Source organism: Variovorax sp. V213 (assembly GCF_041154455.1).
Lineage (GTDB): Bacteria > Pseudomonadota > Gammaproteobacteria > Burkholderiales > Burkholderiaceae_C > Variovorax.
Map to the genome: position 1 here is coordinate 900,412 of NZ_AP028665.1, position 109,928 is coordinate 1,010,339.

At 65.1% G+C, this 109,928-nt stretch carries 112 protein-coding genes, 1 tRNA gene and 9 pseudogenes (2 of these 122 only partly in view); 61 read left to right on the forward strand and 61 right to left on the reverse strand.

Annotated features, from left to right (window positions below; all coding sequences use genetic code 11):
• Both ACAM55_RS29405 and ACAM55_RS29410 read right to left on the reverse strand, forming a co-directional pair.
• Positions 1-239, reverse strand: partial view of a formate dehydrogenase beta subunit gene (locus ACAM55_RS29405; protein ID WP_369656785.1) — the beginning only. The gene continues 1,318 nt to the left of window position 1, outside the view; only the first 239 of its 1,557 coding nucleotides appear in the window; the start codon lies at positions 237-239; its stop codon lies beyond the left edge, outside the window.
• Complete coding sequence (locus ACAM55_RS29410) at positions 236-700, reverse strand: formate dehydrogenase subunit gamma (protein WP_369656786.1); 465 nt, start codon at positions 698-700, stop codon at positions 236-238. Before ACAM55_RS29410 ends, ACAM55_RS29405 begins: the two co-directional genes overlap by 4 nt.
• 121 nt (positions 701-821) lie before the next feature.
• Here ACAM55_RS29410 and ACAM55_RS29415 point away from each other — a divergent pair, with 121 nt between their 5' ends.
• Positions 822-1,934 (forward strand): substrate-binding domain-containing protein, encoded by a 1,113-nt coding sequence (locus tag ACAM55_RS29415; RefSeq protein ID WP_369656787.1) that lies wholly within the window; start codon positions 822-824, stop codon positions 1,932-1,934.
• On the opposite strand, the gene norR is transcribed toward ACAM55_RS29415, so the two are convergent.
• Positions 1,923-3,530, reverse strand: a complete 1,608-nt coding sequence (gene norR, locus ACAM55_RS29420; protein ID WP_369656788.1) for a nitric oxide reductase transcriptional regulator NorR — start codon at positions 3,528-3,530, stop codon at positions 1,923-1,925. The genes ACAM55_RS29415 and norR overlap by 12 nt on opposite strands.
• 138 nt (positions 3,531-3,668) lie before the next feature.
• Here norR and hmpA point away from each other — a divergent pair, with 138 nt between their 5' ends.
• Positions 3,669-4,853: an NO-inducible flavohemoprotein gene (gene hmpA / locus ACAM55_RS29425; protein WP_369656789.1), complete on the forward strand. Its 1,185-nt coding sequence runs from the start codon at positions 3,669-3,671 to the stop codon at positions 4,851-4,853.
• A 69-nt stretch (positions 4,854-4,922) separates the two neighbouring features.
• Entirely contained in the window at positions 4,923-5,210 is a 288-nt protein-coding gene (locus ACAM55_RS29430) for a DUF1330 domain-containing protein (protein ID WP_369656790.1), read from the forward strand.
• Here ACAM55_RS29430 and ACAM55_RS29435 read toward each other — a convergent pair.
• On the reverse strand, positions 5,183-6,088 hold the full coding sequence (locus ACAM55_RS29435) for a class I SAM-dependent methyltransferase (RefSeq protein ID WP_369656791.1): 906 nt from the start codon (positions 6,086-6,088) through the stop codon (positions 5,183-5,185). The genes ACAM55_RS29430 and ACAM55_RS29435 overlap by 28 nt on opposite strands.
• Before the next feature lie 133 nt (positions 6,089-6,221).
• Here ACAM55_RS29435 and ACAM55_RS29440 point away from each other — a divergent pair, with 133 nt between their 5' ends.
• Both ACAM55_RS29440 and ACAM55_RS29445 read left to right on the forward strand, forming a co-directional pair.
• Positions 6,222-7,115 carry a LysR family transcriptional regulator gene (locus tag ACAM55_RS29440; RefSeq protein WP_369656792.1) on the forward strand — a complete coding sequence of 298 codons (894 nt, stop codon included), beginning with the start codon at positions 6,222-6,224 and terminating at the stop codon, positions 7,113-7,115.
• Between the two features lie 414 nt (positions 7,116-7,529).
• Entirely contained in the window at positions 7,530-7,976 is a 447-nt protein-coding gene (locus ACAM55_RS29445) for a hypothetical protein (protein WP_369656793.1), read from the forward strand.
• Positions 7,977-8,334: 358 nt separating this feature from the next.
• On the opposite strand, the pseudogene ACAM55_RS29450 reads toward ACAM55_RS29445, so the two are convergent.
• The 6 genes and pseudogenes from ACAM55_RS29450 to ACAM55_RS29475 form a co-directional block, all read right to left on the reverse strand.
• A pseudogene (locus ACAM55_RS29450) lies at positions 8,335-8,667 on the reverse strand (ABC transporter substrate-binding protein); the annotation flags it as partial.
• A 133-nt stretch (positions 8,668-8,800) separates the two neighbouring features.
• Entirely contained in the window at positions 8,801-9,505 is a 705-nt protein-coding gene (locus tag ACAM55_RS29455) for a fumarylacetoacetate hydrolase family protein (protein WP_369656794.1), read from the reverse strand.
• A gap of 50 nt (positions 9,506-9,555) precedes the next feature.
• The gene (locus ACAM55_RS29460) at positions 9,556-10,773 is read right to left on the reverse strand and encodes an NAD(P)/FAD-dependent oxidoreductase (RefSeq protein WP_369656795.1); all 1,218 of its coding nucleotides are present in this window, start codon (positions 10,771-10,773) and stop codon (positions 9,556-9,558) included.
• A 31-nt stretch (positions 10,774-10,804) separates the two neighbouring features.
• Entirely contained in the window at positions 10,805-11,122 is a 318-nt protein-coding gene (locus ACAM55_RS29465) for a non-heme iron oxygenase ferredoxin subunit (protein WP_369656796.1), read from the reverse strand.
• An 8-nt stretch (positions 11,123-11,130) separates the two neighbouring features.
• On the reverse strand, positions 11,131-11,601 hold the full coding sequence (locus ACAM55_RS29470) for a nuclear transport factor 2 family protein (RefSeq protein WP_369656797.1): 471 nt from the start codon (positions 11,599-11,601) through the stop codon (positions 11,131-11,133).
• 1 nt (position 11,602) lies between these two features.
• Positions 11,603-12,868, reverse strand: a complete 1,266-nt coding sequence (locus ACAM55_RS29475) for an aromatic ring-hydroxylating dioxygenase subunit alpha (RefSeq protein ID WP_369656798.1) — start codon at positions 12,866-12,868, stop codon at positions 11,603-11,605.
• A 129-nt stretch (positions 12,869-12,997) separates the two neighbouring features.
• On the opposite strand from ACAM55_RS29475, the gene ACAM55_RS29480 reads away from it, so the two are divergent.
• The 3 genes from ACAM55_RS29480 (at position 12,998) to ACAM55_RS29490 (ending at position 14,776) form a co-directional block, all read left to right on the forward strand.
• Complete coding sequence (locus ACAM55_RS29480; RefSeq protein ID WP_369656799.1) at positions 12,998-13,912, forward strand: LysR family transcriptional regulator; 915 nt, start codon at positions 12,998-13,000, stop codon at positions 13,910-13,912.
• Between the two features lie 271 nt (positions 13,913-14,183).
• Positions 14,184-14,435: a type II toxin-antitoxin system ParD family antitoxin gene (locus tag ACAM55_RS29485; protein ID WP_369656800.1), complete on the forward strand. Its 252-nt coding sequence runs from the start codon at positions 14,184-14,186 to the stop codon at positions 14,433-14,435.
• A complete protein-coding gene (locus tag ACAM55_RS29490; RefSeq protein WP_369656801.1) occupies positions 14,432-14,776 on the forward strand; it encodes a type II toxin-antitoxin system RelE/ParE family toxin in 345 nt (114 codons plus the stop codon). Before ACAM55_RS29485 ends, ACAM55_RS29490 begins: the two co-directional genes overlap by 4 nt.
• Positions 14,777-14,834: 58 nt before the next feature.
• Here ACAM55_RS29490 and ACAM55_RS29495 read toward each other — a convergent pair.
• The 3 genes and pseudogenes from ACAM55_RS29495 to ACAM55_RS29505 form a co-directional block, all read right to left on the reverse strand.
• A pseudogene (locus ACAM55_RS29495) lies at positions 14,835-15,090 on the reverse strand (helix-turn-helix domain-containing protein); the annotation flags it as partial.
• 98 nt (positions 15,091-15,188) lie between these two features.
• Positions 15,189-15,485, reverse strand: coding sequence for a hypothetical protein (locus ACAM55_RS29500; RefSeq protein WP_369656802.1), 297 nt, complete (start codon positions 15,483-15,485; stop codon positions 15,189-15,191).
• A gap of 240 nt (positions 15,486-15,725) precedes the next feature.
• Positions 15,726-16,694 carry a LysR family transcriptional regulator gene (locus ACAM55_RS29505; RefSeq protein ID WP_369656803.1) on the reverse strand — a complete coding sequence of 323 codons (969 nt, stop codon included), beginning with the start codon at positions 16,692-16,694 and terminating at the stop codon, positions 15,726-15,728.
• A gap of 81 nt (positions 16,695-16,775) precedes the next feature.
• Here ACAM55_RS29505 and ACAM55_RS29510 point away from each other — a divergent pair, with 81 nt between their 5' ends.
• The 9 genes from ACAM55_RS29510 (at position 16,776) to ACAM55_RS29550 (ending at position 24,743) form a co-directional block, all read left to right on the forward strand.
• Complete coding sequence (locus ACAM55_RS29510; protein ID WP_369656804.1) at positions 16,776-17,645, forward strand: VOC family protein; 870 nt, start codon at positions 16,776-16,778, stop codon at positions 17,643-17,645.
• Positions 17,646-17,650: 5 nt separating this feature from the next.
• Entirely contained in the window at positions 17,651-18,355 is a 705-nt protein-coding gene (locus tag ACAM55_RS29515) for a class II aldolase/adducin family protein (protein ID WP_369657499.1), read from the forward strand.
• Positions 18,352-19,821, forward strand: a complete 1,470-nt coding sequence (locus ACAM55_RS29520) for a 2-hydroxymuconic semialdehyde dehydrogenase (RefSeq protein ID WP_369656805.1) — start codon at positions 18,352-18,354, stop codon at positions 19,819-19,821. The genes ACAM55_RS29515 and ACAM55_RS29520 overlap by 4 nt, the downstream gene beginning before the upstream one ends.
• A 90-nt stretch (positions 19,822-19,911) precedes the next feature.
• On the forward strand, positions 19,912-20,706 hold the full coding sequence (locus ACAM55_RS29525; protein WP_369656806.1) for a 2-keto-4-pentenoate hydratase: 795 nt from the start codon (positions 19,912-19,914) through the stop codon (positions 20,704-20,706).
• The gene (locus ACAM55_RS29530) at positions 20,703-21,476 is read left to right on the forward strand and encodes a 2-keto-4-pentenoate hydratase (RefSeq protein ID WP_369656807.1); all 774 of its coding nucleotides are present in this window, start codon (positions 20,703-20,705) and stop codon (positions 21,474-21,476) included. Before ACAM55_RS29525 ends, ACAM55_RS29530 begins: the two co-directional genes overlap by 4 nt.
• A 7-nt stretch (positions 21,477-21,483) precedes the next feature.
• Positions 21,484-21,690: a 2-hydroxymuconate tautomerase gene (locus ACAM55_RS29535; protein ID WP_369656808.1), complete on the forward strand. Its 207-nt coding sequence runs from the start codon at positions 21,484-21,486 to the stop codon at positions 21,688-21,690.
• Between the two features lie 52 nt (positions 21,691-21,742).
• Positions 21,743-22,636, forward strand: a complete 894-nt coding sequence (locus ACAM55_RS29540; RefSeq protein WP_369657500.1) for an acetaldehyde dehydrogenase (acetylating) — start codon at positions 21,743-21,745, stop codon at positions 22,634-22,636.
• Positions 22,637-22,647: 11 nt separating this feature from the next.
• A complete protein-coding gene (dmpG, locus tag ACAM55_RS29545) occupies positions 22,648-23,715 on the forward strand; it encodes a 4-hydroxy-2-oxovalerate aldolase (RefSeq protein ID WP_369656809.1) in 1,068 nt (355 codons plus the stop codon).
• Positions 23,716-23,753: 38 nt separating this feature from the next.
• Positions 23,754-24,743, forward strand: a complete 990-nt coding sequence (locus tag ACAM55_RS29550; RefSeq protein ID WP_369656810.1) for a Bug family tripartite tricarboxylate transporter substrate binding protein — start codon at positions 23,754-23,756, stop codon at positions 24,741-24,743.
• A 594-nt stretch (positions 24,744-25,337) separates the two neighbouring features.
• Here ACAM55_RS29550 and ACAM55_RS29555 read toward each other — a convergent pair.
• A complete protein-coding gene (locus tag ACAM55_RS29555) occupies positions 25,338-25,616 on the reverse strand; it encodes a hypothetical protein (RefSeq protein ID WP_369656811.1) in 279 nt (92 codons plus the stop codon).
• A gap of 779 nt (positions 25,617-26,395) precedes the next feature.
• On the opposite strand from ACAM55_RS29555, the gene ACAM55_RS29560 reads away from it, so the two are divergent.
• The 3 genes and pseudogenes from ACAM55_RS29560 to ACAM55_RS29570 all read left to right on the forward strand — a co-directional run.
• Complete coding sequence (locus ACAM55_RS29560; RefSeq protein ID WP_369656812.1) at positions 26,396-26,737, forward strand: hypothetical protein; 342 nt, start codon at positions 26,396-26,398, stop codon at positions 26,735-26,737.
• A 241-nt stretch (positions 26,738-26,978) separates the two neighbouring features.
• Positions 26,979-27,170, forward strand: coding sequence for a hypothetical protein (locus tag ACAM55_RS29565; RefSeq protein WP_369656813.1), 192 nt, complete (start codon positions 26,979-26,981; stop codon positions 27,168-27,170).
• Between the two features lie 419 nt (positions 27,171-27,589).
• Positions 27,590-27,847: pseudogene (locus tag ACAM55_RS29570) on the forward strand (helix-turn-helix domain-containing protein); the annotation flags it as partial.
• A 322-nt stretch (positions 27,848-28,169) separates the two neighbouring features.
• On the opposite strand, the gene ACAM55_RS29575 reads toward ACAM55_RS29570, so the two are convergent.
• From ACAM55_RS29575 to ACAM55_RS29585, 3 genes are all read right to left on the reverse strand, one after another.
• Positions 28,170-28,245, reverse strand: a tRNA-Lys gene (locus ACAM55_RS29575).
• 11 nt (positions 28,246-28,256) lie between these two features.
• Positions 28,257-29,963, reverse strand: a complete 1,707-nt coding sequence (locus tag ACAM55_RS29580; protein ID WP_369656814.1) for a phage integrase family protein — start codon at positions 29,961-29,963, stop codon at positions 28,257-28,259.
• 166 nt (positions 29,964-30,129) lie between these two features.
• Positions 30,130-30,411 carry a response regulator transcription factor gene (locus ACAM55_RS29585; protein WP_369656815.1) on the reverse strand — a complete coding sequence of 94 codons (282 nt, stop codon included), beginning with the start codon at positions 30,409-30,411 and terminating at the stop codon, positions 30,130-30,132.
• A gap of 168 nt (positions 30,412-30,579) precedes the next feature.
• Here ACAM55_RS29585 and ACAM55_RS29590 point away from each other — a divergent pair, with 168 nt between their 5' ends.
• The 3 genes from ACAM55_RS29590 (at position 30,580) to ACAM55_RS29600 (ending at position 32,108) form a co-directional block, all read left to right on the forward strand.
• A complete protein-coding gene (locus tag ACAM55_RS29590) occupies positions 30,580-30,822 on the forward strand; it encodes a DUF2933 domain-containing protein (RefSeq protein ID WP_369656816.1) in 243 nt (80 codons plus the stop codon).
• Positions 30,803-31,084, forward strand: coding sequence for a hypothetical protein (locus ACAM55_RS29595; RefSeq protein ID WP_369656817.1), 282 nt, complete (start codon positions 30,803-30,805; stop codon positions 31,082-31,084). The genes ACAM55_RS29590 and ACAM55_RS29595 overlap by 20 nt, the downstream gene beginning before the upstream one ends.
• A 469-nt stretch (positions 31,085-31,553) precedes the next feature.
• Positions 31,554-32,108: a poly-gamma-glutamate hydrolase family protein gene (locus ACAM55_RS29600; protein WP_369656818.1), complete on the forward strand. Its 555-nt coding sequence runs from the start codon at positions 31,554-31,556 to the stop codon at positions 32,106-32,108.
• Positions 32,109-32,181: 73 nt separating this feature from the next.
• On the opposite strand, the gene ACAM55_RS29605 is transcribed toward ACAM55_RS29600, so the two are convergent.
• Both ACAM55_RS29605 and argH read right to left on the reverse strand, forming a co-directional pair.
• Positions 32,182-33,162, reverse strand: a complete 981-nt coding sequence (locus ACAM55_RS29605) for a Bug family tripartite tricarboxylate transporter substrate binding protein (RefSeq protein WP_369656819.1) — start codon at positions 33,160-33,162, stop codon at positions 32,182-32,184.
• Positions 33,163-33,173: 11 nt separating this feature from the next.
• On the reverse strand, positions 33,174-34,730 hold the full coding sequence (gene argH / locus ACAM55_RS29610) for an argininosuccinate lyase (protein WP_369656820.1): 1,557 nt from the start codon (positions 34,728-34,730) through the stop codon (positions 33,174-33,176).
• 193 nt (positions 34,731-34,923) lie between these two features.
• Between argH and ACAM55_RS29615 the strand changes: the two genes are divergently transcribed.
• The 5 genes and pseudogenes from ACAM55_RS29615 (at position 34,924) to ACAM55_RS29635 (ending at position 39,393) form a co-directional block, all read left to right on the forward strand.
• Positions 34,924-35,859, forward strand: coding sequence for a LysR substrate-binding domain-containing protein (locus tag ACAM55_RS29615; protein WP_369656821.1), 936 nt, complete (start codon positions 34,924-34,926; stop codon positions 35,857-35,859).
• Between the two features lie 369 nt (positions 35,860-36,228).
• A complete protein-coding gene (locus ACAM55_RS29620; RefSeq protein WP_369656822.1) occupies positions 36,229-36,675 on the forward strand; it encodes a hypothetical protein in 447 nt (148 codons plus the stop codon).
• Positions 36,676-36,752: 77 nt separating this feature from the next.
• Positions 36,753-37,793 (forward strand): L,D-transpeptidase family protein, encoded by a 1,041-nt coding sequence (locus ACAM55_RS29625; RefSeq protein ID WP_369656823.1) that lies wholly within the window; start codon positions 36,753-36,755, stop codon positions 37,791-37,793.
• 164 nt (positions 37,794-37,957) lie between these two features.
• A pseudogene (locus ACAM55_RS29630) lies at positions 37,958-38,344 on the forward strand (M23 family metallopeptidase); the annotation flags it as partial.
• A gap of 286 nt (positions 38,345-38,630) precedes the next feature.
• A pseudogene (locus tag ACAM55_RS29635) lies at positions 38,631-39,393 on the forward strand (IS5 family transposase).
• A 28-nt stretch (positions 39,394-39,421) separates the two neighbouring features.
• Here ACAM55_RS29635 and ACAM55_RS29640 read toward each other — a convergent pair.
• Complete coding sequence (locus ACAM55_RS29640) at positions 39,422-40,315, reverse strand: LysR family transcriptional regulator (RefSeq protein ID WP_369656824.1); 894 nt, start codon at positions 40,313-40,315, stop codon at positions 39,422-39,424.
• 102 nt (positions 40,316-40,417) lie between these two features.
• Here ACAM55_RS29640 and ACAM55_RS29645 point away from each other — a divergent pair, with 102 nt between their 5' ends.
• On the forward strand, positions 40,418-40,744 hold the full coding sequence (locus ACAM55_RS29645) for a nuclear transport factor 2 family protein (RefSeq protein ID WP_369656825.1): 327 nt from the start codon (positions 40,418-40,420) through the stop codon (positions 40,742-40,744).
• Entirely contained in the window at positions 40,741-41,520 is a 780-nt protein-coding gene (locus ACAM55_RS29650) for an SDR family oxidoreductase (protein ID WP_369656826.1), read from the forward strand. The genes ACAM55_RS29645 and ACAM55_RS29650 overlap by 4 nt, the downstream gene beginning before the upstream one ends.
• A 47-nt stretch (positions 41,521-41,567) precedes the next feature.
• On the opposite strand, the pseudogene fusA reads toward ACAM55_RS29650, so the two are convergent.
• Positions 41,568-41,893, reverse strand: a pseudogene (fusA, locus tag ACAM55_RS29655) (elongation factor G); the annotation flags it as partial.
• Positions 41,894-42,307: 414 nt separating this feature from the next.
• On the opposite strand from fusA, the pseudogene ACAM55_RS29660 reads away from it, so the two are divergent.
• Together ACAM55_RS29660 and ACAM55_RS29665 are read left to right on the forward strand one after the other, a co-directional pair.
• A pseudogene (locus ACAM55_RS29660) lies at positions 42,308-42,421 on the forward strand (IS481 family transposase); the annotation flags it as partial.
• Positions 42,387-42,602 carry a hypothetical protein gene (locus tag ACAM55_RS29665; protein ID WP_369657505.1) on the forward strand — a complete coding sequence of 72 codons (216 nt, stop codon included), beginning with the start codon at positions 42,387-42,389 and terminating at the stop codon, positions 42,600-42,602. The pseudogene ACAM55_RS29660 and the gene ACAM55_RS29665, both read left to right, overlap by 35 nt.
• Before the next feature lie 664 nt (positions 42,603-43,266).
• Here ACAM55_RS29665 and ACAM55_RS29670 read toward each other — a convergent pair.
• A complete protein-coding gene (locus tag ACAM55_RS29670) occupies positions 43,267-46,869 on the reverse strand; it encodes an indolepyruvate ferredoxin oxidoreductase family protein (protein ID WP_369656827.1) in 3,603 nt (1,200 codons plus the stop codon).
• A gap of 92 nt (positions 46,870-46,961) precedes the next feature.
• On the opposite strand from ACAM55_RS29670, the gene ACAM55_RS29675 reads away from it, so the two are divergent.
• The 4 genes from ACAM55_RS29675 (at position 46,962) to ACAM55_RS29690 (ending at position 51,891) form a co-directional block, all read left to right on the forward strand.
• Complete coding sequence (locus ACAM55_RS29675; RefSeq protein ID WP_307572530.1) at positions 46,962-47,480, forward strand: Lrp/AsnC family transcriptional regulator; 519 nt, start codon at positions 46,962-46,964, stop codon at positions 47,478-47,480.
• Positions 47,481-47,986: 506 nt separating this feature from the next.
• The gene (gene pabB, locus ACAM55_RS29680; protein ID WP_369656828.1) at positions 47,987-50,185 is read left to right on the forward strand and encodes an aminodeoxychorismate synthase component I; all 2,199 of its coding nucleotides are present in this window, start codon (positions 47,987-47,989) and stop codon (positions 50,183-50,185) included.
• Positions 50,178-51,041 carry a DMT family transporter gene (locus tag ACAM55_RS29685; RefSeq protein WP_369656829.1) on the forward strand — a complete coding sequence of 288 codons (864 nt, stop codon included), beginning with the start codon at positions 50,178-50,180 and terminating at the stop codon, positions 51,039-51,041. The genes pabB and ACAM55_RS29685 overlap by 8 nt, the downstream gene beginning before the upstream one ends.
• A 187-nt stretch (positions 51,042-51,228) precedes the next feature.
• On the forward strand, positions 51,229-51,891 hold the full coding sequence (locus ACAM55_RS29690; RefSeq protein ID WP_369656830.1) for an acyl-homoserine-lactone synthase: 663 nt from the start codon (positions 51,229-51,231) through the stop codon (positions 51,889-51,891).
• Here the strand turns inward: ACAM55_RS29690 and ACAM55_RS29695 are convergent.
• Complete coding sequence (locus tag ACAM55_RS29695; RefSeq protein WP_369656831.1) at positions 51,868-52,575, reverse strand: autoinducer binding domain-containing protein; 708 nt, start codon at positions 52,573-52,575, stop codon at positions 51,868-51,870. The genes ACAM55_RS29690 and ACAM55_RS29695 overlap by 24 nt on opposite strands.
• Before the next feature lie 316 nt (positions 52,576-52,891).
• On the opposite strand from ACAM55_RS29695, the gene ACAM55_RS29700 reads away from it, so the two are divergent.
• Entirely contained in the window at positions 52,892-53,872 is a 981-nt protein-coding gene (locus ACAM55_RS29700) for a GlxA family transcriptional regulator (protein WP_369656832.1), read from the forward strand.
• A gap of 115 nt (positions 53,873-53,987) precedes the next feature.
• On the opposite strand, the gene ACAM55_RS29705 is transcribed toward ACAM55_RS29700, so the two are convergent.
• A complete protein-coding gene (locus ACAM55_RS29705; RefSeq protein WP_369656833.1) occupies positions 53,988-54,887 on the reverse strand; it encodes a ParB/RepB/Spo0J family partition protein in 900 nt (299 codons plus the stop codon).
• On the reverse strand, positions 54,884-55,672 hold the full coding sequence (locus ACAM55_RS29710; protein WP_369656834.1) for a ParA family protein: 789 nt from the start codon (positions 55,670-55,672) through the stop codon (positions 54,884-54,886). The genes ACAM55_RS29705 and ACAM55_RS29710 overlap by 4 nt, the downstream gene beginning before the upstream one ends.
• A 243-nt stretch (positions 55,673-55,915) precedes the next feature.
• Here ACAM55_RS29710 and ACAM55_RS29715 point away from each other — a divergent pair, with 243 nt between their 5' ends.
• The 13 genes from ACAM55_RS29715 to ACAM55_RS29775 all read left to right on the forward strand — a co-directional run bounded on the left by ACAM55_RS29715 (position 55,916) and on the right by ACAM55_RS29775 (position 70,275).
• Entirely contained in the window at positions 55,916-56,464 is a 549-nt protein-coding gene (locus ACAM55_RS29715; RefSeq protein ID WP_369656835.1) for a hypothetical protein, read from the forward strand.
• Positions 56,461-56,793: a TrbC/VirB2 family protein gene (locus ACAM55_RS29720; RefSeq protein WP_369656836.1), complete on the forward strand. Its 333-nt coding sequence runs from the start codon at positions 56,461-56,463 to the stop codon at positions 56,791-56,793. The genes ACAM55_RS29715 and ACAM55_RS29720 overlap by 4 nt, the downstream gene beginning before the upstream one ends.
• 12 nt (positions 56,794-56,805) lie before the next feature.
• Positions 56,806-57,174: a type IV secretion system protein VirB3 gene (locus ACAM55_RS29725; RefSeq protein WP_369656837.1), complete on the forward strand. Its 369-nt coding sequence runs from the start codon at positions 56,806-56,808 to the stop codon at positions 57,172-57,174.
• A 14-nt stretch (positions 57,175-57,188) separates the two neighbouring features.
• Complete coding sequence (locus ACAM55_RS29730) at positions 57,189-59,696, forward strand: VirB4 family type IV secretion/conjugal transfer ATPase (RefSeq protein WP_369656838.1); 2,508 nt, start codon at positions 57,189-57,191, stop codon at positions 59,694-59,696.
• The gene (locus ACAM55_RS29735; protein WP_369656839.1) at positions 59,689-60,423 is read left to right on the forward strand and encodes a type IV secretion system protein; all 735 of its coding nucleotides are present in this window, start codon (positions 59,689-59,691) and stop codon (positions 60,421-60,423) included. Before ACAM55_RS29730 ends, ACAM55_RS29735 begins: the two co-directional genes overlap by 8 nt.
• Positions 60,424-60,691: 268 nt before the next feature.
• On the forward strand, positions 60,692-61,744 hold the full coding sequence (locus ACAM55_RS29740) for a type IV secretion system protein (RefSeq protein WP_369656840.1): 1,053 nt from the start codon (positions 60,692-60,694) through the stop codon (positions 61,742-61,744).
• 154 nt (positions 61,745-61,898) lie between these two features.
• Complete coding sequence (locus tag ACAM55_RS29745; protein WP_369656841.1) at positions 61,899-62,621, forward strand: virB8 family protein; 723 nt, start codon at positions 61,899-61,901, stop codon at positions 62,619-62,621.
• 47 nt (positions 62,622-62,668) lie between these two features.
• Entirely contained in the window at positions 62,669-63,460 is a 792-nt protein-coding gene (locus ACAM55_RS29750; protein ID WP_369656842.1) for a TrbG/VirB9 family P-type conjugative transfer protein, read from the forward strand.
• Positions 63,457-64,788, forward strand: a complete 1,332-nt coding sequence (virB10, locus tag ACAM55_RS29755) for a type IV secretion system protein VirB10 (protein WP_369656843.1) — start codon at positions 63,457-63,459, stop codon at positions 64,786-64,788. Before ACAM55_RS29750 ends, virB10 begins: the two co-directional genes overlap by 4 nt.
• Positions 64,757-65,905 carry a P-type DNA transfer ATPase VirB11 gene (virB11, locus tag ACAM55_RS29760; RefSeq protein WP_369656844.1) on the forward strand — a complete coding sequence of 383 codons (1,149 nt, stop codon included), beginning with the start codon at positions 64,757-64,759 and terminating at the stop codon, positions 65,903-65,905. The genes virB10 and virB11 overlap by 32 nt, the downstream gene beginning before the upstream one ends.
• Positions 65,898-67,826: a type IV secretory system conjugative DNA transfer family protein gene (locus ACAM55_RS29765; RefSeq protein WP_369656845.1), complete on the forward strand. Its 1,929-nt coding sequence runs from the start codon at positions 65,898-65,900 to the stop codon at positions 67,824-67,826. The genes virB11 and ACAM55_RS29765 overlap by 8 nt, the downstream gene beginning before the upstream one ends.
• A 60-nt stretch (positions 67,827-67,886) precedes the next feature.
• Positions 67,887-69,092, forward strand: coding sequence for an LPD7 domain-containing protein (locus ACAM55_RS29770; protein WP_369656846.1), 1,206 nt, complete (start codon positions 67,887-67,889; stop codon positions 69,090-69,092).
• Between the two features lie 466 nt (positions 69,093-69,558).
• Entirely contained in the window at positions 69,559-70,275 is a 717-nt protein-coding gene (locus tag ACAM55_RS29775) for a TraX family protein (RefSeq protein ID WP_369656847.1), read from the forward strand.
• A gap of 271 nt (positions 70,276-70,546) precedes the next feature.
• Here ACAM55_RS29775 and ACAM55_RS29780 read toward each other — a convergent pair whose 3' ends face one another.
• The gene (locus ACAM55_RS29780) at positions 70,547-71,638 is read right to left on the reverse strand and encodes a relaxase/mobilization nuclease domain-containing protein (protein ID WP_369657501.1); all 1,092 of its coding nucleotides are present in this window, start codon (positions 71,636-71,638) and stop codon (positions 70,547-70,549) included.
• A gap of 7 nt (positions 71,639-71,645) precedes the next feature.
• The gene (locus tag ACAM55_RS29785; RefSeq protein ID WP_369656848.1) at positions 71,646-72,212 is read right to left on the reverse strand and encodes a hypothetical protein; all 567 of its coding nucleotides are present in this window, start codon (positions 72,210-72,212) and stop codon (positions 71,646-71,648) included.
• 589 nt (positions 72,213-72,801) lie between these two features.
• On the opposite strand from ACAM55_RS29785, the pseudogene ACAM55_RS29790 reads away from it, so the two are divergent.
• A pseudogene (locus tag ACAM55_RS29790) lies at positions 72,802-72,992 on the forward strand (hypothetical protein); the annotation flags it as partial.
• A 38-nt stretch (positions 72,993-73,030) separates the two neighbouring features.
• On the opposite strand, the gene ACAM55_RS29795 reads toward ACAM55_RS29790, so the two are convergent.
• Positions 73,031-73,357, reverse strand: coding sequence for an NIPSNAP family protein (locus tag ACAM55_RS29795; RefSeq protein WP_369657502.1), 327 nt, complete (start codon positions 73,355-73,357; stop codon positions 73,031-73,033).
• A gap of 217 nt (positions 73,358-73,574) precedes the next feature.
• Here ACAM55_RS29795 and ACAM55_RS29800 point away from each other — a divergent pair, with 217 nt between their 5' ends.
• Positions 73,575-73,700, forward strand: a complete 126-nt coding sequence (locus tag ACAM55_RS29800; RefSeq protein ID WP_369656849.1) for a YHYH domain-containing protein — start codon at positions 73,575-73,577, stop codon at positions 73,698-73,700.
• 15 nt (positions 73,701-73,715) lie between these two features.
• Complete coding sequence (locus ACAM55_RS29805; protein WP_369656850.1) at positions 73,716-73,991, forward strand: hypothetical protein; 276 nt, start codon at positions 73,716-73,718, stop codon at positions 73,989-73,991.
• A 471-nt stretch (positions 73,992-74,462) separates the two neighbouring features.
• On the opposite strand, the gene ACAM55_RS29810 is transcribed toward ACAM55_RS29805, so the two are convergent.
• Positions 74,463-74,984, reverse strand: a complete 522-nt coding sequence (locus tag ACAM55_RS29810) for a helix-turn-helix domain-containing protein (RefSeq protein ID WP_369657503.1) — start codon at positions 74,982-74,984, stop codon at positions 74,463-74,465.
• A 307-nt stretch (positions 74,985-75,291) separates the two neighbouring features.
• Here ACAM55_RS29810 and ACAM55_RS29815 point away from each other — a divergent pair, with 307 nt between their 5' ends.
• A complete protein-coding gene (locus tag ACAM55_RS29815) occupies positions 75,292-75,564 on the forward strand; it encodes a helix-turn-helix domain-containing protein (protein WP_369656851.1) in 273 nt (90 codons plus the stop codon).
• Between the two features lie 189 nt (positions 75,565-75,753).
• On the opposite strand, the gene ACAM55_RS29820 is transcribed toward ACAM55_RS29815, so the two are convergent.
• Entirely contained in the window at positions 75,754-75,900 is a 147-nt protein-coding gene (locus tag ACAM55_RS29820) for a hypothetical protein (RefSeq protein WP_369656852.1), read from the reverse strand.
• Between the two features lie 124 nt (positions 75,901-76,024).
• Here ACAM55_RS29820 and ACAM55_RS29825 point away from each other — a divergent pair, with 124 nt between their 5' ends.
• Together ACAM55_RS29825 and ACAM55_RS29830 are read left to right on the forward strand one after the other, a co-directional pair.
• Positions 76,025-76,294, forward strand: a complete 270-nt coding sequence (locus ACAM55_RS29825) for a type II toxin-antitoxin system RelE/ParE family toxin (protein ID WP_369656853.1) — start codon at positions 76,025-76,027, stop codon at positions 76,292-76,294.
• A gap of 42 nt (positions 76,295-76,336) precedes the next feature.
• A complete protein-coding gene (locus tag ACAM55_RS29830; RefSeq protein WP_369656854.1) occupies positions 76,337-76,690 on the forward strand; it encodes a HigA family addiction module antitoxin in 354 nt (117 codons plus the stop codon).
• A gap of 160 nt (positions 76,691-76,850) precedes the next feature.
• On the opposite strand, the gene ACAM55_RS29835 is transcribed toward ACAM55_RS29830, so the two are convergent.
• Genes ACAM55_RS29835 through ACAM55_RS29880 form a run of 10 tightly spaced genes read right to left on the reverse strand, consistent with a single transcriptional unit; the run spans position 76,851 to position 87,083 of the window.
• Complete coding sequence (locus tag ACAM55_RS29835; RefSeq protein ID WP_369656855.1) at positions 76,851-78,149, reverse strand: SDR family NAD(P)-dependent oxidoreductase; 1,299 nt, start codon at positions 78,147-78,149, stop codon at positions 76,851-76,853.
• The gene (locus ACAM55_RS29840) at positions 78,146-78,709 is read right to left on the reverse strand and encodes a nuclear transport factor 2 family protein (RefSeq protein WP_369656856.1); all 564 of its coding nucleotides are present in this window, start codon (positions 78,707-78,709) and stop codon (positions 78,146-78,148) included. Before ACAM55_RS29840 ends, ACAM55_RS29835 begins: the two co-directional genes overlap by 4 nt.
• Positions 78,706-79,086 carry a VOC family protein gene (locus ACAM55_RS29845; RefSeq protein WP_307572535.1) on the reverse strand — a complete coding sequence of 127 codons (381 nt, stop codon included), beginning with the start codon at positions 79,084-79,086 and terminating at the stop codon, positions 78,706-78,708. The genes ACAM55_RS29840 and ACAM55_RS29845 overlap by 4 nt, the downstream gene beginning before the upstream one ends.
• Entirely contained in the window at positions 79,083-79,841 is a 759-nt protein-coding gene (locus ACAM55_RS29850) for an SDR family NAD(P)-dependent oxidoreductase (RefSeq protein WP_369656857.1), read from the reverse strand. Before ACAM55_RS29850 ends, ACAM55_RS29845 begins: the two co-directional genes overlap by 4 nt.
• Positions 79,838-81,970, reverse strand: a complete 2,133-nt coding sequence (locus ACAM55_RS29855) for an acetate--CoA ligase family protein (RefSeq protein WP_369656858.1) — start codon at positions 81,968-81,970, stop codon at positions 79,838-79,840. Before ACAM55_RS29855 ends, ACAM55_RS29850 begins: the two co-directional genes overlap by 4 nt.
• Position 81,971: 1 nt before the next feature.
• Positions 81,972-82,733, reverse strand: a complete 762-nt coding sequence (locus tag ACAM55_RS29860) for an enoyl-CoA hydratase/isomerase family protein (protein WP_369656859.1) — start codon at positions 82,731-82,733, stop codon at positions 81,972-81,974.
• A complete protein-coding gene (locus ACAM55_RS29865; protein ID WP_369656860.1) occupies positions 82,730-83,839 on the reverse strand; it encodes an acyl-CoA dehydrogenase family protein in 1,110 nt (369 codons plus the stop codon). The genes ACAM55_RS29860 and ACAM55_RS29865 overlap by 4 nt, the downstream gene beginning before the upstream one ends.
• Positions 83,840-83,842: 3 nt before the next feature.
• The gene (locus tag ACAM55_RS29870) at positions 83,843-85,003 is read right to left on the reverse strand and encodes an acyl-CoA dehydrogenase family protein (RefSeq protein WP_369656861.1); all 1,161 of its coding nucleotides are present in this window, start codon (positions 85,001-85,003) and stop codon (positions 83,843-83,845) included.
• 28 nt (positions 85,004-85,031) lie between these two features.
• Positions 85,032-85,970: a flavin reductase gene (locus ACAM55_RS29875; protein WP_369656862.1), complete on the reverse strand. Its 939-nt coding sequence runs from the start codon at positions 85,968-85,970 to the stop codon at positions 85,032-85,034.
• A 21-nt stretch (positions 85,971-85,991) separates the two neighbouring features.
• Positions 85,992-87,083, reverse strand: a complete 1,092-nt coding sequence (locus ACAM55_RS29880; RefSeq protein WP_369656863.1) for an LLM class flavin-dependent oxidoreductase — start codon at positions 87,081-87,083, stop codon at positions 85,992-85,994.
• A gap of 102 nt (positions 87,084-87,185) precedes the next feature.
• On the opposite strand from ACAM55_RS29880, the gene ACAM55_RS29885 reads away from it, so the two are divergent.
• Entirely contained in the window at positions 87,186-88,109 is a 924-nt protein-coding gene (locus ACAM55_RS29885) for a LysR family transcriptional regulator (protein ID WP_369656864.1), read from the forward strand.
• On the opposite strand, the gene ACAM55_RS29890 is transcribed toward ACAM55_RS29885, so the two are convergent.
• A complete protein-coding gene (locus tag ACAM55_RS29890) occupies positions 88,091-88,972 on the reverse strand; it encodes an SMP-30/gluconolactonase/LRE family protein (RefSeq protein ID WP_369656865.1) in 882 nt (293 codons plus the stop codon). The two genes, ACAM55_RS29885 and ACAM55_RS29890, sit on opposite strands and share 19 nt — an antisense overlap.
• 137 nt (positions 88,973-89,109) lie before the next feature.
• On the opposite strand from ACAM55_RS29890, the gene ACAM55_RS29895 reads away from it, so the two are divergent.
• Entirely contained in the window at positions 89,110-90,066 is a 957-nt protein-coding gene (locus ACAM55_RS29895; RefSeq protein WP_369656866.1) for a Bug family tripartite tricarboxylate transporter substrate binding protein, read from the forward strand.
• A 139-nt stretch (positions 90,067-90,205) separates the two neighbouring features.
• Here ACAM55_RS29895 and ACAM55_RS29900 read toward each other — a convergent pair whose 3' ends face one another.
• From ACAM55_RS29900 to ACAM55_RS29935, 8 genes are all read right to left on the reverse strand, one after another.
• Positions 90,206-91,414: a CaiB/BaiF CoA transferase family protein gene (locus ACAM55_RS29900; RefSeq protein WP_369656867.1), complete on the reverse strand. Its 1,209-nt coding sequence runs from the start codon at positions 91,412-91,414 to the stop codon at positions 90,206-90,208.
• A gap of 35 nt (positions 91,415-91,449) precedes the next feature.
• Entirely contained in the window at positions 91,450-92,616 is a 1,167-nt protein-coding gene (locus ACAM55_RS29905) for an acyl-CoA dehydrogenase family protein (protein WP_369656868.1), read from the reverse strand.
• Positions 92,617-92,698: 82 nt separating this feature from the next.
• On the reverse strand, positions 92,699-93,457 hold the full coding sequence (locus tag ACAM55_RS29910) for an SDR family NAD(P)-dependent oxidoreductase (protein WP_369656869.1): 759 nt from the start codon (positions 93,455-93,457) through the stop codon (positions 92,699-92,701).
• Positions 93,458-94,417: a Bug family tripartite tricarboxylate transporter substrate binding protein gene (locus tag ACAM55_RS29915; RefSeq protein ID WP_369656870.1), complete on the reverse strand. Its 960-nt coding sequence runs from the start codon at positions 94,415-94,417 to the stop codon at positions 93,458-93,460.
• A 355-nt stretch (positions 94,418-94,772) separates the two neighbouring features.
• Positions 94,773-95,132, reverse strand: a complete 360-nt coding sequence (locus tag ACAM55_RS29920) for a hypothetical protein (protein WP_369656871.1) — start codon at positions 95,130-95,132, stop codon at positions 94,773-94,775.
• A complete protein-coding gene (locus ACAM55_RS29925; RefSeq protein ID WP_369656872.1) occupies positions 95,133-96,449 on the reverse strand; it encodes an MFS transporter in 1,317 nt (438 codons plus the stop codon).
• Positions 96,450-96,658: 209 nt separating this feature from the next.
• Positions 96,659-97,393 (reverse strand): enoyl-CoA hydratase/isomerase family protein, encoded by a 735-nt coding sequence (locus ACAM55_RS29930; RefSeq protein WP_369656873.1) that lies wholly within the window; start codon positions 97,391-97,393, stop codon positions 96,659-96,661.
• Positions 97,390-98,595 carry a CaiB/BaiF CoA transferase family protein gene (locus ACAM55_RS29935; RefSeq protein ID WP_369656874.1) on the reverse strand — a complete coding sequence of 402 codons (1,206 nt, stop codon included), beginning with the start codon at positions 98,593-98,595 and terminating at the stop codon, positions 97,390-97,392. Before ACAM55_RS29935 ends, ACAM55_RS29930 begins: the two co-directional genes overlap by 4 nt.
• Positions 98,596-98,796: 201 nt before the next feature.
• Here ACAM55_RS29935 and ACAM55_RS29940 point away from each other — a divergent pair, with 201 nt between their 5' ends.
• Positions 98,797-99,978, forward strand: a complete 1,182-nt coding sequence (locus tag ACAM55_RS29940) for a serine hydrolase domain-containing protein (protein ID WP_369656875.1) — start codon at positions 98,797-98,799, stop codon at positions 99,976-99,978.
• Between the two features lie 37 nt (positions 99,979-100,015).
• On the opposite strand, the gene ACAM55_RS29945 is transcribed toward ACAM55_RS29940, so the two are convergent.
• The 5 genes from ACAM55_RS29945 to ACAM55_RS29965 form a co-directional block, all read right to left on the reverse strand.
• Complete coding sequence (locus tag ACAM55_RS29945; protein WP_369656876.1) at positions 100,016-101,632, reverse strand: IS66 family transposase; 1,617 nt, start codon at positions 101,630-101,632, stop codon at positions 100,016-100,018.
• A 78-nt stretch (positions 101,633-101,710) separates the two neighbouring features.
• Entirely contained in the window at positions 101,711-102,049 is a 339-nt protein-coding gene (gene tnpB, locus ACAM55_RS29950; RefSeq protein WP_369656877.1) for an IS66 family insertion sequence element accessory protein TnpB, read from the reverse strand.
• Positions 102,046-102,426, reverse strand: a complete 381-nt coding sequence (locus ACAM55_RS29955; protein ID WP_369656878.1) for a transposase — start codon at positions 102,424-102,426, stop codon at positions 102,046-102,048. The genes tnpB and ACAM55_RS29955 overlap by 4 nt, the downstream gene beginning before the upstream one ends.
• A gap of 135 nt (positions 102,427-102,561) precedes the next feature.
• Positions 102,562-102,702: a hypothetical protein gene (locus ACAM55_RS29960; protein ID WP_369656879.1), complete on the reverse strand. Its 141-nt coding sequence runs from the start codon at positions 102,700-102,702 to the stop codon at positions 102,562-102,564.
• Positions 102,703-102,901: 199 nt separating this feature from the next.
• Entirely contained in the window at positions 102,902-103,312 is a 411-nt protein-coding gene (locus ACAM55_RS29965) for a nuclear transport factor 2 family protein (RefSeq protein ID WP_307572564.1), read from the reverse strand.
• Positions 103,313-103,585: 273 nt separating this feature from the next.
• On the opposite strand from ACAM55_RS29965, the gene ACAM55_RS29970 reads away from it, so the two are divergent.
• Positions 103,586-103,810, forward strand: a complete 225-nt coding sequence (locus tag ACAM55_RS29970) for a hypothetical protein (protein WP_369656880.1) — start codon at positions 103,586-103,588, stop codon at positions 103,808-103,810.
• A gap of 73 nt (positions 103,811-103,883) precedes the next feature.
• Here the strand turns inward: ACAM55_RS29970 and proC are convergent, their stop codons facing one another.
• Positions 103,884-104,699 (reverse strand): pyrroline-5-carboxylate reductase, encoded by an 816-nt coding sequence (gene proC / locus ACAM55_RS29975; RefSeq protein ID WP_369656881.1) that lies wholly within the window; start codon positions 104,697-104,699, stop codon positions 103,884-103,886.
• A gap of 2 nt (positions 104,700-104,701) precedes the next feature.
• Entirely contained in the window at positions 104,702-105,076 is a 375-nt protein-coding gene (locus tag ACAM55_RS29980) for a hypothetical protein (protein WP_369656882.1), read from the reverse strand.
• 24 nt (positions 105,077-105,100) lie between these two features.
• On the opposite strand from ACAM55_RS29980, the pseudogene ACAM55_RS29985 reads away from it, so the two are divergent.
• Positions 105,101-105,559: pseudogene (locus tag ACAM55_RS29985) on the forward strand (Lrp/AsnC ligand binding domain-containing protein).
• A gap of 21 nt (positions 105,560-105,580) precedes the next feature.
• Here ACAM55_RS29985 and ACAM55_RS29990 read toward each other — a convergent pair.
• The 5 genes from ACAM55_RS29990 to ACAM55_RS30010 all read right to left on the reverse strand — a co-directional run.
• On the reverse strand, positions 105,581-106,435 hold the full coding sequence (locus ACAM55_RS29990) for an alpha/beta hydrolase (RefSeq protein ID WP_369656883.1): 855 nt from the start codon (positions 106,433-106,435) through the stop codon (positions 105,581-105,583).
• Positions 106,436-106,580: 145 nt separating this feature from the next.
• Positions 106,581-107,249, reverse strand: coding sequence for a pyridoxamine 5'-phosphate oxidase family protein (locus tag ACAM55_RS29995; protein WP_369656884.1), 669 nt, complete (start codon positions 107,247-107,249; stop codon positions 106,581-106,583).
• A gap of 2 nt (positions 107,250-107,251) precedes the next feature.
• Entirely contained in the window at positions 107,252-108,346 is a 1,095-nt protein-coding gene (locus ACAM55_RS30000; protein ID WP_369656885.1) for an Ldh family oxidoreductase, read from the reverse strand.
• Between the two features lie 31 nt (positions 108,347-108,377).
• Positions 108,378-109,604 carry an ABC transporter substrate-binding protein gene (locus ACAM55_RS30005; protein WP_369656886.1) on the reverse strand — a complete coding sequence of 409 codons (1,227 nt, stop codon included), beginning with the start codon at positions 109,602-109,604 and terminating at the stop codon, positions 108,378-108,380.
• A 114-nt stretch (positions 109,605-109,718) separates the two neighbouring features.
• Positions 109,719-109,928, reverse strand: partial view of a branched-chain amino acid ABC transporter permease gene (locus tag ACAM55_RS30010; RefSeq protein ID WP_369656887.1) — the 3' end only. Its footprint extends 807 nt past the window's final position; the window shows 210 of its 1,017 coding nt (coding positions 808-1,017); its start codon lies off the right edge, out of view; it ends in the stop codon at positions 109,719-109,721.

Genomic DNA, 109,928 nt, shown 5'->3' on the forward strand with positions numbered 1-109,928 from the left:
AAGCCGGCGTCGAACAGGCCGGCGACATCGGCGTGCGTGACCGGGCCGTAGGCCACGCGGCCCGCCGGCGTGGCCACTTCGACCAGCGTCTCGAGCCAGAACAGGCCGCGCGAGCCGTTGCGCACGATGCGCACATCCGCGTTGCGCGCACAGGCTTCCGCCGCGATCCGTTGAGCGACCCGCTCGGCGCCGACGGCCAGCGCCGCGCAGTCGCGTGGAACATAGAGGGTGACGGTCATGAGGCGCTCCGTGCTTCTTCGACGATGGCGTCGAACAGCGCCGGCGTGATGCGCGCATGCACCTCGTCGTTCACCGCGATGGCGGGCGACGAGGCGCACAGGCCGAGGCAGAACACCGGTTCCAGCGAACACTGGCCGTCCGCCGAAGTGCCGTGCACGTCGCAGCCCAGCCGATCCGCCGCATGTGCCAGCAGCGCATCCGCCCCCATGGACTTGCAGGCCTCGGCCCGGCAGACCTGCACCAGCACGCGGCCGGCCGGCGCGGAACGGAAGTGGTGGTAGTAGCTGACCACGCCATGCACCTCGGCGCGCGACAGGTTGAACTGCTCGGCGATGAGGGGCACGGCCTCGGGCGGGATGTGCCCCAGCGCGTCCTGGATGCCGTGCAGCGCGGGCAGCAGCCCGCTGGGAACATCCTTGTGCGCGGCGGCGATGGCGGTCGCGATGCCCAGGTCATGCATATGCTTTCAATCTCCTAATTGGAGTTGCGATATTCGTGGTGGAGCGAGTGTATGGAGCGACGCAAGACGCCACAATATGAGGCGTTCAGCCCAATAAATATGCTTTAGAAAGCCGAAACTCATGCATGAAGTGCACATCAAGCCGCAATGGACCATTCGCCAGCCCGACGGTGCGGCGCTGGCGCCGCGGGTGATCGAACTGCTGGTGAAGGTGCTGGAGCACGGCAGCCTGTCGAGCGCCTGCACCGCGAGCGGCGTGTCCTACCGCCATGCCTGGGAACTCATCCGCCAGGGCGAAACCCTGTTCGGCCAGCCCCTGGTGGCCATGCAGCGGGGCAAAGGCTCCAGCCTGACCCCGCTGGGCGAGAAGCTGGTGTGGGCCGACCGCCGCATCACGGCGCGCCTGTCGCCGCTGCTGGATTCGCTGGCGTCCGAGCTGGGCGCCGAGATCGAGAAGCTGATCCCCACCGCGCCGACCCTGCTGCGCATTCACGCCAGCCACGGCTTCGCCATCGAGGCGCTGCACGGCTTCCTGGCTGCGGCGCAGGTGCCGGGCGATCTGCGCTACTGCGGCAGCGAAGAAGCCGTGGCCTCGCTGCACCACGGCAGTTGCGACGTGGCGGGCTTTCACGTGCCGCTCGGCGCGTTCGAGGGCGAGGCCGTCGCCCATTACGGCGCTTGGCTCAACCCGGACACGCAGAAAGTCATCGGCATGGCCACGCGGCACCAGGGCTTGATGGTGGCGCCGGGCAACCCGAAGAAGATCTACACGCTGGCCGACCTGGCGCGTCCCGGCGTCCGTTTCATCAACCGGCAGGCGGGCTCGGGCACGCGCTACCTGTTCGACCTGCAGCTGCGTGAGCAGGGCATCGCGCCCGAATCGATCAAGGGCTACGAGCAATGCGAATTCACGCATGCGGCCGTGGCGGCCTTCGTGGCCAGTGGCATGGCCGATGCGGGCTATGGCGTGGAGACGCCGGCGCGCCAGTTCAAGCTGGACTTCATCTCCAACCAGGTGGAGCGCTACTTCCTGCTGTGCGACGAGCGTTCGCTCGCCGCGCCCATCGTGCAGCGGATGCTGGCCATCCTGCGCAGCGATGCCTACCAGGAGGCGGTGAACCGGCTGCCGGGCTACCAGGCGGTGAACTGCGGCCGCGTGCTGTCGCTGGCGGAGGCCTTCGAGTCGCTTCGCCCGGGGCCGCCCACCAGGCGCGGCCCGCGTTCAGTCGCCTGACGCGGACGGCCGCATGCCGAGCTTGCGCAGCATCCGATGGAAGTTGCTGCGATCGACGCCGGCCTCGCGCGCGGCGTTGGCCACGTGTCCGTGATGCCGCGCCAGCGCGTCCGCAAGCCACGCCCGCTGGAACGCCTCCGTGGCTTCGCGCAACGTGCCGCCCGCGGCGGCAAGCACCGCGGGGGCGCCCGCCGGAGCCGCCGCGGGCGCGTGGGAGGGCAGGGGTGGCGCGGACAGTGCCTGGGCACTGCCGGCAGCCGCAGCGTCGAGCGCCAGGTGATGCGGCTCGATCGCCGTCCAGCGCGCGCCGCGGCGCTGCTCCGTGAACGCCCGCAGCGACGCGCGGCTGACCACGTGCTCGAGTTCGCGCACGTTGCCGGGCCAGCTGTGCGCCAGGAGGGCGGCCTTCGAGGCCGGTGACAAGCGCAGATTGCGCGCCCCCAGGCGATGCTGGTTTTCTTCCAGAAAGCCGCCGGCCAGCGCCACCACGTCGCGCCCGCGCTCGCGCAGCGGCGGCACCACCAGCGGATAGACCGAGAGCCGGTGGTAGAGGTCGGCGCGAAAGCGCCCTTGCGCGATCGCCGCCGGCAGGTCGCGGTTGGTGGCCGCAATCACGCGCACGTCGACCTTCAGCGTGCGGTCGCTGCCGGGCCGCTGCACCTCGCCGCTTTGCAGCACGCGCAGCAGCTTGGCCTGCACCGTCAGCGGCAGCTCCCCGACCTCGTCGAGAAAGAGCGTGCCGCCGTCGGCGATCTCGAACTTGCCGCTGCGGTCCTGCATCGCGCCGGTGAACGCGCCGCGCTTGTGGCCGAAGAGCTCGCTGTCGGCCAGCGTCTCGGGCAGCGCCGCGCAGTTCACCTGCACCAGCGGCTGCTCGCGGCGGCGCGAATGCGCATGCAGGCGCTGCGCCACCAGGTCCTTGCCGACCCCGGTCTCGCCGAGCAGCAGCACGGTGAGGTCGGAGGCCGCGACGGTGTCGATCTCGCTGCACAGCTGCTTCATCGCGCTACTGCTGCCCAGCAGCTCGCGCGCGGAACCGTGGCCCGACCGCAGGGCCTGCACGACGGCCTGCTCGCGCATGGCGCGCGCTTCCATGTCCTTGATGGTCTGGGCGGCCTCGATGCCGGTTTCGAACAGGGCAACCAGCGCATCGAGCTGCGCCGGGCTCACGGTCTCGAAGGCCCCAGGCTCGAGCGCATCCAGCGTCAACAGGCCCCAGACGGTGCCGTGCAGGCGCAGCGGCGCGCCCATGCAGTCGTGCACGGGCAGGATGCCCGGCTGGCCGGCCACGAGGCCGTCGTACGGATCGGGCAGGCCGCAGTCGTGGGCGAAGCGCAAGCCCCGGCCGCTCTCGAGCAGGCGCGCAAAGCGCGGGTGCGAGGCGATCGGAAACTGCCGGCCCAGGGTCTCGTCGCTCAGGCCGTCCGCGGCCACCGGCCGCAGGACATCGCCGTCCAGCCGCAGCAGCGCGGCGGCATCGCATTGCACCAGGCCGCGCGCCGCGGCCAGAAGCGAGCGGTATCGGCCGCCTTCGCTCGCCGAGGCGGCTGGTCCGGCCGCCTCGTTGGTGGTCTTATTGACACTGTTTGTGGTCATAAATACAACATTGATCCTGTTGCGAATTTGACCACAAAAAGAATTTCCCCAATGCCCACGGGCACTTGGCGGGTGCCGTCCGACTGGCACGGATCGTGAGAGGCATCAGCGTCGTTCACTTCCGATTCGAGCCCCACCATGAACCCGCAGACCATCGCCATCGTCAAAGCCACCGTGCCCGCACTCCAGGCGCACGGAGAGGCCATCACCAGCCACTTCTACCGGATCATGTTCGAGAGCCATCCGGAAGTGAAGGCGTTCTTCAACGAGGCGCACCAGGCCGCCGGCAGCCAGGCGCGCGCACTCGCGGGCGCGGTGCTGGCCTATGCCGCGCACATCGATCGCCTCGATGAAATCGCCGGCGCGCTGCCGCGCATCATCCAGAAGCACGCCGCGCTGGGCGTGCTGCCCGAACACTATCCGGTCGTCGGCGCCTGCCTGCTGCGCGCCATCAAGGACGTGCTCGGCGACGCCGCGACCGACGAGATCATCGCGGCATGGGGCGAGGCCTACCAATCGCTGGCGGCGCTTCTCATTGCCGCGGAGGAAGAGGTCTACCGTGCCAACGCCGCGCAGACTGGCGGCTGGCGCGGCGAGCGCGAGTTCCGCGTCGCCCGGCGCGAGGACGAGAGCGAAATCATCACCTCGTTCTACCTGGAGCCGACCGACGGCGGTCCGCTGCTGGCGTTCTCGCCGGGGCAGTACCTCACGCTGGTGCTGAACATCGACGGCGAACCCTTGCGGCGCAACTATTCGCTGTCCGATGCACCGGGCAAGCCCTGGTACCGCATCAGCGTCAAGAAGGAAGAGGGCGGCAAGGCATCGAACTGGCTGCACGACACCGCGGCCGTCGGCACGCTGCTGAAGGTGCAGGCGCCTTGCGGCGACTTCGTGCTGCAGCCTGCGGGCGAGGGCACACGTCCGCTCGTGCTGGTGACGGGCGGCGTGGGCATCACGCCGGCCATGAGCATGCTCGAATCGGTGGCGCACACCGGCCGCCCGGTGCATTTCATTCACGCGGCGCGGCATGGCGGTGCCCATGCGTTCCGTGCGCGCGTCGATGCGCTGGCGGCCAAGCACGCCAACGTGAAGCCGCTCTACGTCTACGACACGCCGCGCGATGCCGACCGGCCGCATGCCACGGGCTTCGTCACGCGCGAATTGCTGGCGCAGGAGCTGCCGGCCGACCGCGACGTGGATCTCTACTTCCTCGGCCCGAAGCCTTTCATGAAGGCGGTGTACGCCAGCGGCCTGGCCCTCGGCGTGCCGAAGCAGCAGCTGCGCTACGAGTTCTTCGGACCGCTGGAGGCACTGGAGGCCTGAGAGCGCCGGCAGGGTATTGCCTCGCGTGCCGGCCATCCGCATGATGGCCGGCAAAAGAAGGAGCCCGCCATGACCGCCTACCTGATTGCGCAGACCGAGATCCAGGACCACGAGACCTATGACAAGTACAAGGCGCAGGTCTTGCCCGTCATACAGAAATTCGGCGGCCGCTTCATCGTGCGCGGCGGCACGCTCGAAGTGCTCGAGGGCGACTGGAAGCCCAGCCGCCTGGTGGTGATCGAATTTCCTTCGATGCAGCACATCCGCGACTGGTTCGCCTCGCCCGAGTATGCGCCGCTGCTGGCGCTGCGGCAGCCGGCGGCGGTCGACTACCTGGTGGCGGTCGAGGGCTGCTGAAGCGGCGATCGGCACCCCGCGGTCAGCAGGAGTTCGTTCGGGCCTTCCCAGCCGGACGCAGTATTGAAGGCGGCGAGGCGCTCCTCCATCTCGGCCCATGCGGCGGCGGCGGCACCGGCGTCCAACCGGCCCAGGATCTGCCGGACCGGGCTTGCCGACGCTTGAACGAAATCCAGGTAGTGGCGCGCCGAGGGCAGCTTGAACGGCGCATCGATCGTCGTGGTGGCCACCTCGGTGAAGCCGGCCTCCTTGAACAGCTCGTCGATCAGCCCCGGCCGGCCCAGGCTCAGCAGGGTGCCGGGCTGAAACGGGTCGCGCGGCGCCAGCCCCGCATGCTTCATCGCCGTCGACATCAGGGTCGTGACGCACGGATTGCGCTCGGGCCTTCCGAACACCAGCGTGCAGGCACCACCTCCGGGCCTGAGCGCACGGTGCATCTCGCGCAGGCCCTGCAGCGGGTCCGGAAAGAACATCAACCCGAGCCTGCAAACCACGGCGTCGAAGCTGGCCGCTTCGACCGGGAGGTTTTCGCCGTCGGACACTTCGGTCTGCACGTTGGCATAGCCAGCGCGCCGGGCGTTGTCCTGCGCCAAGCCCAGGATCACGGGCGACAGATCGGTCGCGAGCACGAAGCCATCGGGCCCGACCCGCTGCGCCACGTCGAGGGTCTGGTCGCCTGCGCCGGCGGCCACGTCGAGGACGCGCGCGCCCTTTGTGACGCCGGCCATTTCGAGCATGGCCCCGGTGGCGCGGTCCAGCCACTGCCGTATCTGCGGGGCGTGGCCGTTCCACCCCGGGGCTGCGTGGTCCCACTCGCTGCGGATGGCGGTCTTGAACGCTTGCGCGTCCACTGTGGGTGCGATCAACGGGTTCGTCATCATCGATCCTTTCAGTCGCCGGATGGCATTGGGTGGCTTGCACTCCCTGGTTGAACCCAGCATAGGCGTCGACATGTCCCGGCGTAAGCCGCAGGAATGCAGAATGGGGCCGCACAAACGCATAGCTCGCGCCATGTTCGACTGGAACGACCTCAAGTACTTTCTGGCCGTGGCCCACCACCACAGCACGCTGGCCGCGGGCCGGGCGTTGAAGGTGAACCAGTCCACCGTCCAGCGCCGGCTCGCCGAGCTCGAGCGCCGCCTCGGGCGCCCGCTCGTGCAGCGCCATCCCACCGGCTACCGGCTGACCGAGTTCGGCGAGGCGCTGCTGCCCTATGCCGAGGGCGTCGCGCAGGCCGTGGCCGCGCTTGAACGGCAACTCGAATCGGTCAGGCTCGAAGCGGTGGGCGTGATCCGCGTGACCTGCCCCGAGCCGCTGGTCTACCGCATCACGCAGACGACACTGCTCGACCGCTTTCATGCGCGGTACCCCGGGCTGCGCGTCGAGTTCGTGATGAGCGACAAGTACCTCGACCTGATGAAGGGCGAAGCGGACGTCGCCCTGCGCTCCGGCGATACCGAGGACAACGAACTGGTCGGGCGCAAGATCGGCGACTCGCTCTGGGCGGTGTATGCAAGCCGCGCCTACATCGAACGCTGCGGCCAGCCCGATCGGATCGAGGCGCTCGCGCAGCACGACCTGGTCGGGTTCGACGAGACGATGGCCAACCATCGTGCAGCCAAGTGGTTGCGCGACGTGGCTCCCGGCGGCAGGGTGGTTGCGCGCAACAACAGCGTGCTCGGCCTGCTCTATTCCGTGAAAGCCGGCGTGGGCATTGCGCCGCTGCCTACCGCCATTGCCGATGCGGAGCCCGAACTCGTGCGCGTGCTCGGTCCCGTGCCCGAGCTGGCGCGGATCTGGCGGCTTCTGACCCGTGCCGACCTGCGGCACACGCCGCGCGTCGCTGCATTCTTCGACTTCATGATCGAAGAGATCGATACGCTGCGGCCGATCATCACGGGATAGGTCGCGCCCCGCTGGTGAGCTGAATTTGTCACTCACCGTTAATGACGACTTCATGTTGTGTTCGCAGCGCAGGCGGCGCGCAATCTTCGCGGGCGCTCTATGCCTTTCGTCCAATTGTGGAGGCCGCTCGCCGGTAGTACGCTGCGTTTCGGGTGCACTGATGAATGCCGCGCGTGAGGAGCTTCTTGCAGTGGCCCAAGGCCTTTGCGAAGGTCGATCGCTGGATTTCTACCGGACGGTAGAAAACGGGATGGCGTGCCGCGAACCTCGCATGTCCGCTCGCACCACGGCAGTCTCAAAAAAATCGCAACAACGACAGCCACAGCAGTGCCGCATCATCGATTCCGATGACGCGTCCGCCTCGCCGATCGCCTAGCCTTGCACAGCACCACAGCCGGCCTCAGAAAGTTCTTCATGTTCCACCGCACTGTTCGACGCCTGTGCGCAGGGGCACACGGCGTACTCAAGCTCCGGCACTCGAAGCGCATCCAGCTCATCGGCGCCTTCGCGAGCGGGGCGTTTCTATCCGGCGCCCTCATGGCGTCGGCGATACACAGTCCCATCGCAGCGATCGCAGCCACGCGGAAAGCGCCTCGAGTCCATCTCGCGGCCTCGTCCAGGCTCGATCTGCTGCGCAACGAAGCGGGCAGTGGAGACGAATTTGCAAATCGGGAACTCTCTGTTGCACTGATGGACAGGTACGACTCGACGGGCGACTCCGACAACCTCTACGAGGCCATGGTCTGGTTCGACAGGCGATGGGAGACGTCCGGCAACACGGAGCTCGTTGCGCGCGTCGTCGAGCGCTATTGCGGCCAGCGCGTGGTGCGCTGGCATCGGCTCTGTATCGGGGGGGAATGACAGAGGCGCGCGTTTTTGTGCGAACGGCCCGGCCGCCGCGAACGGCATTCCAGTTTCTTCAACATCCAACCACCCCGGGGGTCGATATGGACTTCACCAGAATACTTCATGCAGCAGCGCTCACAGGACTCGGCCTCGCTGCGGGTGCATGCCAGCAAGGCCGTCCACCGCTTGAGCTTGCCGGCGCCGTGACCCAGGTGGACGAAGCCGAGGCCGCATCGGGGGATGCACGCGCAACGGAGCCGAAGATCGCGGGAGTGGATCTCCTGACCTACATCGGCGAGATATTCGCGGAGCAGCAGAGGGTACTCGCCGCCAGGCCGCCGGAAAAGGATGTTCCGAGCTTCTGAGCCCTCCCGGGCGCCATCAGGTAGACCTTCTTCACGCCCCTGTCCTGCGCGAACTTGCCCATGGCTTCGGCTGCGCCGTCGTTCTGCCAGGTGGTCGAGAACACATTGGCCTTGCAACCCGCCCCGGCCAGCGGCGACGGCCCGGAGTTGGTGGTAATGGCGACGACGCCGGACTCCGCGATCCGCGGCAGGCTCGCCATCATGACGTTGGAAAAACTCAAGGCGACGATGGCGTCGACCTTGTCCTTGTCGATGAACTTGCGCACGATCTGGCTCCCGATCTCCGGCTTGAGCTGGTCGTCTTCCTTGAGCACCGTGGCCGGCTGTCCACCCAGACGGCCTTCAGGCGCACGAGGAAGGGTACGGTGTCGACTGTCATGGAAGTTCTTTCGTGGGGACCGTTGCGACGAGCGCTCACACGGCGCGTCTGTCGCTGTATCGTTTACCGGGAGAAATGCTGCGTCGGCTTGCGCTTCACTCGGCCGGGCCGACCGTGAGCGTGATCTCGCCCACGCCCGCAACGCTGCCTTCGACGCGATCGCCCGGCCGGAGCGCGCCCACGCCTTCCGGCGTGCCGGTGAAGATCAGGTCGCCAGGCTGCAGGTGGTAGAACTTCGAAAGATCCTCGATCAGTTCGGGGATGTTCCAGATCAGCTTGGAGAGATCGGAGCGCTGGCGCTCCTGGCCGTTCACGCTCAGTGCCAGCGCACCCTGGTCGAGCACCGTGCCGGCCATGGGGACGACCTCGGACACCACCGACGACTGCTCCACGTCCTTGCCGAGATCCCAGGGCCGGCCCTTGTCGCGGGCCACGAGTTGCAGGTCGCGCCGCGTCATGTCCAGGCCGCAGGCGTACCCGTAGATCAGCTTGTGGGCGTCGGCGCGGCTGACGCGAAAGCCCGGCGCTCCGACGACGAGCACCAGCTCCATTTCGAAGTGGTAGTTCTGCGTCCCGGGTGGATAGGCCACGGTGGCGCCTGATTCGACCAGCGTCGGCAGGCTCTTGGTGAAATAGAACGGCACCTCCACCGTCTTGTCGACCGGTCGGCCCATCTCGATGGCGTGGGCGTGATAGTTGCGGCCGACGAAGAACAGCCGGTTGACGGGCAGGCGCTCCGACTTGCCGCGCACCGGCAGCGAAGGGATGGGAGGAGGGGTCCAGAGATAGGGGGTAGTCATGATGCTTGCAGTAATGGGGTTCGGAGGCGGACTCGCGTTGCGGGTCTGTTTCAAAGCTTGGCGAGCGGCACCTGGAGGTCGGCGAGCTGTGCCGCATCGACGCTGGTGCGGCGCTCGATCAGGCGCCGCGCAAAGCGCAGATCGCGCGCGGCGTTGGGGCCCAGCGCCGCGACCACCTTGTCGGCGTCGAGGAAGAACATCACGAAGCTGCTGGAGTTCCGATCGCCGCGCACGACCGCGCGATGCGCAGGCGTGGGCATGCCGTAGATCTGGAGGTTGACGTCGTACTGGTCCGACCAGAACCAGGGCAGCGGCTGATGATTGACCGCGGTGCCGAGCGCGGCGCGCGCAGCGGCGATGCCTTGTTCCTGGGCGTTCTGCCAGGACTCGAGCCGCATCCGCCGCCCGGCCCATTCGCAATGCCATGCCGCCACGTCGCCCGCGGCCAGGATGTCGGGATCCGATGTGCGGCATTGCGAATCGACCAGCACGCCGCCATCGCAGGCCAGGCCTGCCTCGCGTGCGAGTTCGTCGTTGGGAACCAGGCCGACACCGATGAGGACAGCGTCGCATTCGAGTTCGCGCCCGTCGCCTAACGAGGCCGTGAGGCTGCCTTGCGCGTTCTGCGCCAGGCGCTCGATTCCCGTGCCCAGGCGGACATCGACGCCATGGGCGGTGTGCAGCTGCAGCAGGTAGTCGGAGATTTCGGGCGGAACGGTGCGCTCGCACAACCGGCCCATCGCTTCCACGACGGTCACGTCCAGGCCCTTCTTCCTGGCCGTGGCGGCCACTTCGAGGCCGATCCAGCCGCCCCCGACGACGAGCAACCGCTTGCCGGCAGACAGTGCGGCACCGAGCGCCGCCGCATCCTCGATGCTGCGCAAGGAGAAGACGCCGGGCAGATCCGCACCGGGAATATTCAGCCGGCGCGCCCGTCCGCCGTTGCAGAGGATCAGCTTGTCATAGGCAACGTCCGCTCCATGCGTGAGGCGAAGCCGCTTCGCAGCCCTGTCGATGAAGGTCGCGCCGACGTTCGGCCGCCAGTCGATGCCGAGCGCATCGAAGGCTTCCGGTTTCAGCAGGTGCGTGGTGTCCGCATGGGCGTCTCCGGAGAGCACCGCCTTGGACAGCGGCGGGCGTTCGTAGGGACGATGCGGCTCGTCGCCGATCAGCACCACGCGGCCCGCGAAGCCCTCGCTGCGCAGCGTCTGCGCGGCCCAGCCGCCGGCTTGGCCGGCGCCCACGATGACGATGGTTTCGGTGGTCATTGGTGCAAGGCCATGCAAGAGAGCAGGGCGGTCAGTCCAGCGAGAGGAACACGCGGCCCGCGTCGATCTTCACGGGGTACGAGCGGATTGCCTCGGTCACAGGGGCGCAGGTCGGCTTGCCGTCGCGCACGTCGAACTTGCCCTGGTGCAGGGGGCACTCGATCTCGTGCCCTTCCAGGAAGCCCTCGCACAGGCGGGCATGGCCGTGGGTGCACACGTTGTCGGTCGCGTAGATCTGGCCGTCCACGTTGTACAGCGCGATGTCGCGCCCGCCGACCAGCATGCCGATGACGTCATCGGTGGGCACCTCGTCCAGGGGTGCGGCATCGGTCCATTGATATTCGCTCATGGCTGGCCTCAAAGGGGATAGATGACGGAGTTGGGGATCATTTCGCTGTCGTAGATGACGTGGCGCGAGGCGAACTTCAGTCCCTCGGCGGTGCGCACGACGACGTCGATGTAGCGCCCCACGCTGAAGACGCTCGAGAGTTCGGACAGCTTGGTGCGGAACACCGCGTAGTTGGCTTCGCACTCGAAGCGGTCCGCCTCGGCCTTCAGCACGAGCGGCGTCCCGACGACGTGGCGCTGGTAGTAGGGGTCGTGGAACAAGGTCTCGCGAATGCCGTAGACGCGGTCCTTCAGCATCCCCTTGCTCTCGAACGACAGCGTGGCAAGCGGAAAGCCGCGGTCGTAGTTCTCGCGCGGCTGCAGGCGGTAGCTGCAGTCGTCCGTGAAGAATTCCGGCCAGAGTTCCCATTCGCCGGAGCTCACGGCTTGGGCGTAGCGTGCGTAGAGCTGGGTCAGGTCGAAGTAGTCCTGGAAGTTCATCTCAAGCCTCCATGACCTTGCGCCAGTATTCGTACATGCCCCGGATCAGGGTCTCGGTGACCATGTGGTCCGTGTCGCCGACGTCGCGTCCGCCAAGCTCGGCGAGCGTGCGGTGGAACGGCTTCTGTTCGAAGCCTTTCTGCGAAAGCTCGATCACCTCCCCGTCGTCGGCCGAGACGAAGCCCGCCGGCCCGAAGAGATTGGCCTGGCGCAGCCGCCGCAAGGTCATCGCATCGTCGTCGTCCTCGAAGCCGAAGTGCGTCCAGACGAAATCGAAGGCGCCCGGTCCGCTCGGCTGGATATGCCGGGTCGAGACACTGTTGACCTGCTGCTGGAAGATCACGCTCGGGAACAGCGTCATCATCACCGCCGTGGGGCCGCCCCACCATGGCTCGGGCACGATGTCCAGGAAGCGGTCGTCGTTGAGCGTCATGCTTTCCTTGAAGCTCGACACCTGGGTGACCTGGTCTGCCTTGCCGCTGGCGCCGCGGGTCGAGATCATGGCGGCGTGCCGGTGATGGCTGTCCATCTTCAGCTCCGACTTGTTGTCCGCCCGCCAGAGCCCGAAGGTGACGAACCACGTGTGCAGCAGGCCCGGGTGGTACGGGTCCTTGATGTTCTCCTGCATCAGCTTCCAGTTGCCGGGAATGCGCTGGCGGTTGTAGCCGAGGATCGTCAGCTTGCGGCCGTTGAACAGCCGGTCGAAGTAGCCCAGGATCTCCGGGCCCATGAAGTCCTCGAGCGATTCGACGTCCGGATCGAACGACGCGAACACGACGCCGCCGCGCGTTGCAACCTTCAGCTTGTTGAGGCCGTGGTCGGCAGGCTTGAAGTCAGCCGGCATTCCGCCGTTGACCTTGCCGTCCTGCTTGACGCCGCGGCGAAAGGGCACCCCCTGCAGGTCGCCGCCAAGCGAATAGTTCCACTGGTGATAGGGGCAGGTGAACCCGCTGGCCTTGCGGTTGCCGTGCCGCTCGCGGCAGAACTGCATGCCCCGGTGCGCGCACACGTTCTCGACGACGCTGATGGAGCCCTCGGCATCCCGGACCATGATCACCGAGCGTTCGCCGACCACCGTGCGCTTGAAATCGCCGACCTCCGGAATCTCGGCCTCCAGGCCCACGTAGCACCAGTGGCCGCGGTAGAAGAGGCGCTCGAGCTCACGCCGGTGCTGGTCGGCATCGGTATAGGCCATGAAGGGGATGCGGCTGGTGCCTTTGTCTTCCCAGTGGATCTGCTGCGGAAAGACTGTTGATGTGTCATCCATATTTGTCTCCTGTGCGGCCGTGTCGCATGGGCCGCTCGTCTCGTGGTACCCGATGATCGGCAGTTCGGCCCCATCGTTCAATAGAATGTGCCGAATACCTCATATAGATTTCGCGAATGGGAGCTGCCCGTGGAGCTCAAGGACATCGACCTCAACCTGCTGGTTGTTTTCAACCAGCTGCTCATCGATCGACGGGTGTCGAAGGTGGCGACGAATCTCGGCCTTTCCCAGCCGGGCGTGAGCAATGCGCTGGCGCGCCTGCGCAAGCTGACCGACGACCCCCTGTTTCTTCGAACACCGAAGGGCATGGAGCCGACACCCTTCGCCGAGCAACTGGCCGAGCCGACCGCGAGCGCCCTGCAAACGATCCATGCCGCGATCAACCAGCGAAGCTCATTCGATCCAGCCACCTCGACGCGCGCCTTCACCATCGGCATGACCGACATCGGGGAGATCTATTTCCTGCCCAAACTGATGAAGGAGCTGGCGCGCGTCGCACCAGGGCTCTCGCTCAGCACCGTTCGCAACACGGCGGTCAATCTCCAGGACGAAATGGAGTCGGGCCATGTCACCCTGGCCATCGGCTTGCTGCCGCAGCTCAAGAGCGGCTATTTCCAGCGGCGATTGTTCAAGCAGCACTACGTCTGCATGTTTCGCCGCGGCCACGCGCTCGACAAGCGGCAGATCTCGCTGTCCGAGTTCTCGCAAGCTGACCACGTGGTCGTGATTTCGGAGGGAACCGGCCACGGCAAGGCGGACGAGCTTCTCAGCCGCAAGAAGATCGTTCGCAAGGTCGTCCTGACCGTTCCGCACTACGTGGCGGTCGGCCATATCCTGCACGACTCCGACCTGGTGGCAACAGTCCCCGAGCGGCTCGCCCAGGCCTTGGCCGAACCGTTCGGACTGGCATATGTCCGCCATCCGGCCAAGCTACCCGAGATTGCGATCAACCTGTTCTGGCACGGCCGGTATCACCGGGATCCCGCGGTCGCCTGGATGCGTGCCTTGATCATCCGGCTTCATGGGGAAGGTGCGCCCGGTTGAACTTGCGCCGGCTTCCTCGGCTTCGTCAGCGAGTATGTTCGTAAACCTGAAGCGGCCGCGTCGGGGCTTGCGGCCAGCAGGAATTGGCCGTCAGCCACCCGCCGCCGCGTCCAGCCAACCAGCCGCCGCACCGTTGCGACACTGCGATGGTTATTCAATTGAAATTGGCGGTCGCGTGGGCAGCGTTCCCATGGCTGGTTACAGGAGCTTGCAACGCTCTTATGGCACGCCGTTCTTGCCAAATTTTGCCAATCTTTTTAAGATAACGCGCATGGGCACCATGAACATTTCGCTTCCTGACTCTCTCAAGTCTTTCGTCGATGAGCAGGTGATTCAGCGCGGCTATGGCACCAGCAGCGAGTACGTGCGCGAATTGATCCGCAAGGATGCAGATCGGCTGCAGTTGCGCGAGCTGCTCCTGGAGGGGGCGGCTTCCCTTCCGGCGGCTCCAAACGGCGCCCAGTATTTCGGCTCCCTGCGCGAGCGTGTGCGTGTTCGCGCGCGATCCACTGATCGCGAGTGAAGTCCAAGCCAGTCATCGCCCGTGAGCGGGCAAACCTGGATATCGACTCGGCTATCGACTACTACCTTGGCGAAGACGCCGAGCAAGCGGCATTGGGTTTCATTGACGCGTTGGAACGCGCATATGCCCACATCGGCCGCTTCCCCGCGACGGGCGCTACTCGCTACGCGCACGAGCTGAATCTTCCCGGGCTACGCACCTGGCCGCTGACGCGTTACCCCTTTTTGATCTTCTACGTCGAGCGCGGTGATCACATTGACGTCTGGCGCGTGCTTCGTGGGCAGCGAGACATTCCCGCCTGGATGACTGCCGAAGTTGGCACAAACGGCGCCCCGAAGTAGTTTCTATGCAAGCAATCGTGGCCTGAAAGGGACTGCGTTGGCGTTCTTAGAATCCAGTGTGGATCTGTCGCAGATTGCGTCGCTGTTTCCGCGATTTGGCGGCCTCGACCGCGAGCCCGGGTCGCGAGCTTGTCGGCATAGGGATCAAGCTTGCTCGAACTCGCCCGCTTGGCGTAGCGCGGCTCTTCTTCGCCGGCTCGCAGGCACCTTCTTGCGGTGTTGCGAGACAGGCTTGTACGTCTGGCTATCTCGCGTATGGATAGCCGGGTTACCAGTCGCAGTCGATCGCGTAGCTGCGCGATCCGGTCCTGCATTGTTCAACTGCCTGCAATCTTCCATCAATCGGTCAGTGCAATCCGTCCCCGCAGGGCTTGCGCCATTCCTGACTGAATCGGGCGTTTTATCAGTCGTCCTATTCAGGTGGCGCAAACAGCGCCCGATAGGCGGGCGACATCAGCTTCGCGATTTGCGGCCACTGTCGATCCCAGAAGGGACCAGCGGGGATCAACGAAGGGTCAAGAGCGTCGGCCACGTGAATGCCATGGCGTTTGGCAACCTTTTTACCGGCATCATCGCGGGCAAGCTTCACGACTTCCTTGAAAAACGCTTGCAGCGGACTGCGTCCAGAGCGTGTTTCCTTGATGTCGTGCTTCGCCGCCTCAGCGCGCAGAAATTCGCGTGCAACATCGATAGCTAAGTGCAATTGCATCTGGCCCTTTTCGTTCTGCTTTTCTCTCAACTCATGGAGGTTGACGAGCCTGCTGCGCAGGACGTGAGCTCATGCATGACCGGAACGTCACATCCGCTCGCTCCGCCGTGACGGCACCAGCGCGCAGGTGAATCTGTCAGAAAATCAACATCACGCGAAATGGCTGCGACACCTTCGGACACGGCGACCTCATAGTGTTCGACCCATAGCGCCAGGGCCTGGCCGCCGACAAGGATGTGCCTACGCCTCGGTCTCGAAGGGCACCCTCAGCGAGTCGAACAGGGTGACGAACACGCTGCGCAGCCACTCGCTGCCGGGGTCGCGATGGAATCTCTGATGCCACGTCATTGAGACATCGAAAGCCGGGAACTGCACCGGCGGCTCCACGAGCTGCAACTGCATATGGGGCGCGACCACCGCCCCCAGGTTGCTGGGCACCACGCCAATCATGTCGGTGCTCGCGACGATGGGCCCCACGCACAGGAAGCTGTGGACTCTCAGTGCCACCCTTGCCTTGATGCGGCTCCCTGACAGCACCTTCTCCACGGCCGCGGCGTGCTGCATTCCTTCGGGGCCTGCCACCACATGCGCCAGTTCCCGTAGCTGGTCGCGGCGCAGCTTGCCCTTGACGCCGGGGTGATCCTTGCGGGCCACGTACACGAACTGTTCGCGAAACAGGCGGCGCTGGTGCATCTGCTTGCCCAGGTCGCTGAGATAGCCCACCGCGAGATCGATCTGGCCCGACGCCAACCCGTCGAACAGCTCGCCCCCGCTCGGCGGCACGACCTCGATGACGACCTGCGGGGCCACCTCGGCCAGGTGCCGCATCAGGCGTGGAAGAAACAGCCGCTCGCCGATGTCGCTCATGGAGATCCTGAACGTGCGTGCCTCCTCGGCTTGACTGAAGGTAGGCCGGTAGACGGTGGAGCGGAGGATCTCGAGCGCCGAGCTCACGGGAGACACCAGCGAGTCGGCAAAGGGCGTCGGCACCACGCCGCGCTGTTGCCGGACGAACAAGGCATCCCCATACATCTCCCGAAGCCGTCCAAGGCCCCGGCTGACCGCCGGCTGCGTCAGGCCGAGCTGCGATCCGGCCGCGGTCAGGTTTCGCGTGCGGTAGACGGTTTCGAAGAGTTCGAGCAGGTTGAGATCGACCTGCCGCGACAGGAGACGGGCAGGGCGGCCTGCCTTGATATTCGCTAATGACATATCACGAATTCTATTTTTTCATTTCCGGAATGTCATCGATTTTTCTAAAGTGCCGGCAACCCCAGCAAAAGGAGACATGCGGTGATCAACCTGCTCGATATTCGTTACGTGCGCCTCGGAACCCGGCAGCGTGACCAGGCGGACCTCTTTGCGCGCGAGATGCTCGGCCTGGAGCGTGCAAGGCAGGAGGCGGGCGCCTCGTACTTCCGCAGCGACAGTCGCGATCACACCCTGGTGTACTTCGACGGCGACCCTGCCGACCACACGGTGGGCTTCGAGTTGCGCACCGCCGATGAACTGGACGCGGCCGCTGCGGAACTCAGCAACGCCGGTGTCGAGGTTCGCCTCGGTTCCGCGGACGAATGCGAGCAACGCCGCGTGCGCAGCTTTATCCACTTCAGGGATCCCACCGGCAACAAGATCGATCTCGTCGTCGGCCCCCACCATAGCGGGCGCCGCTACTTTCCGTCGCGTGATGCCGGCATCACGGGCTTCAGCCATGTCGGGCTGTGCACGACCGACGCCCAGCGCGACGAGCGCTTCTGGACCCAGGTGCTCGGGGCGCGCGTGAGTGACCGCATCGGCGATGCGCCACTGCTGCGGATCGACGAGGTGCATCACAAGGTGGCCATGTTTCCGACGACCCGCTCGGGCGTGCAGCACGTCAACCACCAGGTCGAAAGCGTGGACGACATCATGCGCGCCTGGTACATGCTCCAGAAGAAGGGGGTCAGGATCGCCTTCGGCCCGGGTCGCCACCCGACCTCCGGCGCGCGCTTTCTTTACTTCTACGGACCGGACGGAATGATCTTCGAGTACTCCACCGGCGTGCGCTTGATCACCGCGGAAGAGGAGCAGACCTACCAGCCGCGGCAGTTTCCCCGCGGAAACGAATCGTTCTGCATGTGGGGGGCCGTGCCCGACATCGCAGAGTTTCGCGATCCCGCCTGAGGGGCATCACCTTGAACGCTACTCCAGCCGTTCAGCGCGAACTGCGCATTGCTGCCCGCGCGTTGGCGCGTCACGGCCTGGCACACGCCTATGGCCATTGCAGCGTCCGCCTCGACGAGGGCCACTTCCTGGTGTGTGCCTCGCGGCCGATGGGCCTGATCGGCCCTGGCGAGCCGGGCACCGTCGTACCTGTGACCGGGGCGTTACCGGCAGGTGTGCTGGGCGAGGTTCGATTGCACCAGCAGATCTATCAGCGCCGCGCGCACGTTCATGCCGTGACTCGCACGATGCCGCCCTTGCTCATGGCGCTGGGCACCGCACGCCGCACGCCCCGCACTCGCCATGGGATGGGCGCCTACTTTGGTGCCGGTGCGGCCTTGTGGGACGACCCGCAACTCGTGCGGGACGACGAACGGGCCGCAGCGGTGATCGACGCGATGGGAAGCGCCAATGCGATCGTGATGCGCGGCAATGGCGTGCTGGTCGCGAGCGACTCGCTCGCCAAGGCGGTGGTGCTGACCTGGTATCTCGAGGACGCGGCGCGGATCGAGCTTGCCGTGCTGGCGGCCGGCTTGGAGGACGAATCGGTCGTGCTCGATGCGGCCGAGCGTGACCGGCGAGCCACCGATGCCGGTGGCATTTTCGAACGAATGTGGGAGTACCTCACCGCGGGGGACCCAGAGATCAACTTCCAGGAGGCACAACCGTGATTCTCAATTTCATCAACGGCGAATACCGCGAGGGGCGCGGCGGCCGGAGCTTCGACGACATCAACCCTGTCGACGGCTCGCTCATCGACAAGGTCAGCGAGGCCGGGCGCGAGGACGTGGACGACGCGGTGCGCGCAGCCCGCGAGGCGCTCCATGGCCCTTGGGGCTCCCTCAAGCTCGCGCAACGCTGCGACCTGCTGTATGCGCTTGCCGCGGAGATCGACCGCCGCGCGGAGGACTTCCTTGCCGCTGAAGTGGCGGACACCGGCAAGCCGCGCTCGCTGGCATCGCATCTCGACATTCCGCGAGGCGCGGCGAACTTCCGCGTGTTTGCGGATGTGGTGCGCAATGTGCCGACAGAGAGCTTTGCCAGCCATGCGCCGGATGGCAAGCCCGCGTTGAACTATGCATCGAGACGGCCAAAGGGCGTCGTGGCCGTGGTGTGCCCGTGGAACCTGCCGCTGCTGCTGATGACGTGGAAGGTCGGGCCCGCGCTGGCGTGCGGCAACACCGTCGTCGTCAAGCCTTCGGAGGAGACGCCTGCCACCGCGGCGCTGCTGGGTGAAGTCATGAACGGCGTGGGCATCCCCAAGGGGGTCTACAACGTGGTGCACGGCTTCGGCCCGGACTCCGCTGGCGAATATCTCACCACGCATCCGGACATCGACGCGGTCACATTCACGGGAGAGACGCGCACGGGCGCCGCGATCATGCGGGCGGCTGCGGAAGGCATCAAGCCGGTCTCGATGGAACTCGGCGGCAAGAACGCCGCGGTGGTGTTCGAGGATGCGGACCTGGACGTGACCATCGCCGGCCTGACCCGCTCGGTCTTCGAGAACTCGGGCCAGGTCTGCCTGGGTACCGAGCGGGTGTACGTGCAGCGCCCGGTGTTCGACGCCGTCGTGCAGCGGCTGGCTGCCGCAGCGGCACGCCTGAAGCCGGGCCGGCCCGACGATCCCGAAGCCAATTTCGGGCCCCTTGTCTCGGCGGAGCATCAGGCCAAGGTCCTGGGCTACTACGCCCTGGCGAGGGATGAGGGCGCCTCTGTCGTCCATGGCGGCGGCGTGCCGAAGGTACCGTCTGCGCTCAAGGCTGGCGCCTGGATCGAGCCAACGGTGTGGACGGGCCTGCCCCATGGCTCGCGCGTGGCCAGCGAAGAGATCTTCGGCCCGTGCTGTTGCGTCATCCCGTTCGATCGCGAATCCGAGGCACTCCAGATGGCGAACGACACGCGATACGGCCTGGCCGCGTCCGTCTACACGCAGGACGTCGACCGGGCACATCGCTTCGCGAACGCCTTGAAGGTGGGCGTCGTGTGGGTCAACACATGGTTCCTGCGCGACCTGCGCACGGCCTTCGGCGGCTCCGGCGCATCCGGCATCGGCCGCGAGGGAGGCGTTCACTCGCTCGAGTTCTATACCGAGCTTTCCAACGTTTGCATCAAGTTCAACGGAGCGGCGCAATGAGCGCCGCCCGGCCGCCCGAAGGCGCTCGCCCCCTCCTTCAGGAGGGGGTGTGCGAAAGACACGAAGTGACAAGCCTGGGGGAGGTTCCTTATGAGCACGCGTGACATCGAAGCGGCAGCGGATTCGCTGTGGAGCGCCGCCGTCACCGGCAAGGCAGTCGCGCCTTTGCGGGAGACCTTCCCCGGGTTCGGCCCGCAAGAGGCGTACGCCGTCCAGGAGGTCAACACTCAGCGCAAGCTGCAAGGCGGCGGACGGCTCGTCGGCCGGAAGATCGGCCTCACGGCGAAGGCGGTGCAGAAGCAGCTCGGCGTGGACCAGCCCGACTACGGCATGTTGTTCGCCGACATGGCGATCGCCGACGGCGAGCCGGTGCGCTGGTCCCGGCTGATGCAACCCAAGGTGGAGGCGGAAGTTGCGCTGGTCATGGAGCACGACTTGCTCGAACCCGGCATCTCGATGGCGCAGATGCTGCGGGGCGTCGCCTTCGCGCTGCCCGCGATCGAGATCGTGGGGAGTCGCATTGCCGAATGGAACATCCGCTTCGTCGACACGGTGGCAGACAACGCCTCCAGCGGCTTGTTCGTGCTGGGCAACACCCCGGTGCCTCTGGACGGCCTGGACCTGCGCCTGGCGGGCATGGTCATGGAGCGCAAAGGCGAGCAGGTCAGCCTGGGCGCGGGCGCTGCGTGCCTGGGGCATCCGCTCAATGCGGCCCTGTGGCTGGCCAACAAGATGGCCGAACTGGGGCGCGGCCTGAAGGCCGGTGACGTGGTGCTCACCGGCGCGCTGGGGCCGATGGTTCCCGTCAACGCCGGGGATGTTTTCGAAGCCCGCATCCAGGGCCTTGGTTCGGTACGCGCAGTGTTCGAGGAGCAACAGCAATGAGCCAGCAACGAATCGCAGCTTTGGCGCAGCGGGTGGACGATGCCGCACGCCATGCAAAACCCATCTCGCAGTTCGGGCAGGAGGAAAAGCTGAGCGTCGAGGACGCCTATGAGATTCAGCGCGCTTCAATTGCACAGCGGCTCGCACGCGGCGAGCGGCGCACCGGCATGAAGATGGGATTCACCAGCCGCGCGAAGATGGTTCAGATGGGCGTGCACGACATGATCTGGGGGCGCCTGACCGATGCCATGGCGCAAGAGGATGGCGGCCAGGTGGCACTGAGCCGGTTCGTCCATCCACGCGTCGAGCCCGAACTGGCCTTCCTGCTCGGCAAGCCGCTGCCCGCAGGCGCCAGCCTCGCGCAGGCGCTCGATGCCGTGGTGGCAATTGCCCCGGCGCTCGAGATCATCGACTCCCGCTTCGAGAACTTCCGCTTCTCGCTGGAGGACGTGATTGCCGACAACGCGTCGTCGTCGGGATACGTGATCGGTCCGTGGTGCGACCCGCGGCAGGACTTCAGCAATCTGGGCCTCATCCTGTCGATCGACGGTGCGCCGCGTCAAGTCGGCAGCACCGCGGGGATTCTCGGCAATCCGCTGCGCTCCCTTGTTGCTGCCGCGCGTCTGAGCGCGGGCGCGGACGAGCCGCTGGAGCCGGGGTGGCTGGTGATGGCCGGCGGCGCCACCGCGGCCGAAGCCCTCAAGCCCGGCCAGCACGTTGCGCTCGAGATGCAAGGTCTCGGCCGCGTCGAATTCAACACCACCGAATGAGGCGAACATGCCATTGATCCAGGTCACCCTGATAGAGGGCCGCAGTGCAGAGGCGAAGACCGCCCTCATCCGCGGGCTCACCGATGCTGCCGTCGAAGCCACCGCAGCCCCGCGCGAATCCATTCGCGTGATCCTGCAGGAAGTGCCTGCCGCGCACTGGGGCGTCGGTGGCGTTCCCAAGGGCGCTTCCGCAAAGGAGGCACACCGTGGCTGATCGCAAGCTGAAGGCTGCCATCATCGGCAGCGGCAACATCGGCACGGACTTGATGATCAAGATCCTGCGCCACGGCCGTCACATCGAGATGGGTGCCATGGTCGGCATCGACGCCGCCTCCGACGGCCTGGCGCGTGCCGCGCGCCTGGGCGTGGCCATTACCCACGAGGGCGTGGAAGGCCTCTCGCACCTGCCGGTGTTCGCGGACATCGACATCGTCTTCGACGCAACCTCGGCCGGTGCGCACGTCAGGAACGATGCCTTCCTGCGTGAACTCAAGCCGGAGATTCGCCTGGTAGACCTCACGCCCGCGGCGATCGGCCCGTACTGCGTTCCTGTGGTGAACGGCCAAGCGCATCTGGACGCACCCAACGTCAACATGGTCACCTGCGGCGGCCAGGCCACCATTCCGATGGTGGCGGCCGTCTCGCGCGTGGCCAAGGTTCACTACGGCGAGATCGTCGCCAGCATCTCCAGCAAAAGCGCCGGCCCCGGCACACGGGCCAACATCGATGAGTTCACCGAGACCACGTCGAAGGCCATCGAAGTGGTAGGCGGCGCGGCCAAGGGCAAGGCCATCATCGTGATGAACCCGGCCGAGCCGCCGCTGATCATGCGCGACACGGTCTACACGCTCAGCGAATTCGCCGACGAGGACCAGATCGCCGAGTCGGTCGAGCGCATGGCTGCCGACGTGCAGGCCTACGTGCCAGGGTACCGCCTCAAGCAGAAAGTGCAGTTCGACCGCATCGAGGCCGACCACCCGATCCGCATCCCCGGCGTTGGCGTGCGCATGCACGGCCTGAAGACCTCCATCTTCCTGGAGGTGGAAGGCGCCGCGCACTACCTGCCGGCGTACGCGGGCAACCTCGACATCATGACCAGCGCAGCGCTGCGCACGGCCGAGTCCATGGCCGAGCGCATGCTTGCCGCAGTGGCCGCATGAAGGAGACTGCAATGAGCCACGACATCGACAAGAAGATCTACATCTCCGACGTGACGCTGCGCGACGGCAGCCATGCCATTCGCCACCAGTACAGCGTGGAACAAGCCAGGCAGATCGCCCAGGCGCTCGACGAGGCCAGGGTCGACTCCATCGAGGTGGCCCATGGCGACGGGCTGCAAGGCGGCAGCTTCAACTACGGCTTCGGCGCTCACACCGACATCGAGTGGATCGAAGCGGTGGCCAGCGTGGTCAAGCACGCGAAGATCGCGACCTTGCTGCTGCCAGGCATCGGCACCGTGCACGATCTCAAGGCCGCCTACGAGGCGGGCGCGCGCATCGTTCGCGTGGCCACGCACTGCACCGAGGCCGACATCTCGCGACAGCACATCGAGTACGCGCGCCACCTCGGCATGGAGGCCGTGGGCTTCCTGATGATGAGCCACATGACCACGCCAGAGGCGCTGGCGCAACAGGCCAGGCTGATGGAGAGCTACGGCGCGACATGCTGCTACGTGGTGGACTCGGGCGGCGCGCTGAGCATGAACGACGTGCGCGACCGGTTCCGTGCCTTCAAGGATGTGCTCAAGCCCGAGACGCAGACCGGAATGCACGCGCACCACAACCTGAGCCTGGGCGTCGCCAACAGCATCGTCGCGGTGGAAGAGGGCTGCGATCGCGTGGACGCCAGCCTTGCTGGTATGGGCGCCGGTGCGGGCAACGCGCCCCTGGAGGTGTTCATTGCCGCGGCTGCGCGCCTGGGGTGGAAGCACGGCACGGATCTGTACAAGCTGATGGACGCGGCCGACGACATCGTGCGCCCGCTGCAGGACCGACCGGTGCGGGTAGACCGCGAGACCCTGGCGCTGGGCTATGCCGGCGTGTATTCGAGTTTCCTGCGGCACTCGGAAGTTGCCGCCAGGAAGTACGGCCTGAAGACCGTCGACATCCTGGTCGAGCTGGGGCGACGTCGCATGGTGGGCGGTCAGGAAGACATGATCGTCGACGTGGCGCTCGACCTCCTGAAGGGCGTCGAGCATGAGCGCATCCACCTTCAGCCCAGCATGAGCGAGGCTGGTTGAGGTTGCAGGAAAGTTATCAAAATGACAAGGAGACTTCCATGAATCGAATGAGCTTTCGCCGATCGATTTTCGCACTCGCGATGTCGATGGCCGCAGTTATTCCCGAGGCCCAGGCGCAGTCTGCCGCCGCGAAGTGGCCGAGCCAGCCGGTGCGCTTCGTGGTGCCGTTCCCGGCCGGCTCCGCGCCCGATGTGCTGATCCGCTTCGTCGGTGCCAAGCTCACCCAGAAGTGGGGCCAATCGGTGGTGGTCGACAACAAGCCGGGCGGCAGCGGCGTGATCGGCATGAACACACTCCTGACCGGGCCGACCGATGGCACGACCTTCGGCTTCGTCCAGGGCTCGGCCATCTCCGTCGCGCCCAGCACCATCAAGGGCGTGACCTACGACTTCAACCGCGACTTCGTGCCGGTCACCCTGGCGGCCGTGGCGCCCTTCGTGCTCGCCGTACCAGGCGACTCGCCCTACAAGACGCTCGGCGAGCTCATTGCCGCCGCAAAGGCCAGGCCACAGGGCATCGAGGTGGCCGACAACGGCCGCGGCACCGCGCCGCACCTCGCCTCGGCGCTGCTGGGCCTGCAATCGGGCGCGCAGTTCCTTGAAGTGCACTACCCGGGCGGCGCCCAGGCCATGCAGGCCACGCTCGGCGGCCAGACCAAGATGATGGTCGAGACCTACAACGTTGTCGCAGGCAATGTGCAGGCCGGCAAGTTGCGGATTCTGGCGTCGACGAGCGACCGCGTCGAACCCGGCCTCGAGCAGCTGCCCTTGGCTACTTCGACAGTGCCGGGCGTCGTGGCGTTCGGCTGGTTCGCGGTCATTGCGAAGAAGGGCGTGGATCCCGTCATCCTCGCCAAGCTCAACAGGGACATGGGCGAAGCGCTGCTGCTGCCCGATGTGGTCGCAAAGTCGCGAGAGCTGGGCACTTATCCGCGGCCCGGCACGCCCGAGCAGCTTGCCAAGTACATCGAAGAAGATCGCAGGACCTGGCAAGGCGTGCTCGACAAGCTCAACATCAAGCCGGAATAGCGGGCCTTGCCGCTTCGGCTTCAGCTCTTGGGAAGAGGAGCGCGCGCTGCAGCCGCGGTGGGGGTGGTGCACCGCGGGGTGATTGGTATTCAAGGACAGACACGCGCACCAAGCGTGCATGCCAGCCGATCAAGCATTGATGGCGGGGAGACGCGCTCATGAAGGCGCTGGGAAAAGCTTCGCTAGCGACTGGCGCGGTCGTGGGTTCCGCTGGAGCGGCGGCACACCAGATTGGATCGAGGATACCCACTAAGACAGTATGGTAATTTATACAATGTATCTTATGTTAAATGCCGTGCCCGCCGATTGGCGGGAAAGGTAGGCGCCGTCCATTTGCAGAAATGTGTTCGCGGATTTGGCAGAAAAGCGTTCGCGACTTCATCCTCGCTCTACTGCATTCTGAGGTAGCGGCGACAAGTCCTTGCCTCGATTCATGAATTTCGCCTCGACGCGCTCGGCGAAATTGCGGAGCTTCTCGCATTGCGCACGTTGGTTCGTTCGGGAATTGGCGACGGTCAGGGCTGGAAGCGCGCCATCATTGCGCCGTCAAAGTGCTTATCGCCTACTCGCCCGTCGGCGTTGTCAGAAATACGCCTAAAGGCGCTTGCCAAGTCGATGGATATACCAACCGCAGGCCGCCATCACCAGACCGACGTACAGCACCACCAATGCAGCGGCGGGAGCCCACCCGGGTACGGAGGAAGCCACCCCGGCGATGAGAGAGTCGCGGGGCAACTGAAGGAGCTTCCACATGACGATCAAGGGGATGGCTCCGAGCATCACTGCCGTCCACCCGCACCACCAGAGTTCGCGACCGCGCTGGCGCATTCCTCTCCAGTCCCCTTCGAACTTCTCCATCAGCCAGTCATCCATACCGGTGCTCCAAAGATTTGGCGAAAGATACTGGCATTGTCACTCCACGTCGCCTCAATGGGCCGGGAGGCCCAGGTCTACCATGATGCCGACGTCTTGCCGAGGATATATCGGCGCAAGTCCGGAACGCAATCTCAAGTCGTTCAACTCGGCCCAGGCCGTGCCTTTAATCCATTTCCTCGGGTAGAAATCTCGGCGCGTCGACCCCTCCCTGATGCACTGCAGTTCAATGACGGCGTGCCGATGCCAGAAAGGAACGCGTGCAACACGGTTGACGCGAAAGCCATGCCCCGAAGTACGGGTGCGTCTCCAGGGTTTCTCCTCACCGATTCCACCCTCTTTTCCCCCGCCACCGCGCCGCTCGCTCTGACAATCGCCAGCGGGAGTTCAACAGACAGGTATCTCGGGCCTGCTGAACGTGGGGGCAAGATATGAGATCCGTTTTTCTAGCCATTGCTATCGGTGGCTCCGTGTCAGCGCTTGCTCAAACTCCGGCGATTCTCTTGGAGGCTTGCAATGCGATGGAGCCTGCAAGCAAGCGACTCGAGTGCCTAAGGGCTGCCGCTGGAGTTCGTCCTGCTCCCGCCACGGCCTATGGCGGAACGCCTTCTTCCTCACACGCAGCCCCCTCTACATCCCTCCCCCACTCCGCGAACGCGTACAAGCTGACCGCACCACGCGCGACCAGTAGCCAGACTTGCTACACCGGGCCGCGAGGCGGCACCTACACGATCACGGCCAGCGGTCGGAAGAACTACAGCGGTTGCTAGGACAACGCCATGATGAAATTCGCTGCGATGATTGCGGGCCTAACAATGACGGTGGCCGCACCGACGCTCCGGGCCAACCCCGCCCACGACCAACTCGCAGGGATGTCGATCACCCAACGCGCCTCCGCACTTGCTTCCCTTCTGCGCGCGAGCGATGAAACGTGTCCGTCAGCCAAGCGCACCTTCTATCAGGGCAGCGACAACAATGGAAACGCATTTTGGAACGTGGAGTGCAGTGGAGGATCGGCCTACGTGATTCAGGTCAATAACGACGCACGCGGTTCAACGCGAATCTTGAGTTGCAAGGCGCTGAAGGCCGTGGCTGGAACGAACTGTTTTCGCAAGCTCTAACGCCGCTCCTTTTCTGCCATCTTCTTTGAGGCCGCCCCCTCCGCTCTCATGTCGGCGCTGACCGCACGATACATGCCGGACAAAAGGAATCAATAAATGCCCCACCTTGGCCTCATCGAACTTGGAAACGCGGTCTACCGCGAGTAGATCAAGGGGATAGTCCTCGATACCAGCATCTTCGACCAATATAGGTACGGATTCGAGTTCGGCCTCCTAGCGAAGCTTCAAGGAAGGCGGGGTGATGATCGATGGCTTCGAAATCAGCGCCCGCGGCGCGAAGAGCAAACCCATCAAGACCCGGCAGACTTGGTGGTGCGTCACAGAGCACGAAGTCGGCTTCGCCGCGCTCGAGCGGATGAACCCGCGCAGCTCATCGGGCTTCGACGTGAATGACGATGAAGAAGAGGATTTGCTGCCGGCCTGGCCACGATGACTGTCGCTCGTGCAGGACAATGAAGCGTCGAAGCTCGCCCCGCGTGACACCCTCACTCGCCGAACCAGAACACGAGCCAAGACGACAGCGCGGTCAAAGTGGTCATCAGAAGGAATGCATCCCTCTGACGCGACAAACCACGACGACACAGCTGGCGTAGGCTGGATAGCATCTCGACCTCCTCAAACGACTGCCCGGGAGTTTCGCGGTCAGACCTTGAAATCGTCAATCCAACGATAGTTCGAAGGCACGCGCTTGTTGCACAACAAAAGGCCGCGAATCCGAGCGCAGCAAAAAGATCATGAGCCAAACTTGTTGATTGCCACCGAAAATTGACCCTCTAAACGCAGTAATTTCCGTCTAAGACTGACCCACGTAAAACTCTACCCTGCTCATTTTTAAAGCAGGGGATCCTAGGAGTGATAGACGTGGCGACATTGAGTGTCATCAGACGTTGGGCCCTGCGCGAGCAGATGTCCATCCGCGAGATAGCCAGGCGTACAGGCCTGTCTCGCAACACCGTCAAGAAGTACCTGCGAGCCGGCGACGAAGAGCCGCGCTACGCCAAGCGGGCGAGCTCGAGCAAGCTCGATCCCTATGCCGAGAAGCTCGCGACCTGGCTCGCGATCGAGGCCACCAAATCGCGGAAACAGCGGCGCAATCTGCGGCAGATCCACACACCCCAACCTAAAAAGGAGAACACCAAGCACTTATCCACATCGTGAGGCCTTCGGGCTCACAAAGCGGGTGGGTCAGTATTAAATGGAAATCCAGGGTCAGAGATCGGCGGAATCAAACATTCGTCGCACCCCGTCGCAAGCAATCTCATCTCGATCCATGGCGCACCATCCACAGACGCCATATTTGCGCATGGCGGGCCACTCGGCGTCACTATGCATCGTGATACAGATCGTGATAAGCCTCTGAGTTTCGCTCGAGGAGCAAAGAAAAATGGCCTAGCAATTTCTTGCTAAGCCATTGATTTTATTGCAAATTTGTTGGTAGGACGTACTGGATTCGAACCAGTGACCAACGGATTAAAAGTCCGTTTATCTTTGGTACCCGCTCATAGCCCACGCAGCTGGACTACCTCGCCCGAGCAGAAGACCACGCCGGAAAAGCATCCCCGATCTGCCTCGCCCGCTTGACCTCATCGGTATGGAGGTAGACCGAGGTCGTCGCCACGGAAGCATGCCGCAGGTTGTCCCGCACGGTCGTCAGCTCGACGCCGCGGGCGAGCGCATGGGTGGCATGGGTGTGCCGCATCCAGTGCGGCGTGGCGCGTTGGAGCTTGTCCGCGGTGGACGGACTCACGCCCTCCAAGGCCTGCGCGGCATGGAGGAAGAAACGGCGCGTGACCGACCACAAGCGCGACGCGCTGATCCCGGTCCCGTCTTCTGCCAGGCCGGGCACCAGCGCGATCTTGGGATTCCAGCGCGACCGCGTCACGGGCAGGCCGCGTTGTGCCAGATACTGGTCGAGCGCACCCCGCGCCAGCAGCGGCAAGGCCACCTTGCCGTGCTTGCTGCCCTTGCCGACCACGTTCAGCCAGTCGTCGCCCTGCGCATCGTGCTCGATGCCGCCCAGCCGGGCGTCGACCATCTCGCTGGGCCGCAGGCCCGTCGCGTACCAGAAGTCCAGCACGAAGCGCAGGCGCTGGGCGCCCTCCTCGCTCCACCCGCCGATCCACTCGATGCCGTCGGCGGTGGAGCGAATCAGCGTCCATTCGTGCTCCGTGAACACCCGGGATGCATCGAGGGCGCCGCCACGGCCCGTTCCCTTGACCTTCACACCAGCAAACGGATTGGCCAGCACATAGCGCTGCTCGATCAGCCAGCGATACAGGGCGCCGATCACGGACAGTGCATAGGCGACGGAGCGCGGCGCCAGTGGTCCCTGGAAGGGGCGCCATTCCGCGGACGTGCGCGGCCGCGCGGGGCCGACCCAGCGTTCCCGCGGCGATGGTCGTCGCAAGAAGGCGCGGTACGCCACGGCATCCTCGGTCGTCAGCGACGACAGCGCCTTGCCGCGCTCGAGGATCGCCCACAGCATGAGCCGCTCCGCTTCCTTGCGGTAGGCCCGTTGGGTCGCCGCTGCGTCCTGCAGGCCCAGCCAGGCCTGGACGGCCTCGTAGTCGTTGCTGGCGGACAGAGTGCAGGTGGCTTGCGGCGCCCGGAAGGTGCCCCGGGTGCCATCGACTTCCTGTGGCACGACCAGGTGTTCCCACGGCGCGGTCTCGGTCCGCGGCACGACCACCAGCGACCTCGCCCGTTCGGTCAGGGCCGGATGGGCGGCGAAGAACTCCTCGATCTGGCTCGCGCTGCGTGCTCCGAGGCCGGGCACGGCGGCCCACCATCGGCGTCGGCGCGGCACCCGCACCGTCAGATCGGCCAGTGTCCGGATGCCGGCGTTTTGCAGGGCCCGCGCAGCACGCGTCGGCAACCAGCGATCGACGGTGTCCGTCACCATCGGCGCTGGCAGGGGTAAAGACTGCAGCTTCTCGATGGCATCTCTGACCGCTCGGGCGCGTTGCTCGCGCTCGGCTGCTGGGTGCGCGATCAGCGCGGCCAGGTCGTCGCGGTGCCGCAGCCGCGCATAGCTCGCCAGCTGGCGCCGGATATCGCCCAGCATGGCGCGAGAGGACTGTCCTGTCGCCTTGCTGGCCCCGAGGTACTGCACGACGGCAGCGCGTGCCGGCAGGCCCGCGTACCAGGCGCGCAGCGCCGCCAGCTGCGAGGCGCTGGGGAACTCGCCATTTTCGGCCCCTGCCCCGTTTACCGTGCCTACTTTCATGCCCGTCAGTTTAGCCGCATGAACTTGCTATGGTGATAAGAAGAGTTATCGTAATAGAACCGTAAAGCAATTCGTTTGTTCTGCGCGTTATCACTTGGAAGACTATCTCGCGAGCCAACCGTGCTGCCAGACGCGAGTGGCCCGGCATAAGCCGTACCTTGTTCAGTTACAGCAGGCTCGACTCGCGCGCCTTGGCGATAGCTTGCGAACGGTTGCGCACACCCAGCTTCTCGAAGATCTGGCTCACGTGCCACTTGGCCGTGCGTACCGTGATGACGAGCTGAGTCGCGATCTGCTGGTTGCCCAGGCCCTGGCTCACGAGGCGCAGCACTTCGAGCTGTGTCGGCGTCAATCCAGCCGGCGCGGGGCTCCCGTTGGCGCTCGCCGCCACGGGCTGGCGGAAAAATTCCAGTAATTCGTTGACGAACGCGGAATTGGCCGAGGCCATTCGGTCCGCCAGGTATACGCCTCAGTAGGTCAAGGGCGACGCCCAAGCGAGTGGGCAACAGCAGACCGGTGGATGCGGGTGCGCCAGCCGTAGGGCCGCGCCAGTTGATATAGGTCAACAAGCTGCGCCTGTCCGAGGTTCATGCTGCGGCTAGTACAGGAGCCCAGCATGAATCACCAGCAGCACACCCGGCCTTCATTCTGGAAGACGCCCTTCGGCATAGTCGCAACCCTCGTTGCGGTTGCTGTGAGCATCTACCTGTACGTGGCCCACAAGAATCATCTGCTGGCGTTGCTGCCCTATGCCTTCCTGGCCACCTGTCCACTGATGCACGTCTTCATGCATCGGGGGCACGGCCATGGCGGCCATACACACGGCGGCCGGAACGGCGATGGCTCGCAGAGCAGCTAAGATTGCCGAGCTTGTCTCCGGTCTAGGCGCCATCGTCTTGGGCGCCGGCCTCGCCTTGCTGGTGCCGGATGTTCTTCGCGCATTCGCAATCCCGATCCTCGTGGCCGGCATCCTGGTGCACGGGGTCGGAATGAGCCTGAAGCACCGGCTGGAAGCGGTCGAGCGCGAACCGCTCTGGTGGGAAAAGGGGCTCTTCTGGCTTTGCAGGCTTTGCTTAGGGATCTTGGCGGCCTGGTTGTTCCTCCGTCTGTTCACGATCTGAGGCTGACCCAGAGACAGCAGAACTCACGTCGATATCGGTGGTCGAAGAATCCAGCTAAGTTGCCAAGGCTCTGGCGCGCCCACAGTCGCGTTTGAGGCGGGATTGAGCGTTGACGGTCGCCGGTCACCCGTCCAGGGGAGGATCGCTGCGCATGCCCGTGCATGCGCATACAGCCACCCGTGGTTGATGTGGAGCGATCCTTCGGATGCTCCTCCAGGCGGTAACCGTGTGGCAATCGAACTTCACGCAGACATTGATAAACGCAGGTGAACATGGCCCGTTCGTGCTGGTCGGCCAGTCATTGGGCGGCCTTTACGTTATGCGTTTCAAGAGGTACTTCCGCCCTGAAGCGGTGGGATTGGTTCTCGTTGACCCCTTCCATCCGAGCAGGTCGAGCGCGTAGCAAGCTTTATGACGGAGTCCCGAACGTTCAGCTCGGCGCAGAACTCCGCATCCGGTTCCTGATCATTTGCAACGCCTGCCCATTCGCCGTGGTTCGTTGAGCATCCTGTTGATTTCCGTGTTGCCGTCTTCGGTGATGCGCAACACGACAGCTGTTCGGGCGGCGTTGTACTTGCCGGCCGAGTCCAGTGCCGGCGCAATCTCCGCTTCGATAAGACCGGTCGCTTTCAGGACGCTCACATGCTGGACGTCTTCGGATCTGAAGGCTGAAGACAACGACGAGCTGCACATCACCAGTGACCGCTTCGACGAACCGCTGGGGGTCGCACTGGTCGAAAGTTCCGAGTTCGTCGTCGCGGTGGATGGAGCCAAAGGCGACATGCCTGTCACCTACCCGGGCGGCCGGGGTGGCAGTTTGGTCAATCCGATGCGCGCATGCCCGCAGAAAGCAGGCTTTGACGTGCAGGACCATCCGACCTCCAGGGGGCGCTGCCGCAGAACATTTGTAATCGAGGTCAATCCGATGCAGGGTGCAGTTGGAACTCACGATGGGCCTTCGCCAGACGTTCTTCGCGAACATGACCAAGGCGGGGCGTCAACAACCTACTCCGGCCTTCCATAGCTTTGTCAACGCTGCTCGAGAGGCGTTAAGTCTTCCCTGCGTGCGGCTGCCACGCGGGGTCGGGCTACTGGTCCTAGTCGGCTGTGATGTTGTTATTCCTGATCACTGCGCTCCACCTGGCGGTTTCCATTTTCAAAAACTGATCGAACTGGCCGACAGACATCGGCGCAGGATCGGAAGCCAAATCCCTAAGTTGCTTCACCACCTTTGGATCCGCCAACACCGCATTGATCTCCGAGTTGAGCTTTTGAATGATGTTCGCGGGGATGCCCGAGGGTCCCACGACCCCCGTCCAAGCCACCATTTCTGCCCCCGGGACGCCTGCTTCTGCCATGGTCGGGACATCGGGCAATAAAGGAGACCGCTTCGGTCCCGTGATCGCCAGTGCACGAACACGGCCGCTTTGCACATTCGGCGCCATCGTGCCGAAGTTGTCGATCAGCATCTGGAGCTGACCCGCGATGAGATCCATCTCAGCGGCCGGCGTGCTCTTATAGGGCACGTGGGTGGCTCGCAGTCCAGTGCTTGCACGAAACAACTCCGTCGCAACGTGCAGTGAAGACCCATTGCCGTTGGAGCCATAGAAGATGGCGTTTGGATGAGATTGCGAATATGCGACCAATTCCTTCACGGACTTCACGGGCAAGGACGACGCTACCCCCAGCAGGTTCGGCTGGGTTGAGAGCATGGCAATCGGCAGGAAATCGCGAGAAGTGTTGTAGGGCAAGTTCTTCGCGACCAGAGATCCGGTGACGATGCTGGACAAAGCCGCACTGCCGATGGTGTAGCCATCGGGCTTCGACTTGGCGATGGCGTCCAAGCCGATGATCCCGGTTGCGCCGGGACGGTTGTCGATGACGAATGCCTGCCCCAGGCGCTTTGCCAATTCGGCGGTGACGACACGCACCGTAGCGTCCGATACGCCACCAGCAGCCGAAGGCACGATCCAGCGGATGGGCTTCTCCGGATACTCGGCACCGGCTGCCTGCACCGCAGTCGCGATGCACAGGATTGCACAGAGCGCGACGTGCCAGAACAAGGGTGGTTTTCTCAAGGTAGTTCTCCTTAGGGTTGAGCAACGGCTGGGCGATCGATCGAGCTTTCATGGGCATTCCCAAGCGCGATGAATCGATCGACGGCCTGATCCAGCTCCATCTGGGCGCGAACCAGACGGGCTCTTGCCTCTCCAACCCAACGGCGATCGGAGGCACGCTCGTCCTGTGCCTGGTCCAGCAGGCGCGGCACCTGCGAGGGCCCCACGCTGCCCTCGGTCACGCGCGTCTCCACGAATCGCCGCGGGTCCAGCGCGTCATGTACCACCGCGTCACCGAGCTTCAGCTCGAGCCCAACCGTTTCCAGCGCGGCCTGGTCGAGCAGTGCGCCCGTGAGCGCGCTCGGAACGATTTCCTGCGCCAGGCAGTTGCGCACCACGCGCGCGACGATGTGGTGCACCTGGCGAAACGACAATCCGCTTTCGCGCACGATCACGTCCGCCAGATTGCTGGCCGTGCACCAGCTGCCTTGCAGCAACGCGGCCATGCGGTCTTCGTGAACGATCAGGGTCTCCATCACGCCGGTGAAAAGGTCCAGCATGCCTTCGGTAGTGACCAACGCCTCGTCGATCAGAGGGAGTTCGCGCATGGCCTGGTCCCCCGTACCCTCTGCGCGGAACGTGGCCAGCGCGGTGGCCAGCCAGGTGACCGCGGGGCCCGCGGCCTTCTTGATCGTCTCCAGCGCGGCCGGGTTCTTCTTCTGCGGGAAGATGCTGCTGGTGCCGCAGTAGCTGTCATCGCTTTCCACCATGCCGAACTCGGTGCTGGACCAGAGATGCAGATCGGTGGCCAGGTCGTTGAGATCGGCCATCACGAACGCCAATGCACCGATGGCCTCGGCAGCGTAGTAGGCCTCGCGGCCGAGCTTGGAATTGCTCACCAGGCCGTCGAATCCCAGCAGCTCCGTCGTGCGGATCCGGTTGAGCGGCCACGACGTTCCGGCCAATCCAACGGCACCCAACGGATTGCGATTGACGCGGCCATAGGCCTGGGCCAGACGCTCGAAGCTGTCGTGCAGCCGCGAGGAGAAACTCAACAGATAGTGGCCGAACACCCAGGGCTGCGCATGCTGGAGGTGGGTGTAGCCGGGCATGATGGTCTGGGCATGGCGGCTTGCCTGCAGGGCGATTGCATCCTGCAGGTCGCAGAGCCGGTCCATCACGTCCAGCATCCGGTTGCGCTTGTAGAGACGGCGCACCGTCGCGCCCTGGTCTATGCGGCTGCGGCCGGTGTGCATCTGCCCACCCACGTCTTCGCCGATCGCAGCGAACAGGTAGGACTCGATCTGCAGAAGAAAGCTGCCCTTGCGCACGTCGACAGGAAAGTCCGCCGGCCGCATGCGGCCAATGGCCAGCAGTTGCCGCAGGATGGCACGGCCGGCCGCGGGCGAGATGATGCCTTCCTCGGCCAGCATGACGGTGTGCGCCAGGTCGACGGTGACGAACTCATGAAACTGCCTCTTCTCGCGTTCGAGCGCGGGCAGATCGTGGTACTTCACCAGCCGCGACGCTGGCGGAGCGCTGAGCCGGGCCTCGGCCAGCAGGATTTCATGGACGGAGGTGGATGTCATCGGTGGTGGCGCCTTGAGCGGCAGCAGGCACATAAGAAAATGTCATGTCCCAATGATCCGCAATGGCCTGTGACGGCACAACTGCACATGGAGTTGGACGCACATAAGTAAATGTTATGCTTTGGTTCTGAAGCGCCAGGCAGAGTGCATTTGGACGCCACCGCGCCCTTGCAATCCAGTCGCGCTCTCTGCAATGCAACTCAACCCTCGACAACTCGACGCCTTCCGCAATGTCATGGTGACGGGCAGCATGACCATTGCCGCGGAGCTCTTGAAGATCAGTCAGCCCGCAGTGAGCCGGCTCATCAAGGATCTGGAAAAGACACTGTCCATCCGCCTGTTCCGGCGAGAAGGCAACCGCCTCATTCCGGGCGCGGAGGCCCAGCGGTTGTTTCGGGAGGTGGACCGGTTCTACCTGGGCATGGAGCAGGTCGAGCGCGTCGCACAAGACCTGAAGTCGGTGCGTGTCGGCACGCTGCGCATCGCCTGCATCAACCTCCTGGGGCTGAGCCTTCTGTGCGAGGGCATCCGGCAGTTCTCATTGATCCGCCCGAACGTTGTCACATCGCTGGACGTGCGCAATTCGATTGCCGTTCTTGAACTCACGGCCGCCAACCAGGTCGATGTCGGATTCGTCAACAGCATGGGTACCGAATACCCAGGTGTGAACGCGTTCCCTCTTCGAAGCGTCCCGGCCGTTTGCGTGCTTCCCCGCGGCCATGCGCTGAAACGCAAGAAGGCGGTGCAGATCACCGATTTGCAGGACGAGTCGCTGATTTCCCTGGGGCCCAACAATCCGATGCGCATGCGACTGGAGATGGCACTCGCTGCCGCGAACGTGACTTGCCGCCGGCCGGTTGAAACCACGCTGGCCTACTCGGCTTGCACCATGGTGGCGGGCGGCCTCGGTGTCGCTGTCGTCGACGCCATTTCCGCCTCGCAGTTCGCCAACTCAAGCGTGGTCTTCCGCCCCTTGTTGCCCGCCTTTCAGTTTGAGTTCGCCATGGTACTGCCCGCACATCAACCGCGATCCAAGGCGCTGAATGAATTCATCGATGTAGTGAAGGAACTGTTCGACGCGGGCTTCGCCTCTGAAGGCGTTGCAGCGGGGCGGTTGGGCGCGCAATGAAAACCGACAAGCACGGGGCCAGTTGATCCAATTGGCGTCAGGGCACGGGTGTCTGCACGCTCCGGACGGTGCGCCTCCTCTGCCCTGTTCACTCGGAAATCACGCTTCGTTGTAAATCAATGAGCGCCGATTCCTGACGAACACATTTCTGCAAGTAGACGATGGCAGTCGGCCGACAGAAAGTTGCACATCAAAAACGGCCTTCCGCGACCGCATTCGCGCATCCGAGGCCATTTCACGCGGTCGAACTTGACCGGGAAGATACCCGTGAGTCTGCGCCCATGGAACTACGCGCTCTGCGCGAGGCCGCCGCGCCGTAAACTGATTCGGCGCTTCTCATGAGCGAGCACGGTGACTAAGAAGCCGATCATGAACCTGGTGGGCAGCGCTCAAAGGCTAGCCATGATGCAGCAGGCTGTGATGGCGGCTGCCAAGCGACGTAGGGAACCCGGCATTGCTACAGCTACGGCGTCAAAGGCCGAACTGTTGTCACCCCTGCGAAGGTCGCACCAATACCCGCCGCGGTTCTCACGAGGTCATAGCAAGCGTCTGTCGGATCGCCGACGGAAGGTCAAGCGCCCTTCCCTTCTTTTTACTTATGCAGACGGCGCCGACCAGGCGGCCTTTAAGTCGGGCGAGCTCGGCAAGCGCCTGACCGACATCGGTGGGGGGCTGCGCCCCGGCGATGCGGCCAGCTTCGCGGCCTTCTGGAAGTCGGAACTCGACCGCTACGCGCGCCTGGTGAAGCTGACGGGGGCCCACGCTGGCCTGAGATGGCGCGCGGCTCGGATGAACGCGGCGCAGTCCGAGGCTTGATGTCTGTTTGAGACTACAGGTCGCAAGCGTCGCCAACCATATGGTCCGGCGGACTTCACTCCGTGCCGCGCGCTCCAATGATGATTTCTTCCCGTCGAATCATGTTCCGCAATGCGGCCTGTCTTGCTGTCAGCGCCACAGGCGCCACGTCGTGGCTTGCCCATGCGGGTGCGAAAAACGACCCGAAGAATCGGTCCGGCGTATCGGGCCCCGCTGCGCTCGACAGGCTCAATGCAGCCGAGGAAACACCGGTGCTCGCGCAAGGCTCACGCGGGGCCGCGGTCATGCGAGCGCAGATCCTGCTCGATCGCGCCTGGTTCTCGCCCGGCGAAATCGACGGCGGATTCGGCGCCAACATGCGCCGCGTGGTGAAGGCCTACCAGCAGGCAAATGGTCTTGAGCAGAGCGGCAAGGTCGATGCTGCGACGTGGACCTCGCTGAAGGCCGACACTGCGCCATTGTTCGCCATTTATGCAATCACCGAGAAGGACGCGGCGGGTCCCTTTGCGGCGACGCCGCGGGCGATGGCCGAGCGAGCCAAGATGAAAACGTCCGGCTATGAGAGCCTGAAGGAAGCCCTTTCGGAGAAGCACCACATGTCTCCCAAGGCCTTGCTCGCCCTGAATGCCGGTGCCAAATTCGAAGCGCGTGAGGAAATCGTGGTTGTCAACATCACGAGCACGGCAGATGCCAGTGTGGTCAAGGCCGCTGCGTCGATCGAGATCGACAAGAGCGATCGCATGCTGTTCGTGCTCGATGGGTCGGGCAAGCCGCTCGCCGGCTTTCCTATCAGCATCGGCGGGCCTCTGGACCCGCTGCCCTTGGGCAAGATGAAAATCATCAACGAAGTGAAGGACCCCACCTTCACATACGATCCGGAGATCCTGAAGAAGGCGCCGGCCGGCGCGGCGAAGGTCGATATCGCAGCAGGTCCGAACAACCCGATCGGCAACGTCTGGATGGGGCTGTCGAAGCCGCACTGGGGCATCCACGGCACCCCGGCGCCTGAACGCGTGGGTACTGCGACAACCAATGGCTGCATCCACCTGACCAACTGGGATGCGGCACGCCTGTCGAAGCTGGCAAAAGCGGGCTTCGCGGTCGACGTGAAAGCCTGAACAGACTGCCGATGCACGTGTCTCGAAGGCAAATGGCGATGGTTGTGGCTTGCCTCGCCGTGCCAGGCTGGGCGATTGCAGAGGCTTGTGACGACAGCGCCTGGCCAGCGACACTCGCCGCCCGCGCGCTGCAGTTTCCAGTCGACGGCATCCGGCCCGAAACCGTCCGGGACACGTTCCTGGACGGACGCCTCGGTCGCCGCCATGAGGCGCTCGACATCATGGCCCCGCGCGGGATGCCCGTGCGCGCCGTGGAAGACGGCAAGCTGGTCAAACTGTTCGAAAGCAAGCCAGGCGGACTCACCGTCTATCAATTCGACCCGGCAGGCCACCTGGTCTATTACTACGCGCACCTGGACCGCTATGCGGAAGGCCTGCATGAAGGCATGCAGCTTCGGGGTGGCGACCTGATCGGATATGTCGGCACGACCGGCAACGCCGCGCCCGACGCGCCACACTTGCATTTCGCGGTATTTGTGCTCGGTCCGGAAAGGCAATGGTGGAAGGGCGAAGCGCTGAACCCGTACTGCGCATGGCGCAACGTCCGATGACCAGGCATCGTGGACGCGATCGCCTGACCGCCAAATGGCCGGAGACTCAAGGCGCCTATGGAAGAGACACCCATGTTAGCTACAGTGACAAAGACGATCTGACTGGTTATCGTCGATAGTGGATGCCTCTGGTCGGTTGCACCCTAAAACCCTGTTGCAAGACTGATGACTGGGAGGTGAAGGAGCGGCAATCACCGGCTGCATCCGCTGCAAAGCACACCTCCTGGAAAAAGAGGGCCTGTTAACACTAATTGCGCGTACTGCGTGTTCGAGTGATATTGGCGGCATGGAGATCACGCGAGCTCAGTTCGAGCAGATTGAGGACTGCTTGCCGACTCAACGAGGCAATGTCAGTTTGTCGAACTTGCAGGTGCTCAATGCAATCTTGAACGTCGCCGAGCATGGGTGCAAGTGACGAGGGCTGCCCAAGCGATTCGGCAACTGGCACACCATCTACACGCGCATGAATCGCTGGGCCAAGTCTGGCGTCCTGGACAAAGCTTTTGCACAGCTACAGCTGGCGCAAGTGGTACAGATCAAGATTGAAGCAGTGTCGCTGGACAGCACCAGCATCAAGGTGCACCCCGATGGCACCGGTGCTCAAAAAAAACGGTCCGCAAGCTATCGGTAAGTCCCGCGGGGGATGGAATACCAAGATACACCTCCTCGCCGCGGATGCGCGTACGGCCGTAACGTTCTCGTTGTCACCGGGTCAAGCGCACGATGCTCCCGAAGGTCGCGCGTTGCTAAAGCGCTCGGGCGCGCCGAATCGCCCCCTGCATTTGCTCATGGATCGCGCCTATGAAGGCAAGGAGACTCGCCAGCTTGCGCTTGACCTGGGCTTCATCCCGGTCGTACCGCCAATGCGCACTCGCGTCGAGCCGTGGGAGTACGACCGCGCCATGTACATGCGCCGCAATGAAGTCGAGCGCCTGTTCCGTCGGCTCAAGGGCTATCGACGTATCTTCTCCCGATTTGAGAAGCTCGACGTCATGTTCACCGCCTTCATCAGCTTCGCTCTCATTGCTGATGGCTTGCGGTTGTGCTAACAGGCCCTCGCTAGGGTCGATCGAACGGTTATCGATCCAGCAGACAGTCGATGAACGCACCGAGGAGGGCTGGTCGATGCTGCCTGCTCGGATAGTAGAGAAACAGCCCCGGGCGCGAAATCGACCAGTCCGCGAGGACTTGGACCAGCCGCCCCTGGGCCAAAAGCTCGCCCACGCCATCTCGCTCAAAGTGATAGGCAATGCCCAGGCCGTTCAGCGCAGCAGCGACGCCGATATCAGCATGATTGGTGACGACGGGGCCTTCCACCGCGACTTCGAGTCGCTGCCCTCGTTTCTTGAATTCCCAGCGATAGTGCCTGCCGTCCATCTGGAGCCGCCAGTTGATGCACGTATGGTGATGCAAATCGGCAGGTGACTTGGGTATTCCTCGACGCGCGAGATAGTCTGGGGACGCCACGGCAACCATGTTCAGGTCCGGCGTGAGGCGAACGGCCACCATGTCTTTCTCGAGCCGGTTGCCTACGCGGATGCCCGCGTCAAAGCGGCCAACCACGATATCAGCCAGCGCGTCGTCGACCACGATGTCGAGAACCACGTCAGGGTGTGCTTGATGGAAGCGTGAAAGCCGGGGTGCAATGACGGTTCTCGCTGCGATCCCCAGCGTGTTGATGCGCAGCGTGCCGCTCATCTGTCCTGTCGCCTCACTGGCTTCAGCGACTGCAGCAGCCATCTCACGAAACAGCGGCGCTATGCGCCTGTAGAGCAGTTCGCCACTTGCCGATGGCGCGACGCTTCGAGTCGTGCGATTCAGAAGTCGAGCGCCGATGCGGCCTTCGAGCTGCCGGATAGTCTGGCTGAGTGCCGACGGCGACAGACCCAGATGCTCTGCAGCTCGGGCAAAGCTCTGGCGCTCCACGACGGCCACGAAGGCCTTCAGCTCAGCAAAGTCGGATCCACGCATTCTGTATTCATTTCAACACAGCCTATGCAGATTCTAGAGTATTCACTAAATTCACGTCGGCGCGCATCCTGAGGCCTTCACTGACCCCATGGAGCCGACAACATGAACGCCTTGACCCTTCCTGAGCCAATTGCCGCGTACTTCGCGGCCGAACACAGCCCTGAAGCCTTGGCGCATTGCTTCACGGCGCAAGCCGTCATGAAGGACGACGGTCACACCTACACGGGCATCGACGCCATCAAGGCCTTTATGGCCGAGGCATCAGCCAAGTACAGCGCGACGAGCATGCCGTTCGCCATTGAGCGGGAGGACGGCTTCCAACTTGTCCGCGCCAACGTCACCGGCAACTTCCCTGGCAGCCCGATAGTTCTGTCCTACCGCTTTCGCCTTGAACGCGGCCTGATCGCATCGCTGGAGATCACGGCATGAGCTTCGACCTTCACCTGAATGGCCTGCGGGCAGTGGTAACCGGCACGCTGGGCCTTGGCGCTGCAGTCGTGAAAACCCTTGCAGAGGCCGGCGCTCGGGTGGCGACATCCGCGCGCTCCGTGCCAGCGCAGCCGTTGGAGGGGGTCACCTACGTGGCTGCCGACCTGTCGACGGCGGAGGGGACGAGTCACCTTGCTCAGACCATCCTGCAGGATTGGGGCGGCGCCGACATCTTGATCAACGTGCTCGGCGGCTCAAGAACTCCCGGCGGAGGCTTCGCTGCGATCAGTGATGAGCACTGGTTCGCCGAGTTGAACCTGAACTTGATGCCTGCCATACGTCTGGATCGTGCGCTACTTCCAGCGATGCTGGCTCAAGGCTCGGGTGTCATCATCCACGTCAGCTCCATCCAGCGCGTGCTGCCGCTGCCCGAGTCCACCACAGCCTACGCCGCGGCCAAGGGGGCCCTCACGACCTACAGCAAGTCTCTGGCAAGAGAGGTGACGCCGAAGGGAGTACGCGTGCTGAGCGTTGCGCCGGGCTGGATCGAGACCGAGGCTTCGGTAGCGTTTGCGCAGCGGATGGCTGCAGAGGCTGGAACGGACTACGAAGGCGGCAAGAAAATCGTCATGGATTGGCTGGGAGGAATTCCAGTGGGCCGCCCAGCCAAACCACACGAGGTTGCCGATTTGATCGCCTTCCTGGCGTCGCCGCGATCGGCTTCGATCGCAGGGGCCGAGTATCGGATCGACGGCGGCACTGTCCCTACTCTGTAGCCTGCAGCCGCGCTCCAGACTTATAGGTCCGGTAGTGTTAACAGGCCCTAGCTCTGCAAGAGCGTTGCCATCTCACGAGCGGGCGCCACGTCGTAGTGGTCGAACTGCATCGCGTACTGTGCCCGACCCGACGACAGCGCACGCAGGCTGCCGATGTAGCCGAACATTTCCTCAGCGGCACATGCGCTTCGATCGCGATCGGGCTGCCGCGCATCGTTTGTCCGCGCACCATGCCGCGCCGGCGATGCAGGTCACCGATGCAATCGCCCAGGTAGTCGGCCGGCGTGATGACCTCCACGGCCATCACCGGTTCGAGCACCTGTAGCGCAGCCTTGACCGTCGCTGCGCGAAACGCCGCGGCTGCGGCCAATTCGACATCTCCCCTTACGAGGCGGCTACTTACCGGGTCCGCGACAAGGCTCAGGCCGTTTATTCGTGCTCCGATGACGTTGCCATCGCCAGTTGTACCGGAACGGTGCCCAACGGCAGCCTGATCGACACGAGCACACCCGGCGACAAGCGCTTCACCATCACTGCGGTCGATACTTCGGGCAATTCCACGGTAAAGACAATCAACTACCGGGTCATCGCGTCGGAAAAGGTGCCACCAGGGCGCGGAAAGCCTTAGGTTTGTTCAGCGTTGAACGACAAGCGCTCTAGAAAGAGCGCCTCGCCGCGTTGATGGCTAGGTGTGAAGCGTCAAGAGGTTGTATCCGGTGTTCATCCGGATTGGGTTTGAGAGACTGGAAGTCGCCAAACACCCAATCCACTCAGGACGCCCAACCGGATGAACACCCATAAGCATGCCCGACTTACCTTTGCCCGCCGAATCGAGATGGTCAAACAGATGACCTTGGAGGGCCTTGATGCCGTGCGAGCCGCAGCTGCACACGGCGCTTCGCCTGACCCGCTATTTCGGCGGTGAAGAGGCAGACGCGCAAGGCTGGATCAACATGCAAGCGACCTACGATTTCAAGGTCGCGCAGAAGGCCGTTGCCAAGGCCATCGCCAAGGAAGTGAAGCCGCGAGACGACAAGGAAGCTGCGGCGCACAACGACGGGCGATTTGCCCTGGGTGCCTGAGCTCTAGAAGGTCAAGTATCTCGCTTGGGCGATAGCGCTTGCACTTCCGCTGGCGGCCAGCGCCGAGCCCCGCACGTGCCTGGTGGTGGGCGTCAGCGATGGCGACACTATGACCGTGCGCTGCAGCACCGCGGGCGACTACGAGCAAGTGAAGGTGTGCGTCGCAACGGCGCCGCGTCGACGCCAGGTCATCGCACGCAGCTGGAGGACCCTGACCGGGATTCAGCAGGCGATACGATTCAGCCGCATTGAGCTGTGCTGCGTTCTGCGCCGTACGGCGGGGTCCCAACGGATCGGTTGCGGCCCTTGGTCTCTCAGTTCGAGAGCCAAGGCTACCCCCCTGCCGCTGTCTCGCTTTTAGACATGCGTTTCCTTAACGCTATTGGTCGCCTAGTACAGGCAACCCGCGCACAACGATTTTTCTCATACCTGAAGCGCCGAATCGGCACGTGCGAACCCGCGGCGCAGCCCGCGAACTCCGTATTGCGCAACTCGGCCAACGGCACTGCATCGCCCCTGCGCAATACTGGCAGCGGTGTGCTTGCATTACCGCAATTTGGCAGCAATTCGAAATTTTCTGTCCTGTTTCGAGTATGGGCACTAAAGCGGCATAGGGAGTTAGTGCCGCTTCGCCGGCATCACGCGCATTCAACGCCAACGTTGCTCACTGTGATACGACCGCAATCCCTTTGAACTGCCCCGCCTTCGCATCCTTGTCCGGTCGGGGATAGCGCTGCGGCGAGAAGCGGTGCAGCAGCTGCGCCTCGCGTTCAGTGGAGAGCGCAAGATTGGCCAGCTTGACATGCCCGAAGCCGCGGACCGAGAGCGGCAGCGCCGCGATCTGCGCGGCGAGATGCTGGTTGGCGCAAGAGAGCCCCGCAGTCAGTTCATCGAGCCGCCGGTCGAACTGGGCGATGAGTGCACGCTCCATCCGGCGCTCCTGCGTGTAGCCGAACGGGTCGAACTTCGTGCCGCGCAGCCGCTTGCCGTGTGCCAGACATTTCATCACTGGCAGCATCCATGCACCCAGGCGGATCTTGGCGGGCGTTCGACCGTGCCCGGCACGCGAGAGCACCGGCGGGGCCATGTGGAACTCGAGCTTGAGGTCGCCTTCGAACTGGTCCTTGAGTTTCCGCAGGAACGTGCCGTCGGTGTAGAGGCGCGCGACCTCGTACTCGTCCTTGTAGCTCATGAGCTTGAGCAGGCTGCGCGCCGCGTTGCGCGTGAAGGGCAGACGCGCGTCCCCGCCCTGCAGCGCAGACTCCGCCGCGTGCAGTGCACGGATACGCTTGTCGTAGCGCTGCGCCCATGTGGCATTCTGGTAGCTGGTGAGATGCTGGCGCGCATCGGCGAGAAGCGCATCCAGCGGGCGCTCGTCGGCTTGCTGCGCCTGCACTTGCATCGGCGCGGCACGCAGTTGGTCCAGCGCCGCAGGATCGCCCGCCGCGAGGCGGCCCAGCGAGAACGCCGACTGGTTGGCCGCCACGGCCACGCCGTTGAGCTCGATCGCATGCATCAGCGCCTCCAGGCTCAGCGGCACCAGGCCGCGCTGCCACGCATAGCCGGTCGCGACGATGTTCGCGGCCAGCGTGTCGCCGAGGAACTCCTCGGCCAGGCTCTGCGCGTCGAAGGTCTCGACCTGTGCCTCGCCCGCGACGAAGCGCATCTTCTCGAGCAGCAGGTCCACGTGCAGCTGGGCATCGGGGTTGTGCAGCGACTCGGCCACCGGAATCTCGTGGATGTTCGCGAGCACTCGCGTGCGCCCGTGCCGCACGGTCTGCAGCGCGTCGGCCGAGGCCCCCACCACCACGTCGCACGCCAGGATGGCGTCGGCCTGCTGCGTGTCGATGCGCACCTGATTCAGCCGCTCGGGTGCATCGGCCAGCCGCACGAAACTCAGCACCGAACCGCCCTTTTGCGCGAAGCCCATGAAATCGAGCACGCTGGCCGACTTGCCCTCCAGGTGCGCGGCCATCGCGATGACCGCGCCCACCGTCACCACGCCGGTGCCGCCCACGCCGGTCACCAGCAGGTCGTAGGGGCCGGTCCACGCGTGCGGCGCGGGATGCGCCAGCGCTGCCACGCGGTGCAGGAAGGCGTCGCGCCCCGCCGCGAGCGCCCCGCTCTTGCGGCGCAGCTTGCCGCCGGTGACGGCCACGAAGCTCGGGCAGAAGCCCTTGGCGCAAGAGTAGTCCTTGTTGCAGCTGGTCTGGTCGATCTTGCGCTTGCGGCCCATCGGCGTCTCGTGCGGGAGCACGGCCACGCAGTTGCTCTGCACGGTGCAGTCGCCGCAGCCTTCGCACACGGCCTCGTTGATGTAGAGGCGCTTCGGTGGATCGGCCAGCTCGCCCTTCTTGCGGCGACGGCGCTTCTCGGCGGCGCAGGTCTGTTCGTAGATCAGCACAGTCACGCCGGGCATTTCGCGCAGGCGCCGCTGCACCTCGTCGAGCGCGGCGCGGTCGTGGAACTCGGTGCCGTGCGGAAAGCGATTCTTGATGGCGTCGTACCTGCCGATGGCATCGCTCACCACCACCACCTTGGTAACGCCTTCCGATTCCACCTGCCGTGCGATCGCGTCCACACTGATGACCCCGTCCACCGGCTGCCCGCCGGTCATCGCGACCGCGTCGTTGAAGAGGATCTTGTAGGTCAACGTCGCCTTGGCCGCGACCGCCTGCCGGATCGCGAGGTAGCCCGAGTGGTAGTAGGTGCCGTCGCCCAAGTTCTGGAACACGTGCGGCGTCTTGGTGAACATCGCGTGCGAAATCCAGTCGACGCCCTCGCCGCCCATCTGGATGAGCCCCGCAGTGCTGCGGTCCATCCAGTTGGCCATGAAGTGGCAGCCGATGCCCGCGCGCGCGGTCGATCCCTCGGGCACCTTGGTGCTGGTGTTGTGCGGGCAGCCGGCGCAGAAGTACGGCAGGCGCTTGACGCTGTCGCTCGCATTGCCCAGCAGCTGGGGCGGCGTGAAGTCGCGCACATGCTGCAGGTGGTCGCCCAGGTCGTGGTTGTCGGGGAAGTGCACGGCCAGCCAGTGCGCGACCAGTTCGATGAGGCGCGAAGGGCGCAGCTCGCCGAGCGCGGACACGAGGGGCCGGCCTTCGCGGTCGTGCTTGCCCACGAGCACAGGGCGCGCATCGGGCGGCGCGTTGTAGAAGATGTCGCGCAGCTGCGTCTCGACGACCGCACCTTTTTCCTCGACGACGAGGATCTCGTCGAGCCCGCGCGCGAAGTCTTTCAGCCGCGTCTGCTCGAGCGGAAAGCTCAGCCCCACCTTGTAGAGCCGAACGCCGGCGCGCGCGAGCTGGTCGGGCGAAAGCTCCAGGCGTCGCAGCACTTCCATCAGGTCTTGGTGTGCCTTGCCGCAAGTGACGATGCCCACCTTGGCATGCGGGCTCACGATGACATGGCGGTCGATGCTGTTGCGCTTCGTGAACGCGGCCACGGCCGCGAGCTTGTCCTCCAGCCGCGACTCGATGCGCAGCGACGGCAGGTCGGGCCAGCGGTAGTGCAGTCCGTCCGCCGGCGGGCGGTGACCGGTGGCGGTGCGCACGGCATCGGCGTCTTCCCAGGCGGCCACGCGCGCGTTCACCGCGTCGAGGTCCACGGTGCCGGCGCTCTCGACGATCTCGGACAGCGCCGCCATGCCGACCCACGCGCCCGAATAGCGCGAGAGCTCGTAGCCGTACAGGCCGAACTCCAGATACTCGGCCACGCTCGCGGGCTGCATCACGGGCATGCGCCATGCCATGAAGGCGTGGTCGCTCTGGTGCGGCATCGACGACGACACGCAGCCGTGGTCGTCGCCCGCCACCACCAGCACGCCGCCGTGCGGCGACGAGCCGTAGGCATTGCCGTGCTTGAGCGCGTCGCCCGCGCGGTCCACGCCCGGCCCCTTGCCGTACCACATCGCATACACGCCGTCGACGGTGCGCTCGGGGTCGGACTCCACGCGCTGCGTGCCGAGCACCTGCGTGGCCGCGAGCTCCTCGTTCACCGCGGGCACGAAGCGGATGCCGGTCTCCTTGAAGCGGTCGCCGGCCTTCCAGATGGCCTGGTCGACCATGCCCAGCGGCGAGCCGCGGTAGCCGCTGACGAAGCCCTGCGTGTGCAGGCCGCGCGCCGCGTCGCGCTGCTTCTGCATCGCCAGGATGCGAATCAGCGCCTGCGTGCCGGTGAGGAAGACCGCGCCGGCGTCGGCCCAGAGGTTGTCGGAAAGCTGGTAGCCGGGCCGTTGGAGCGCGGTTGTCTTGTGAGGGGCGTTCATGCCCGGAATTGTTCTGCCGCACCCCGAGTAAGTGTTTCTTCAATACACTCGCGCAGACCCTTGTTTGAAGAAGAATCCTCTCGGAAACCTCGATGAACGTTGATTCTGTTTCTCTTGACGAGCATTGCCTCAAGATCCTTTCTGCGCTGCAGCACGACGGGCGGCAAACCGTGCAGCAGATTTCCGAGGCCGTCGGGCTCTCGCCCACGCCCTGCTGGAAGCGCATCAAGGAGATGGAGGCCGCCGGCGTGATCCGCGGCTACACCACGCGGGTCGACCCGGAACTGGTGGGCCTGCACGTCTCCGCCGTGGCCGAGGTGAACCTCGACCGCCACAGCGAGGCGATGGTGCAGCGCTTCGAGGAGGTGGTGGCCGCGAGCCCGCAGATCATCCGCTGCGTGTCGGCCACCGGGCCCGCGGACTACATCCTCCACGTGACCGTGCCGGACATGAAGCACTACGAGCGCTTCCTGCACGAGGTGCTCTTCAGCCTGCCGGGCGTGACGCACGTGCGCTCGAGCATCGTGCTGCGCGAGATCAAGTCGGAGGTGGCGCTGCCGCTCGGCCACCTGCTCGGCGCGAAGACGGGCCCGTCGCCTTCGCGGCGCTAGGAGGCGTGCTCGCCCGGCGGCCCGGCATGCACCAACGACGGTGGGCCGAGAAGGCCCCGGCGGCTGCGTCGAGGCCGGTCCCACGGCGACTGGTCTTGCGCAAGGATGCCGTGGTCCTCTGGATGACCCCGGGCTCTCCCGCGCGCTAGACCAGCGTGCGGCCGTCGGCCACGGCGGCCGGCGAGCACAGAGCCCGGTGCGCATCAGCCCCTCGTGGGCTTTGGCAGCGGACCATCGGAACCCGACATCGCGGATCCTCACGCAGAGCCGCTGCTTCCGACGGGGTCGCCGCCCCCAGCGGCAGGCCCCTGCGCTTGCCCTCCCCTTTCAAGAGGCCGGGGTAGGGACCAGAACCCCGCGGAAAAGCGAACGGCCGGACATGCGGGCGGTCAGCGCGCTGCATGCACAGGCGCCGCCGGCCTGCGCAACTAGCACATTGCGCAGTGGCGACATCCGCCTGATTCCTCAACGATGCACAGCCCCGCTTTCCGCCGAGGAGCCTTTCCATGCGCACGCTGTTGATCGACAACTACGATTCGTTCACCTACAACCTCTACCAGTACCTGGCGGCCTGCAACGGCGAGCCTCCGATCGTGCTGCGCAACAACGAGATGCACTGGGACGAGGTCGAGCGCATGCACTTCGACAACATCGTGATCTCGCCGGGCCCCGGACGTCCGCAGCGGCGCGCCGACCTCGGCATCTCGGCGGACGCGCTGCAGCGTTCCCGCAAGCCCGTGCTCGGCGTCTGCCTGGGCCACCAAGCCATCGCCCATCACTGCGGCGCCCGTGTCGACCTGGCGGTGCGACCGATGCACGGACGCCTGGACCGAGTCTCGCACGCGCAACGCGATCTCTTCGCCGGCATTCCGGACCGGTTCGAGGCAGTGCGCTACCACTCGCTCGCAGTCACGCAGCTGCCCTCATCCCTGGAGCCGCTCGCCTGGACGTCCGACGGCACATTGATGGGACTGCGTCACGTCTCCCTGCCCTGGTGGGGGGTGCAGTTCCATCCGGAATCGATCTGCACCGAATTCGGCGCGCGGCTGCTGCGCAACTTCAGGGACCTGACGCTGGAGTGGCTCGCGCAGGCGCCCCGGCGCGAGGCACGGGATCGCTTCGGACCCGCACTGCGCTTCGAAGGCCCGCAGGCGTTGTCGCTGCATGCGGAGTGCATCGACACCGCGGCCGATGCCGAGGCCGTGTTCATGAACACGTTCGCGCAGCGCGACTGCGTTTTCTGGCTGGACAGCAGCCTCGCCGAGCCCGGGCGGGCGCGCTTCTCCTTCATGGGCGACGCGAGCGGCCCGCGCGCCCAAGTGCTGAACTACCGCACCGCCCCGCGCGAACTGATGGTGCGCCGGGGCGACGTCGTCCAAGTGCGCGACGAAAGCATCTTCGACTACCTGCGCGACCACCTGCCTGGCCAGCTGCCCGCAGGTCCCCCGCTTCCCTTCGACTTCGCATGTGGCTTCGTGGGCTACTTCGGCTATGAGCTCAAGCGGGAGCTGGACGGTACGCATGCCCACGACGCGGACACCCCGGACGCGATGTGGATCCTCGCCGATCGCTTCCTCGCCTTCGACCACGCCGAGCAACAGGTCTGGATCGTCTGCCTGGATGAAGCCGCGCCGTGCATCGAGAATCGTCGCTGGATGCAGACCATGCGCGCGCGGCTGGCAGGCGCACTGGCGACCGCGCCGGACGACAGCGCAGTGGCGGCCCGCGATCTGCGGCCACTGGCCTGGCGGATCGACCTGGCGATCTACCGGGAGCTCATCCTGCGCTGCCAGCACGAGATCCTGCAGGGCGAGACCTACGAGGTCTGCCTCACGAACCAACTGGTCGGCGAAGGGCGCATCCGTCCGCTGGAGATCTACCGGATCCTGCGCAAGCACAACCCCGCACCCTATGCGGCCTACCTGCGCATCGGCGGCCATGCCGTGCTGTGCGCCTCGCCCGAACTCTTCCTGCGCATCTCCCGCGACGGGGATGTGGAATCGAAGCCCATCAAGGGCACTGCGGCGCGTGGCGCGACGCCGGCCGAGGACCAGGCGATCGCGGACGCCATGGTCGCCGACGAGAAGACCCGCGCGGAGAACCTGATGATCGTGGATCTGCTGCGCAACGATCTCAACCGGGTCTGCGAGATCGACAGCGTTCATGTGCCCGGCCTGTTCGCGGTCGAGACCTATGCCACTGTGCACCAGCTGGTCAGCACGATCCGGGGGCGGCTGCGCACGGATCTCGGAGCGGTCGACTGCATCCGCGCCGCGTTCCCCGGCGGCTCCATGACGGGTGCGCCCAAGGTGCGCACGATGAAGATCCTGGACGAACTCGAAGAGGCGGCCCGCGGCATCTACTCGGGCAGCATCGGCTATCTGTCGCTCAACGGCGCGGCGCAACTCAACATCGTGATCCGCACCCTGGTGTCGGCCAACGGCCGCGTCTCCATCGGCGCCGGTGGCGCCATCGTCGCCATGTCCGATCCGGACGCCGAGGTCGAGGAGATCGTTCTGAAGGCGCAGGCGCTGTGGGACGTCCTCAGACGTTGCGGTGCACCGCTCGGTCCGCGGCCGGGGACGGCGCCCGATGCCAGTGCCGCAGGCGATCCCGGCGTTCCGGCGCCCCCCGGGCCGCCGTCCGCGCCCGCGATCCCGCAGACCACCCCCACACAGTCACCGCCCGCGTCCGGCAATGGCTAGCTCGCAGGCCAACCGTCGCGGAATCCTGCTCATGCTGGTGGCCATGGGTTGCTACGTGCTCAACGATGTTTTCGTGAAGCTGGCAGCGCAGAGCCTGCCGCCCGGGCAGGTCCTGGCCGTGCGCGGCGCCTTCGCCACCCTCTTTGTCCTGGTCCTCGCCCGCGGGACGCGCGCCGGCTGGCGCACGTCACTGCGGCCGATCGTCGGCGTGCGATGCGGACTCGAGATCGCGACCGCCCTCAGTTCCGTCGTCGCCCTGTCGCTCGCGCCGCTCGCCACGGTCAGCACGCTCATGATGGCCGCGCCGCTGATGATTGCCGCCACTGCGATGGCGCTGCGATGGGAGCCTTGGCATGGGGGCCGGCTGCTCGCGGCCGCGGCGGGATTCGCCGGCGTCGTGCTGGTGATCCAGCCGTCCGCGCGCTCCGAGGTCCCTGCGGCCGGCCTTGCCTGGGCGCTGTTGTGCGCCGCCTCGCTGGCCGCGCGCGACCTGGTGACGCGACGCATCCCGGCCACGGTCCCGTCGTCGATCATCGCCGTGGCGACCACGCTCGCCGTGTGCCTGGCAGGCCTGCTGCTGGGTTTCGTGGAACGCTGGGCGCCGCTCACGCGCCACGAGCTGGGCATGCTCGCGGCGGCGGCGGGTTGCGCGGCACTGGGCAACTACGCACTCATCGTGGCCTGCCGCGGCGTCGATCTCTCGGTCGTCACGCCCTTTCGCTACAGCCTGATCGTCTGGGCACTGCTGCTGGGATATGCGATCTGGGGCGACCTGCCGCGTCCAGAGGCCGCCGCCGGCGTGGTCCTGATCATCGCGGCCGGCGCCTTCACCATCCGGGCGGCGCGCCGTCCTTGAGCGGACCCGCCGGGTCGCTCGCCTGCGGCGGGGCGGCCCCGACAACCGATCTGCCCCAAGACGGCAGCCTGCGGAGGCGACCGCCCCAAAGACGAAGGGTCTCGGACCGCCAGCCCTATCAACTCTGACAGTGTCCCCGGTGTCCGTCATCAGGATGTAATGCGGCCTCATTCAACGAGGTGACCTCATGGAGATCATTGCGGGAACGGTCGACACCTTTTCGGCGGACGTGCTGTTCGACATGGCACGCTACCGCCACGAGGTTTTCGTCGAGAAGCTGGGCTGGAAACTCCATACGCGCGGCCGGCTTGAACTCGACGAGTTCGACCGGAAGGACACCATCTATCTGATCGCGCGCGATCCGGCCGGCGAGATCGTCGGCACGAGCCGCCTGTTGCCCACGCACCGGCCCTATCTGCTGGCCAGCGTCTTCCCACAGTTGCTCGGAGACACGCCGGCACCGTGCTCGCCCGACATCTGGGAACTGTCGCGATTCGCCGCTGGCGACGGCACGCGACTCGGGATGGGCGGGGAACCACATGGATGGTCGCTCGCGCTGGACATGCTGAGCGTCGCGATGCGGACCGTCGCCAGGGAGGGCGGACGACGGCTCATCAGCGCCTCACCCCTGGGCATCGAGCGCATCCTGCGTCGCACGGGCCTGTCCGCGCACCGTGCGGCACCACCGGTGCGGGTCGACGGCCAGCTTCTGTACGCCTGCCTCATCGACGTGGACAAGAACTGGTGTCCGCGCCGGGACCGCCACGCCGAGGGGATCGGCCGAGTCGCCCGCAGGCCGGCGGGCGCAGGGGCCGCTGCCACCCGTTCAGTTGAGGAGCCCGAGACGTGACGCGAACGCCGCGGCCGAGCTCTTGGTGGCGGCACCCAATCTCGCCATTGCGTTCCTCAGATGGAAATCGACCGTTGGTTTCGAGATGCAGAGGATGGCCGCGATTTCATCGCTCGTCTTGCCGTCGCCCGTCCAGCGCAGCACCTCCACCTGCCGCTTCGTCAGCGGTTCGATACCCGCGAGCGGACCGCCCAGAAGGCGGCAGAACGCGCGGTGGGCCTTATTCACCAACCACTGGATCAAGGGGTCCTTGGCGCGCATCTCCGCGGCCGTCAGCGGTTCGCTCGAGCGGGCAAGCGACAGCATGCCGACCCGTGCGTCGGGCTCGAAGACCGATTGCGCCCAGCCGACGCGCAGGCCGAAAGAGCGCGCCTCGTCCCACATCTGCGGCGCGTCCCGGAAGACTTCGTTGCTCCAGACCACGGGCGTCCCGCTGTGCACGCCGTGGGCGACCGTGGGGTCTACCTGAAGATATCCCGCATTGATGTACCGGCGGCTCCATCGCTCATCGTAGGTGCTGAACATCAAAGTCTTCGGCCGGGTGAAGGGCACGAGGGTGCGCAGCCCGTAGGCGCAGTGCTCGAAGCCGAGCTGCCTGGCTGCCACGCTGACCTGCGCGAGCACCTGGGATGGTTCGCTTGCCTCGTTCAACCGACCGAGAACATCTTGGGTCCACTCGTTCATAGGTGCATTTCCTGCATCGTCGGCACCCCTCCTTCGGGAGCGCCGTCGACGCTCCCGCGGCGGAGTGCGGCAGGCGGCCAGGCCTGCGGCCCCGGGCCTCTGAACGACGGCGCTGCGTCCGCCCGCGGCGTGCGCAGCGCGGTCGTTCAGCGCGTGATGGAGGCAAGGGTGCGACAGTCTAGAAGCCCCCCGCGGAGCCCGGAGGCAAAATTCACCACCATTTCTGCCAATCTCGCGAACCGGCGCTTCGCGCACGGGCGCGGAGCCCAGCTTCGGGAGATGGCGGATTGATCCCCCTCGCTGGCTCCTCACGACGATGCACAAGGTCTGGCTCCTGCTGCTTCCCGGCTTCCTTCTTCTCGACGTCATCCGCATGCTCGCGGTCTTCAAGGCCGCCAATGCCTCCTTGCGCCGCACGCGCAACAAGCTCCCCGGCTACGATGTTCGGTTGGCCTCCGCCGCGGGCGGGCAAACCCTGAGTTCAAGCGGTGTGGCACTGTCGACGAGTGCATTGCCGCGTCGGCTCGCCGGGCGCGCGAGCACGCTCTTCATCAGTGGCGAACCCGATCCTGGCGCGGCCGGAGCGGCGGGCGTGCAGCGCCTTCGCGAATGGCTCTCCGGGAACCGGCGGCGTCTGAGCCGCTGCGCCGCGCTGGGCGCCAAGGCATTGCTGCCGCTTGCGCCGGACGTCCGCGTCGTGCGACAGCAGGGACGCGCTGCGCCGACCGCGCTGCGCCGTCGCGGGCAGGGACCCGACCCGTTCACGGCCTGCACGAAAACGCGGGGCTGGCGCGTCATCGAACCGGGCCAGGGCGCCGATCTGGCGCTGTCGTGGATTGAGGAGGACCGGGGCGCCGCCTTCGTGGAGACGCTTGCCTCGCGCATGCCCGGACCGCGCGGTCGTCGCTGCGGCCTGCCACGCCACCGCCGCAGGCCGGTCGAGCCGCCCGCGCCCGATGCGCGGATCAGCGCGCTGCATCGGTGGATCGCACTACATCTGCAGGAAAAGCTCAGCGTCGCCCGGCTGGCGCAGGAGGTCCACATGTCCACGCGCTCCTTCGCACGGTTCTACGAACGCGCGACGGGCCTCTCTCCGGGGCGTGGCGTGCAGCAGATCCGCCTCGACACCGCCCGTCGCCTGCTCGAGACGAGCACGCGCCCCCTCAAGGCCATCGCCGCGCAGTGCGGCTACGGATCCCAGGAGGTGATGCGAAGAGCCTTCGTTCGCGACCTGCAGATGACGCCGCGCGAATACCGGCGCCGCCACGCGGCGATGAAGGCTGCCGGCGCGGCCTAGCAGGACCAGGTATCCCCGGTGCGACGGCGCCCATCCTTTGCCCGGCTCGGGCCGGGGCGCCCAGGCGCACGCACGCATCCCGGACGCCAGGCCGCGTCGGCCAACGCCGGCATTGCTATTCCTCCGTGGCCCAGCACACCAGCCGCAAGTCCGCCAGCGGCAGCAAGGCGCGCGTGCCGTCGCCGAAGCGAACCTCGCCGACGTTGCCGTCCTTCGCCTTGATGCGCAATGACCCGCGCCGTCCACCATGCTCAACCACCAGCACCGTGCGGCCGCCGCTGTGGGCGCTGGGGGTCCCGCTCCCGGGCGAGGCCGACGCCGGGGCGCCGAGCCGCCCGGGCGATGGCGGGTGGCCCTTGATCTGGACACGTCCGATCGGGCCGCCCCGCGCGAGCAGTTCCTGGAGTTCCTGCGGGCGATCTCGCGCGACGGCCACCAACTGGTAGAGCACCCGCACATCCGCGCCGAGGCGCCCTTCCTCCACCGCTTGCCGCAACTGCGACGGTGCGTCGCTGAGCCGCGCGGCCTCGGTGATGAAGGAACGCGGCTTGCCCAACCGGCGCGCGATCTCGGCGCGCGAATGGCCTTCCCCTTCCCGCTCGGCGATGAAGGCGGCCAGATCGAACGGCGACATGTCCTCGCGGTGCAGGTTCTCCGCGGCCTGGGCGAATGGGTCGACCCGCGGGTCCACGAACGCCGGTACGCATGACAGGCCGGCCCGGCGCGCCGCGCGCACCCTGCGTTCGCCGCGGTTGACGATGTACCGGTCCGCGTGCTCGGGATGGCAGCGCAGGGACACCGGCTCCAGCACGCCATGCTCGCGGATCGATTCGGCGAGTTCCTCGATCCGTTCGCCCCGTATGCGGCGGCGCGGCTGGCCGGGGTCGAAGTCGATGCGTTCGAGCGCCACCTGCGTCGGTGCGCCTGGGCCCGCAGGGCCGGTTTCGCCCGTGAGCAGATCGGCCGCCCTGAACTGCGACAGCGCACTCAGGTCCAGGCCGTCGGGCGCCTTCATGCCTGCGTGTCCGCTGGCACCGACGCGTTCGAGGCGTCGATGCGTTGCTGCAGCAACTCGAACACCCGCATCACCTCGAGGCTGGCCTCGCGTGCCGCGCTCTTGGGCAGCCGCCAGACGGGCACCCCAGCGGCCAGCGCCTCTGGAATGGCCGAGCGGGTCGAGATCCGCGCCGGTATCACGAACTCCCGGAAGTTCAAGGCCAGATCCTGCATCGCGGCCTTCTGCCGCAGCGAATGCGGATTGAACCGGTTCAGCACGAGGGCTGCCAGCCGCAGTTGCGGGTTGTAGCGCCGCCTGACCCCGAGGACGGTCCGGAGCATGTCGGCGACGCCGTCGATGCTGTACTCCTCCAGCTCGATCGGACAGGCCACGGCATGGCCGGCAATCAGCGCTGCGCTCATGCGCAAGCCCAGCGCCGGGGGCGTGTCGATCACGACCGAATCGAAATCCTGCGCCAGGCGCCTCACGTTCCTGCGGAACAAAGGAATCACGAGGTCCGCCCTCGCGAGTTCGACGTCGGCCAGCTTTCTGCTGCCCGCCGCCAGCGCAATGGTCCGCTCGCGCGGCGGGGCGATCGGGCCCGGGTCCTGACCGAACAGGTCCACGGACTCGGCGATCGCCGAGGAGCGGCTCAGCGATTTCGAACTGTTCGCCTGCGCGTCCAGATCGATCACGCACACCGACTGGCGCTGCACATCCGCCAGCCAGCATGCGTACAGCACCGCGAGCGTGGACTTGCCGACGCCGCCTTTCTGGTTGCCGAAGATGACCACATTGCCCATGACTTGCTCCTCAGGCCGCGGCGCGGGACGCGGTCCGTCACACCCAAGGGCGTGCATCGCCGGCTGCCGCTGAAACATGATGCAGGGGCTGTCCCCCACACACCGGCGCACCTGCCTCGCCGCCCGCGATCGGACCGCCCTACCGCGTTGTCCCTCACGAAATATCGCCGCCCCGCTCTTTGCGACGCCACTATCAAAAAACATAGTCGACACACGCATGGGCAGAGGCGGACATTGCGCCCCATGCAAGCAATCGATGTTCAGCGCAGGCAGGCGACCGGTGAAGGTCGACGTTTGGCCTGGCTTTCCATGCTTGTCTTCACCGGCCTGATGGTGCACGTGGAGCCCGGCGCATCGCAGAGCGTCGGTCCGCACCAGCAGGCGGCCCGCGACCACGACCGCATCGAGATCCTTCGCGAAGAGCTCAGAAAGTCGGAAGCGCAATTGGAAGGTCTCGCGCGCCGCAAGGCCGAGCGCCTCGCCGCGTCCGACCTGAAGGCGGCGACCGAGGCCGAGGAACAGCACGCCCGCACGCTCGGCGACATCGCGGCCATCCAGCGGGAGATCGCTTCGGCGTCCCAAGCCGCCACCCGGACGACGGCGGCCAAGCCCATCGCCGTTCAGCCCGCGAGTGGCCCTTCGGCCGCCGGCGGGCGCACGTCGCCAGCGCCGTGGTGGGACGTCTACGGCGGCAGTCGGCGAATTGAGCCGCCTGCTTCGCTTTCTTTTGCGCCCCCGCCTGGGCAAATGCCCGCGGGATCTTCCCCTCGGCCCACCGGAGCAACGCCATGACCGCATGCCCAATGCACATGCAGCACATACCTGAAGCCCGCATCCGCGCCAAATGGACCGGATGGCTGCTCATCGGCTGGCTCATCGCCGCCGCACCTGTCGAGGTCGCCTGGGCGGGGAGCCCGTTTGCGACCGGCGCAAACGCGACCCAGCAGCAACTCGTCGCCATCCTGACCCCGCTGGCGGCGGTCGCCGTGATGGTCTCCGGCGCCATGGCTTGGTTCGGACGCCTGAGCTGGTGGTGGATGGTCGCGGTCGTGATCGGCACCGTGCTGGTCTTCGGCGGCCCCCAGATCGTGTCCTGGATCCGGGGCCTGTTCGGCGTCTGAAGGGAGCAGTCCATGAGTCGCAACCAGGGCATCGCCGCGGATCCTCTGTTCGTCGGCATGACACGGCCTTCGATGGTCTGGGGCGTCACCTACTCGGCCATGATGTTCAACATCGTCGTCACGACCGAGGCGTTCATCGTGACCAAGAGCCTCGCGTGGCTGCTGGCCTTCGTGCCGATCCACGGGGTGCTCTACCTGGTCTGCCTGTACGAGCCCCGCTTCTTCGACCTGCTGCAGCTCTGGGGCCGCACGCGCCTGCCGGCCATGCTCGGCGGCAACCTGCGGTTCTGGCGTGCGAACTCGTACAGCCCCCTCGCGGTGGACGTGCCTGATTGCCGGGGGCATCGCCGCATGCGGATGCCACCCGTGACCGTGGCCTGACGCCATATCGCGCCATGAAGCTGCTGTCACGCTCCGAGCACACGCTGCGTCGCGAAGCCGACGCCGCGTCCATGATCCCGCTCTCGGCGCATGTGGACGAGCATGTGGCCCTGACACGTGCGGGTGACTATGTGCAAACACTGCGCCTTGCCGGCACGAGCTTCGAAAGCGCGGACGACGAGGACATCAACAGCTGGCACGCGCGCCTCAATGTCCTGCTGCGCAACATCGCCTCGCCCAACCTGGCCCTCTGGGCCCACGTGATCCGCCGTCGCGAGACGGGCTATCCGGACGGACGGACGATGCCCGGCTTCGCCGACGAGATCGAGCAGCGCTATCGCCGCAAGATGGCTGGCGAGCGCCTGATGGTCAATGAACTGTACCTGTCAGCCGTGTTCCGGCCGCAGCCGACCCGTGTCGGCAACGCCGCATGGCGGCTGTTCAAGCGCGCGGACCCGGAGGGGGCGCAGGCGGAACTGCACGATGCCCTGGACACCTGCACGAAGCTGCGCCAGGAACTGCTCGCGGCGCTCGAGCGCTACGACCCCGAAGCACTGGGCATCTATCGGCTGCACGGACAGAACACGCTGTTCTCATCCCTCGTGGAATTCCACGGCTTGTTGGTCAACGGGGAATGGCAACGTATGCCGCTGCCGCGCGCGCCGCTCAACGAGGTTCTGGCCACCACCCGGCCCTTCTTCGGCAACGAGGCGATGGAATACCGCACGGGCACTCAGACCCGCATCGGGGCCTTCCTCGGCATCAAGGAATACCCCACGCCGACCGCGCCGGGCATGTTCAGCGCCCTGCTGACCGCGCCCTTCCCCTTCGTCCTCACGCAAAGCTTCACTTTCCTGGCCAAGGGCACGGCCACCGACATGATGAGCCGCCAGCATCACCGGATGGCCGCTGCCGGCGACTTGGCGGTCTCGCAGGCCGAGGAGCTCAAGGACGCGCTGGACGACCTGATGAGCAATCGCTTCGTGGTGGGCGACCACCACTTCAGCCTGCATGTGCTGGACGACCCCTGCGACGGCGTCGGCGAGGCCGAGGGCCGGCCCCGCCTGAAGCGGCTCAATGACAACGTCGCCCGCGCCCGCTACCTGCTGGGCGACGCGGGAATGGTGGTCGCGCGCGAGGACCTCGCGCTGGAGGCGGCCTTCTGGGCGCAGCTGCCGGGAAACTTCGGCTATCGCAGCCGCAAGGCGCCCGTCACCAGCCGCAACTTCGCCGCCATGTCGCCCTTCCACAATTTCCCGACCGGCCGGGCCACGGGCAACTACTGGGGCGACGCGCTGACCATGTTCACGACCCGCGCCGGTTCGCCCTACTACTTCTCGCTGCATGCGAGCGATCCGCGCAGCCCGGACGGCGGCAGTCGCCGCGACGTCGGACACCTCACGGGCGTGGGGCCGGTCGGTACCGGCAAGACCACGCTGCTGGGTTTCTGCATGGTGGCGATCCGCAATCGCCTCGATGCCACCCAGGTCATCTTCGACAAGGATGAAGGGCTGCACATCCTGGTGCGGGCCCTGGGCGGCCAGTACCTCCCGCTCAAGAGCGGGACACCGACCGGCTGCAATCCGCTGCAGCTCGACGATGCGATCGCGGACAACGTCGAGTTCATGCGGCACTGGCTCCGGCGCCTCGTGATGCGCACACCGAGCGACACCCTGACCGTCCGCCAGGAAGACGACCTCGACCAGGCGCTGCGCGGCACCCTGAAGCTCGATCCCTCTTTCCGGCGCCTGTCCCGGCTCGCCGCCTTCCTCGACATCACGGATCCGGAGGGGATGCACGCGCGCCTTCGGAGATGGTGTGCCTCGGAGCACGGGGACTATGCCTGGGTCTTCGACAACGATCGCGACGACGTGGCTCCGCTGCTTGCCCGGCACGCCCTGGTGGGATTCGATGTGACCGATTTCCTGGACAACGAGATCGTCCGTGCGCCGCTGACCCTGTACCTCTTTCATCTCGTCAACCGCATGGTCGACGGTCGCCCGCTGGTGTGCTGGATGGACGAATTCGCCAAGCTGCTGAGCGACCCGGCCTTCGCGAAGTTCGCCAAGAACGGCCTGGAGACCTGGCGCAAGAAGAACGCGAACATCGTCACCTTCACCCAGAGCACCAGCCATGTGCTCGATTCCGGCATCGCCCGCGCGATCGTCGAGCAGACGCCAACGAAGATCCTGTTCCCCAATCCGGACGCGGACTACGACGAGTACACCCGGGGTTTCAACCTGACGGACCGGGAGTTCGCGCTCATCAAGGAGGAACTCGAGCCCGGCTCTCGACAGTTCCTCATCAAGCAGAACCATGTCAGCGTCGTCGCGCAGCTCGACCTTCATGGCTTCGACGACGCCTTGCACATCATCTCCGGGCGCACCGGCAACGTCCGCCTCATGCGCGAGTCCATCGCGACCTTCGGACCGGATCCCGGCCAATGGTTGCCGCCTTTCCGCAGGGCGCTTGCCGCTCGCGCCTCCCGTTCATCTTCACCCCAGGAGATCTCCCATGCATAGGTACCTTGCTGCCTTCATCCTCGCGGCCGCGGCGTCGCTCGCACCGCTGCATGCGAAAGCCGGAATCCCGGTGATCGACGTCGCCGCCGTCGCCAACCTGATACAGCAGGTCATGTACTGGCAGCAGCAAATCTCCGGGATGCAGAAGCAGTACGACCAGCTGAAGGCGTCAAAGGACCAGCTGGCCCAGACTCACAACGCCATGACGGGAAGCCGAGGCATGGAGCAGTTGCTGCCGACCTCGGACCTCACGCGCAACTACCTGCCCCCCAGCTATGGCGAACTGATGCACACGCTCAACGGCTCGTCGGCCAGCTATGCCGGGTTGGCCAGCCAGGTGCAGTCGATCATGAAAGCCAACAGCATCCTCTCGGGAACCCAGATGGAAGGCCTCAGTCCCGAGTTGCGTCAGATCGTCGAGCAAGGGCGGCAGTCGGCAGCGCTGCTTAACGGGATGACGCAGAACGCATATCAGAGCACCAGCCAGCGTTTCTCGACCCTGCAGGTGCTCATCGATCGCATCGCTTCCGCACAGGACCCCAAGGCGATCCAGGACCTGCAGGCAAGGATCCAGGCCGAGCAGAACATGCTCACCAACGAGCAGACCAAGCTGCAGAGCCTCTATCAAGTCGCTCATTCTGAGGAGCTCATGCGCAAACAGCGCGCCCGAGAACAAGCCGCTTCGGGCATCGGTTCTATGAGATCGCTCCCCACTGTTGACTACTAGCCGAAACTCAAATGAACAAGAGCACTTGGATACTTCCTGCAAGCATCGTTGTCGTCGCGGCGGCAGCGGGCGGACCATACTTATTCATGCAGCTTGGGGCCTTAGAACAGGTACCCTCCGAGGTGCGGCATGCCCCCATTCCCCAGACTTCAGCGTCAGAAGAAATTGATGGCGCGCTGACTCAGAGAAAGCTTGACGGCATCGGAAACACGCGAGACCTGAAACCGATTCCTATCCCGCAGGGCGCCGCCCGGTAGCAGGTTCCGTCATGGGATTCTTTGCGCAATTCTTTTCTTGGCTCGATAGCCGGCTTGCTGACTACATCGGCACGCACTCAGCACGAGTTGCATCGGCAATTGAACCAGCCGCCGTGACACTCGCAACCGTCTACGTAATGATCTGGGGTTACCTCAGCCTTTCCGGACGAATTCAAGAGCCGATTTGGGAAGGAGTCAAGCGAATCTTCACCGTCGCAATCGTTCTTGGTCTAGGACTTCGGCTGTGGACCTACAACCAAGTCATTGCGGATAGCTTCTATCGAGCTCCAGAGCAATTGGCGGCGTCAGTCGTTGGTGCGTCCACAGTCGTAAGCGTGATCGATCAGGTCTGGCTTGATGGAACGACGATCGCTGAACAATTGCTCAAGAAGGGAAGTGTGCTTGACAGTGACTTTGCGTTCTATGTCGCGGGGTTTCTGGTCTACCTGCTAGTCGGCCTAACTGTTGTCGTAACCGCTTTCTTGCTTGGACTATCAAAGGTCGCCATTGCAATCTTGCTAGCCCTCGGTCCGATCTTCATCGTCTTGCTCTTTTTTGAAGCAACGAAGCGATTTTTTGAATCCTGGATCGCACAGCTAGCTAACTACGCACTCGTCGCGGTCCTCACTCTGTTCGCTGCGTCGCTACTGCTCAATGTGGTCAAGGCTTATGCCGCCGGCGCCGCAGCGTCAGGCGCAGGGATAACAATCGCGGCGAGTGTGCGGGTGTGCGTTGCCTCAGCCCTCGTTTTCCTAGTGATGCGCCAGGTTGCGCCAATCGCTGCGGGACTTGCGAGCGGTGTTGCGCTGAGCACTTATGGCGTCGTCAGCGGAATGCTCCGTTGGGGACTTGGAGGCGCCAAGCGCACCAGCTACGAGTTCGGACGCGGCGTGCTGGACGGACTGCGGCGGGAGCCAGGCAGTCGCTGGGACTCGTTCCGCCGTCTGGCGGGCAATCGCATCGGCGCCGGGGCCGCCGCGATCGCCAGTGTTGGCGCTGCGCGCCGCGGCGGCACGGTGCTTTCCAGAGAGCAGGTCATGCCGAGTGACTCGCGCAATCGCTAGCACTCGGGTGTGCAGATGAAGCCGTCCATCATCCTTTCTCTCATTGCCCTTCTGCTTGTTGCGTGCGGCACTCGCCCGCCCATGCCGCCGGATTGCAAAGGGCCCCTCACACCAATCACCATCTCGAACGGTGTTTCGGCATCAGGAGCGGTCGATGCGCCGGAACGCCGCCCCTGACAACTACCTGCTCGAGGCCCGAAACTGGGAACTCGACCGCGCACGTCGGGCAGAGCGATCCACCAGGATCGCCTGGACCGTGGCCGCGGCCGCGACGCTAATCGCGGTGCTTGCCGTCGCTGCCGTCAGCGGGCTCACGCCACTGAAGCAGCCGGTTCCCGTTCTCATCCGGGTCGACAGCAGCAGCGGGATCGTCGACATCGTTCCCACCTACGAAGGCACGACCGACATCGAGCAGGTCGTGACACGCAACCTACTGCAGAACTACGTAATCGCGCGCGAGCGCTACTTCTACGGCACCGCGGAAGCGGACTACGAACTGGTCGCCTCTCAGAATTCGCCTCGTCTCAACCAGGAGTGGGCGGCCCTGTGGGCCGCCGACAACCCGGCCTCGCCTCTGAACGTCTACAAGGACGGCACTTCCATCCGTGCGCAGGTGCGATCGGTCACCTTCCTCAAGCTGGGGAGCGGGAAGGACAAGCTGGCACAGGTCCGCTTCACCCGCTCGACGCGTGCAGGCGGCACCGGGGAGGAGCAGACCAGCCACTGGGTTTCCACGATCGAGTTCGCCTATGTTCCGCCATCGGCGGACAACAAGACGCGTTCGCTCAACCCGCTGGGCTTTCGCGTTGTCGAATACCGCCGCGAGCCCGAGGTCGCTCCGGCTGGCGTTGCACCCGGCAGGCAGGATGCGCGATGACGTCCCAGCGCGTGCACTGCAGATTTCCGTTGGCAATCGGATTGGCGGTGAGTCTCGCGTTCGCCGCACCGCACGGCCAGACCGCGACCGTGCCGCCGGCCGGCAAGGTCGATGCCCGGGTACGGGAGGTCGCCTACAACCCGGAGGACGTCGTCAGCTTGCAGGGATACGTGGGCTACCAGATCCATCTTCAGTTTGCCGAAGGCGAGGAGTTCGTGAATCTCGGCTCCGGCGACAACGGCGCCTTTGACATCGGCGCCGAGCGCAACCACTTTTTCATCAAGCCCAAGGAAGCGCGCGCCACGACCAACTTCACCGTCCTCACGAACAGGCGGACCTATCATTTCGACTACACCGTCGCCTCCACCGCGCCCGCAGGCGCCGCCGCGAGGCGCATGGTGTATTCGATACGTTTCACCTATCCGGAGGACGAGGCCCGGGCGGCAGCCGCGGATCGGGAACGGCGCCGGGCCGAGGCGCGCATGAGCGAAGGAGCGACCGATCGGCCACGCAACTCCGACTACTGGTATTGCGGAAGCGATTCGCTCAAGCCCGTGAGCGCCCACGACGACGGGGTGCAAACGCGTCTGCGTTTTCATGCGCGCTCCGACTTCCCGGCCATGTTCGTCCAGAACGAAGACGGTTCCGAGTCGCTGTTGAACTTCAACGTCGAAGCGGACGAGGTGGTGATCCACCGCGTGGCGCACCGCTTCGTGCTGCGGCGCGGCGGGCTGGTCGGCTGCGTGGTCAACCGGTCCTTCGTCGGCGGCGGCAAGCGCACCTCCACCAACACCAGCGCTACAGGTGTGCGGCGCATCACTGCAGGAGACGGTCCATGACCTGGATGAGCGAGACCCACCGCGCATCGCGGACCGGGCCCCCGGGGAGTGGCGACGCGCCCGAGATCGACCCGGGCACCGGAGAGATCCTGTCTGCGCAGCGAGCAGGATCCCCGGGAGGCGCGGCGCCCCGAGCAGCCGAAGAGCGCCCGACGATCGAAGGCGAGCGTGCCATCCCCTCGGTCAACCGCGAGCGCTCCATCCAGTCGCGCATCAGCGGGTTCCTGGCGCTGGCCACGATCATCCTGCTGGGCGCCGGATTCCTGTTCTGGTACTACAACACCCAGTATGCCAAGACCCGGGAGGCCGAAGAGGCCGCGAGAAAGGCGGCCGCTGCACGCGCCGGCGGCGAGATGAAGGTTCCGCCGCTTGGGCGCATCGATCCGCCTGGAGCAGCGGCGCCGGCAGCGAGCGCAGCCCCTCCCTCCCCCCCGCCCCCATCGGCGAACGGCGCCAACGGGGGCCCGCCACAGAAGACACCCGAGCAGATCGCGCTGGAACGACAGCTGGGCGCCCCGGTGCTTCGGCTCGCCCAAGCCACCCAGCCCCGCGGCGCCACCACGCCCCACGCGTTCGCGGATCCTGCAATACAGGGCACCGGGGGCGTGCCAGGCATGGCCCAGCTGATCAGCGCGCTGCAGCCTTATCCCAGTTCGGCGGCACTCGGCGGCAGTCCGCTCACCGCCAGCCTTCGGCCCACACTGACTCCGGCGGTCGCCGCCCAGACCCTGCCGACACTGCGCATGCTTTTGCCCAAGGGCGCGTTCATCGACTGCACGCTGGAAACCGCCATCGATTCCACCTATGAAGGCATGACCACCTGCATCGGTGCAAGCGACATCTATGGGGCGGACGGCAAGGTCGTGCTGCTGGAGCGCGGCACCAAGTACGTCGGCGAGCAGCGTGGAACGCCGCGACAGGGGCAGGGCCGTGTCTTCATCGTCTGGAACGAAGCGCGCACGCCCACCGGTGTCGTGGTCCAGTTGGCCTCCCCGGGCACCGACGAACTGGGGCGCAACGGCCTCCCCGGCTTCGTCGACACCCATTTCTGGGATCGCTTCGGTGCCGCGGTCCTGATCTCGGTGATAGACGGCGCCGTGCAGACGATCGCCTCCCATCAGCAAAGCGGCACCTCCGTCGGCAGCGGCGGTGGCGTGGTGCTCGGCCCGCAGGGCAGCCGCGACGTCATGACGGAGGTCCTGCGCAGCACCGTGTCGATCCCGCCGACCGTCATCAAGAACCAGGGCGAGCGGATCCAGATCCTGGTCGCCCGCGATGTGGATTTCAGGAGCGTCTATGCGCTTCGAAACGAACCGTCCATCCCTTGATTGCGAGCCCGGCACCGCCAAGGGCAGCCGGCAGTTGGCGCGGGCGCACGCGCCTGATTCGACCCCCGCCGAGCCGCCGTCGTCGCTTGCTCTCTTTCTCGGCCCGCTCGGCCGCCTATTGAACGATCCCGCAGTGACCGAAATCTGCATCAACGAGCCCGGTGCAGCCTTCGTGGAACGGCAGTCCGGCTGGACGCGAGAGGAACTGCCGTTCGCGAGCTTCGACTGGTGCATGTCCATCGCCAAGCTCGTGGCCAATTTCACGCGACAGCGCATCTCGGCCAACGAGCCGCTCCTGTCAGCCACCCTCCCGGGCGGCGAAAGAATCCAGATCGTGCTGCCGCCCGCGACGCTGGACCGGACCGTCTCGATCACGATCCGGCGTCCCTCGAACACGCTCTGGACTCTCGAAGAGCTGGAGAATCTGCACATCTTCGAGACCACGCACAGTGCTCCTGCGGCTCAGTCGCGGCAAGGTGAACCGGCAACCGCGTCGCCCGAAGACCGGGAACTCACGGACCTCCTCGCGCACCGACAGTTCGTGTCCTTCCTGCGGCGCGCCGTCCAGCTTCGCAAGAACATCCTTCTGTCCGGCGCCACCGGCTCCGGCAAGACCACGGTGGGCAAGGCGCTGATCCTCGAGGTGCCAACCGAGGACCGTTTGATCACCATCGAGGACGTGAAGGAGCTGTCGCTGCGCAACCAGCCCAACCACGTGAGGCTCTTCTATTCGCACGGCGCCCAGGGGCAGGCCCAGGTCACGCCCGGCCAGCTGCTCGCCAGTGCCAAGCGCCAGCGCCCCGACCGGGTGTTCGTGTCCGAGCTTCGCACCGGGGAAGAGGTCTACGACTATCTGGTGTCCGTGAACACCGGCCACCCCGGCTCGATCACCAGCGTGCACGCGGACAGCGCGGAGATGGCCTTCGTGGCCCTGGCGCAGTTGATGAAGCGCAGTCAGGCGGGCCGCGGCATGACTACGCGCGACGGCGTGGAACTGGCGCAGATGAGCGTAGACATCGTCGTGCAGTGCGCGCGCGAGCGCAGGGACGGCCTGCTGCGGCGCATCGTGCGGGAGATCTGGTATGACCCTGGCACCAAGATCCGACGGCTTGCCTAGCCCCTTCAGAATCGCGGTCGCGCTGCTGGTGGCGGCGCTGGTCGGCGTGTACGTGGCCGGCCAAGCGTTCCTGATCGCGATGAATCTGCCGCCCCAGCGCGCCACGCTGTTGACTCTCCACGAGTACTGGCAGGCCTACGGTGGACGCCCGGACGTTCGCCGTGTCCTCATTGCTTCGCTCGCCGGCTCCCAGGGGCTGATGCTGGGCTTGGTCGGTATCGCCATGCTGCCCCGACGCCGGCCGCTGCATGGCGATGCCCGATTCGCAAGTCGTCGCGAGATCGCGCGATCGGGTCTGCTGAACGAACACGGCATCATCCTCGGGCGTCTCGGCAACCGCTACCTGGTTCTTCCCGGTCAGCAGGGCGTCGCACTCGAGGCGCCGCCGCGCAGCGGCAAGGGCGTCGGCGTGGTCATCCCCAATCTACTGAACTGGCCCGGCTCGGCCATCGTCAGCGACATCAAGGGCGAGAACTTCACGCGCACCGCCGGCTTCCGCGCCGCCCATGGGCAGGAGGTGCACCTGTTCGATCCGCTGTCAGAACGCGAACGGTCGGCGCGCTGGAATCCGCTCGGCTATGTCTCCGAGACGACCTACCGCTGCATCGACGATCTCCAGCGCATCGGCACGATGCTCTTTCCCGACCCGCAGGCCGGCGACCCCTTCTGGACCTCCTCGGCCCGATCTCTGTTCCTGGGCATCGCCCTCTATCTCTTCGAGACCAAGGGTGCCGCGCGCACCTTGGGCGAGGTCCTGCGCCAGGGCATGGCCAGCGACGCCGAGGGCTTTCAGAAGCACTGGAAGCGCGTGATCGACGCCTGCGAGCGCGCGGGGTACCCCTTGTCGCAGGAAGCGGTGCAGAGCCTCTACGACGTGATCGACCTGGCGCCGACCACGGCCTCCAGCATCCGCAAGACCTTCACCAGCCGCCTGGACCTGTGGCTCAACCCGATGATCGATGCGGCCACCTCGGCCAACGACTTCGACCTGAGAGAACTGCGCAAGCGCCCGATCTCGATCTATGTACAGATCAACCCCGACAACATCGCTCGGCTGCAGCCGCTCCTGAACCTGTTCTTCCAGCAGGCGATCGGCCTGCAAACGCGGGAACTTCCCGAGAACAATCCGCAGCTTCGCCATCAGGTGCTCCTGATGCTCGACGAGTTTCCGGCGCTCGGGCGCATTCCCGTCATCGCCGACTCCACCGCCTTCCTGCCTGGCTACAACGTGCGCACCGTGGTCATCGTTCAGTCCAATTCGCAGCTGATCGAGAAGTACGGCGTCGAGGGCGCCAAGTCGATCCGCAAGATGTTGGCCGCGCGCATCGTCTTCCCGCCCAAGGAGTACGAGGACGCCGAGGCCATCTCGCGCGAGCTGGGGACCTGCACCGTCCGGCAGAAGAACGTCAGCCGCCCGATGTGGGGCGGCGCGGGCAAGGAACCGACCGTGAGCATCAGCGAGCAGCCGCGCCGTCTGCTGCTGCCCCAGGAGGTCAAGGAACTGGGACCGGACCGGATGATCCTGTTCTACGAAGGCCTGCGGCCGGTGCTGGCGTACCGCATCCTCTACTTTCGCGACAGGTTTTTCGCGCCGCGCGAGCGACCGCCGCCGCCAGTCCCGAAGCTCGACCTGAACAAGTCCGGCGGCGTCGTCGCCACCGCTCCGGCGGCCACACCCGATGACAGGAAAGACGCAGCCGACACGGAACCCGGATCCATCGCGAACGCCTCGCCACAGGACGGTGGCGCCGCGCCCATGACCAAGCGGGCCGGCACATTGGCCACCGATGTACTGAACGACGAGTTGAAGCTGGAAGACTTCTCGTTCGACTTCGACGACGTGGAGATTCCCGCCGAGAAGCTCGGCGATGAGGACATGAAACGCCACGTCGACGAGTTCATGGCGCGAATCCTGGACTGAAGCCAAGCCAAGCCAAGCCAAGCCGAGCGCATCGGACAGTCCACGTGAAAGGAACCACAAATGTCCACAGACCATTCGCCCGAAAACCACCCTCCGAGCGGCACTGGGAGCACCGCATCTTGGAACGGCGCTGGCGCCGTCCAGGGAGATGCGCCTGCTGCGGGCCGCGGCCATGCACGGGTACCCGATGCCATCGAGCGCCGCTACTTGCGCATCGACAATCGCTACTTCTTCCCGGACCGCACCCTCGCCTTCATCGACGACGGCGGCCGCCTCCGAGTGAAGACCGAAAACCGCGAGGTGCTGCACAGCGCCGTGGCGATCGCCGAAGCGCGCGAATGGCGGGTCATCGAACTCAAAGGCACTGAGTCCTTTCGCCAGGGCATGTGGCGCGAAGCCGCGCTGCGGGGCATCAAGGTCCGAGGCTACGAGCCGACCGCGGCTGAACTCCTCCAGGTGCAGCGTGCGTTGGAGAAAAGAGGGCCGCCCTTACACGAGACCGGACGGGATCCGATACCGAGGTCGCTGGACCGTGAACCAGCGACCGTGCACGAAGGCGCCGTTCCCGCCGCAGCCGGTCGCAACGCCAGTCTTCATCCGCACGAAGAAGAACCGCAAGACCGCCGATTCGAGCGCGGAGGGAGACCGCCTGTCACGGGGATGCTTCTGGCGGCCGCCGCGGCACCATATCGATTTGATCCGGCGCAGCGCATGTCCTTCTACGTGACGCTCCGCGCCGAGACCGGAGAGCGCACCGTCTGGGGTACGGACCTCGAGCGGGCCTTCGCAGAGTCTGCTTCGCAACCGCGCATCGGCGACCAGGTGGTGCTCACGCGGCTCGGCACCCGTCCGGTCCACGTGCGCATGGCGGCGCGCAACGCGGAAGGCGAACTGGTCGGCGAAAAGAAAATTGTCGCGCAGCGTGCGCGGTGGAGCATCGAGACATCCGATCACCTTCGCGCGATGGAGCACCACGCCATGCGCATTCGCACCGGGGAATCGCTATCCGATGCGGCCCAGGGTCAGCACCCCGAACTGGCCACAGCGGCGGCGGACCTCAAGCTGGCCGAGCAGTACGCACAGCGCGTGACCAGCGATCGGTCGTCCCAGCTGCGCCTCGTACAGCTGATTCGCGAGCGGATGGCCGAGGCGGTGGCGCAAGGCCGCTCCATCCACCTTCCGGATCGACTCCCGAGGCCCGCACGCATCCCTGCGCGCCAACGCGCGGCCCGAGACCGCGAGGAGTTGAACCATGAGCGCTTCTAGACATCGTCGGAAACCGAGGTTGAAGCTAGAACTATGCGTCCAGCCTTGCGTGCGCGCTGTGCGCGCCTCTCTCCGGTCCTGCTCTGCCGCGGGACGTCGTCCGAGGCGCCGCGCCGGACACCCCGAGACGCAGGGCGCTGTTCTTTCGGCACCCAGGCAAAGGCCGCCGCGCGGCGAGGCGGTTCGGTCCTACTCCACCGCCCGCTTCCTGGTCAATCAATGGGTGCCGGTCCGCACGAACGCGCTGCAGCACATCAAGTCGGTGGCGGCGAGCGCAATGGACCTCCAGGCCGGTCGTTTAGCCGCACGTCCTCGGCCGCACAGCGCAACGCCGGAATGTGCCGCTTGTACCCAGCGCAGCGCGCTCACCGCATCGCATGGCGCGGCGTGGCGCCAGCGGTGGATTGAATGCTTCGAACTTCCTCCAGCGTGCTGATGCATGAGGGTTCAACCCAGCCTCACCACCATGTCCCGAAGGCTCCAGATACGCGATCGAGCGAAACCTCAGACACCTGTGGGCGCATGGTCGATCTCGAACGGTTCGCTCGAAGCGCTCAAATGGGTCGGTCTGTTGCTCATGACGGGAGACCACGTCAACAAGTACCTGCTGCACGATTCAAGCCCGGCTCTCTACGCATTGGGGCGCATGGTGATGCCGCTCTTCGCCTTCGTGCTCATGTTCAACCTCACGCGCCCCGGCGCCCACGAGAGCGGCATTCACGTGCGCGTGATGAAGCGGCTGGCAGTCTTTGCGCCGCTGGCGACGCCGGCTTTCGTTCATCTGGTCGGCTGGTGGCCCTTGAACATCCTGGCCACGCTCTTGTTGGCAACGCTGATCGTCTGGCTGCTCGAGCGGGACAGCAGGTCCGCGCGCTGCACGGCCTGGATTGCCTTCCTTGTGGGTGGCGCCGTGGTGGAATTCTGGTGGCCGGCGCTGCTCTGCTGCCTAAGCTCCTGGGCGTTCCTTCGCAGGCCCAGCGGTCTGCGGATGCTGTTGTGGGCCTCGGCGACGGCGTCGCTCGCCGCCATCAACGGCAACTTCGCCGCGATGGCCACCCTGCTCTTGATCTGGGGCGCGCGGCAGGTCGTGATACCACTGCCGCGCAGTCGGTGGGTCTTTTACGCCTTCTATCCAATCCATCTCTCTCTGATTGCCCTGGTGTTGATTGCCGGTGAAAACTGACCCGGTGGGGATGCGGACAAAACTGCAAAGCACAGAAGGATCGGCCCACACCTCAGGTCGTATCTCGAGGTGTTCTCAAGCGATCCGACCGATCGTCCGCCGGCGAGCTACGGGAAACGCTGTTGATCGTTGCCGAACGACTCTGGCCTCAGAGTTCTCGGCATCACCGGCTTCAACGCCGACCGCTCGGCCCTTGGGTCGCTCTCATGGTAGACATCCAAGGGCTCGATGCTTCTGCATTGGACCTGCCCATGTTCAATGCGTGTCGCGTTCACCGGTCGCGCGTTCCCGGCGACTGAGCATCCTCGCGGTCCGGAGGTCTGCGTGTGGTCTGCTCTCTCCAGCGTTCCGCCAGTCGCTGTGCTTCGCTCAGCACATCCGGCATTCGTGCGACGAAATGATCGACCCGAGCGGCAAGATCTGCTTCGCCCTGGCTTCGAAGTGCTTCCGCTGTTGCGTGCCAATCTGTGACCACCTCCGCCCGAGTATTGCGCATCTTCTCTTTGCCGTCATCCACGGCGCCTCGCCCCGACCTCAGAGCCTGGAGCAGGCTCTCCAGCTTGGCGCGCATGAAGGTCGAGGTCTTCGGCGGTCGATGCCCGGTCCGGTCGCTCGGGGGCAGTTGGCCGAATGCCCGAAGCGCACGGAGCCGGTGATGGATCGCATCCCTGTAGGGCTTGCGGGTCTGCCCTCGCACCTGCCGCGGTGTGGCATTGGCCGCCACACCCTGCTCGCGCATCAGGGCGGCGAACTGCTCGCGCCACTGGCGCAGCGTGTCCTTGCGGATGTAGAGGCGCTGGCCCGGCTCGAACTCGTGCTCGCACTTGACCACCAGATGCACATGCGGGTGCGGTTGATCGGTGTGCAGCACCATGGCATAGCGATATTGCAGCGCGAAATTCTCGCGCGCAAAGACGCGGGCGGCAGCCAGTACCCTTTCCGGTGGCGTGCCGGCAGGCATGGACAGGACGATGTTGTGCACCAGCTTCGCACGCGTGTCCTTTTGCTCCAGAACAGGCTTCGGCTTGTACTGGCTTCTACAAAGCTCCAGCTGCCAGTCGGCCGTGATCTCCTTGGCTGCACCCCGGCCCTGCGGCGCCAGTCCCTCGTCGGTTTCGATCGGCAGCTTGCCGCGCCGGCCGATGTAGCGCAGATGGGCCTCGACGCCGCCGACGTCCCGCCCGCCCCCGGAGACTTTCACCATCACCTCGGGCGTGCGTCCCACCGTGCGCTGGATCTGCGCGATCTGGTCGGCGCCGAGGCGCAGCGTGCCACCTGGCCCTCGCCGACCGTAGCTCACGATGTCCAGGGTCATGTCGCGCGACGCATCGGCCGCGCCGCGGCCGCTTCGGCCCGCGCGCACCCTCTGTTCAGGCACGGGCACTCCCGCCGTCGGTTTCCCAGCTGATGAGGTTGCGCCGCACGACGGCGGCGGTGGCTTCGCGTGCCGCCTCGACTTCCCGCCGGACCAGCGCGATCGCTTCGCTGAGGTCCGGCGCCAACGGCTCGAGTTGAGTGTTCGGCACGCCGAACCTCCGAAGCTGACGTCCCAACGCGGCCAGCTGGGCGCCGGTCACCTTGATCTGATCCAGGTCGTTCGGCGGCAGCACGGCCGCGTCACGCACATGGTTGTGGATCAGCAGGGCCAGGTAGCTGGCTGTCTTCATTCCACGGACGCGGGCTCGTCCGGCCGCGAGCGCTCTATCGCCTTTGCGAAGTCGCAACGTGATGCGATCCGCCACGCCAATGCCCCCTTCCGGTTCGCGTGGGAAGCCCAGCGAGATGTCGCCGTTGGTCTTGAGGACCTCGTCGACCATCTTCGCGAGCAGAGTCGACGCACTGAGATGATGCCGCGCCGCCAGCGCGGCGAAGTGCGCCTTCCTATCGGACGGCACCCGGGTAGCTATCACGCAGCTCGATCGAGAGGTCTTGGTCATTGCAACGCCGTGGCAGTAAACAATGTCTGACGTCAGTCTATCCTGCCCTCATAGCCGCACAAGGACTCTGCCCTCGGAATTCCAGCGTCGAGCTCACCTCACCGTTTCGCCGCTCCAGGAGCGTTGCCGTCGATCGAAGTTCGGAGCCCTCCATCAGTGTTCGGCGTGCCGAACGTTGATGGAGGTAGGCAGAACGATCCCTCGGAGCGAGTTCGCGCGCGATCAAACCAGGCCAACTCGGACTTGCACAAGCACGGTGATATGGATCTCCACGAATTTCCTTTCACGTCGCCATGCGATCTATAGCGTCATAGTGCCTGGTATGGGCATTTGAGCTTCGTTACCGGCTGCTCTTCGTGCACGCGAGGATCGATGCCGACTTGGCCGAACAGCTGCTGGCGCAGGTGGGCGCGATCTTGTTCGATCCCAGAAGGCTACCGGGCGGTAGGTCAGTTCAAGGAACAGAGACGGCTAAGGACCTCGCTCCAGCGCCGAGCAAGCCCCCGGGGCAACGTGTTGCGTCGTCTTGTTTTCGCCCGGCCTGGCGCAGCCGCATCTAAGGGCGCAAGGCACTATATTTGTCGAATGCATGCCTGCGCGCTCCTCCCGTTCGAAGTCTCCTGCTTCATCGAGGAACCGCGAAGACCTGGAGCACATCATTCGGGCAGCCGGCGAGGTCACTGCGAGTACGAGTTCATCATCGTTGGCAGCCAGGCGATCCTCGGGCCCATTCCCTACCCTCCGGATGTGTTCAAGTTTTCAGCGGAAGCGGATATCTACCGCGTCCCAGCCAACTGCGTCGTCCGCCGCGGAAGAGACTATTTCGCAGGCGAGAAAGAGGTTGGCGCCAGGAACGAGTTGTCCATCTTCGCAACAATCGGTCCGGCCGCCTCGCTCGCCTTCCTGACCTCGACCCATTCGGGATCGACGACAAACTTGCCCCACTTGACCTCACGATCGGCCAGGTTCTCCCAGACGAGCATGTAGGTAAGCGCGTTGCTGTCAGGTCCGACTGCAGTCGTCCAATATCCGAGTTGACGAATTCCCAGTCGGTTCCAGATGCCCACCGTGTGATCGCGAAATCTGGCAAGAACGTCGGGTAGCCGGCCAGGCATTGCGGTATAGACGCGTAGTTCGTAGATCATCGACATCAGTGCTGAAAAGATTGTTGCGAGTTGACGGGGTGGCGGCCGTGACCGCCAGGCTCACATTGTGCCGCCAGCGGTCCATCCGCCGTCAGAGAAGATGATCTGCCCATCCGAAGCCCTGGCTCCCATGATCATGTGAGAGGGCTCGCAAACCCTTGTATTACAAATTGTGTACGGCATCAGACTTCGGCCTCCATCACAAGAATGAGAAGCTATGAAGAAGATTGCGGTATTGCTCGCGGCACTCTGCATGAGTTGCGGTGCACTCGCGCACTCGGGAGGCACCGACCAAAACGGCTGCCATCAGGATCACAAAACCGGCAGCCGTCATTGCCACTGATCGAGGGCACAAAAAATGAGATCGATCATCGTCCTCGCAGCCGTCCTTGCTGTCAGCTCAACCGCTTTCGCGCGGGGCGGCGGCGGCCACAGTTCCAGCGGCCACAGCTCATATTCGTCAAGCTACGGATCCAGTGGCAGCCATTCGACCAGCGGCTACACAAAGAGCAACGGAACGTATGTGGCACCAAGCCACGCCACAAACCCGAACGGAACGAAGACGGACAACTGGTCCACCAGAGGCAACGTCAACCCCTACACGGGCAAGCCCGGCACGAAGCCTCAAGACTGACGGACCCGGCGCACGCCCTCCTGCCGCGTCGTTGGCCGCAGAACGGGCTGTCTGGGGCCAGCGGCCTTTCGCGCCGCTGCCAAGAGCCCGCCCACAACATCGACCGGATCTAGACCGCCGCCACGTCATGCTCGACCCCGCCAGCATGGACATTGGGTTTGGTTGACGCGCGTCGTCACGTTCATCGTCTGATCTATCCCCCTCTCTCACCGACGGGAGCTCAGCCTCAGTGTCGATCAGGCAGACGCGGTGCGCCCGCCCCACGTTTTGGAGGGCAGCATCTCGTGCCTTTTTCAAGTCTCGTTCCGATTCGCGGCCGGACGGGCGCCGATCAGAAGTTCGGCATGCCGAACTTTGACGAACCGAAACGACGCATCCCCACTCCTCGCCGGACCGTAAGGTTTCCTGAAGGCGGGCACCACTGGCTCAGCAACCAGACCAGACTCCACCGAGCGGGCCGGGTGTGCAACCTCACTCACGCAGTGTGAACACCACCGACAGGTACGACACCGGCCCGCTCTGAATCGTCTCGATGCCATGCAGCGCGGTCGCCTCGAACAGAAGCGAATCCCCTGCCCCGACCGCCACAGTCTTGCCGCCGTAGCGGTACATGACCTCCCCGGACAGGAAGTACAGGAACTTGAGGCCCGGATGCTGGAAGGTCACGTAGGGATCGGCTCCGGGCAGCAGCGTGACCAGGTAGGGCTCGACGAACAGGTTGCCCGACAGCAAATGGCCCAGCAGCTCGTAGCGGTAGTCGGAAACCGCACCGACGCGATCGACAACAACGCCCTGCCCCGCACGCACATGGCAGAAATCCGTGCGCCGTGCCTGATCACTGAAGAACCGCGATGTCGGAACGTGAAGCCCCTGCGCGAGGCGCTCCAGCGTCTCCACCGACGGCGACACCAAACCGCGCTCGATGCGCGAGAGCATCGAGGCCGAAATCCCCGAGATCTTGGCCAGCGCGCCCCCAGACACCTCAGCCGCCATCCGCAGCGCCCTCACCTGCGCGCCGATGCGCGCCGCCGACAGGCTGCGCACGACAGACGCGCTTTGCTGCGGCCGGGCACGCGTCACTGAGACCGGCAACCTCAGTGGGCGAGCCGTTGGTAATGGCGAAGCGATCTGTCGACGCGTCATTTGGATTCGTTGGCAGCGATAAAAGCTCTCAATCTCGGCAACTAAGGCAATCCGCACGAAAGCCGATCCGTTGCGCGGTTCGAAACTCGGGGGCCTCTGCGCATTATGTACCATACAAACGGGTGCATAAAGAAGGCTGTGCGGCGAAATTCGTCGCATGCGATCGACGCAAGATCCCGCACTACTGAAAGCCTTTGCGGCCGAGCTGAAGGCTCGGCGGGCAGTGCGCGGAATCAATCAGGAGGAGCTTGGATTTGCGTCGGGTCTTAATCGCACATTCATCGCCAAGTTGGAGACGGCCACCACCAGCCCGTCATTGACCAGTCTGATCTTTCTCTGCAATGGGCTCGAGGTAGATCCGTCGGAGCTCATGAGCTCTCTGATGAAACGCTACAAGAAAGAGCTGCGGACCAAACCGACGGTCGGGTAGGATCTCTCGCCGATCATCCAGAGCCCTGCTGTTTACGGCGAGGACGCAACATTGCTTACTTAGCAATAAGGTGCAACGTGGTGCCCCTCATGTTCGATCTGTTGAGCCCGCAACCGCCTGGCCGTCTCCGGGTGGTCGGGCAGACGCCATCGCCGGCGGCCAGGTCGCGCAAGAAAGCCTCGAAGTCGTCTACATCGCGCCGGCCAAGGCCACGCCCAGCCGAAGCACCTGTCCGGTCAGAAACTGCGCGCGCGGGCCGGCCAGGTAGTCGAGCAACAGCATGCAGGCCTGCGGCGCCGAGCCCTGCGCCAGTTCCAGCGTTGATGCGCAGCCCATGCGCACCCCATTCGGCGGCCAGCGTGGCCACCAGCATCCGGGCGGCATCGGCGTTTACCGTTTACCGTTTACCGTTTACCGTTTACCGTTTACCGTTTACCGATAAACAATATATAATTGCGGCATGGCGATCCAATCCTTCTCCTGCCCTGATACCGAAGAGCTTTTCACCAAGGGCAAGAACGCTCGGTTCGCCAATGTCAAGGATGTGGCCACACGCAAGCTGACGCAACTGGATGCAGCTACCTCGGTTGCATTCATGAAGATGCCTCCGGGCAACGACCTGAAGTTTTACGACGATGCATGGCACGTCAGGATCAACCAGCAATGGCGCCTGACCTTCAAGTGGGGCGAGTCGGGGCCTTATGAAGTGAAGATCGAAGACCCACACTGACCGGCCAGCCTGCCGGAAACTGCACCTCGATAGGGCACTTTTATGATGAAGAATGGAATGCGTCCGGTTCACCCGGGCGAGGTCCTCCGTGAGGACTACTTGAAGCCGCTCGGCATGACGGCAAACGCGCTGGCCAAGGCACTGCATGTGCCTGCCTCGCGCATCAACGACATCGTGCTCGAGCGCCGCGGCATCACGCCCGACACGGCGCTTCGCCTGACCCGCTATTTCGGCGGTGAAGAGGCAGACGCGCAAGGCTGGATCAACATGCAAGCGACCTACGATTTCAAGGTCGCGCAGAAGGCCGTTGCCAAGGCCATCGCCAAGGAAGTGAAGCCGCGAGACGACAAGGAAGCTGCGGCGCACAACGACGAGCGATTTGCCCTAGGTGCCTGAGCTCTAGAAGGTCAAGTATCTCGGTTGGGCGATAGCGCTTGCACTTCCGCTGGCGGCCGGCGCTGATACCGCCCTCCAACGAATTCGAAGCCCAACGCGCTCAGCAGGCGGCTTGGTTCTGACGGCCGCGGTGGTCCGGTCGGTGGCGTTCAGTCCATAGCTAAGTCAATCCTCGGTGGCAATCGAGAGTCACGGCCAGCCGAAGCACCTGCCCGGTCAGAAACTGCGCGCGCGGGCCGGCCACGTAGTCCAGCAGCGGCAGGCAGGCCTGCGGCGCCGAGCCCTGCGGCGGTTCCAGCGCGTTGATGCGCAGCCCATGCGCGCCCCATTCAGCGGCCAGCGTGGCCACCAGCATCCGGGCCGCATCGGCGTCGCCGGCCAGTTGCCAGCCGAGCGTCGGTTCGGGCGCAGGCAGCAGCAGCGTGAGGCTGGCCAGCGCGGCGTGGCTCGAACGAAAGCTGCGAGCCGCATCGAGCACGGCATCCAGCCGCGTGCCGGGCTGCGCATACAGCGCGCGAGCGTCGATGACAGCCGGATAGCCCGTGCGGTCGAGGTTGCCTGCATGCGCACGCACCCACACGCCCAGTGCGGCTTGCCAGGCAGGCTCGCGCACGGACTCGAGATGCGGACGCAACGGTGTATCGAATGGAAGGGGCGAATGCTCGCAGGCCGGTAGCGGCTGGCTTCCTCCGCACACGGACGAGCCGCCGTCGAGCACCAGCAGCTGTCCGGTGAGCACGCGCGCGCCGGGACTGGCCAGGAAGCACAACGCCTCGGCCATGTCCTCGGGCTCGGCCATCCGGCCCATGGGGATCTTCGACACCGCCCGCGCAAGGTTCAGCCGACCGCCTTCGATCAGGCGTTGCACAAGTTCGGTCCGCACGAAGCCCGGCGCCAGCGTGGTCACCGTCCACTCGGGGCGGACTTGCGCCAACGCGCGGCTCTGCCCGATCAGTCCGGCCTTGCTGGGGCTGTAGAGACCGCGCCACGGAATCGCGCGCAGGCCTGCGCCGGAAGCCACATTGACGATGCGCGCGCCGGCAAGCAGATGCGGCGCACAGGCCTGCACCATCCGCGCCGGCGCGGACAGGTTGAGCGCGAGAAGGCGAGCCGCCGTGCCGTCCTCACGCCCGGACGTGGCCTCGGCACCACCCGCCGAAAGGCCCGCGTTGTTGATCAATGCATCGAGCGGCGGAATGTCGTGCCCCAGGCGCTCGATCCGCGCCGCATCTGTCAGGTCGGCCACGAGGTTCATCGGTGGCTCGGCATCGGGGGGCCAGGCGGCTTCGAGGCGCTGCAGCGCGTCCGCATCGGCGTCGACCAGAACGCAGCGCCATCCCGCTCGCGCCAGGCTCAACGCCGTGGCGCGGCCGATGCCTGCAGCGGCGCCGGTGAGCAACACGGTGTGCGGCCCGGCCAGGGGACGCTCACGAGGCGCGCGCGACGAATCGGTCGTCATGCGGTCGGTCGACTCCAGGCGCCGCGCACGTCGCTCAACAGCGCGTACACGGCGTCGTCCGGCGCGGCCCTGCCGACCGGCTGGCGCATGCCGAACAGCACGGCGTCATCTTGCGTCAGCTCTGGCCGTGTGCGCTCCTCGATCCAGTCGTAGACCACGGTCCGCGCGGCCACGCGCCATTCGCCGCCGCGGCGCTCGAAACGGTCCACGTAACGGCCGCAAAGGAAGGTCTCGCGATCCGGCTGCGCAGCCGTCGCCTGCAGCGCGAAGAAGCTGCTTTCCACCGCAGCAACCTCGCCATGCAGTTCGATCAGTACATTGGTGATCTGGTGGACGCGGCGTCCGCCCTGCCGCAACCTGCCCAACGCTTGCGCGATGAAACCGGCGGCGCTGCCGTTCCACGCGCCGTGGCAATCCGTGGCGTCCTCCCAGTAGGCCGAACGCAAGGCAGCCTCGTCGCAGCGGTCGATGCCCCGGCAATAACGCAACAGGCAGTCGCGGATCGCTTCGCGGTCCAGCAGCGATTGCAAGCCCGCCGACATCGGCTCGGGTGCGCTCATTCAGCAGTGGGCGCAGCGCGCCGAAACAGCTGCACCAGGTTGCCCTCGGGATCGCGCAGCGACAGCACGGCCCCGTGGCCACCCATGTCGCGCAGGCCCAGCACCTGCCCGCCGGCGGCGACGATGCGCTCCTGCGCGCCTTCGAAGTCGTCCACCTCCAGCACCATCACCAGCCCGCTGGTTGCGGGCGCCGCCTCTTCAAGGCAGGCCAGGGCCACATTGGTATTGCCCACACCGTACTGGATCCAGCGGTCGCCATCGCGAAACTTCATCGGCAGGCCGAGCGCACCCTCGTAGAAGGCATGCAGGCTGGCCGGCTCCTTCGCCACCACGAACACGTTCTGCACCCGCTTGGGCGATGCTACGGCGCCGCTCACAGCGAGGTCTCCGAGGCGCCGCCGTCCAGGCGCAGCACGTCCGCGGTGAAGAAGCGCGAGCTGTCGCCAGCCAGGAAGCAGATGGCATCGGCGATGTCCTCCACGGTGCCCAGGCGGCCCAGCGGCGTGCGTGCGATGCGCCGGGCATCGAGCTCTGCGTTGCGATGCTTGGCCGTGCCCTCCGTAGGCACTGCACCGGGCGCCACCGCGTTCACGCGAATGTTGCGCGCGCCCAGCTCGGCCGCCGATGCCCGGGTGATGCCCAGCACGCCGGCCTTGATGCCGCTGTAGACCACCGATCGCATGGGCGACTTGAAGGCTGCGATGGAGGCCACGTTGATGATGGAGCCGCCGCGCTCCGGGTCCATGGCCTCGGCCGCCGCCTGGGTGCCCCAGATCACCGATTTGAAGCCGATCTCCACCATCCGGTCCATGACCTCGGGGGTGATCTCCGCGAGCGGCTGGTAGCGCACCCAGGCGGCGTTGTTGACCATGATGTCCAGCCGCCCCGCATCGCGCGTGAACTGCGCCACGGCCTCGCGCATGCCTTCGCGCGTCGACACATCGCAGGGCAGCCCGATGGCCTGGCCGCCCAGCGCGCGGATCTCGGCCACGGCCTCCTCCACGAACTCGGGCTTCAGGTCGTTGATGCCGACCGTGGCGCCCAGGCGGGCCATGGCGCGTGCGGTGGCACGACCGATGCCGTGGCCGGCGCCGCTGATGAAGGCCGCTCGGCCTGAAAGAGACAGGGTCATGGCTGTGCTTTCGTGAAGGGTGGCTCGGGCACCAGCAGGGCGTCCAGCGCATGCGCGCCGCGCCCCAGGTCCAGCACCACGAGAGGGTTGATATCGATCTCGGACACGCTGTCGCCATGGCGCACGGCAAACCGCGACAGCGCCGCGATGGCCCTCGCCGCCGCCGGCACGTCGGCCTTGGGCCGGCCGCGCGCGCCGTCGAGCAGCGCAAAGGCCTTGAGCGACTGCAGCATGGCGGTGGCCTGCGCCTCGTCGACAGGCGCCGGCTGCAGCGCCACGTCCTTGAAGATCTCGGCAAAGATGCCGCCCAGGCCGACCATCACCATCGGGCCGAACATCGGGTCCTTCTTGGTGCCGAGGATCAGCTCCACGCCGCCCTGCACCATCTGCGCGACGAGCACGCCGGCAATGCGCGCCTCGGGCGCCTTCTGCGCCACACGCGCGAGCAGGTTCCCGTATTCCTCGAGCAGTTGCGCTTCGGAGCGCACGCCGACGAACACGCCGCCGACCTCGGTCTTGTGGGCGATGTCGGGCGAGACGATCTTGAGCACCAGCGGAAAGCCCATCGTGCGCGCCGCGGCGAGCGCCTCGTCGCGATTGGTGGCGATCGCTTCCCGCGGCACGGGCAGGCCGGCCTCCGCCAGCACGGCCTTGGCGCTCGCCTCGGTGGCGAAGGCCTCTACGGCCAGCGGCGCGCGCTCGATGGCCGGCGCCCCAGCCCGTGCGGCGTCGCGCGCACCGAAGCGCAGCAGCGCCGCCAGGGTCGCGCAGGCCGCATCGATGCCTTCGACCACGGGAAAGCCCATGGCGTTGAGCGTGGCTCGCACGTCCTGCGGCGCGCGGGCACACAAAAGGATCAGGCGCGAAGGATGGTCCTTGCGCACCTGCTCCAGCGCGGCAAGAAACACATCGCGCAGCCGGGGCACATGAAAGGCATTGGCCGACTGCAGGATCAGCGCATCGCAACTGACATCCCGCGCCACGGCATCCAGCACCTGGGCCAGCACCTCGGGCCGGCTCGACACCTGCGCCGTCATGTCGACCGGGTTGGACGGCGCGGCGAAGGGCACGACCGAGAGGATGCGCTCCTGTGTCTGCGCGGCAAGCTTGGGCAGCGCCAGGCCTTGCGCGCTGGCCGCATCGGCCAGCAGCACGCCGAAACCGCCGGAAGCCGTAAGCACGGCCACACGGTGGCCGCCGGGCACGCGCGCCGGACCGACGACAGACAGCGCATGGCCAACTTCGAGCAGCTGCTCGACGCTGGGCACGCGGATGGCGCCGCCGTTGCGCAGCACGGCATCGAACACGGCGTCGGAACAGGCCAGCGCGCCGGTGTGCGAGGCCGCAGCCTCGCTGCCGGCCTCCGAAACGCCGACCTTCAGAACCACCAGGGGCTTGCCCGCCTCGCGGGCCATGGCCATGGCCTGCGTCAGCTTCGTGCCGTCGCGGCAGGTTTCCATGCAGCACAGGATCACCGAGGTGCCCGGGTCCGCAGCGAGCGAGGCGATCGCATCGGCGATGTCCACGTCGCATTCGTTGCCCGTGGTCAGCATGCGACTGACGCCCAGGCCGCGCTCGCCGGCCAGGCGCAGGGTGAAGCTGCCCAGGTTGCCGCTCTGCGAGACGATGCCCACCGGGCCGGCGACGGGAAAGGACGACTCCAATGCCACCGAGAAGGTGGCGATGCACTTGTCGGGCACGCCGATCGCACCCAGGCAGTTGGGGCCGACCACGCGCATGCCCGTGGCCCGCCCGACATCGCCGATCTGGGCCTGCAGGCGACTGCCCTCCTCGCCCATCTCGGAAAACCCGGCCGACAGGATGACCGCCGCCTTCACGCCGCGCCGGGCGCAATCCTTCACCGCGTCGAGCACGCCCGCGGGCGGCACGGCGACCACGGCCAGCTCGGGCGCTTCGGGCACGTCGTCCAGGCTTGCATAGGCTGGCAGCGATTGCACGAGGCCCGCCTTGCGGTTGATCGGGTAGATGCCCCCCGCGTAGCCGTACTTCTGCAGGAACTGCAGGGGCCGGCCGCCGATCTTGGTGACGTCGTCCGACGCCCCGAACATGGCGATCGAGCGCGGCTTGAACAGCGCGTCCATGCCGCGCCCCACTTCCACGATTGGCATCTCAGCGCCCCTTGTAGACAGGTTTTCGCTTCTCGAGGAAGGCCTTGCGGGCTTCCTGCGCATCCTCGGTGCGGGCCAGCGCCATGGTGAAGTTCTGCTCGAAGCGATAGCCGTCGCGCTGCGGCATCAGGTCCATCATGTTGGCGGCCTGCTTGGCATAAGCGATGGCCAGAGGCGCCTTGGAGGCGATCTCCTGCGCAATCTCCATGGCCAGCGGCATCAGCTGTTCCGCAGGCACCACTTCGTCGATCACGCCGCGGCGGTACAGCTCGGCGGCGGGCACCTTCATGCCGGTGAAGAACATGCGGCGCGTGAATGAACGCCCGACCATGGTCCGCAGCATCGAGACACCACCCGCGAGCCCGACGTTGATCTCGGGCATGGCAAAGGTGGCGTCCTCGCTCGCCAGGAAGATGTCGCAGGAGGCCATGAGGCCGAAGCCCGCGCCCAGCGCGGGGCCGTTGACGGCCGCGATCACGGGCTTGGCGCATTCGCGGATGGCATTGCCCGTCTCGCGCGTCCAGCGGTTGTGATCGAGGAAATCGCCAGCCTTGTCGGCGTTGGGCCGATCCTTCAGGTCCGCGCCCGAGCAGAAGAACTTGCCAGTGCCCGTGAGAATCGCCACGCGCACGTCGGAGCGCTCGGAGACCTCGTCGAAGATTTCGATCAGGCGGCGGCGCGTGGCGCGGTCCAGCGCGTTGACCGGTGGCTTGTCCAGCCGGACGACGGCGATGCAGTCGGAAACTTCCAGATTGATGCTCATCGCACGCTCCCGGTTTGGTTGGAAAGAGAAACTTGTGGTGCGCAGGCCTGTGGCGCCAGCAGCCGGGCGACGTGCAAGAGCCGGTCGCCGTAGCGAAACTCGGAGGCGATGAGGCGCTGCGCCATGCGGGTGGCCAGCACCTCCTCGCTCACGCCCATGCCGCCGTGCATCTGGATGGCCGATTCGGCGCATGCGCGCGCCGACTCGGCCAGCGACACCTTGGCCAGGCGCAAGGTGCGGCGCAGGTCGGGCGCAGCCTGCTCGTGTTCGTGGAAGCAGTGGATCACGAGGCCCTTGGCGCCCAGGTACTTCACGTACATGTCGGCGACGCGATGCCGCAGCACCTGGAAGCTCGAGAGCGCCACGCCGAACTGGCGCCGCTCCTTCAGGTGGGTCACGGTCTGGCGGATCAACGTGGCCAGTGCCGCGACGGTGTCGACGGCCGTCAGCAGCAGGGCAGCATCGGTTGCCTTGGCGCGCGCGTCATGTGCAGAGGCGCCACGCGCGATACACGCGCTCTCGGGCACGGCCAGTTGCGCCAGCGCGAAATCCGCGCCCAGGCGGCCCTCCATCGTCCGATACCGGGCCCTCGGTGCGCCGACGCGTTCGGCATCGATCAGGAAGATGGCGTCATCGCCGTCGACCTGCGCAGGCACGAGGTAATGCGTGGCAGGCAAGGTCGCGTCGACGCCCTGCACGGCCCCGCTCAGTTCGTAGCCGATGTCGAGGTGCCGAGCCGTCACGGCATCGACGTCGGGCGTCGCGGACAAGGCGGTCAGGGGCGCGATTTGCACGCTGCCCTCGGCCACCGCCTCCAGCCAGCGCCTGGCCGTTTCGGCACCCGCGGCCTGCAGCAACAGCGGCACCACGGCGCAGGTCTCGACCACCGGCAGCTGCAGGCCATGCGCGGCAAGCCCCTCCACGATGGACGCGAGATCGCCCAGGTTGCCGCCCACGCCGCCGGCCTCCTCGGGCACGAGGGTGGCCGTCCAGCCCAGTTCGCGCACGGGGTCGCCCTGGATCTGGACGGCGATGTGGTCTTCGGCATAGCGGCTCGCCGCGTCCAGCAGCATGCCGGGAAAGAGCGACGGAAAAGAAGTGGACATGGCTCAGGCTCCCAGCAGTTCGTTGGCGACCACGTTGCGCTGCACCTCGGAGGTGCCGCCGGCGATGGTGCGGGCGCGCGTGAACATGTAGTTCTGGATCCAGGTGGCGTCGGGCACGTCGTCCCCCACCTCGGCGAGAAAACGATGGGCAGCATCGGGACCGACCGCATCGAGGGCGATGGTCGTCAGGCGCTGCGCGACGTCGGCGCAGGTCATCTTGATGACCGAGGGCTGCACGCCCAGCGGGCGCTGGTGGATCAGGTCGTCGGTGGCCTGCGCCATCATCACGCGCGCGCCCTTCACGTCGGCCTCGCACATCAGCAGCTTGTGGTGCAGGCCGCTGAAGTCGCGCAGCCCCGCGGTGGCACGGCTCGCCCCTTCCACCAGTTGCGTGACCTGGCGGCGCATGAGCTCCAGCCGCGCCACGTTGGCCGGCGGAAGGCGTTCGCGCTCGAGCAGGAATTTGGCACAAGTCCAGCCCTTGCCGACTTCGCCGACGAGGTTGTCGGCGCGCACGCGCACCTCGTCGAAAAACACCTCGTTCAGGTGGTGCCAGCCGTCGATGGTCTTGATGGGACGCACGGTGATACCAGGGGTGTCCATGGGCACCAGCAGCAGCGAGATGCCTTCCTGCTTCTTCGTTTCCTTCGACGTGCGCACCAGCATGTAGATCATGCTCGCCTCGTGGGCATGCGAGGTCCAGATCTTCTGGCCGTTGACGACCCACTCGTCGCCGTCCAGGCGCGCCGTGGTGGACAGCGAAGCGAGGTCGGAACCCGAGCCCGGCTCCGAGTAACCCTGGCACCACCAGTCCGAGCCGTCGAGGATGCGCGGCAGGAACCGCGCCTTCTGCTCGGGCGTGCCGAAGCGGATGATCACCGGGCCGATGTGGCCCAGGCCGTGGTGGTAGAGCGGCGGGCAGTCGTTCTCGGCCATCACCTCCTCGAAGATGAGGCGCTGGCGAATGTCCCACCCTGTGCCGCCGGCTTCGCGGGGCCAGCTCGGCGCGCCCCAGCCCCTGGCATTCAGGATCTGCTGCCAGGCCTGGTATTCGCGCTTGGTGATCTTCTGGCCGGCCGCGACCACGGCGCGGATCTCTGGCGGGCAGGCGCTGCGCACGAACGATTCGAGTTCGCGCCGAAAGCCGGCGTAGTCGATGGACATCTTGTCTCCTGTGGAATATCGAAAAGGCTCAACCCTTGCGCAGCTGCGCGATCAGCTCGTCCAGGGCGGCGGTGGCACCGGCGGCGTCGCGCTGGCGCAGGTTGTGCGCCACCTTGCGGCGCAGCGGATACAGGTCGGGACGCGGGCGCACCGAGAGCACATGCGTCATGCGCTCTCGCAGCACGCTGGTCATGGTCTGCGCCATCAGCGTCAATGCTTCGTTGTGGCCGGCCGCGGCAATCGAGGAGAAGAACGCGCTGGCGGAGGCAATGCGCTCTTTCAGCGGTGCGTCGTCAGAGTGCGCCTCGATGGCATCGGCAGCTTCATGCACCGCGTCCAGCTCGGCCTCGGTGGCGCGTTCGCTGGCCAGGCGCAGCAGCGTGCCGTAGAGCGTGCGGTAGGCCTCGTCGATGTCGGCGTCTCCCAGCCGCCCTTCAACGACCAGTTTGCGCAGCGACTCGGCCAGCTTCATGTAGGCGCCCTTGTAGAACACCAGTGCCTGGTCGGCTGCGCCGGCGCCCAGATGCCGCACCTCGCCGATGAAGATGGTGTGGTCGCCGGCCTCGTGCGTTGCATGCACGCGGCATTCGAAACTCGCCAGGCAATCGTCGATCACCGGCATGCCCAGCGCGCCGGCACGCCACGGCACGCCCTCGAACTTGTCCTCGATCTTGCTCGATGCGAACCGGCCGGACAGCGCGTCCTGCTGCTCGGAGAGGATGTTGATGACAAAGCCGTCCGCCGCCTGGAAGGTGCCCAGCAGCCGGCTCGCATTGCGCAGGCTGAACAGCACCAGCGGGGGGTCCAGCGAGACCGAACTGAAGGAGTTGCATGTCAGGCCGGCCGGCCGGCCGTCCGGCGTGCATGTGGTGATGACGGCCACGCCGGTCGGAAAGCAACCGAGCAACTGGCGGAACTGGGCGGGCTCGATGGCGCAGCGGGTGCTTTCTTCAGCGACTTCGGACATGGCGTCTCCTGGCGCTCGGCCTCAGGCCGCGGCGAGTTCGGCCGGGGCCGCGGGCTGGTGCGGCGGGTCGTTGGCGATCTCCTGCTGCACCGTCGGAATGATGACCTTGCCCCAGACCTCGAGCTGGCGCAGCATGGCCGGGTGATCGAAGTCGCCCATCTGCGTCTGGAAGCAGTAGTGCACCGGCTTGAGCGTGCGGATCTCATTGACCACGCGCTCGATCACCGTGTCGATGTCGCCCACGGGCAGCAGCGCGCGCATCTCGTCCAGCGTGGGCTCGCCTTCGACGATGCCTTCCTCGACCTGGTAGTCGTCGGCGATCTGCGCGGTGCGGCGCTTCAGGCTCACCGCAATGCGGCGCTGGTAGCGGGCACACTCGAGGTAGCTTTCCACCTCGTCCTTGTTGCTGCTCGCATAGGCCGCGCGCAGCAGGCCGACCTGCACGCGGGCGGGGTCCTTGCCCTCCGCCGTGGCCACCTTGTCGATGAGCGCGCGGGTGCTCGCCAGCTTCTCCAGGCCGCCGTCGCCGCCGGAAACGAAGACGTGGTGATCGGACTTCACGGCGCGCGACAGAAAGGCCGGATCGACGCTCGTGATCCACATCGGCGGCATGGGGCGCTGCACTGCGCGCTGGCTGATCGCGCTCATCGGCTGCTGGTAGTACGCCCCGTCGTAGCTGAACTTGGGCTGCGTCAGGCCCGCCTCGAGCATGTCGAGCATCTCGAAGGTGCGGGCCTTGGCCGATTCCAGCGACACGCCGAACCGCTCGAACTCGAACTGCTGGTAGCCCGAGCCGATGCCCAGGTTCAGGCGGCCGTTCGACAGCTGGTCGACCATTGCCACGTCCGCGATCAGGCGCGCCGGCGTGTACAACGGAGCCACGACAATGCCGGTCCCCAGGCGGATGTTGCGCGTAACGGCGGCGCAATGCGCGATCATGGTCAACGGCGACGAGCACATGCCGTAGTTGCTGAAATGGTGCTCCGCGTACCACGCGGCACCAAAGCCCAGTTCGTCCGCCAGGCGCGTCTGCTCGATGGCATCGCGCAGAATCTGGTGGGAGGTCTTATGCTTGTTCCGCTGCTGCATCAAAATGAAGATTCCGAAATCCATCGCTGTCGCTCCTGGTTGGCTGTTTTCGATCGAGGTCCATCGTAGGAACTCAGCGCCTGCGTGGCTCACCAGCGAACGCACAGCTTCTTTGCGTCTTTCGAAATGAAGGCTCTCGACTCGCTGCGCATCTTTGTCGCCACCCAGAGGAAAGGCAGCCTCTCGGCCGCGGCCCGCAGCCTCAGCCTTTCGCCGGCGACCATCTCGCGGCGCATCAGCGCACTGGAAGAAGAACTGGGTGTGCAATTGGTGGACCGCACCAGCCGCAACCTCAAGGTGACCGAAGCGGGCCAGGCCTTCCTGGAGCGGGCCGAGGCGATGCTGGAACTGATGAGCGAAGCCGAGCAGGCCGTGCACAACGCGCGGCAGCGGCCCGAAGGCCGGCTGCGCGTCCATTCGCGCACGCACATCGGCCTGCGGGTGCTGGCACCGCTGCTGCCGCGCTTCGCGGAGCTCTATCCCGACATCCGCGTCGAGCTCGAACTCTCCGAGCATCCGATCAACCTGGTGGAGCATGACTTCGACGTGGACATCCGCACCGGCGAGTCCAACGATTCGGGCTTCGTCATCAAGCGACTGCTATCGAGCGACGAAGTGCTGGTGGCCAGCCCGGCCTTCCTGAAGATCTATTCGCGCATCCGGCACCCGAGCGACCTGCCGCAGGTGCGCTGCCTCACCTACCGGCGTGACCGCGAGGTGATCACCTGGAAGTACATCGACGAGGCCGGCGAGCAGCAGGAGCTGAACATCCAGGGCGTGCTGAGCGCGAACAACGGCGAGCTGCTGCGGCTTGCAGCCATCGGCGGCATGGGCGTGGCGCTGCTGTCCGAGGCCACGGTGCGCAACGACCTGCGCGATGGCACGCTGGTGCGGCTGCTCCCCGAATACCGCTTCGCCGTCCGTGCGTTCTCCAACGGCGTCTTCGCCGTCTTCCGGCAGAGCCGCGCGCTGCCGCTGAAGGTTCGCGCGTTCGTCGACTATGTGGCGGACGCGCTCCGAACCGAGCCCCCTCAGGCCCCGCCGAAATGATGGGGCAAGCGCCCCGGCGCGGGCAGGCCTGAGATCCGGAACAGCCCGCCGTCCTGCGCCTTGCGCCCTTCCAGCCGTGCGCTGCGGGAAATCGAGGTCAGGTACATGTCCTCCAGACGCGGCCCGCCGAAGCAGATGCTGGTCGGGTAGCTCATCGGCAGGTCGACCAGAAGGTCCAGACCGCCGTCGGGTGCAAAGCGCGCAAGCCGGGCCGCGCGGGTCAGCACGGTCCAGAGGAACCCTTGCGCGTCGACCGTCGCGCCGTCGGGACCGGCGTCGAACGCGTGCGTCTTCGCAAAAACGCGCTTGTTGTGCAACGGCCCGTCCGGCTCGTAGTCGTAGGCCCAGATGATTCGCTCCAGGCTGTCGGCCAGGTACAGCACACGGCCGTCAAGACTGAAGCACGGTCCGTTCGCAAAGCCGATGTCGTCGGCCAGCTGCTCCACGCGCGCGTCGGTGCGCAGCCGGTAGAGCCCACCCGCCACCGCCTCCCCGGCCTGGCGATCCAGATGCATGGTGCCCGCCAGGAAGTGGCCCGCCGGATCGCACTTTCCGTCGTTGAAGCGAACCTTCGGATCATCGATGGGGATGCGGGCCAGATGCTCCAGCGTCCGCGTCGCGAAGTCGTAGCGCGCGAAGCTGTTGCGCAGCGCCATCACGACGGCCGCGCCGCGGCAAGGCGCGATCGAACCCACCGGCGCAGGCAGCAGGTGCCGCTCGGGCTCCCCGGCTTCGGGTTTCAGCCGCCACAACGTGCCCGACAACGCGTCGATCCAGTTCAGCGCCTGGGCATCGGCATCCCAGCACGGGCTCTCGCCCAATTGGTCCTTCGTCGTTCCGACTCTGATGATCTGCACGGCCATCGGCCAAGTGTGCAAGGCGGGACGCCGCGCAGGCGGCGCATCCCGCAAAGCTGCTTTTCATTCCTTGCAGACCGGTGCCCGCGGAGGACATCTAGACTGAATGCAGAGCCCGATCCCGGGCCGGAACAGGAGACAACATGAGCTATCGCAAACTCGCCATCGGGTTGGCGCTGGGTGCCTGCGCGCTCGCACCCGCACTGGCCCAGCAGGTGACCCGCATCGTCGTGCCGTTCGCCGCCGGCGGCGGCACCGACCAGTACTGCCGCATCCTCGCCCAGGAACTCAACAAGCAGGGCCTGAACGTGATCATCGAGAACAAGCCGGGCGCCAGCGGCATCCTCGCGGCCGACTACGTCGCGCGCGCCAAGCCGGACGGCCAGACGGTGCTCGTGTCCTCGCTGGGTACGCTCGCGAACAACAGCGTGCTCTACGACAAGCTGCCCTACGACCCCGCGAAGGACTTCGCGCCGGTCACGCAGATCGCCTACCAGCCCGCCATCGTCGTGGGCCGCACCGATTTGCCGTACAAGAACATCAAGGAGATGGTGGCCTACGCCAAGCAGAACCCCGGCAAGATCAATCGCGGTTCGCCCGGCGCGGCCATCCTGACCAACCTGGCCCCCATTGCCTTCGAAAAGGAACAAGGCTTCAGCACTTTGCACATTCCTTTCAACGGGGACGCCCCCGCGCTGCAGGCCCTGCTGGGCAACCAGATCGACATCCACGGCACGTCGATCACCGGATCGCTGCCCTATGTGAAGGCCGGCAAGTTGCGCGTGCTCGGCGTGATGGATTCACAGCGCCTGCCACAGGTGCCCGACGCCCCCACCTTCAAGGAGCAGGGCTTCGATATGGAAGCCACGCTGTGGTACTCCCTCTCGGTTCCCGCCGGCACCCCCAGGCCGGCGATCGATCGCCTGAACAAGGCCGTGAACCAGGTGATCGCCGACCCCGAATTCGTGGCCCGCGCGCGCGCCATCGGCATGGAGCCCCGCGGCGGCACGCCCGAAGAGCTGGGGAAGTTCATCAAGGTCGAGGCCGACCGCTGGCTTCCGATCCTGCGCAGCCTGAATCTGCCCAAGCAATCGCACTGATCACAGGGCTCATGCACAACGCCCCGGACTCGCGGCCCTTTGAGGGGTGGAGTTCCGGGGCGTTGCTGCGATAGCGGCTGGCAATTTCAGCAGCAGCCGGCGCGGGGCGACCCGTTCGGTTTCGCGCATGCGATGCCATTCATTTGATGACGCTCCTCTGACTCAGGGATTCAAGTTGGCCATCGCCCATCTCGAGCAGTTCACGCAGCACTTCGGCCGTGTGCTCCCCCAGGTGCGGCGGGTGGTGGCGCACGCCAGAGCGCGCACCGTCGATGATGTAGGGCGGCGCGTGGACGGCCTGCGGCCCCGCCTGTGCGTCTTCGAACTGGTGCCAGACCTGTGTCTGCGCCGTACGGTCCGACTGCAGCGCTTCATAGAGGCCGAGCACCTCCCCGCAGGGAATGCCTGCCTTGTTCATGCGTTCGATGAGATCGGCGCGTGAAAACTGTCCGATCTTCGCAAGCAGGAGCGGCAGCAATTCATGCCGGTGCTTCGAGCGTTCGGTGTTGGTGGCGAACTTCGGATCGACCGGCAGTTCGGGGCAAAAAATCACCTCGTCGCAGAACTTCCTGAACTGGCCGTTGTTGCCGACGGCGATCACTACCGGGCCATCGGCAGCCTTGAAGACACCATAAGGCACGATCGATGGGTGCGAGTTGCCGAACTTGGCCGGGTCGCCCTTGTTCAGCCAGGCGGTGAGCCCGTAGTAGGAGGTGATCATCATCCCGCTGTCGTACAGCGACATCTGGATGTGGCGGCCTTCACCGGTGCGCGTGCGTTCGAAGAGCACGGCCAGGATGGCCTGGGCCGAGTACATGCCGGTGAACATGTCGACCGCGGCAATGCCGAACTTCAGCGGGCCCTGGCCTTCTTCGCCGTTCATGGCCATCAAGCCGGTTTCGCCCTGGATCACGAGGTCGTAGCCCGGCCGCGCCTTTTCCTGGCTCAGCACCGAATAGCCCGAGATCGAGCAGTAGATGATCTTCGGGTTGAGGCTGCGCAGGTCTTCGTAGCCCAGGCCCATCTTCTGCGCGCCGCCGTACTTGAAGTTCTGGATGACCACGTCGCACTGCGCTGCGAGTTTGCGCACGATGTTCTGGCCCTCCTTGTCCTGCAGGTCCACGCAGATGGAGCGCTTGTTGCGGTTGCAGCTGTTGAAGTAGGACGTGTTGTGGCTGCCGATGCGCACGCCCCAGTCGCGCGTGTCGTCGCCGCGCTCGGGATGCTCGACCTTGATCACGTCCGCGCCCAGGTCGGCCAGCGCCATGCCGCACAGCGGGCCTGCCATGACCCTGGACAAGTCCAGCACGCGGATGCCGGCAAGAGGTTGCATGGAAGAGTGGATCATTCGGTATTCCTCGGATCTTGCGTGGTGCAGTTCGCTCATTCGCCCAGGCGATAGCCGGCCGCGGCGATGGTGCGCTTGGCGATGTTCAGCTGATGGATCTGGCTCGTGCCTTCGTAGAGGCGGAACAGCCGGACGTCGCGGTAGAAGCGCTCGATGGGATGGCCGTGGATGAAACCCGTGCCGCCCAGCATCTGCACGCAGCGGTCCGCCACGCGCCCGCACATCTCCGACGCGAAGTACTTGCAGATCGACGCCTGCATGGTCACGTCCTCACCGGCGTCGCGCTGGCGCGCGGTCTGCAGGATCAATGCCCGTGCGGCCTGGATTTCGGTCTGGCAGTCGGCGATCAAGGCCTGCACCAGCTGGAAGCTGGCGACCGGCTGGCCGAATTGCCGACGCTGGCAGGTCCACGCGACGGCTTCGTCCAGCATGCGGATGGCGGGGCCCGTGCACAGCGCCGCAAGATGGATGCGCTGCTTGTTGAGCACCTTCATTGCCGTCTTGAAGCCCATGCCCTCCACGCCGCCGATGATGCTGTCGGCCGGCACGCGGCAGTCGGCCAGATGCACCTCGGACACCGGCGAGCCGGCCTGCCCCATCTTGCGGTACGGCTCGCCCGTTGCAAGCCCGGGCGTTCCGCGCTCGACCAGGAAAGCCGATATGCCGTGGGCGGACCGATCTTGCGGATCGGTGCGCGCCATCACCGTGAACAGCCCCGCGATCGGCGCATTGGTGATGAAGCACTTGGTTCCGTTGAGCACGTAGTGATCGCCATCGCGTACGGCGCTCGTCGTCAGTGCGGTCGCGTCCGAGCCGGCACCGGGCTCGGTCAGCGCGAATGCGCCGGTCAGGGCGCCACTGGCCAGCAACGGCAGGTAGCGGGCCTTCTGCTCGGGCGTGCCGTCTGCGACCAGGGCCTCGGAGCCAATGCCGGTATTGGTTCCAACGCGCGCCCTGAAAGCAACGGAGGCTTGCGACAGCTCCATCGCAGCCAGCACCAGTTCTTCGGTCGTCATCCCGCCGCCGTTCCACGCCTGGGGAATGGACCACCCGAAAAAGCCCCGGCTCGCCAGGTCATCCACGAGGTCGGCGGGCACTTCGTCCAGCTGCTCGACCTCCGCCTCACGCGGAATCAGTTGCTCGCGCACGTAGCGCCGCAGCGCGCCCAGCGTTTCATTGAACGCAGAAGGATCTCGGATCATATGTTCTCTTCACAATGAAGGCATGGCGGCATGCCTTGTTCTCGATGGGTCCGACCGGCCTCCCGTGGCAGGCCCGGCGGCATCAGTTGGCGGTGTAGCCGCCGTCGACCGGCAGGATGGTTCCGGTCACGTAGCGCGCCTGCTGCGAAGCCAGGAACACCACAGGCCCTGCGATGTCCTGCGGGTCGCCCACGCGGCGCAGAAACGTGCGGCGCACCATCCGCTCATGGCGCTCGGCGTCATCCGCGATGTGGGCGGTCATGGGCGTCATCACCAAGCCGGGTGCCACGGCATTGACGCGCACGCCATGAGGCCCGAAATCTCGCGCCAGGAACTTGGTCAATTGAGCGACAGCGCCCTTCGAGGCGCCATAGGCCATGTGGGCCGAGGTCGCGACGAGCGAGGTGATGGATGCCACGTTGACGACGGCGCCGCGTGTGCGGTACAGGCCTTCGGTGCATGCCACCGTCAGATTGAGCACGCCCTTGACGTTCACCGCCATCACGTGGTCGATGTCTTCCGAAAGCGCCTGTGCCTCGAACGTGGCACTGCGGCCACCCACACCGGCGTTGTTCACGAGCACGCCCACGGGGCCCCAAGCCTGCTCCACGTCGGCAACCAAGGCGGCGCATTGCGCGGCATCGCGCACGTCCAGCGCATGGGGTCGCACCCGGTCGGTGGGGTAGCCCGTGCGCGCGGCCGCGTCGCGCGTCCCGTCGGCGTCCAGGTCGGTCAGTGCCACGCGGCAGCCGGCCTCGAGCAGGCGGGTTGCAATGGCAAAACCGATTCCCTGGCTCGCGCCGCTGACCAGGGCCACGGTGTCGTCGAACAGCGGACTCATTCATTGCCCCTGCTTGGGCAGGTCCAGGCGCTGAAGCAGGGGCACCCAGCGCTGCGTCTCGGCCTTCACATAGTCGGCCAGCGCTTGCGGTGTGCCGCCGCGAGGCTCCATGCCGATCGCTTGCGAACGCGCGATGAAGTCAGGATCGACCAACACCTGGTTGACGGCGCGGTTGAGCTTGTCGACAGTGTCCTTCGGCGTGGCGGCAGGCGCGGAAAGCGCATACCAGAGCAGCGCCTCGATGTCGTAGCCCTGCTCCTTGAAAGTGGGTGCTTCCGGCACCTGCGGGAGACGCTTGGAGTCCATCACACCCAGTACGCGCATCTTGCCCGCCTTGACGTGCTGCAGCGGGCCAGTGATGGAGGTGCCCTGGATGTCGGTCTGGCTGCCGAGCAGGGCCTGCAGGCCGGGAGAATCTCCGTTGAACGGGATGTGCGTCGTGCGGATGCCGGCCATGCCCTCGAAGGCCAGTGGCGCCAGGTTGGTCAGGACGGATGCGCCCGGGGAGCCCCGGTTGATCTTGTCCGGATGGGCCTTGGCATAAGCCACCATTTCCTTGATGTTCTTGTAAGGCAGATCCGAGCGTCCCACGATGATGGTCGGCTGATAGGCGATCTGTGTGACCGGCGTGAAGCTCTTCACGGGGTCGTAGGGCAGTTTGTCGTACATCACGGTGTTGCTGGCCAGAATGCTCAGCGAGCTCATCAGCAAGGTGGTGCCATCGGGCTTGGAACGGGCCACGCTGTCTGCTGCCACGATGCCGCTGGCGCCGGGCTTGTTCTCCACGATGGTCTGGGTGCCATGCTTGGTGAGCTCCGAAGCCAGCAGCCGCGCGTATTGGTCCGTTCCGCCGCCAGCCGCGAAAGGAACCACGATACGCAGGGGTTGCTGAGCCTGCGCCGCAGCGACGGCGAGGCCCAGCCCGAGCAGAAAGCCGCTGAGGCGCTTTCGGATATGCATTGCGATGTCTCCTGAATGGGCCGCTGAGAATGGTTTTTTCTCAGTTTAGGAGCGCGGGAATCGCGACATGCATCAAGGCATGAAAAGGTGCTTTGTAGTTTTAGGGGGAATTGCTGCGGACTGCATCCGAACGGCAAGCAACAGCCAACAGCGGCTAAGCCACGCGGCCGACCAACCCGACGATAACCATAGGTACGTCAACACCCCTTTATCGGTCGTTGATTCAGTCTCACGTCTCACTCGTGACAACGAAAGTCACGAGAACACTCTATTGCCATCGCTGGGCAAACGGTCAAGGCGCGGGAACCCTCGCGATCGATCGCTTAGTCCAGGTCCGGCGCCTCCGCACAGCTGCCTAAGCCGCCAAGGTCGGCAACCTGGCTGTACAGGTTTGCCAGTGTTGATGGCGCTTTAGGCTGGCCACTCCGGGTACCCGTGAATCGATCGAGAGAAGCCCGAATACATGCGGGAGATTGCCCGACAGGCGTGCCACGCCACACCGCGGGGCTGTTTCTTCCACACCAATCGCAAAAGGCTCTTGCTCGCGAAAGAAGAGCGCCTTCACGACCTCGCCCCGCATCTTCGTCTCCGTGCGATTCAGTTCGGCCGTGCTTCCCACCGCCACGGCGGACACCGAGACAAGGCGGCCCTTGACCTCCAGCATCAGCTTCGCGTACAGGTGGGTCTCGGGAGCATCAGCCAACGAGGAGGGCATTCACAGCTTTTTGAAGGCGGTCTCGCGCATCGCAAGCACCGTGACGATGCCCGAAATGGCGAAGCCGATAACTAAGAAAGTCGGAGCGATACCCAGCCCCGTGACGCCCACGAGCCATGTGGCGATGAATGGGGCAAATCCTCCGGCGATGGCGGTCGACAGGCTGTAGATCGATGACATCCACCCGCTCCTGAGTTCAGTCGGAAAAATCTCGATCAGCGTGGCGGTGCCAGGCCCGCAGAATAGCGACAGCATCAATGCCAGAGCCACTTCGACGATGAGCGCTTCGGCAAAACCGCCACCGGCCAAGAGAAACGAGAATAGGAGGTAGGTGAACACCGCGAACACCGCGCAGCCTGCCAGCAACACTGGACGGCGGCCCACACGGTCCGAGATCGCCCCCATGATCGGCGTGGCAGCGACCAGCGCGACGAGCCCCAGACTGCTGATCCAGAATGTCTCCGAGGCAGGAATCTTCACATGTTTCTGCAAGAAAACTGGCATGTAACTCATTACGATAAAAAAGAGCAGGGACCAGGTCGACGCTAGGCTGAAAGTCACAATCGAGTTTTTCAGCTTGTTCGAATGGCGGGCCACTGGGGCGCGCATCTGACCCGAGGTACGCTCAGCCTTGAGCTTTTCGAAGGCAGGGGTTTCTCCGATTCGCCGGCGAATCACCACCGCGATCGGCCCGATGACCGCCGCGAACAAGAACGGCACACGCCATCCCCAGTTGTTGAAGGCTTCCTGGTTCAGCGTCGAACTGAGTATGGCTACCGTGATCGAGCCGAACAGGAGGCCGAGTGCGCCAGAAACCTGATGCAGGCTGCCGAAGAATCCACGTTTCGAATCGGGTGCCCATTCAACCATGTACATAGCCGCCGCGGCCCATTCACCGCCGAGCGAGAAGCCCTGGATCAGCCGCAGAGTGACCAGAAAGATTGGAGCCCACAGTCCAATACTGTCGTATGTGGGAAGGCAACCGATGGCAAACGTGCTTAAGGCCATCATCCACATGGTCGAGACCAGAAGCGAGCGTCGCCCGAGGCGATTGCCCAATTGCCCGAGCACAATGCCGCCAAGCGGTCGCGCTACAAAGCCTACGCCGAAGGTCGCGAAGGAAAGCAGCAACGACGTGCTATCAGAGGCGAAATGGAAAAAATTCTTCGAGAAGACAACGGCCAGATAGCTGTACGTTGCGAATTCGAACCATTCCAGAAAATGGCCGATTCCGCTCGCTAACATCGCCTTGTAACCCATGCCTGCAGTCGAGCTGCGCGGGGATGCTTCCCCTTGAAGGTTCATCGCTTGGTCCATATAAACTCCTGTCTGATAGACAACGGCTACGTGGTACGTACCGCCGAGCTTGGCCGCCCTGCCAGGCCACCAGGTCGACCCGATAAGGTCATTGAAATTCTTGACGCGATGGATGAATGAGACCGCGTTGAAGCGGATGGCCGCTGCAAGAAGTCAGCGGTCAATCTGACCATCTCGAATGAGCGACGTTGGGAACAGCGATCACCTCGTTACCCCCGCTGTGCCCGCGCAAGTTCCTGCATAGTGGCCCCGGCTTGGAGTGCTTCGACAAAGCCGGCTTCTGTCACTGTCGCGAAACGCGATTTCATGAGGGAAAACGCCGCCTGCGGCTTCTTCGCCAGCATCAGCGCGGCTGATGAGCTTCTTGAGAGCAGTTCGTCACGCGAAACCGTCGCGTCGACCAAGCCGATCTGCCCGCAGTGCTCGGCGGACAAGCGCGCGCCGCTCAAGACGATTTGATGCGCAATGGCTTGAGGCATAAAAAGTCCGAGCAACCACGGCGCCAAGGCGCTCACCAAGCCCCTGTCAATCTCGGGAAAACCGAGTTCGAACTCTGGCGAAGCCAAGCGCGAATCTGAGAACAGCGCGAGGGCCGCCCCGCCGCCTAGGGTTAGTCCATTGAGTGCCGAGACCAAGGGCTTCGGGAAAGCACGAATAGCGCGATAGAGACTGCCGATCTCGAGCATCACGGCATTTGCTTCAGCCGGCGAGAGAGTCGACAGTTCTTTAATATCGTGTCCGGCACAGAACGCCCTGCCGTTGGCAGCCAGTACAAGCGCGGAGACTTCGTCATCGTGCCCCGCTTGATCGAATAACTGGCGCAAATCCTCCCGCATGGTCCGGTTGATCGCGTTGAGTTGATCCGGGCGATTCAGATGCACGACGAGCACACTGTCATGCCGATGCAGTGTGATCGTGGACCATTGGCGCGATGAGCAGTTCATATGATCTTCTTCGCGCGCAAGTCCGCCAGCGCCGCGTCACTCAAGCCAAGCAGGCTTCGCAGCACATCGTCAGTCGCTTCGCCTAGCGACGGACCCGATGTGACTACACGCCCAGGTGTTCGCGACAGTTTGGGCACGGGTGCTTGCATCGTGACCGTGCCGCCGGCGCCGTCCGGACGTGTCACGAAGTTTTCACGGGCCGCTACCTGGGGGTGACTTGCGACTTCTGCTACGTCTAGAATCGGCGCGCATGGAACATCGCTCTCCTGGAGCAGGCGAATTACGGTGTCCCGATCATGCGAACGAACCCAGGTGCGCACGATGTTCTCTATCTCGTCCCTGTGCTTGACGCGCAGCGCGTTGGTGGTGAATTTCGAGTTGCTGTCCGCCAGATGCGGTGCGCTCATCGCGGTGGAAAGACGTGCGAACATCTTGTCGTCCGGTACGCCAATGGTGACGAAGCGGCCGTCAGCGCATTCGTAGTTCGCAGTTGGCGCCACGGTGGCCACTTGCGATCCGAAACGTTGACGCACGAACCCGGTGCGGTTGAATACGGCAAATGCTTCGTCCATCGTCTTGAGCATTGGCTCATAGAGCGCCAAGTCCACGACCTGGCCGAGCCCGGAGCGCTCCCGCTCGAACAGCGCCAGCATCAGTCCTAGTGCACCATAGACCCCCGCGACGTAATCTGCGAGCGAGGTGGGCCCCGGGTTGGCCGGCGGGCGGTCCACTTCACCGCTGATGGACAGGACGCCACTGAATGCATGCGCAATGCGTGCGAGCCCGATGTGCTCTCTCAGGGGGCCATTCTGGCCAAACGCCGACAGACGCAGCATCACCAGGCGGCGGTTGGCCGCGTGCAGCGTTTCCCAATCCAAACCCCAGCGCTCGAAGGTGCCGGGGCGGAAGTTCTCGACCACTACATCTGCTCGCTTTGCAAGGTCAATGAACAGATCGCGGCCTTCGGGCTTGCTCAGATCCAGAGTGACGGAGCGTTTGTTGCGATTCTCATTGAGCCACTGCATAGAAGCGTCTGGGGACGTTCCTTTGGTTCCGAATCGCCGAAGCGGATCTCCGCGCGGATGTTCGATCTTGATGACTTGCGCGCCGAACTCCGCGAGAACGGATGCACTCAGCGGCGCCGCGATATACGTCGCCGCATCGAGAACGACCACCCCACTTAAAGCAGATTCCTCAGACATTGACATGTGCCGATCCAAGTAAAAGAAAACTGTAAGCGAGCAGCCATCCCACCTTGACCAAGTGATAGCTTACCGAGCCGCAGACTTTCGGAGTCCTCCAAAACCAGGAACTCGCATTTGGTAGGGCGTTGTTCGTCGCACTCGGCGCGCTAACGGCCACCGAAGCAATGTGCCCCTCTGATTCGCGAGAATTGCGGTTCCATGCCTCATCTGATTCCCGAACACGCTCTCGCCGGAAATTCACCCCAGCTCATCGAAAAGGAATGCCCAAAGCGAGGACGCCCCAAGCAGGAATGGCTGCTGTGCTTCGCGTATGTCTTCGCGCTGTTGCTCGCCGGTGGATGCACCACTGCAACGCCTGCTGCGCCGGTGGTCTTCCCGGAAGCATCCTGGGCGACGGCACCTGAGTCTGAACCAGGCAGCGCCTGCCGCCGCGAACTTGACGCCACCCGCAGCTACCTGCGCACGCTGGACACGACCGCTCTCATGGCGGTGCAGGATGGCCGCGTGCTGTTCAGTGAAGGGCCGGTCCAGACCGTCAGCATCGTGTTCTCTGTGCGCAAGAGCGTGCTCTCGATGATGTACGGCAAGTACGTAGCCAGCGGCACCATCGACCTCGACCGCACGCTGGCCGACTTGAGCATCGACGACGTGGGCGGCCTGCTGCCCATCGAGCGGCAGGCCAGGCTGCGCGACCTGCTCGCCGCGCGTTCGGGCGTCTATCACGCCGCCGCCAACGGCGGAGACGACGCGGCGGCCGCGCCGCCACGAGGGTCGCACGTGCCCGGCAGCTATTTCCTCTACAACAACTGGGACTTCAACGCCGCGGGGACCGCGTTCGAACGCCTGACCGGCAGGAGCATCTACCATGCTTTCGCGGAAGATCTGGCCATACCTCTGCAGTTCGAGGATTTCGACTTGGCCCGCCACGCACGCAGCGGCGACGCGCGGCGCTCCGAGCACCTGGCCTACCCCTTCTACCTGTCCACGCGCGACATGGCGCGGCTGGGTTACCTGATGCTGCGCCAGGGCAATTGGCAAGGCCAGCAGCTCGTGCCGGCCGAGTGGGTCGCCCAAATGACGCGGCAGACCACGCCCGCTGCACAGATGCATCCGCCGCACACGGCGCGGCGCGGCTTCGGATACGGCTACTTGTGGTGGCTGCTCGAAGAGCCGCAGGACTCGCCGCTGAGCGGCGCGTACATGGCCTGGGGCGTGCATGGCCAGTACATTCTCGTGGTGCCGAAACGGCAGATGGTGATCGCGCACAAGCGCCAAGTGCCCGTCGCGGGCAACTGGAACGTCAGTTGGGTCGGCCCGGTGGCGTTTCTGCGCGCAGCGCGAACGTTGGCCGCAGCACCCTGCCGGGTGGGAGAGCAATGAGTTCGCTGCGCGTACGACGAAAGGCGGCCATGGGACCCTAAGCTGCCTTCAATCTGCGCTGCCAATTGTGCGGAAGCAGTTCGTCGATGCGGCTGTTCAGATGCGTGGGCAATCTGGTCAGTACGTCATTAAGGTACGCGTGCGGGTCGTGTCCGTTGATCTTTGCAGACTGCACGAGGCTCATGACGATGGCGGCGCGCTGACCGGCCAGCTCACTGCCTGCGAACAACCATGCTTTCCTTCCGAGCGCCCACGGGCGGATCAGATTCTCGCAATGGTTGTTGTCCACGTTTACTTCGCCGTCGAGCAGATTGCGCGTCAGCGCCTTCCAAGCGTTCAAGCTGTAGTTCAGCGCTTTGGCTGTGGCGCTGCCGTCGTGCACGCGGGCACGTTCCAGTCGCAGCCATTTGTGCAGCTCTTCCCATAGCGGCTGCGCGACGGCGGTCCTGCGGGCCAAGCGCTCCTTGTTCGTCAGCGTGGCCAACTCCCGCTCGATGCGGTAGATCCTGGCGATGCGTTGCAGCGCTTCGGTGGCAACGGCGCTCTTCCCGTTGTCGCGCAGCAGTTCGTCGAACTTCCTCCTCGCGTGGGCAAGACATCCCGCGGCAACGCGACCGGGCTCGGCCGCCATCACATGCTCATACGCCTTGTACTCGTCTCGCACCAGCGTGCCGCTCCAACCGCGGCGGCCATTTGGGTCATCATCCGCGCCGAGGAACGCGATGGGGTACTGCGACCCTCGCCCAAGGCAGAAGTCGTAGACCACTCCCGGCACCGCATCGAAGGCACCGCGCGCATAGGCCCACACGTAGGCTCGCTTGGTCTTGCCCGCGCCCGGGTCCAGCATAGCTACCGGCGTCTCGTCGGCATGCAGCACCCTCGTCGAGAGCACGAAGCGCTTTTGCGCCACGAACAGCGGCTCCAGCGCCGCACCACCACGACCGGACCAACTCGCCAGCGTCGAGCGCGGCGTGTGCACGCCCGAGCGCGCGTTGATGGCCTCCTGCCGGTAATACGGCACGTGGTCCACGAAGCGGCTGATCATCGTGTGCACCACCAAGCCCGTGGCGGGCATGCCGCCGTCGATGATCTGCGGCGGGGCTGCTTCCTGCACCAGGCACTGGCAACAGCGGCAGGCCCACTTGCCGTAGATGTGGCGGTGCACGAAGAACTCGGCCGGCACGATGTCCAACCGTTCGCTGACGTCTTCGCCCACGCGCTTCATGGGTTTGCCGCAGCCTGGGCTGGGGCAGTTCGTGTCGTCGGGCTCGTGATGGTGCTCGACGCGGCGCAGATGGTCAGGCAGAGGCTGGCGACGCGGCTTGCGCTTGTTGTTGTCGCCATCGGTCGCAGGCGGGGTCGATGCCTGGCCCCTGGCTTGCTCCAGTTGCGCCTGCAAGTTGGCCTCGTCCTCGGCCAGCGTCTCCTCGAACAGGCGCTTCTGCTCGGCGTTCATCGCCTCGGTCTTCGCGCCGAACTTCCAGGCCTTCAGCCGTGCGAGCTGGAAGGTGATCTTCTCGATCTTGGCGTCCTTAAACTTGATCTCGCCGTCTTGGCGGCGCAGGCGCTGAAGCATCTGGTGCGCCAGCGCGGCGACGGTCTCCGGCGCCAGACCTCGCAGATCTTCGTCGTTGAGGTCGTGCAGCTCTTGCATGCGTGGATCATGCGGGTGGCGGCGCGTCTCCGCCACTGGGAGATGCGCTGTCAACGTACCGCCTCTCGAGCCCTGCTTCTAGAGCCGTGTGATCGTACTCATCTCGGGTAGCCGCTGCCAGGGCAGCCCGACCACGAGCGCATCGAACTGCGCTTGCGTCAGCGCGATCGGCTTGGCTGTGTCGATGTCGCGTGGCCAGGCGAAGCGCCCGGCATTTAGCCGTCGCGCGGCGCACCACACGCCGAAGCCGTCGTGCACAAGCATCTTGATGCGCGTGGCCCGTGCATTGGCAAACATATAGCCGTGGTGAGCGTTCGCGCTTCCCAGCGCATGCACCACGTGAGCGAGCAGGCGCTCGGCACCACAGCGCATGTCCACCGGCTTCGTGCATAGCCATAGCGCGTCGATACGGATCAACGCAGCACCTCACGAAGCCATGCCGCGCAGTCGGCGGCGGCCGAGATGGGCCACGTCACGCTTACGCCGATCGCCCCACGCTTGAACTCGAAACGGATCCCCTCGGGAGCGCCCGCCGGCGCCGGTGCTGGGGGCGGCGGCGATGAAGGCAGCGACAGCGCAACGAACTCCGGCGCTGATTCTTGCAGCGATGTTCCAATGGTCTTGGAAGCGCCCGCGCCGCTGCGGCCGCGCCGCCAGTCGTGAACGAGGTTGTCGTTCAGGCCGAAGGTTCGAGCTACCGCCGCAACCGTGGCACCAGGCTCCGCGCACGCGGCCACAACTTGTGCCTTGAACTCAGCGCTGTGTCTGCGCCGCGACTTCGGGTTCACGTCCATAACCGTCCAGTTAGAAGTTAACTGGACAGCATCGTTTAGCCACCGGCTCTACTCAAGGGTGGGGCGGCTAGCCGCTTACAGAAAACTGGCCTGCGACGCCGTATTGGGTACGCCGAACCGAAATTTGGCCGGCGCTCAGGCCTGCTCGGCCACTGTTGCGTCATAGGCCAGAGAAGCGGCCGCCAGATCCTCCAGCGCCGTGCCCACGGCCTTGTAAATGGTGATCTCGTCTGCGCTGCTTCGATCGAAGTGGCGACCGCGGCACAAATCTTCCAAGGTCGCTACCAGGTGGTGCTTGTCCCACGCGCCGCTGGCGATTCGGGGCCAGGACGTCGCCGGACTTCAGTAGCGCCTCGTGCGCGCCGACGAACACGGCTCCCCGGCGAAAACACTCGTCATCACTCTCGCGCATGGCGGTCGTGAAGCTGCTGATCAAATCTACGTGCGTTCCCGGCTGCAGCCACGCGCCGTGGCTTCACACCTCAGCGTCGGCCCAAGAAACCGACGCGTTGTCCCAGCGAGCAATTCGGCCGTCGCGCACCTGGAGGATTTCGATTGCGCGAGTGTGTTGCAGCCTTGGCTGTTCAGCCGACTTCCAGCGCAAACGAGCCTCGCACACCACAAGATCACCCGAGACTGCGCGAACGATCTTTTTGAGATCGTAGTAGGTGTAGTTCGCATATCGCTCTCGGATAAGCGGCCGGAGCTGCTCCTTTCCCTCTAAGACGACTGCCCCGAGGTCGGCAATGGCATCTTCGGTAAAGCAGTCGAGAATGAGCTCAGGATCCAAGGTGCTGCATGCCGCAACCACTTGATCAAGCCACTTTTGCGCGGTCTCGACATTGAGGGCCTTGTCGCCCTTTTGATAGCTGTCCCAGTCAGTCATGGTGGATTGGCTCTCAGGAGGATGGAGAGATCGAACTGTTCTACAAACCTGCGAAGAATGGAGGACCAGTTCATGGATTTCTTCCGAGCCGGTTGATGCGTGCCAAACGCCTTCTTCCTGAATCTCTCTGCGAACCTGTGCCCTCCCCGACAAGGTAGCCAAGCTCGTTTGCCTCGTTTGCCTCGTTTGCCTCGTTTGCCTCGTTTGCCTCGTTTGCCGTGTCCGCCGTATTTCATCGCTGGCGAGGGCGAGCGCTATAGCACGCCAGATCCGATGTACGACGATCCTGGCTCAATCACAAACGAGAGCACGCGACTGACCACCACCCTGAACCGGTCGTTGTTGAGGTACGTCTACGACTTCGGGGACTATTGGGACTACCGCATCAAGGTCGAGAAGAAGATCGCAGCGATTCCGGGGTTCGTGCTCCCCGTTCTGTGCCGTTGGTGCCTGCGCAACGCCGCCGGAGGATTGCGGAGGCGCGCCGGTTACCCCTGAGCGCCAGCATTCACTCGACCAGTCATCTGCAAAAGGTGGCCCGCCGTCAAGCCCACCGTGGCTGTTCGCCTCATCACTGCCGTGCCACTTGGTCTCCTAGTTCGCGTGCGCGATTCGCCGCTGCTTTCACCGCCTCAGCCAATGCGCTCTTGCAATTGCGTGCATGCAGCACGTCCAGCGCCGCCTCCGTCGTTCCGCCCTTGGAGGTGACCCGGCGGCGTAGCTCTGCGAACGATTCGGGACTGGCAGCCGCCTGCTGCACTGCGCCGCCAACAACCCAAAGCGCCAAATCATGTGCCATCTGGGGCGAGAAGCCGAGCTCCTCACTGGCCGATTGGAGGCTTTCGAGGAAGTGAAACACGTACGCCGGCCCACTGCCGCTGACCGCAGTAACGCCATCCATTTCCGCGTCGGTGTTGACCCAGAAAGTTCGGCCGATCCCTCCCAACAAGCGCTCGAGCAGGTGGCGCTCCGACTCGTCTACATCAGAGGCTGCCTGCAGCGCCGTCACGCCCGCCCGGACGAAGGCAGGGGTATTCGGCATGGCGCGCACGACGCGCCCAGACCGCAGCCACGTTGTCAATTCGGAGAGCCTCACTCCCGCGGCAACGCTCAGGTGTAAGACATCGAGGTCGGCAGGCAGTGCCTTCTCCGCCGCCGAGCGAAGCACCTGTGGCTTTACCGCCCAAACGATCAAGTCCACGCCGTCGAGATTCCCTTCTGGCGTGTGAGCAACTCGCACGCCATGGGCTTCCTGGACTCGCTGCAACTGTTGGACATCGGGGTCGATGACGAGAACATCGTGCGGAGGGACCCCCACCTGCAGCAGACCCGAAAGCATCGCTTGGGCCATGTTTCCGCCACCCACAAACGCAATTTGATAGTGCATAGTCAACCGATCGACATGAGTGAAGCGTTCCCACCGGCAGCCGCAGTGTTGATGCTCAAGCCACGCTCGATCATGAGGCGCTCGGGCGGTACCTCCGAATCCCCGGGCTGCATGCGTTCGACGCAAACGACAGGTCCGTCACGACGAGCAAGCTGATGCTGGATGCGCTCGACCTCATCCGCCGCCCCATGCAACAGCACGGAATCCAAAGCGCCCGCGGGTGCCCGCCGCAGTGGTGTCGCCGAATATGCAGAGGGCTGAAAGAAGGTTTGGGAGACGTGAACAGGGGTGCTGCTCATGGGCATGGCGGGGTATGTCATGTTCGCTATCATCAATGTGCAGCGATCGAACATTTGTTCGAAATTTTCGTATTTCACAGAACTATTCAAAGTGCTGTGGCTTTGAGCGACCCAGACCGTATCGATCGCCGCAAACTGCGTGAACTGCAGGATGACGGGCGGATCACCAATCTGAAGCTGGCAGAAAGCGTCGCGCTCTCACCGACGGCGGTGCTACACGCGTCCAGCGCTTGACGCGCGAGGGCTACGAAGCGCGCATCAATCCGCGCCTCGTCGGCGCCGGGCATGTTGGTATTCATCGAAGTACTTTTGGATCGCACCACGCCGGAACGTCTTCATCAGTTCCCGGCTGCGGTGCAAGTCCAACCCGAAGTCCTGGAATGCCACATGGTCGCGGGTGGGTTCGACTACCTGATCAAGACGCGCGTTGTTGACATGAACACCTATCGCGCATTCGCCGGCACCGTCCTGTGGCAGCTGCTCGGTATGCGTGAGACACGCAAATACGCGGTCATGGAAGAAGAAAAAAACTCCTCCAAACTGCATATCGCTAGCGCCTGACCAGCAACGCGCAGCGCTTCGCTAGCCCGCCGTCATCGCGGCCCAAAGCGAGTTGAACAACTCGCTTTCAGCGTTTGCCACTTGGTCGACAACGCCGAAATGATGCTCGCCTGCAAGGCGCAGATCTTCGATGACGAGCCCCCGCTGTTTGCAAAGTCCGGCAAAGGTGTCGTGCTGCCAGAGGAAGCCCGCGGTTTCCGCGGCTCCGACGCACAGGATGTGCTTAACAGCCGAAGGGTGGATCAGATCGACGGGGCTCGCTGCGCCCGCAGTCGCCCCGTCCATCCGGATCTTCTCGTTGTGGGGTGTGTCGAGAATGGGAATAAGGTCGTAAAGACCGCTGATGGCGCAATTGACCTTGACCAGATCCTCCGGTCCGCCGAGCTGGCTCCAGTCCGTGAACGCTGACATTGCCGACAGGTGGCCTCCCGCCGAATGCCCGCCTACCGCGATTCGCCCGGGATCGCCTCCATACTCACGGATGTTGTGGTGCACCCATAACAGCGCCGCTTGCACACTGGCAACGATCTCCTCGATCTTGGCCTTCGGAGCAAGTGGGTAGTTGATGCAGACGCACGCCGCGCCGCGCTCGACAAACGGCTCGGCAACATAGCTGTAGTCCGACTTGTCCAAGAAGTGCCACCAGCCGCCATGGATGAAGACGAAGACTGGCGCATTGTTGTTCCGCGCAGGAAAAATGTCGCAGGTCTGCAGCTCCCCCTGCCCGTACGGGACGTCGAACCAATGCACCAAGCGTCTTCGCGTTGATTCGCTCATCGCGCGCCAGTTGTCCGAATAGCGTTGATGGTCCGGAACCGCTGCTTGGTTCCGATAGTCAAGCGGCGTCGCCGGCTGACGGTAGCTTCTTGTGGCCATGAGGTGACGAAGTGAAAGGTGGTGAAAGAAACTTGTGCCTCCTTGTCGAGGCGGCGGTTGGGCGCCGGAGCAAGCCGGCCCAGCGACCCTCCGCACGCCGCGAGTGCACATGCCAGTCTTTATGCCCGGAGAGCCGAAACCGCGGCTAGCCCTTGCCCCGTTGGTAGTTCAGCGCGTAATCCGGAGTCCTGATACCGGACCGCAGATCCGGCGCATTGACCGGTGCTCCGGCCACGACGCGCAGCGGTATCGTGCCGGCCCACAAGTCCAGCCCCAGGTCCTCTTCGTAGTCGCGCACGCCGAGGTCTCGGACTTTTGCAGAGACCTCGGCTATTGGGAAGCGCAGCACCATCGTGGCGTCGAGCTCCTTTTGCTTTGGCGCACGCACCCGATGACCCGGCACGACGGACTGAATCACGCGGTCGACGATCTCTGCCTTGTGCGGTCCCTCCACGGGTTGCCCGCTGGAGTAGATGATGGCGGATCGATAGTCCACGCTGCAACCGAATCCGGACCGACCCGCCACAACAGCATCGACGTGGGTGACGGCGATGGCAGCCGGTACACCTTGAGCGAGGACGCACAGCATTCGATTCGTCGGGCTGCCGTGGAGATAGAGGTCTTCATCGATGCGAAGGATCGTCGTCGGAATGATGCACGGCTGGTCCTCGTAGATGAAGCTCACGTGGCAGACGATGGCCTCGTCGATGATCGAATGGACCAGCTGACGATCGTAGCTGGCCCGCTCCGGCCGGCGTCGGACTTGGGTACGCGGCGTTGGCGCGTACTGGGAAGTCTGGCTTGGGGCGACCATGCTCAGGCCACTGCCTTCGCCGGCTTGCCACGCAGCAAGTCGTCGCCCTCGTAGGCGTTCTCTTGTCGAACGTAGGTGCCCGTGCTGAACAGCTTCAGCGTGTCGTACAGTGACTTCGGCACGGTGACGCCTTCCACCACCGTACGTCCGCGGGCTTCATACCGGCGCTGCGACGGCAGCCGCGTTCCCTCCTGCTCGAGGATCTTGCTGAACAGTTGCTCGCCGTGTTCCAACTGCGCCTTGCGGCTGCCGTTCTTGAGGCATCGAACGGGGTCGATGGCAATGATCAGCTCGCCGCCGCACGGCGCGCCGGTGTTCGCGACATCCTTCTCGCCGGCCTCGTAGCTCAGCAGATCGCCGACCAACGGACCGGCGAGTAACTCGACCATCATGGCAATGGAAGCGCCCTTCACACCGCCGAACGGCAGCTGAGCGCCTGCAAGAGCGGCCTTCGGGTCCGTTGTCGGCGTCCCGTCCGGGCCCACCGCCCAGCCTTCGGGCAGCGGCTTGCCATCACGCAGACGAACCTGGATTTCGCCGCGCGCGCTCGCGCTCGAAGCTTGGTCAAAGACCATCGGAGGGTGGTTGAGCCGAGGCCAGGCGAAGGCCATGGGGTTGGTGCCGTAAAGCGGCTTGGTGCCGCCGTGCGGCGCAACGTAGGGCGCTGCGGCGACAAACGCGAACGCGACCAGACCACGGTTCGCCAGGCGCTCGACCTCTGGCCACAAGGCCGCCACGTTGAGGGCGTTGTTGACGGCCAGTGCGGCGATGCCCGTCTCCTGCGCCCGCTTGGCGAGGAGCTCATCGCCGACTTCCAGTGCCAGCGGTGAGAAGCCATAGTGGGCATCGACTCGTATCACGGCTGGCGCAAGGTCGTCGACTGTCGGCTCCGCATCACCGGAAGCTTGCCCAGCGCGCAGTGCATTGACGTAGAAGGGAATGCGGAACAAGCCGTGATGGCGGCACTCGTCGCGCTCGGCCGCAGTCACCGTATTGGCGATGGCGTTGGCGTGGGCTTGGTTGAAGCCCTGGGCGAGCAACAGCGTTGTTGCGAGCTCGTGGACTTCGTCGAGTTTCATACGGATGGAATCGCTCACTTTTTTCTCCTTGGAAGGGGTTGGAAATTGATTACTTCTTGACCAGCGGACAGGCGCTGGCGCCGAGCGGCTGGAAGGCTTGCTCCGCAGGGACGGTGGCAACGACCTTGTAGTAGTCCCAGGCGCGCTTGGATTCGGCCGGCTTCTTGACCTCAACGAGGTACATGTCGTGCATTACTTGCCCGTCCTCGCGGACGCGGCCGTTCTCGATGTTCATGTCCTTGATGGGCAGTTCGCGCATCTTGTTGGCGACCGCAGCCGCGTCGTCGGTTTTTGCGGCCTCGATGGCCTTGAGGTAATGCCGCACGGCGGAATAGACCCCCGCCTGAGTCATCGTCGGCATGGCCTTGCGGCGCGCGAAGAACTTCTCGGACCAAGTGCGGGAGGCCGCGGTTCGATCCCAATAGAACGCCGTCAGGAACTGCAGGCCTTGCGCGGCTTGCAGCCCCATGCTGTGCACATCCGTCAGGAAGACAGAGGGAGCCGCCAGCGCCTGCTTCGGGGTGATGCCGAATTCAGTCGCCTGCTTGACGATCGAGGTCATGTCGCTGCCGGCGCTCGCCGCCACGATCAGCTTGGCCTTGGAGGCCTGCCCTTGAAGCAGGTACGAACTCAGGTCCGAGGAATTGAGGGGAAAACGCAACTCGCCGACGACCTTTCCGCCGTTGTCGGTGACGGCCTTTCGAACATCGTTCGCGAAGGCATGGCCAAACGCGTAGTCCACGGTCAGGAGATAGACGGAGTCCAGGCCGCGTTGGGTCATGAGACGGGCCAGGCCATAGCCGTTGCTGTAGCTGTTGTAGACCCACTGGGTGGACAACGGCGTACACGCCTTTCCAGTGAAGTCGGAGGACGCTGCAGTGATCAGCGTGATCTTCTTGCGCTCGTTCGCGAGTGCCTGCACGGCGAACCCCACACTGGAGTTCGAGAAATCGGCGATCGCGTCGACGCCGTCCTTGTCGAACCAGGCTCGCGCGATGCCTGCGCCGATGTCCGCCTTGTTTTGGTGGTCCGCCCAGACAAGCTCGATCTTCTTGCCGAGCACCTGGCCACCGAACTCTTCGATCGCGAGGCGTGCGGCCTCCACCGAGCCAACGCCGGCCAAGTCTGAATACAGGCCGGACTGGTCGTTCAGGATGCCGATCTTCACGACATCGCCTGACACTTGCGCACTGGCAGGTCCCGAGGCGACAACGCTCGCGATGGCAGTGAGCGCAGCCAAGCCGGCTGCGAAGAACTTGAGCGCTTTCGAGGACATGTTCATTTCTTTCTAAGGAAGTGGGGAGTGGTCATGGAAAAGGTGTCTGCACTCGCGTGCATCCAGGGCAACACTTGTGCATCTCATGCAAACTGAAAATCAAAAAAAGGGAGATCAACGATGTGGATTCGCACCCTCCGGGGTGGCAAGTCCGACAGCGCGTTCTTGATGGCCGGGGTGTTTAGCAGCCTCGGTCAGTGAACTTTTGCGAGTGCGCCATGCCTCGAATTCACCCACCAATCCGCGACGGAACACCATGACCACAGTGACCAGGATCACCCCCTGGATCACCATCACCCACTCACCAAGCGGAGCCAGATATTC

Excerpts from the sequence above, each read along its gene's own strand:
- ACAM55_RS29410 (WP_369656786.1), bottom strand. The coding sequence starts at position 700 with ATGCATGACCTGGGCATCGCGACCGCCATCGCCGCCGCGCACAAGGAT.
- ACAM55_RS29415 (WP_369656787.1), top strand. The coding sequence starts at position 822 with ATGCATGAAGTGCACATCAAGCCGCAATGGACCATTCGCCAGCCCGAC.
- norR (WP_369656788.1), bottom strand. The coding sequence starts at position 3,530 with ATGACCACAAACAGTGTCAATAAGACCACCAACGAGGCGGCCGGACCA.
- hmpA (WP_369656789.1), top strand. The coding sequence starts at position 3,669 with ATGAACCCGCAGACCATCGCCATCGTCAAAGCCACCGTGCCCGCACTC.
- ACAM55_RS29430 (WP_369656790.1), top strand. The coding sequence starts at position 4,923 with ATGACCGCCTACCTGATTGCGCAGACCGAGATCCAGGACCACGAGACC.
- ACAM55_RS29435 (WP_369656791.1), bottom strand. The coding sequence starts at position 6,088 with ATGACGAACCCGTTGATCGCACCCACAGTGGACGCGCAAGCGTTCAAG.
- ACAM55_RS29440 (WP_369656792.1), top strand. The coding sequence starts at position 6,222 with ATGTTCGACTGGAACGACCTCAAGTACTTTCTGGCCGTGGCCCACCAC.
- ACAM55_RS29445 (WP_369656793.1), top strand. The coding sequence starts at position 7,530 with ATGTTCCACCGCACTGTTCGACGCCTGTGCGCAGGGGCACACGGCGTA.
- ACAM55_RS29455 (WP_369656794.1), bottom strand. The coding sequence starts at position 9,505 with ATGACTACCCCCTATCTCTGGACCCCTCCTCCCATCCCTTCGCTGCCG.
- ACAM55_RS29460 (WP_369656795.1), bottom strand. The coding sequence starts at position 10,773 with ATGACCACCGAAACCATCGTCATCGTGGGCGCCGGCCAAGCCGGCGGC.
- ACAM55_RS29465 (WP_369656796.1), bottom strand. The coding sequence starts at position 11,122 with ATGAGCGAATATCAATGGACCGATGCCGCACCCCTGGACGAGGTGCCC.
- ACAM55_RS29470 (WP_369656797.1), bottom strand. The coding sequence starts at position 11,601 with ATGAACTTCCAGGACTACTTCGACCTGACCCAGCTCTACGCACGCTAC.
- ACAM55_RS29475 (WP_369656798.1), bottom strand. The coding sequence starts at position 12,868 with ATGGATGACACATCAACAGTCTTTCCGCAGCAGATCCACTGGGAAGAC.
- ACAM55_RS29485 (WP_369656800.1), top strand. The coding sequence starts at position 14,184 with ATGGGCACCATGAACATTTCGCTTCCTGACTCTCTCAAGTCTTTCGTC.
- ACAM55_RS29500 (WP_369656802.1), bottom strand. The coding sequence starts at position 15,485 with ATGCAATTGCACTTAGCTATCGATGTTGCACGCGAATTTCTGCGCGCT.
- ACAM55_RS29505 (WP_369656803.1), bottom strand. The coding sequence starts at position 16,694 with ATGTCATTAGCGAATATCAAGGCAGGCCGCCCTGCCCGTCTCCTGTCG.
- ACAM55_RS29525 (WP_369656806.1), top strand. The coding sequence starts at position 19,912 with ATGAGCACGCGTGACATCGAAGCGGCAGCGGATTCGCTGTGGAGCGCC.
- ACAM55_RS29530 (WP_369656807.1), top strand. The coding sequence starts at position 20,703 with ATGAGCCAGCAACGAATCGCAGCTTTGGCGCAGCGGGTGGACGATGCC.
- ACAM55_RS29535 (WP_369656808.1), top strand. The coding sequence starts at position 21,484 with ATGCCATTGATCCAGGTCACCCTGATAGAGGGCCGCAGTGCAGAGGCG.
- ACAM55_RS29540 (WP_369657500.1), top strand. The coding sequence starts at position 21,743 with ATGATCAAGATCCTGCGCCACGGCCGTCACATCGAGATGGGTGCCATG.
- dmpG (WP_369656809.1), top strand. The coding sequence starts at position 22,648 with ATGAGCCACGACATCGACAAGAAGATCTACATCTCCGACGTGACGCTG.
- ACAM55_RS29550 (WP_369656810.1), top strand. The coding sequence starts at position 23,754 with ATGAATCGAATGAGCTTTCGCCGATCGATTTTCGCACTCGCGATGTCG.
- ACAM55_RS29555 (WP_369656811.1), bottom strand. The coding sequence starts at position 25,616 with ATGGATGACTGGCTGATGGAGAAGTTCGAAGGGGACTGGAGAGGAATG.
- ACAM55_RS29560 (WP_369656812.1), top strand. The coding sequence starts at position 26,396 with ATGATGAAATTCGCTGCGATGATTGCGGGCCTAACAATGACGGTGGCC.
- ACAM55_RS29565 (WP_369656813.1), top strand. The coding sequence starts at position 26,979 with ATGATCGATGGCTTCGAAATCAGCGCCCGCGGCGCGAAGAGCAAACCC.
- ACAM55_RS29580 (WP_369656814.1), bottom strand. The coding sequence starts at position 29,963 with ATGAAAGTAGGCACGGTAAACGGGGCAGGGGCCGAAAATGGCGAGTTC.
- ACAM55_RS29585 (WP_369656815.1), bottom strand. The coding sequence starts at position 30,411 with ATGGCCTCGGCCAATTCCGCGTTCGTCAACGAATTACTGGAATTTTTC.
- ACAM55_RS29590 (WP_369656816.1), top strand. The coding sequence starts at position 30,580 with ATGAATCACCAGCAGCACACCCGGCCTTCATTCTGGAAGACGCCCTTC.
- ACAM55_RS29595 (WP_369656817.1), top strand. The coding sequence starts at position 30,803 with ATGGCTCGCAGAGCAGCTAAGATTGCCGAGCTTGTCTCCGGTCTAGGC.
- argH (WP_369656820.1), bottom strand. The coding sequence starts at position 34,730 with ATGACATCCACCTCCGTCCATGAAATCCTGCTGGCCGAGGCCCGGCTC.
- ACAM55_RS29615 (WP_369656821.1), top strand. The coding sequence starts at position 34,924 with ATGCAACTCAACCCTCGACAACTCGACGCCTTCCGCAATGTCATGGTG.
- ACAM55_RS29620 (WP_369656822.1), top strand. The coding sequence starts at position 36,229 with ATGAACCTGGTGGGCAGCGCTCAAAGGCTAGCCATGATGCAGCAGGCT.
- ACAM55_RS29625 (WP_369656823.1), top strand. The coding sequence starts at position 36,753 with ATGATGATTTCTTCCCGTCGAATCATGTTCCGCAATGCGGCCTGTCTT.
- ACAM55_RS29640 (WP_369656824.1), bottom strand. The coding sequence starts at position 40,315 with ATGCGTGGATCCGACTTTGCTGAGCTGAAGGCCTTCGTGGCCGTCGTG.
- ACAM55_RS29645 (WP_369656825.1), top strand. The coding sequence starts at position 40,418 with ATGAACGCCTTGACCCTTCCTGAGCCAATTGCCGCGTACTTCGCGGCC.
- ACAM55_RS29650 (WP_369656826.1), top strand. The coding sequence starts at position 40,741 with ATGAGCTTCGACCTTCACCTGAATGGCCTGCGGGCAGTGGTAACCGGC.
- ACAM55_RS29665 (WP_369657505.1), top strand. The coding sequence starts at position 42,387 with ATGCCGTGCGAGCCGCAGCTGCACACGGCGCTTCGCCTGACCCGCTAT.
- ACAM55_RS29670 (WP_369656827.1), bottom strand. The coding sequence starts at position 46,869 with ATGAACGCCCCTCACAAGACAACCGCGCTCCAACGGCCCGGCTACCAG.
- ACAM55_RS29675 (WP_307572530.1), top strand. The coding sequence starts at position 46,962 with ATGAACGTTGATTCTGTTTCTCTTGACGAGCATTGCCTCAAGATCCTT.
- pabB (WP_369656828.1), top strand. The coding sequence starts at position 47,987 with ATGCGCACGCTGTTGATCGACAACTACGATTCGTTCACCTACAACCTC.
- ACAM55_RS29685 (WP_369656829.1), top strand. The coding sequence starts at position 50,178 with ATGGCTAGCTCGCAGGCCAACCGTCGCGGAATCCTGCTCATGCTGGTG.
- ACAM55_RS29690 (WP_369656830.1), top strand. The coding sequence starts at position 51,229 with ATGGAGATCATTGCGGGAACGGTCGACACCTTTTCGGCGGACGTGCTG.
- ACAM55_RS29695 (WP_369656831.1), bottom strand. The coding sequence starts at position 52,575 with ATGAACGAGTGGACCCAAGATGTTCTCGGTCGGTTGAACGAGGCAAGC.
- ACAM55_RS29700 (WP_369656832.1), top strand. The coding sequence starts at position 52,892 with ATGCACAAGGTCTGGCTCCTGCTGCTTCCCGGCTTCCTTCTTCTCGAC.
- ACAM55_RS29705 (WP_369656833.1), bottom strand. The coding sequence starts at position 54,887 with ATGAAGGCGCCCGACGGCCTGGACCTGAGTGCGCTGTCGCAGTTCAGG.
- ACAM55_RS29710 (WP_369656834.1), bottom strand. The coding sequence starts at position 55,672 with ATGGGCAATGTGGTCATCTTCGGCAACCAGAAAGGCGGCGTCGGCAAG.
- ACAM55_RS29715 (WP_369656835.1), top strand. The coding sequence starts at position 55,916 with ATGCAAGCAATCGATGTTCAGCGCAGGCAGGCGACCGGTGAAGGTCGA.
- ACAM55_RS29720 (WP_369656836.1), top strand. The coding sequence starts at position 56,461 with ATGACCGCATGCCCAATGCACATGCAGCACATACCTGAAGCCCGCATC.
- ACAM55_RS29725 (WP_369656837.1), top strand. The coding sequence starts at position 56,806 with ATGAGTCGCAACCAGGGCATCGCCGCGGATCCTCTGTTCGTCGGCATG.
- ACAM55_RS29730 (WP_369656838.1), top strand. The coding sequence starts at position 57,189 with ATGAAGCTGCTGTCACGCTCCGAGCACACGCTGCGTCGCGAAGCCGAC.
- ACAM55_RS29735 (WP_369656839.1), top strand. The coding sequence starts at position 59,689 with ATGCATAGGTACCTTGCTGCCTTCATCCTCGCGGCCGCGGCGTCGCTC.
- ACAM55_RS29740 (WP_369656840.1), top strand. The coding sequence starts at position 60,692 with ATGGGATTCTTTGCGCAATTCTTTTCTTGGCTCGATAGCCGGCTTGCT.
- ACAM55_RS29745 (WP_369656841.1), top strand. The coding sequence starts at position 61,899 with ATGCGCCGGAACGCCGCCCCTGACAACTACCTGCTCGAGGCCCGAAAC.
- virB10 (WP_369656843.1), top strand. The coding sequence starts at position 63,457 with ATGACCTGGATGAGCGAGACCCACCGCGCATCGCGGACCGGGCCCCCG.
- virB11 (WP_369656844.1), top strand. The coding sequence starts at position 64,757 with ATGCGCTTCGAAACGAACCGTCCATCCCTTGATTGCGAGCCCGGCACC.
- ACAM55_RS29770 (WP_369656846.1), top strand. The coding sequence starts at position 67,887 with ATGTCCACAGACCATTCGCCCGAAAACCACCCTCCGAGCGGCACTGGG.
- ACAM55_RS29775 (WP_369656847.1), top strand. The coding sequence starts at position 69,559 with ATGTCCCGAAGGCTCCAGATACGCGATCGAGCGAAACCTCAGACACCT.
- ACAM55_RS29785 (WP_369656848.1), bottom strand. The coding sequence starts at position 72,212 with ATGACCAAGACCTCTCGATCGAGCTGCGTGATAGCTACCCGGGTGCCG.
- ACAM55_RS29795 (WP_369657502.1), bottom strand. The coding sequence starts at position 73,357 with ATGATCTACGAACTACGCGTCTATACCGCAATGCCTGGCCGGCTACCC.
- ACAM55_RS29800 (WP_369656849.1), top strand. The coding sequence starts at position 73,575 with ATGAAGAAGATTGCGGTATTGCTCGCGGCACTCTGCATGAGTTGCGGT.
- ACAM55_RS29805 (WP_369656850.1), top strand. The coding sequence starts at position 73,716 with ATGAGATCGATCATCGTCCTCGCAGCCGTCCTTGCTGTCAGCTCAACC.
- ACAM55_RS29810 (WP_369657503.1), bottom strand. The coding sequence starts at position 74,984 with ATGGCGGCTGAGGTGTCTGGGGGCGCGCTGGCCAAGATCTCGGGGATT.
- ACAM55_RS29815 (WP_369656851.1), top strand. The coding sequence starts at position 75,292 with ATGCGATCGACGCAAGATCCCGCACTACTGAAAGCCTTTGCGGCCGAG.
- ACAM55_RS29820 (WP_369656852.1), bottom strand. The coding sequence starts at position 75,900 with ATGGGCTGCGCATCAACGCTGGAACTGGCGCAGGGCTCGGCGCCGCAG.
- ACAM55_RS29825 (WP_369656853.1), top strand. The coding sequence starts at position 76,025 with ATGGCGATCCAATCCTTCTCCTGCCCTGATACCGAAGAGCTTTTCACC.
- ACAM55_RS29830 (WP_369656854.1), top strand. The coding sequence starts at position 76,337 with ATGATGAAGAATGGAATGCGTCCGGTTCACCCGGGCGAGGTCCTCCGT.
- ACAM55_RS29835 (WP_369656855.1), bottom strand. The coding sequence starts at position 78,149 with ATGACGACCGATTCGTCGCGCGCGCCTCGTGAGCGTCCCCTGGCCGGG.
- ACAM55_RS29840 (WP_369656856.1), bottom strand. The coding sequence starts at position 78,709 with ATGAGCGCACCCGAGCCGATGTCGGCGGGCTTGCAATCGCTGCTGGAC.
- ACAM55_RS29850 (WP_369656857.1), bottom strand. The coding sequence starts at position 79,841 with ATGACCCTGTCTCTTTCAGGCCGAGCGGCCTTCATCAGCGGCGCCGGC.
- ACAM55_RS29855 (WP_369656858.1), bottom strand. The coding sequence starts at position 81,970 with ATGCCAATCGTGGAAGTGGGGCGCGGCATGGACGCGCTGTTCAAGCCG.
- ACAM55_RS29860 (WP_369656859.1), bottom strand. The coding sequence starts at position 82,733 with ATGAGCATCAATCTGGAAGTTTCCGACTGCATCGCCGTCGTCCGGCTG.
- ACAM55_RS29865 (WP_369656860.1), bottom strand. The coding sequence starts at position 83,839 with ATGTCCACTTCTTTTCCGTCGCTCTTTCCCGGCATGCTGCTGGACGCG.
- ACAM55_RS29870 (WP_369656861.1), bottom strand. The coding sequence starts at position 85,003 with ATGTCCATCGACTACGCCGGCTTTCGGCGCGAACTCGAATCGTTCGTG.
- ACAM55_RS29875 (WP_369656862.1), bottom strand. The coding sequence starts at position 85,970 with ATGTCCGAAGTCGCTGAAGAAAGCACCCGCTGCGCCATCGAGCCCGCC.
- ACAM55_RS29880 (WP_369656863.1), bottom strand. The coding sequence starts at position 87,083 with ATGGATTTCGGAATCTTCATTTTGATGCAGCAGCGGAACAAGCATAAG.
- ACAM55_RS29885 (WP_369656864.1), top strand. The coding sequence starts at position 87,186 with ATGAAGGCTCTCGACTCGCTGCGCATCTTTGTCGCCACCCAGAGGAAA.
- ACAM55_RS29890 (WP_369656865.1), bottom strand. The coding sequence starts at position 88,972 with ATGGCCGTGCAGATCATCAGAGTCGGAACGACGAAGGACCAATTGGGC.
- ACAM55_RS29895 (WP_369656866.1), top strand. The coding sequence starts at position 89,110 with ATGAGCTATCGCAAACTCGCCATCGGGTTGGCGCTGGGTGCCTGCGCG.
- ACAM55_RS29900 (WP_369656867.1), bottom strand. The coding sequence starts at position 91,414 with ATGATCCACTCTTCCATGCAACCTCTTGCCGGCATCCGCGTGCTGGAC.
- ACAM55_RS29905 (WP_369656868.1), bottom strand. The coding sequence starts at position 92,616 with ATGATCCGAGATCCTTCTGCGTTCAATGAAACGCTGGGCGCGCTGCGG.
- ACAM55_RS29910 (WP_369656869.1), bottom strand. The coding sequence starts at position 93,457 with ATGAGTCCGCTGTTCGACGACACCGTGGCCCTGGTCAGCGGCGCGAGC.
- ACAM55_RS29915 (WP_369656870.1), bottom strand. The coding sequence starts at position 94,417 with ATGCATATCCGAAAGCGCCTCAGCGGCTTTCTGCTCGGGCTGGGCCTC.
- ACAM55_RS29920 (WP_369656871.1), bottom strand. The coding sequence starts at position 95,132 with ATGCCCTCCTCGTTGGCTGATGCTCCCGAGACCCACCTGTACGCGAAG.
- ACAM55_RS29925 (WP_369656872.1), bottom strand. The coding sequence starts at position 96,449 with ATGGACCAAGCGATGAACCTTCAAGGGGAAGCATCCCCGCGCAGCTCG.
- ACAM55_RS29930 (WP_369656873.1), bottom strand. The coding sequence starts at position 97,393 with ATGAACTGCTCATCGCGCCAATGGTCCACGATCACACTGCATCGGCAT.
- ACAM55_RS29935 (WP_369656874.1), bottom strand. The coding sequence starts at position 98,595 with ATGTCTGAGGAATCTGCTTTAAGTGGGGTGGTCGTTCTCGATGCGGCG.
- ACAM55_RS29940 (WP_369656875.1), top strand. The coding sequence starts at position 98,797 with ATGCCTCATCTGATTCCCGAACACGCTCTCGCCGGAAATTCACCCCAG.
- ACAM55_RS29945 (WP_369656876.1), bottom strand. The coding sequence starts at position 101,632 with ATGCAAGAGCTGCACGACCTCAACGACGAAGATCTGCGAGGTCTGGCG.
- ACAM55_RS29955 (WP_369656878.1), bottom strand. The coding sequence starts at position 102,426 with ATGGACGTGAACCCGAAGTCGCGGCGCAGACACAGCGCTGAGTTCAAG.
- ACAM55_RS29965 (WP_307572564.1), bottom strand. The coding sequence starts at position 103,312 with ATGACTGACTGGGACAGCTATCAAAAGGGCGACAAGGCCCTCAATGTC.
- ACAM55_RS29970 (WP_369656880.1), top strand. The coding sequence starts at position 103,586 with ATGTACGACGATCCTGGCTCAATCACAAACGAGAGCACGCGACTGACC.
- proC (WP_369656881.1), bottom strand. The coding sequence starts at position 104,699 with ATGCACTATCAAATTGCGTTTGTGGGTGGCGGAAACATGGCCCAAGCG.
- ACAM55_RS29990 (WP_369656883.1), bottom strand. The coding sequence starts at position 106,435 with ATGGCCACAAGAAGCTACCGTCAGCCGGCGACGCCGCTTGACTATCGG.
- ACAM55_RS29995 (WP_369656884.1), bottom strand. The coding sequence starts at position 107,249 with ATGGTCGCCCCAAGCCAGACTTCCCAGTACGCGCCAACGCCGCGTACC.
- ACAM55_RS30005 (WP_369656886.1), bottom strand. The coding sequence starts at position 109,604 with ATGTCCTCGAAAGCGCTCAAGTTCTTCGCAGCCGGCTTGGCTGCGCTC.